Source organism: Fictibacillus barbaricus, from assembly GCF_031457135.1.
In the GTDB taxonomy this organism is placed as follows: Bacteria; Bacillota; Bacilli; order Bacillales; family Fictibacillaceae; genus Fictibacillus; species Fictibacillus barbaricus_A.
The window spans coordinates 1-115,343 of sequence record NZ_JAVDWA010000002.1 but is presented as its reverse complement, the minus strand read 5'-3'; the positions used below and the strand labels follow the sequence as shown (position 1 = coordinate 115,343).

The following is a 115,343-nucleotide window of genomic DNA, read 5'->3' as shown; positions in this document are numbered from 1 at the left end:
AAGCCATAGGTGCAGCACCCATTGGCATTCCTGGATGTCCAGAGTTCGCTTTTTCAACACTGTCGATTGATAGTGTACGGATTGTACTTATTGCTAGTTCATCAATATTACGTGACAATTAAATCATCCCTTCATATGTATCTAATCCATTTTGACTTTCATAATAAACGTTCAACTCATTTTAGACAAGACAAACACCTTACAAACTTTTATTATTTTGCCTATACCCTCTTCACTTCATACAAAAACCGCCTGCACTATATCAACATTGTTGTTATAGAACAGGCGGTAAATTAACTAATTATGATAAATTTGGTAAATGACAAGAAAAATAGTCTGTGCTTTCATCATAGTCTAACTCCATATTTTCTACAAACCATTGTTCCTCGGGACGCACAAAAAATTTTACTCCTTCTACTTCCTGAATAAAGTCACGTTCATCAGGTACTGCAGGTGTCACTCCAAGTGAGAATCCCCCTGAATCTCCGCTTCCTGCGTACTTTACAAACAAACGTAAACCTTCCTTTGCTCCCAAATCAATATCTTTGTAAAGATTGGCAGCTGTGCTTGAAATTGAAAAAGTCAAAATATTCTCTCCCTTCGCAGGTGTTATATAACAGTATATACGATAATTAAAGGAATGCAACAGAAAAAATGCCTATTTGCAGAAAAGCAAATAGGCATTTTGTATTAATGTTTGAGATTATTTTTATTTTCTTTACTTCGCTTTAATTTTTCAGGTGTTACATCGTTGCCTTCCGGATCCATAAAAGTCACACCGTGCAAATCTTGTTTAAACGACTTCCGAAAAACCTTTAAATATTCCTCGCGAAGCTGTTTTTGTTCTGCTTTTTCTGCAGCAGATAATTCCGTTTGTTTGGATTTCTTAGATAATTCGTTTATTCTTTGTATTTTTTCTTTTGGTAACATGACAAAAAACTCCTTTATTGTACTCTTATACTCTATCCTACATGAGTACAATAAGAATTTCTAGTTATCGGTATTATCTATATACTCTTTATACCTTCTGTGTACGGTTGCTTTTGAGACATTAAATCCTAAACCTCGCAGCGTAGTGGCGATGTCATTAAATGTGAGTTTCATGTTTTTTAGACGCACGATTTCAGTAATCGGAACTTCCTTTTTTTCTCTTCCGCCAAAGTGTTTATTTTTTAAGTTTTTTTGTGGTTTGAATCCGGCCGATACCGCTTTTTTCATGCCCCGCTTAATTTTCATGTTGTGAAGTTTCCGTTGATATTCCTCTACAGTTGAAACAATATCCAAGACCATCTCATCTGCTTCGGTCAGGGTATATTCTCCTTGATGAGATAATGTATAGACTTTAATATTATATTTTAGGAGCTGATGCAGGATTGCCATTTTGGCTTTTCCTCTCCCTAATCGTGTATCATCTTGGATTAACAAACATTGAAAATACCCATCTCTAGCCAAGTCTAATAGGTTTAAAAGTTCTTCTCTGTCTAATGAATATCCGCTTGCTTTTTCAGTCATAGATTCGAGTACTTCCATCCCATATTGATTCGCCATTTTCAATAGTTCACTCATTTGTCTTTCAATCGATGTTGTTTGTTCTTCTTTTTCTGTACTAACTCTGCAGTAAATGATTGCTCTCATGAATAAGACCTGCTTTTCTATATTTATAGCTGTTTTCGTATGGCTGTTTTCGGAAACTTTGTTGTTTTTGAAGGCTGTTTTCGTATTCATTATTGCTTTTGAAAGTAGTTGATTTCCGTTACAGGTTGCTCGCTTTCCGCGGGGCAGACGGTGAGCCACATTCGTACGTTTTACTTATAAGTGTCTCACCTGCCCGGTCTGTCCCGCAGGATTCTCGCACCTTATACTCCAATCAACTTGTTAGTTATGTCACTGACAAATAACCTTGAAAACAACGATCTTTTAGAAAAGAGCTTTATTTATTGACTGGTATTACAAGTTTCTGTCCAGGAAATACAGCAGAAGCATTTACGCTGTTTCTGTCTTCTACCCATTTAATAAATTCCCAATTTGAATACTTATGTTCCCCTGTATACTTTTCAGAAAGACTCCAAAGAGAATCTCCCTCTTTAACTGTAACCTCTATATATTTCGTATCTTTCGCTGCCATATTCGATAATGTAAAGAAAATTCCACCTACTAAACATAAGAATACCATAACATGTACTGTCCCTTGTTTCATTGTTAAAATCCCCTTTCAACAAACGTTTGTTCGTATGTTATGTTTTAATAATAACTGGAACGTTTGTTCGGTGTCAACTGTTTTTTCGAACTTATGTTTGTATATCAATGAACGCCATGCTATACTTTTTATAGATAAAAATTCTGGTGAGGTGCATAAAAAATGACTAAGTTATCCAGAAGACAGTTGGATATTTTGGCTTTTATAAAAGATGAAGTTTCTCAAAAAGGTTATCCCCCATCTGTACGGGAGATTGGTGAAGCTGTAGGATTGGCATCCAGTTCCACTGTGCACGGACATTTGGCAAGACTTGAGAAAAAAGGTCTTATACGCAGAGACCCCACAAAACCAAGAGCGATTGAAGTTTTAGGACTAGAAGATAATGCTGCATCTGTTAAATCGATCTCAATCCCGGTTATAGGTAAAGTTACGGCGGGTCTGCCGATTAGTGCTGTAGAGAATGTTGAAGAATACTTTCCACTTCCTGAATACATGGTTGGAGACGAAAATGTTTTTATGCTTTCAGTTATCGGAAACAGTATGATTGAAGCAGGAATCTTAAATGGTGACTTAGTCGTAGTAAAACAGCAGCCAACAGCGAACAATGGTGACATTATCGTAGCTATGACAGATGAGGATGAAGCAACGGTTAAACGATTCTTTAAAGAAAAGAATCATATCCGCCTTCAGCCTGAAAACTCTTCTATGGAACCTATCATCCTTCAAAGCTGTACAATCCTCGGAAAAGTAATTGGCGTATACCGAACGATCCATTAAAATAAACAAGCAAAAAACCAGACTATTTTACAGTCTGGTTTTTATATCCTCTTTATCACTAAACACTTATCTTTTGTTATCGTTTACTTCTTTTATTTGATGGCCGATGTCAGGGTTTTTGATACTTTATAATAAGAATCATGTAAAGTTTTCATTTAACCATAAGGTCGATGCTGCAATAAACTTTTCAGCAGCTGGTGAAAGACTTTTAAAGGATATCGAACCAATTCCGATAGATGAAATGGCACGATCATCTGAAAGTGGTATTTTTTTTACACGATCAGGCAGATTGTGCAAAGCGATTTCAGGCAGGACGGCTACACCAAGTGAATTTTTAACCATCGAAATAATAGCCTGTTCATCATCTAAATGATATGCAATTTCAGGGGTGAGTTTATTTGATTTCAAAATGTTATGTATGATTTTAAGGGTAGAATTTTGTAGAATCAATTTCTCTTCATTTAGTACATATGGCTTTATTGAAATTTCATCACTTAAAGGATGGGTTTCCGGCACAACACAGGAAAAAGCTTCTCGCTTTAAATGTAGAACCTCCAGATCTGCAGCAGGAAGCATTAAAAAACCAAAATCGACAATCCCTTTAGAAATCCACAGAGAAATATCCTCTTGTTTCCCTTCTAAAATATCAATTTTTATATGCGGATATTGTTCCGTAAATTTTTTTAATATTCCAGGAAGCCATATAGCAGAAATAGATGAAAAAGTGCCAATCCTTACAGTACCTATTTCCAGTCCACGTATCTCCCCAGCCTCCTGAATCATTTTTTCATTTAAATATAGAATCTCTCTGATATAGAAAAGCATTCGCTCACCGTTTACAGTTAGTCTGATGCCTGATTTATTGCGGGTTAATAAGGAAAACCCCAGTTCTTTTTCCAAGCTGGAAATGGCATGGCTTACCCCAGATTGTGAAATTTTTAACGACTCACTTGCTTTTGTTAAACTTCCAAGTTCAACTACTGCATGAAATATTTCGTATTTGGCTATCGACAAATCCATTCTCCTTGAATTAGTTTTTTTCATAATATAACATAAAGTATGAATTATTTTAATTATATTTCGACAAAAAATGAGCTGATTAGAAAATGGAATTCATCTCTAAGCATGCTGCGCATATTGATAATACAAACAAAAAAACCCTGACGCTGCCAGCGTCAAGGTTTTTCAGTTTTAGTACAAGCTCATATATTGTTCGCGTTCCCAAGGGTGAACTTGTGTACGGAACATATCCCACTCGATTTCTTTTGCTTCAATGAAGTGCTCAGTCGCGTGTTCACCAAGTGCTTTTGTTAATACTTCACTTTTGCTTAAGTTAACAAGAGCTTCTTTTAACGTTGCAGGAAGATCTTTAATACCTTCTGCTTCACGCTCATCTTTATCCATTACATAGATGTTGCGGTCGATTGGCTTTGGAGCTGCTAATTTGTTCTTGATTCCGTCAAGACCAGACGCAAGCAATACTGCCATAGCAAGATAAGGATTAGCCGTAGGATCCACACTTCTTACTTCAATACGTGTACTTACACCACGAGAAGCAGGAATACGGATAAGCGGGCTTCTGTTTTGCATAGACCATGCTACGTAACATGGTGCTTCATAACCAGGAACTAGACGCTTATAAGAGTTAACAGTTGGGTTAGTGATTGCTGTAAAGTCTTGAGCGTGTTTCAAGATTCCTGCTAAGAAATGCATAGCCGTTTCACTTAAACCAGATTCTGTACTTTCATCGTAAAATGCATTTTTACCATCTTTAAATAGCGACATGTTTGCATGCATTCCAGATCCGTTTACACCGAATAACGGTTTTGCCATGAATGTTGCGTGAAGACCATGTTTACGTGCGATAGTTTTAACAGCTAGTTTAAATGTTTGGATGTTATCACATGTGTTAACTGCATCAGCATACTTAAAATCTATTTCGTGCTGACCAGGCGCAACTTCATGGTGAGAAGCTTCAATTTCAAAGCCCATATCTTCAAGTTCTAAAACGATATCTCTTCGGCAGTTTTCACCAAGATCTGTTGGTGCAAGGTCAAAATATCCGCCTTTATCGTTTAATTCTAGTGTCGGTTCACCTTTATCGTCATTCTTAAACAAGAAGAATTCTGGTTCAGGTCCGATATTGAACTCTGTGAAACCTAAGTCTTCCATTTCTTTAAGAACGCGTTTCAATATTCCACGCGGATCTCCATCGAAAGGAGTTCCGTCTGGGCTATAAATATCACAGATTAAACGAGCTACTTTTCCTTTTTCAGATGTCCAAGGGAAGATCACCCAAGTATCTAAATCCGGGAATAGATACATATCTGACTCTTCAATTCGAACAAAACCTTCGATTGAAGATCCGTCAAACATCATTTTGTTATCTAGAGCTTTTTCAAGCTGACTTACTGGAATCTCAACATTTTTAATTATACCGAGTAGGTCTGTGAATTGGAGTCGGATAAATCTTACATTTTCTTCTTTAACACTTTTGTAAATATCTTCTTTTGTAAACTTTGACAAATCTTTCTCCTCCTTATTATATAAAACGCCTTTTTGGCGAATCATTACCTGTTAAGTATTATGAGTAAAAATCAATGAAAAAATCTGGAAAGTTCTCCTTGTATTAAAGACGTCTTTCCGTGTCTTCCAGCATGAATTAATTCTCGCTTTAAACGCCGATGTATGGCAGATTCAGAAATTTCTTCAGCACCCTGCTGATTCTTAATAAATTCTGCTGCCTGCTCGTTCAGTTCAAATACTCGTTTAATTCCTGCTAAGTTGATACCCTGTTCTAACATTGCTTTAATTTCAAGCAATTTATCTACATCATTGAAAGAAAATAAACGACGGTTTCCTTCTGTCCTTGCAGGATGAATCAGTTTGTTCTCTTCATAGTAACGAACTTGTCTTGCCGATAATTCAGTCAGCTGCATAACAATACTAATGGGAAACAAAGGTAGGTTTCTTCTATTCATATCGTTCATACTAACTACCTCCTTTCAACTTATTTTATATCTTATGTCATAAAAGCTAACATGTCAATCGATATGTCAGAAAAAATAACATGGACAAAATAAATAGGCTGTTTTCGCATACTTTGTTGCTTTTGAAAGTAGTTGATTTCCGTTTCAGGATGCTCGCTTTCCGCGGGGCGTGCGGTGAGCCCATTAGTCGCTTTGCGACATTGTATGGTCTCTCCTGTCCCACTGATCCCGCAGGAGTCTCGCACCTTGCACTCCAATCAACTTGTCAATGAAGTCTCTTTACAAAAATTATTTAAAAGCAACAATCTTTTAGAAAAGAGCCTTTAGATACAGCCAAAAAAAAAAAGGGCTAAAGCCCTTTTTTATCAAGCTATACGGTAACTAATCCTTGTGTCAATAGTTCATCCACCGCTGAAAGAACAGCAATTTTAACGTGTTCAAAGGTTAGTCCCCCTTGAACAAATGCAATATATGGCGGGCGGATGGGACCATCTGCTGTGAGTTCAATACTCGCACCCTGAATAAAAGTACCAGCGGCCATAATAACATCATCCTCATAACCAGGCATATAGTCAGGATAAGGAAGTGCATAAGAATTAACGGGTGATGCTTTTTGAATCGCTTGGCAAAACTTAATCATTCTGTCCCGATCATCAAAAATGACAGATTGTATAAGATCTGTTCGCTTAGCATTCCAGGCAGGACGGGTCTGCATCCCTAATTCCTCAAGAAAAGCTGCAGTGAACACAGCTCCTTTTAGTGCTTGGGCTGTTACATGAGGTGCTAAGAAAAAGCCTTGATACATTTCCTGAAGACTATATAAGGAAGCTCCTGCTTCACGGCCGATTCCTGGTGATGTGAGACGATAAGATATTCTATTAATAAGTGTTTCTTTTCCCGCGATATATCCTCCTGTTTTAGCAAGTCCACCGCCAGGATTTTTGATTAAAGAACCTGCAATGATATCTGCACCTGCTTCAATTGGCTCACTTTGCTCTACAAACTCTCCGTAACAGTTATCAACAAAAACGATAAGCTCCTTATTAATTCCTTTAACAAATTCAATCATTTCTTTAATCTCATTAACCGTAAATGAAGGACGGTCTGCGTATCCCTTTGATCGCTGGATACCAATCATTTTTGTTTTTTCTGATAGAGCTGACTGAACAGCATCATAATTAATAGTGCCTTGCTCTGTAAGATCAACATGCTGGTATGTAATGTTATATTCTTTTAAAGAGCCTTCTCCAGTCCCTCTTATACCGACGATTTCTTCTAAAGTATCGTAGGGCTTGCCTGTTATATATAACAATTCATCTCCAGGACGGAGCACACCAAACAAGGATAGAGCTATGGCATGTGTTCCTGAAATGATTTGCGGACGGACAAGTGCAGATTCTGCTCCAAAGACATCCGCGTACACTTTTTCTAATGTATCTCTTCCTGAATCATTGTACCCATATCCTGTTGAAGGATGAAAATGATGATCTCCTACCTGGTTATTTTGAAAGGCACGCAGTACTTTTAGCTGATTAAATTGCGCTATTTCATCTATTGAAGAATGAACTTTTTTTATTTTTTCCATTACTTTTTCTGTCTTGTTTTCTAAAATCCCGCCATTTTGAAATAGTGAATACATACTACTCTCCTCTGTTGCCTATAGAATCTATTGATGAAGATGAATGGGCATATCCTTTGCATTCATACAGCTGTTTTTCTTTGTTAAATTCTTGCTCGAGCATAATGGTTTCTGATCGGAGCCTTGAAAGGAGCTTCCCGTCATGCGCTGGTACATCAATTTGATAGAATGTTAGTTGTTTTACAACCTCTTTTTCGATAGCTGAAAGAAGTGCTGAAATATCATTTTCCGAAAGTGCCGATATCGAAATCGATGGATTTTCAGGAATGAAATGACCTCCAAATTGATCTTTCTTATTGTAAACGGTCAACATTGGAATGTGACTGGCTTTTAAATCGTTCAATATACGACTTACGGTCTTTTCATGCTGAGATCGATCTTCACTTGACCCGTCAATTACGTGTATGAGCAGGTTTGCTTCTGCCGCTTCTTCTAATGTCGATCTAAAGGCAGCAATCAGTGAAGTGGGAAGATCTTGAATAAAACCAACCGTATCTGTTAGAAGCATTTGAAATCCGCTTTTTAGCTTTACTTTACGAGTTAACGGATCCAAAGTAGCGAAAAGCTTATCTTCTTCATAACTATCTGCTTCTGCCAGTTTATTAAAAATCGTTGATTTACCAGCGTTCGTATATCCTACAAGTGCGGCTTGGAAAGCGCCCTGATGCTTTCTGCGTTCTCGATATCTTTCTCGATGGTTGACAACTTGATTAATCTGCTGTTTAAGTTCATGGATGCGGAATCGAATATGCCTTCTGTCTTTTTCGAGCTTTGTTTCACCAGGACCCCTTGTACCGATTCCTCCTCCAAGCCTGGATAGGGTCACACCTATCCCAGAAAGTCTAGGCAATAAATATTCTAACTGTGCAAGTTCCACTTGCAGTTTTCCTTCACGAGTTTTTGCACGCTGGGCAAAAATATCTAAGATGAGTTGAGTACGATCAATAATTCTCGCGTTGAAATGATTTGATAAATTACGTACTTGAGAGGGGGACAATTCACTATTAAAGATGATTAGATCTGCTTCAAGCTCCTCTTCTAATGCGATAATTTCTTCCACTTTGCCTTTCCCAATAAAAGTAGCAGAATCATATCGTTCTCTTTTTTGCGATACAACAGCGCACACTGTGCCATTAGCTGTTTTTGTAAGTGATTTTAATTCTTCCATCGAATAAAAAAAACGCTCGTCGTTCTGTCTAGGAAGCTGACAGCCGACGAGAATCGCTTTTTCATGAACTGAATCATTCTGTCTGTTCAAAGTAACGATCCCTGCTTTCCATAGTCTGTTATCATCATATCAAATCAATTCATGTTCTTCTAGCACCAGGTCATCACTTTGAATGGTCATTAAGGTTTTCTTATCTGGCTGAACATTTTTCAAAAGCCGCACAGATTGCCTTCTTATGGCTTTTTCGATCATATTACGAACGTATCTTCCATTTGAAAAGGTTGAACTTGCTGAGTTCCTTATTCTTTCAATATGCTGTTTGAATTTCCACTCACATTCTTTCGTAAAAACGTATTCACGGTCAATTAACATTCTTTTGCTGATTTCCATAAGTTCATCAACATTATAATCCGGAAAAGATACGACTACAGGAAACCTGGAGGGAAGACCAGGATTTAATTTCAAAAAGCGTTCCATCTCTTTTGAATAACCTGCCAATATTAAAATAAAATCATGCTGCTGATCTTCCATTGCCTTTACTAATGTATCGATTGCTTCTTTTCCAAAATCCTTTTCTCCGCCTCTTCCTAAGGAATAAGCCTCATCTATAAATAGGATTCCGCCACTTGCTTTTTTTAATAATTCTCTTGTCTTTTGAGCCGTATGTCCAATATATTCACCAACGAGGTCTGCTCTTTCTGCCTCGATCAAATGACCTTTCGATAATACTTTCATTTCATGGAAGAGGGTTCCTAATTTCCGTGCCACTGTAGTTTTACCTGTACCGGGGTTCCCTTTAAACAACATATGAAGCGACTGTTTTTCAGCTTTCATACCCATTTCTTGACGGCATTTATTAATGTGAAGCCATGCATAGATTTCTTTAACGTGATATTTTAACTCTTCCATTCCAACAAGTTTATTTAAATCTTGTTCAATTTTAAGCAATGGGAGGTGCTGATCTGTTGCTTTTGCTTTTCCAGCCATCTGACTTGCTTCATCTACTCTTATTTTTTCATTGCCCTGATTCAGTACAATGTTAATTTGCCGATGCTTTTTCATAGCGATAGGGTCACTCAAGCGCTTCCACCTCTCTTTAGCCATTCACAACATTTATACGCATCTAACTGATCATCTGTGACAAATGCCTAATTCATATGCACTTCACTATTATTAATTTATGATTCAAGGTCTTACTCTACTACCAGTATCCAACTGTTTTTCAATCCCGCTTATGAAAGCGCTTACTGTTTTCAGATGAATAAAAATACTCAAGAAAGGCACTTTTCCATGATATGTTATGTATTATATGAACCCAGTTTAGATTTAAATGGAAGAAGGAAGAAATATTTTGAATACAAAAGTTCAAAAAAGCTTAGCCATATTAGCTGGATTGTTTTTAACAGCAGCCGGAATGAAAATCTTAAACATACACTCACTTACATTTGGCGGAACTGCCGGAATCGCTACTTTAGGCTCTTTCTTAAGCGATTGGTCGTGGGGAATCTTATTTTTAATTGTGAACCTGCCCTTTTTTATTCTGTCAATTAAAAAATTAGGATGGACGTTTTCAATTACTACTTTTTTATGTATATTTCTTGTTTCTGCTATAACCGATTTATTAAGCTTTATCCATTTTCCAATTGTTGCTCCTTTTCTTGCATCCATACTCGCAGGAAGCTTAATCGGTGTTGGAGTCAGTCTTGTTCTTAATTCAGGGGCTTCATTAGGCGGCATCCACATTTTAGCTTTATATTTAGAACAGAAAAGAGAAATTAATCGCGGATTAACATTGTTTGTTACTGATTTCATTATTGTATCATCTGCAATGGTTATTGTAGGGTTTCACAATGCTTTTATTTCGATTTTTTCAATCACGATCGCCTCTTTTTTAGCCGGTAAATTTAAGACCAAATCTCCTGCTATTGCATATGAGGTTGATGAATCAATTGATGCCGTAAGAAATAGTTAAAAGCATTCTCCTTTACATGATGGAGAATGCTTTTTTTATAACGCTTTTAATCTCTTCTCTTTGATGCTTCCTTTTCGCAGGGTGTGCGGTGAGCCTTGCCAACCACTTCTAAATGGGCATAATATTAAAATCAAAATAGACATAACATTTATTATGTCTACTTATTTTTTTCAGGCTGTCCTATTATGTCATTTTCTGCGCTTGCTTAGGAAATATTTATTTATATAAATCGTCCCTGTTTTTATCCATATCTTTATGCATTTCTTGTCTTTCAGTTGATTTATACTGGCCGTTTACAGGTTTTATTTTACTAATAATATGTCCAAGTTCGTTGTATACTCCACGGTGTGTCTGATGACGTTTACCTTGTGTAACCTTTTCTCCTAATCGCTTGATGTCGGCTATTTTGTCAGGATCTGTCGTAATTGCCGCATTCCTTCCTTGTGCATTCTTTTTCAGTACATTATAAACCTCAGTTCTCAGTTCATCATTTTCTTGTCCCGGCTGAACTTTTGTCATAGGCTGGATTCCAACTAACGTATATAACCCGCTAACAATTACATAAGCTTTTTGAACGCCTGGAACATTTTCAGCAAGTTTGACTAAATCTTTTGATTGATGAACTTCTCCACTTTTTCTCTCAACTGATGGCGTATCAATATAAGAATTCGGCTCTCTTCCTGCCTTCGTATTTTTAATTTGCTTTGTTTCTTCAGTACTTTCTTGATTCGGCTGTTTGTTGGTTCCGCACGCCGTTAAACAAATGGAAAGCATAACTAATATTCCTAAATATTTTCGCATCTTTCATTCATCCCTTTTCTGCATAGTGTTTGTATGAACTAGAGGAAAATATGCAAAAGTAAGCACCTTTGCTATAATGGGAAAAACAGGTTACAGGAGGCAATAATGGAAGAGTATCCAAATTTACCGGATTATGCTCAGCTCTTTATTGACCATTTACAAAAAAAAGGCCGAAAAAAAAGCACGATTAAAAGATATTCTTATGACTTACTCGATTTTTTTGCTTGGATTAGAGTAATGAAAAAGAGTGATGACCTTTACACGATTCAAAAATTAAATAAAGAACTTTTAAATGAGTATTTTCTATTTCTTACAGAACAAAGAGAATACAGTGCAGCAACGACAAATAGGGTATTTACTGTAACAAAAAGTTTATTTCACTTTCTACAAGTTCAAAAGCGAATAAAAGAAAGCCCTTTTAAGGACTTCGATCAAAAATGGGAAGAAGACAAACACTTTAAAAAAGAGGATTTTATAACAGAAGAAGAATTCGCGCAGCTTTTTCAAATCCTTTCCTCATACGAAGGGTTAACTGAAAAACAGCAAAAGTTCAGGCATTTATTAATAAAAAGAAATGAAGCGATTGTAACATTGCTTTACAATTATGGACTTACACTGCAAGAGCTGGCTAGTATCGAGAGGAAAGATGTCCAATTTACTGCTCAATTATTGACCGTAAAAAACGATGATGAAAAGCGTCTCTTACCGCTTGAAAAAGAAACGCAACAATTACTATTCGCATATTTTGACAGCATTCCGGACAGTATAAAGCCAAGAAATCATTCTTCTGATCGATTTTTCATTGCGTTCGATTATCAGAGAGGAACGTACCGCTTTGATTACAGCAATTATGAACCTAAGCCATTAACTGTTATCGCGATTCAAAAAATGTTAAGACAGGAAATTAAACGTTCAGGTATTAGAACAGGTGTTAGTTCACAACATTTAAGAAGAACAGCGATATTAAATTTTATTATGAAAAATAATTCAACAGAAGAAATCCAGGCCAGGTTTGGCCTAAAGTCCGCTCTTACTGTACAAAGATATGAAAATTACATAAAAGAAATAGAAACGATCGTTTAAAAAAGCGAAAACTCCCTGCACTCTTTTTACAGAATGCAGGGAGTAATTTTTTTATTCATTCATATTTGCAGACGATAGATCTACATTTCGATGTGGGGTAAACGTTGAAATGGCATGCTTATAAATGAGGTGCTGTTTCCCTTCTGCCTCAAGTACGACCGTAAAGTTGTCAAACCCCTTTACTAAACCTTTGAGCTGAAAACCATTCAGCAAATATACGGTCACGTAAATGTTTTCGCGCCGTAGCTGGTTTAAGTAATGATCCTGTAAATTGATAGATTGCTTCATGTGAACAGATCCTCCTCTTTGGGCATTACCTCTATACATTCTCGGAAATTTTTAATTTCCCTTCAACAAAGTGCAGAATTTCTCGAAATTTTTTATCAAAGGGAGCTTTATCCATAGAAAACCATTGTATATTCATTTGATTATTAAACCATGTAAACTGCCTCTTAGCATATCGTCGTGAATTTCTTTTTAGGATGGTAACCGCTTCTTCAAGCGTACTATCTCCTAGCAGGTAAGGAAATAGTTCTTTATAACCGATTGCTTTGGCTGCAAGACTGTTTGAAATATCCATCGATAATAGCCACTTTGCCTCCTCGATAACACCTTGATCGATCATGAGGTCGACACGTCTATTAATACGTTCATACAAAATTTCACGATCCATTGTCAGCCCAACTAATGCAAGATCATAATTTGATTCCATTTCATTCCCTTTATTTTTTTGTTCATTTGATGGCACGTTTCCAGTTTCATAATATATTTCTAATGCACGAATTACACGATGAACATTATTAGGATGAATTTCAGCCGCCCTAATTGGATCCACTCTTTTTAATTCTTCATGCAAGCTGTCAGCCCCGTGTTCATCTGCTTTTTGCTGAAATTTATTTCTAAGTTCATCATTCTTCCTTGCTTCTGAAAACTCATAGTCATGGGTAACTGAACGAATATAAAGACCTGTTCCCCCAGCGATGATAGGAATTTTCCCTCTTTTGTTAATCTCGTGTATAAGGTTTCTGGCGTTATGTTGAAATTCTGCAACAGAATATGGTTCAGTCGGATCTTTAATATCTAGTAAATGATGAGTAATTCCATCTTTTTCATCATCTGAGACTTTTGCAGTACCAATATTCAGCCCTTTATAGATCTGCATAGAATCTCCACTGATGATTTCTCCGTTAATGGCTTTCGCGAGCTCAACACTCGTTTTCGTCTTACCTACAGCAGTTGGTCCTACTATTACAACTAATTTTTCTTTCATAACAAACTCCTACATGACTCTTTTAAACATTTTTTCGAGTTCATAAGTTGATAGATGAATCGTAACAGGTCTTCCATGCGGACATGTATATGGATCCTCAGCGGCACGAAGAGATTGCAGTAATGCAAAAATCTCATCGTTTCTTAAGTGATGATTTGCTTTTATCGAACCTTTACAGGACATCATGATCGCCGCTTCTTCTCTAAGTTTCTCGATATTAATTTTTTTGTTGTCTAACACTTGCTGAACAATGTCTAACATTGTTTCTTTTTCATATCCCTTCGGAAACCATTGCGGATGTTCTCTCACAATAAACGTATTTTGTCCAAATGGTTCTAAAAACAGTCCGACTTGGCTAAAGAACTCCAAGTTTTCATGTATGAAGGCAGATTCATGACTTGTATATTCAAAAGTGTATGGAACCGTCAGCATTTGAACTTCTCGCTCTACTTGTCCCACTTTTTTTCTGAAATATTCATATTTAATACGCTCTTGAGCTGCATGCTGGTCGATCAAGTAAAGGCCATTTTCATTTTGCGCCAGAATATAAGTACCATGCATCTGTCCAATCGGATAGAGTACAGGAAGTTTTTCCTTATGACTTTCATGAACGAAATCATTATCGTTATGATCAGCCGGTAATTTGTCTGGATCCCAACCTTGTTTAGAATTCTTTTTATCTTCTAATAAAGTATCTACCATTTCACTAATTTGCTCATTGTCCATTTTAAGTGGCACTGTTTCTGCCAATCTTGTCGGGGACAATTCATTTTGACTAGTTTCAGCTGGCTCATAAACAGGTTTGGAATGCTCTTTTGTCTGGCCGTATTGAAACGAAAAGGAAGATTGATAATCCAAATCTTTCGCTTTTTGTTCTTTTCTTGGAATTTGAACGTCTGGTATTAATTGCTGGCCTTTAATGGTTTTTCTCAGTTCATTTTCTACGAGCTGTACCAGTTCCGTTTCTTTACTCAGCCTTGCTTCATGTTTGGAAGGGTGAACGTTTACATCAATAATTGTTGGGTCCATTTTGATTGATAATACAGCAATCGGAAACCTGCCAATCGGTAAAAATGTATGATACGCATTTTGAATGGCTTTTGAAAGCGAATAATTCTTAATATATCTGCCATTCATAAAAAGTGAAATATATTGTCTAGAAGCCCTGTTTACCTCTGGTTTAGCAATATAACCTGTAATTTCATAATCTAGTGATGAACATGTTACTGGAATCATATTCTTAGCAGTTTGAATGCCATAAACAGAAGCGATAATCTGCTGCAGGTTATCATTACCGGAAGTTTGTAATAACTCTTTTCCATTATGCTTTAAACGAAAAGCCACGTGTGGATTTGCGAGAGCAAGCCGATTCATAAGATCCGTAATAGCCCCAAGTTCAGTTTGAATCGTTTTTAAATGTTTAAGACGGGCAGGTGTATTGTAAAATAAATTTCTCACATTTACATCTGTCCCTTTTCTGCTGCTAGTTTGCTGCTGCTTTACAATTTTGCCGTTCTCGATAAATAGATATGTTCCTGGTCCGTCCCCAGTTGATGTCTTAAGCTCTACTTGTGAGACGGAAGAGATACTTGGCAACGCTTCTCCCCTGAAACCCATCGTTCGGATATGGATCAGATCTTGTTCGTTTTTTATTTTACTTGTTGCATGCCGATTAAAAGCAAGTACACAATCTTCAGGTTCAATTCCATCTCCGTTATCTAGTACCCGTATGAGCGAAAGACCGCCCTCTTCCACTTCGACTTCAATTCTTGTCGCATTGGCATCGATTGAGTTTTCAACAAGTTCTTTAACTACAGAGGCTGGGCGCTCGACAACTTCACCAGCAGCGATTTTATTTGATAAATGTTCATCCATCTGTACGATTTTGCCCATCTGTTATGCCTCCTTTATTTTTATTTCAGCTTTCCTTGAAGTTTGTATATCACATTCATGGCATCCATCGGTGTCATTTCTAAAAGATTTATAGACCTCAGCTCTTTAATAACATCCACTTCTTTTGGCTCTTTTCGTATCTTTTGTGAATGGTTTTCTGAGAAAAGACTTAACTGACTCTCCATCACTTCTTCTTCTGTTGCCGAAATTTCTTTAATGGAAGGATCCGGTTCATTTCTTTGCTGATTTTCATATGAATTTAATATGGTCTTCGCTCTTCTTATTACTGCTTCAGGAAGTTCTGCCAGTTCTGCAACTTGAATACCAAAGCTTTTATCTGCTTGTCCATCAATTACTTTATGCAAAAATACGAGTCTTCCATTTTCCTCTACGGCACTTACAAACACATTTTGTAGAGAAGGAAGCGTTTTTTCTAAAACCGTTAACTCATGATAATGTGTTGAAAACAGCGTTTTTGCTTTAATCTTTTCATGTATAAACTCAATAATAGATTGTGCCAAGGCCATTCCGTCATAAGTGGATGTACCTCTCCCTATTTCATCAAGTAAAATTAAGCTATTTTCAGTTGCACTTGTAAGAGCAAAATTCGTTTCCAGCATTTCAACCATAAAAGTACTCTGACCGCCTACAAGATCATCCGCTGCACCAATCCGAGTAAAAATTTGATCAAACATCGGGAGTTCTGCACTTTCTGCCGGAACAAAACAGCCGATCTGCATCATGACAGAAGTTAAAGCTAATTGGCGCATATACGTACTTTTACCGGCCATATTTGGACCTGTGATCAACAGCATATTCCGTTCATTATTTAAATGAATATCATTTGGTACATATTCTTGTGCATCCATTACTTTTTCAACGACTGGATGGCGTCCGCCCACAATATTTACGTTTCCATTTTCAGAAATAACCGGTCTCACGTAATGATATTGTTCACTGATCGATGCAAAGGATTGAACAACGTCCAGTTCTGAAATAGCGGCAGCCAGCTGTTGCAGTCCAGGTATATATTGTTTTACATGCTCTCTTACCTCTAAAAACAAAGAATACTCTAGACCTGAAATTTTATCTTCTGCTTCTAATATAATACGCTCTTTTTCTTTTAATTCAGGTGTTACATAACGTTCTGCATTAGCTAATGTTTGTTTTCGTTCGTACCGATCTTCAGGCACCATGGAGAGATTAGATCTAGTTACTTCTATAAAGTAGCCAAATATTTTATTAAATCCGATTTTAAGCGATTTAATACCAGTAGCTGCTTTCTCTTGTTGTTCTAAAGAAGCAATCCACTCTTTTCCGTTCATGCTCGCATCTTTATACTCGTCCAACTTGGCATTAAACCCTTTTTTTATAATCCCGCCATCCTTAATTTGTATGGGTGCTTCTTCACAAAGTGCAGAGGCTAGAAAATCAGCAAGCTCACCATGGTCTGTCATCTTTTCGTAGAGATTTCTAGCATAATCACCATCGATCTGGTTAATTTTTTCTCTGATGACAGGAACACTTTGCAATGACCTTCTAAGCTGAACTAAATCTCTCGGACTCGCATTTCCATACGAGATTTTTGCAATAAGCCGCTCCATATCATAAACGGATTTCAGCTGCTCTTTCATTTCCTCTCGAATAAAAAATTCACCGATAAGGTTTTCAACGAGCTGAAGACGTTTTTCTATCGTTTCTTTTACAAACAGAGGCTCTTCCACCCATTGTTTAAGTTTTCTTGCACCCATCGCTGTCATCGTTGCATCAAGAAGCCAAAGCAAAGAACCTTTTTTCCCTTTTGCACGTATCGATTCTGTTAATTCCAAATTTCTCTTAGAAAAGGCATCAAGCTTCATCCTCTTTTCATTTTGCTGGTATTCAACAGCTTTCAAATGATGAAACGACCGCTTTTGAGTAAAGCTTAAGTATTGAAATAAACGCCCAGCTGCTTTTAAAAGTAAAGGCGGTGTAATATTTTCAGCAAGGTGGCTGAATTTACCTTCTATTTCACTATCTGACTGTATTGAAATTGATGCCTGTCCATTTTGAGAAAGATAATCATACCATTCATTATGTAAGGATTGATCTCCTACGATTTCTTTAATGCCCTGGCTTAAAAGCAGCTGAATAAAAGGCAAATGGCTTCCTTCATATAAATAACCTTTCATTTCACCTGTGGACAAGTCACACAAAATATATGCATACGAATCACCCTGTTTATCAATCGAAACAAGGTAATTATTTTCACGATCCTGCAATAAATGATCATCAATTACCGTACCAGGTGTAATAATTTGAACCACTTCTCGTCTTACAACACCTACAGCTTGTTTTGGATCTTCTACTTGTTCGCAAATGGCTACTTTATAACCGTTTTCTACGAGAACTTTTATGTAGCCGGCTGAGGAATGGTAAGGAACACCGCACATTGGTATCCGTCCATTTTGTCCTCCTTCTCTGCTCGTTAATGTAATTTCTAATATTTGCGAAGCTTTAACAGCATCTTCAAAAAACATTTCATAAAAATCGCCTAATCTAAAAAATAAAAAGGCATCCTGATGAGCTGCCTTAATGGATAAATATTGTTGCATCATTGGAGTGTACTGCGACATTTTTTCACCTATTTTCATAACATTTCAATGTTGTTATTATATCATAATTCAACGAGCCTTTACCTTTTTATCACTTTGAAACTATTGTTATTTCATTAGTGATTCGTGCATTAACAACTAGGATCGTTTGGTAATTGAGAAACAAGAAGGTCAAGGAAGTGAAGGTTTTGAGGAGCGGAATGTTATTACCTACATGAGCACCGAGAAACCATAATGACAAAGAGATTCGCTGATTAACAATTACTAAACTAAACAAAACAACGGGAAGTAATCCCCCCGTTGTTCACTTACTCTTCTAAATCTCCAACTAAAAAATTTGGATCAAGATCATTAAAATCTTCATCATCTACATCATATTCCCAATCTCTTGTGTTCTCGTCATCAAAACCATCTGGATTTACATAAACACAAACTTTTGTCTCCCCGATTATTTCGCATACAAACTCTCTCTCTACTTGCACGATTACTTTGTTGCCATTGGGTGAAATGGCAGCCTCGAGTGTATTCGGCTCCTGCAATGCCCTGCAATACACTTCAAAATGTTTACCCATCGCATGCTTATCTCTGACACTTAGAACAACTGTATCTTTAAATGAGATGGTTTCAGTTACGACTTCGGTTCTTGTATTATCATTATAAGAATACCAAACATTTACATCATAGCTTCCTTCCACTTCAACACAATCTTCTTTTCTATTTGGTTTGTATGAATGGTTGATGATCCAGCACCCTAAAATACTGGTTGGACGATGAGTCGGTGCAATTGTATGAGTTTCCTGTGAGAATTTACGTCCTTTTCCACAAACAGCCTTTGTGATGATTTCTCTGTAGGTTAACTCTTGTTCAACACGTCTGGACATATAATAAATCCCTCCTCTGCCAATCTCACTCTATTTTATGCAGGGCGGATGCCTATTGTGCCTATATTTATAAAAACATCAAAACACTAATGAAATTACTTGTTTAAATGAAAAGCATTTGAAAATAAAATATAATTACGGTACGTGAAATTAAACGTGTTATAAAATAAAACGCGTCTTTATTCAAATCGACTGCATTTACGAACAGCCAGGTTTCGAAAGCAGCCACATAAAAAAGCACGATACCCCGAAAAGGCATCGTGCTTTGAATTTTATTAAGAGCAGCCGCAGCTGTCAGATGAACAGCTATCCAACGGGTTTTCTTGTGATCCTGTCGTTCCCTTAAGAAGATCACCGCCAGTCGATTCGATAATTTCATCGGTAACTTTATTTGAGATCGTAAGCGAGACCATTTGCAGTATATCATTTACGTCACTTTGGGATTGCTTAAATTCTTGTACGACAGGTATGCTGTCCAGCTCTGCCATTAATGCATCAATTTTTTCTTCAACTTCTCTTGATGCTTCGTGTTTCTGATAATGCTGAAGGTTTACAGCCTGCTTTTGCAGATTTTTAATTTGGCCCATTAACTTGGCAACTTCAATATTAGAGTTAATAAGCGCTTCTGCTTTTTTAAAGAAATCAACTTCTTCTGTTGTAGCAATCATTTTTGCCAATTCGTGAGCTTTATTTAAAATTTCATCTTTTGTATACGTAGCCATTAGCTTACCACCTCTGATTTTTCTTCAACCATATCTCCGCCGAGATTCCAGGTTTTCGCATCTGTAATTTTCACTTTAACAATTTCACCAATAAGATGTTTCGGAGCTTTAAAGTTTACAACTTTATTCGAACCCGTATGTCCAGTTAAAACATCCGGATTCTTTTTACTTTCGCCTTCCACAAGGACTTCAACAACCTTGCCGATATATGACTGGTTCTTGCGGAGGGAAATATCGTTCAGCACGCCATTTAGGCGCTGAAGACGCTCTCTTTTTACTTCCATCGGTACGTTGTCTTGCATTTTGGCTGCTGGTGTACCTTCTCTTGGTGAATATATGAACGTATAAGCCGCATCGTATTCCACTTCTTTTACAAGTGAAATGGTTTCTTCAAATTGCTCATCCGTTTCATTTGGAAATCCGACGATGATATCTGTCGTTAAAGCGGCATTTGGAACTGCAGCTTTAATTTTATTAATTAGTTCCATATAATGTTCTCGCGTGTATTTGCGAGCCATTAATTTTAATATATCACTGTTGCCATGCTGAACAGGTAAGTGAATATGGTCGACAATATTGCCGCCTTTAGCCAGAACTTCAATCAGCCTGTCATCAAAATCGCGGGGGTGGCTTGTCGTGAAGCGAAGGCGAGGTATATCAATCTTACGGATTTCGTCCATGAGGTCACCTAACCCGTAATTCATCCCTTCAAGATCCTTCCCGTAAGCATTTACATTCTGGCCAAGCAAGGTAACTTCTTTATATCCTTCTCTTGCCAGCTGCCGAACCTCTTCAATAATATCTCTTGGATCTCTGCTTCTCTCTTTGCCTCGTGTATAAGGAACGATACAATACGTACAGAATTTATCACATCCATACATAATGTTTACCCAGCCTTTAACATTCCCCTTACGCTTTCTCGGCAGGTTTTCAACGATATCCCCTTCTTTAGACCACACTTCAACAACCATTTCTTTTGAGAAAAGCGCATTTTCAATGATTTGAGGTAAACGGTGAATATTGTGTGTACCAAAAATCATGTCAACTTGCGGATACGTGGATAAAATCCGGTTTACCACTGATTCTTCTTGGGACATACAGCCGCAAACTCCCAATAAGAGATTCGGATTGTTTGCCTTCGTGTGTTTTAAATGTCCAAGTTCACCAAATACTTTATTCTCCGCGTTTTCACGTATGGCGCACGTATTAAGTAAAATGACATCTGCGTCTTCTGTTGAATCAGTTACTTCATATCCCATTTCATTCAAAATACCAGCCATAACTTCTGTATCATGTTCGTTCATTTGACAGCCGTATGTTCGAATATAGAATTTTTTTCCGATACCAATATTCTTTAAGTTTTCAGGGATCGAAAAGTCTTTTAATATTTGAGTTTGTTCTTTCCCTCTTTTTTTAGCATCTTTTAAAGATGGAGGTGCATACGTACTTTGAAAATATTGAGAGTAATCTCGTTTTGTATCTTGTTTTAATGAATTTTGCTTGTCTTTTGTTGGTTCCAAGACATCTTTCACTCCTTACTGCCAAACTCTTCTGATTTGCTGCATCTATCAACCAATCATTTTATCTTTATCACTAACTGTAACATTATATCAAATATTTGGTTTTATTTAAAACGAGAATTACATTTAGTTTACATAATGATATTATGGGTAATACCGACTTCAGCGGTTACTTACTCGAAAAACTAAAACTTTTAGTAAAAGCTTTAAATATAAATAAAAAAGAAGGGAAATACCCCTTCTTTTCTTAAATCATTTCTAATTCTTTTCCTGCTTTTTTAAATGCATCCAATGCTGCTTGCAGTTCTTCTTTCGTATGCTGTGCTGTTACGATCGTACGTACACGAGCTTTCCCTTTAGCAACAGTTGGAAAAGCGATTCCTTGAGCAAAGACACCATACTTTAGCAATGTATCTGATAATTTATGGGCCAGTGCATCTTCACCAACTAAAACTGGTGTGATCGGTGTTTCACTCACGCCGGTGTTGAAACCTAATTGCTTTAAGCCCGCTTTAAAGAACTTTGTATTTTCCCAAAGCCGCTCCATATGTTCAGGCTCTTCTTCGAGCACATCAATTGCCGCTGAACTAGCAGCTATGACAGCTGGCGGATGTGAAGTACTGAATAAAAATGGACGTCCTTTATGAATGAGGTAGTCTCTTAACGTTTGCGTACTAGCGATATATCCGCCAAGTACACCTATCGCTTTACTTAATGTACCTACTTGAATGTGTACACGGCCGTTTAAGTTAAAGTGATCAATTGTCCCGCGTCCGTTCGTTCCAAGGACACCACTGGCATGTGCATCATCTACCATCACAAGCGCATCATACTTTTCTGCAAGTTCAACAATACCTGGCAACGGTGCGATGTTACCGTCCATCGAAAACACACCGTCTGTTACGACAATTCTTTTTCTATATTCTTGTGTTTCTTTTAATGCCGCTTCTAAATCTTCTAAATCAACATGTTTATAAATTCTTCTTTTTGCTTTTGTTAAACGGATACCGTCAATAATGGAAGCATGGTTCAATTCATCTGAAATGACAACATCTTGATCAGTAAGAATTGCAGAAAGAATACCTTGGTTTGTCGAAAAACCAGATTGAAATACAAGGCATGCTTCAGTGTGTTTGAATTCTGCAAGCTTCTTTTCAAACTCCTCATGCATAGAAAGAGTACCTGCGATCGTACGGACTGAACCCGTACCAACACCAAACTCTTCAACAGCTTCAAGTGCCGCTTTCTTCATTTTAGGATGGCTTGTTAATCCAAGATAGTTGTTTGAGGAGAGCTGAATAACCTCTTTGCCATTAATGACTACTTTAGAGCCTTGTTCAGATTCAAGAGGTACAAGCTTTCTAAACGTACCCTCTTCTTTCATATGGTCCAATTCTTCTTGTAAGTATTCGAAACCTTTCATCACTATCAAACCCCTTTCTAAGGAATAAGAACTACTTTTCCACAATTACCTTTAATCATTAAGTCAAAACCTTCTTCAAATTGCTCCATTGGAAGTGTATGCGTAATAATAGTTTCTGGCTGCATGCTGCCGGATTTAAGAAGTCCTGAAACCTGCTGCCATGTTTCATACATTTTTCTTCCTGTAATTCCTTGAACGGTTACACCTTTGAAAACAACGTCATTCGTCAAGTCAATTTCAACAGGCTTGACTGGAAGGCTTAGTATGGACACTCTTCCACCGTTTGTGATCATCTTAAAACCTTGGTTGATGGCAACTGGATGTCCGCTCATTTCACAAACGACATCTACACCGTTTCCATCTGTTAATTGCATTACTTTTTCAACTGGATCTTCGTTTTTTGGATTGATTACCGTAGAAGCTCCAACTTTTTTTGCTAGATCCAGACGATATTCATTTAAATCAATTGCGATCACTTGACTTGCACCTGCTGCTTTGGCAACATTTACAGCCATAATTCCGATTGGGCCACAACCGATAACAGCAACCGTTTTTCCTGTTACATCACCTGCTAAAACAGTGTGTACGGCGTTTCCCATCGGCTCTTGAATAGAACCATGCTCAAAAGGCATGTCAGGATCATTTTTCCAAATATTTTCCGCTGGCATAGCTACATACTCTGCAAAGCAGCCATTTGTATCTACACCGATAATTTTTGTGTTTTTGCAAATATGGTATTGTCCTTTTAAACATTGTGGACAAGAATGGCAAACAATATGTGTTTCAGCAGATACATGATCTCCAGTTTTTACATTTGTTACTGCACTTCCGACCTTTTCAACAACACCTGAAAACTCATGACCAAATACATAAGGCGGTTTAACACGGCTCTGTGACCATTCATCCCAAGTGTATATATGGACATCTGTTCCACAGATAGAAGTTGCTTTTACTTTTACTAAAACTTCATTTTCTTTAATTTCTGGAATGTCCACTGTTTCTAGTTTTGCACCGTAACCCGCATGGTGCTTGATAATCGCTTTCATTTTCCCTTGCAATCTAAACACTCCTCACAAAAATCAAAAAGTTCATTTCCCTCCATATTGTACATTTAAAAATTTATGAGGTAAAGGGCTGTGTACATATCAGGCGGACATTAGCAGATACCAAAAAAAATAGGCGGAAAAATTTTTTGATTCAAAAAAAGCCTTACTCCCATAAAAAGGAGCAAGGCGGGATATTACATGAATTCTGTCATCAATTGATTGAATTTTTCTTCTGAAAGATTCAAGTCAACTTTTGAAAGAGCTTCTTTACTGTATCCATGAGCTAGATCTTGATATGAAGGTTTTACTTTATCCTGATAAATAATACCTTTTACAAGACCTTTGTTTTCCATCAATGTCTGCATAGCCATCATGCGATTTGAGGAATCATAATTTTCAATCGTGCTAAGGCTGACAAGGTGTTCTTTAAACCAATCATACGTGTTTACTTTATTATAAGTAACACATGGTGAGAATACGTTGATTAAAGAGAAACCTTTGTGATTAATACCTGCTTCAATGATAGATGTCAGTTCTTTTAAATCTGTTGAAAAGCTTTGTGCCACAAATGTAGCGCCAGCAGTTAATGCCAATTCCATAACTCCAATAGCTGATTCAACGGAACCTTCCGGCGTACTCTTTGTTTTAAATCCTACATCAGATCGCGGAGATGTTTGTCCTTTTGTTAATCCGTAAATTTGGTTATCCATTACGATATATGTAATATCGATATTTCTTCTGATTGCATGAACAGTGTGCCCCATACCAATTGCAAATCCATCACCGTCACCGCCAGATGCAATTACAGTAAGATCTCGGTTTGCCATCTTAACACCTTGTGCAATTGGTAGTGAACGCCCATGAATCCCATGAAATCCATAAGATTTTATATATCCTGAAATACGGCCAGAACATCCGATACCAGAAACTACAGCAAGATTATCAGGTTCTAGTCCAACATTTGCAGCTGCTCTTTGAATGGCAGCTTGTACGGAGAAGTCTCCGCAGCCGGGACACCAGTTGGGTTTGATACTGTTGCGAAATTCTTTAAATGTAGCCATATTAAACCAGCTCCTTGCATTTCATGACAACTTCGGATGGAAGGAATGGATTCCCATCATATTTTAATAAGTTTCTAATCTTCTCATGCTGACCTACATTCATTTTAAGAATATTTGCCAATTGGCCAGTCGCATTATGCTCAACAACAATGACCGTTTTAGCACTCTCGACAAGAGGTTTCATTTCATCAGCAGGGAATGGATGAACAAGGCGAATATGTGCATGGTTCACTTTTAATCCTTCAGCTTCTAAACGAGGCATCGCTTCCTCAATTACTCCTCGTGTTGAGTTGAATCCTACTAGCAATATATCAGCTTCTTCATGAGGTGTATGTTTTACTACAGGTACATTAAACTTAAGATTATTCAGCTTGCGAAGACGCTTATCCATCTGTTTTTGGCGATTAGCTGCTACTTCTGAAGGTTTTCCTGTCTCATCATGTTCAACACCCGTTACATGGTGAATACCATTTTTCATACCTGGAATCACACGTGGCGAGACACCATCTTCGGTAACTTCATAACGCTTGAAATATCCGTCTTTATCATCAGAATCCGGTAATGCTTGTGCCGGATCAAGTTTTCCGCGGCGAATTTCAACTTTGCTAAAGTCCAGCGGTTCAACAGACTGCTTTCCTAGAGAAAGCTGAAGATCTGTTAAAAGAATAACAGGACATTGGTATTCTTCTGATATATTTAGTGCTTCAACTGCATCGTAGAATGCTTCTTCTACCGTACTTGGAGCCATAACTACTTTAGGGATTTCTCCATGAGTTCCATAAATCATAGCCATTAAATCAGATTGTTCCTGTTTTGTTGGCAATCCAGTGGATGGACCTCCGCGCTGTGTATCAACAACCACTAATGGCACTTCTGTCATACCAGATAGTCCGAGAGCTTCCATCATTAATGAAAGTCCAGGGCCTGCAGATGATGTAATCGTTCTTACACCTGCATAGTTTGCACCGATTGCCATCGTACATGCAGCAATTTCATCTTCCGTTTGAATAACAGTTCCGCCGAACTCAGGAAGCTTTTTGATCAGGTACTCCATAATTTCTGAAGCGGGTGTGATCGGGTAAGCAGACATAAAGCGAACACCGCCGGCTACAAATCCAAGAGCGATCGCGTCATTACCGATCATGAACATTCTTTTCTTTCCGTCTGCTTTATTAAGCTGGAAACCATCAATTTGGCCGCCTGCAAGTTCATTAAAACGATCTGCGCCTTTTTGGATTGCTTCCATGTTCTTTTGAACTACTTTTTCACCTTTTCGAGAAAAAATCTCTTCAACTACTTCTTTATAGCTTTCTACTGGCAAACCTAATACAGCGCTAGTTGCACCGATTGCAACCATATTTTTCATAAGAGAAGTTCCTAATTCAGTCGCAATCTCAGTAAAGGGTACCGAATAAAGTCTGACATTCGAACCTTCTGGTACAGTAGGATTAAATTTAGAATCCCCTATTACAACTCCGCCTGCACGCAGTTCGTGTACATTCACGTCAATCGTTTCCTGATCAAACGCTATTAAAATATCTAAATCATCAGAGATAGATCGGGTTTCACTTGTACTTACACGAATTTTATTGTTGGTATGACCGCCCTTGATTCTAGAAGAAAAATGACGATAGCTATAAAGATAGTAACCTTGGCGATTCATTGCAATCGCGAAAATTTCACCTGTGCTATCAATACCTTCCCCTTGCTGTCCGCCAACTTTCCAAGAAAGTTGATCAATCATGTACTCCACCCTTTCAGTTACCCAAACGTTTGTTAAATCAAATAATGTATGCATGTATTGCATCATGCTGTATCCAACGTTTGATGCGTTAATATAATTATGTACTAAACGTCTACAATTCTAGACTTAACTCATTAAAAATGCAAGTATTGAGGGTAAAATATTCAAACAATTTCAATAAAAGTAAAAACATGTAAACCTACTGAAAACTAAGCAAAATATAAAGCTAGCATAACTAATTTTCTTCACTTAACTTTATCAATCATAATATTCATTTCTAGAAAAGCAGTAAATATTCCTTCAAATGCACCTTTCACTGAAAAAAAAACTTAATGGTTCAGATTTTTGTATCATTCAAAAGCATCAATCTTTTAAACACAAAAAAACCTGTTTACACTTTTTAAAAGGTAAACAGGTTTTCCACGTTATCGTGGTTCTACTATTAGTTTGATTGCTGTTCTTTCTTCTCCGTCAATTAAGATATCTGTAAAAGCTGGTATACAAATGAGGTCGACTCCGCTCGGTGCAACAAATCCTCTTGCAATCGCTACTGCCTTTACAGCTTGGTTTAATGCACCCGCTCCGATTGCTTGAATTTCAGCGCCTCCTCTTTCCCGGAGAACGCCAGCAAGTGCACCAGCTACAGAATTGGGGTTGGATTTTGCTGAAACTTTTAATATTTCCATTGATTTGAACCTCCTTCAGGATAGATACCTGTTCTACTATATTCAGTGATTATGGCTTGTATTCCTGCGATGACAAAATTACCTAATATCTCTTTATTCAAATTTGTCAAAATGCAGGCGGTCTTCCTAATAAACCCCGGTTATCTGTTCCCTTAACCGTTTTCATTCAAACCTTCTCAACCTTTACAGAGTGACTGTAAAGATCATTACATTAGAATTATTTGTAATTTATAGTGTTCGAAAGTCATGATTTATAATGTATGAGAATAAAGAATTTGCTAGATATAGATCTTCATATGGTATTTTACACCCACTTCCTTTTATTTAAAATTGATAAGCTTCTAGTAAAAATAACCTTTTTTTAGCTTTTTTCCAAAGACTGTTTTTCATAGACTGTTTTCGTCCTTTTCATAAAACTTTGATGCAATTGAAAGCAGTTAATTTTTGCTTCAGGTTGCTTGTTTTCCTCGAAGGGCAGGGTATGTCCACTCTCTCGCACCTTAAGAACAATCACCGCTTATCGATTATCAACAACGGTGTTTAACAGAGGTTATTTTAAAACAACAAAAAAACGACTCTTCTATATGAAGAATCGTTCGAATGAAAATAAAAAAATCAAACAAAAAAAACAGCGGAAATCCGCTGCTTTTATTTTGCGTACTCAACTGCTCTTGTTTCACGAATGACCGTTACTTTAATATGACCTGGATAATCCAGTTCGTTCTCGATCTTCTTCGTAATATCACGAGCAAGTCTGTATGAAGCTACATCATCAATCAAATCAGGTTTAACCATGATACGTATTTCACGACCAGCTTGAATGGCAAAAGATTTTTCTACTCCTTCGAAGGATTCTGAAATTTCTTCTAGTTTTTCAAGTCTTCTGATATACGTCTCTAAAGTTTCACGTCTTGCACCTGGTCTCGCAGCTGATAAAGCATCCGCTGCTGCAACTAATGTTGCTATGATGGACGTTGGTTCAGTGTCACCATGATGTGAAGCAATACTGTTGATAACGACAGGGTGTTCTTTGTACTTCGTTGCTAATTCAACACCAATGTCTACATGGCTTCCTTCAACTTCATGATCAATCGCTTTACCGATATCATGCAATAGTCCAGCTCTTCTGGCAAGATGTACATCTTCTCCGATTTCTGCTGCCATCAGACCAGCTAAATAAGCAACTTCAATGGAATGTTTCAATACATTTTGACCGTAGCTCGTACGATACTTCAAACGGCCAAGTATTTTGATGAGATCTGGGTGCAGTCCGTGAACACCTACTTCGAAAGTAGTTTGTTCTCCAACTTCTCTAATGTACTCATCCACTTCTCTTCGTGATTTTTCAACCATCTCTTCAATTCGCGCAGGGTGAATTCTTCCATCCTGTACAAGCTTATCCAATGCCATTCGCGCAATCTCTCGACGAATTGGATCAAAACCAGACAAAATGACTGCTTCCGGAGTATCATCAATAATTAAGTCAATACCGGTTAAGGTTTCAAGTGTTCTGATGTTTCGACCTTCACGTCCGATAATTCTCCCTTTCATTTCATCATTCGGAAGATTTACGACAGAAACTGTTGTTTCTGCTACGTGATCGGCTGCGCAGCGCTGGATAGCTAGTGAAAGAATTTCTTTCGCTTTCTTGTCTGCTTCTTCTTTTGCACGGTTTTCCATTTCTCTTACCATCATTGCCAACTCATGAGTCATTTCACTTTCTGCTTCTGTCATGATAATTTGGCGGGCTTCATCCCTGGTAATATTGGAAATGCGCTCAAGCTCACGTTGCTGTTCCTCCAGCAATTCCTCCACTTTGCTTTCAATCTCTTCAATTTGTCGTTGTTTTTTGGTGAGAGATTCTTCGCGCCTCTCTAATGTTTCTTCTTTCTTGTCTAGAGTTTCACCTTTTCTGTCAAGAATCTCTTCTTTTTGAACCAATCGATGTTCTTGTTTTTGTAGCTCGCTTCGACGTTCGCGAATTTCGCGCTCTGCTTCCGTTCGCATCTTATGGATTTCATCTTTTGCTTCTAACAGCGCTTCCTTCTTGTTTGCGTCAGCGTCGCGCCTTGCATCTTCAACAATTTGCGCAGCTGCTCGCTCTGCGCTTGAAATCTTCGCTTCAGCAATGGATTTCCTAACAAGATATCCGACAATTGCACCGACACCTAATGAGATAAGCAAACTGGAGATGAATACTAAAAGATTGGGCATATTTCCACCTCCTCTTGCTTTCTGCTTTTCATACTGCATTTCTTGGCGTCATTCGTCTTACATGTGCTGTGCACCATTCATGTCGTACAAATACTATACATATCTTTTAATTTCATAAGAAATCAAAATATATCTCCATTTTATAGGTGTCCCAAAAGCTTGTCAAGAGAGTCAATCTTCTATAATAATTGCTTGAAATAAAAATAGCAAGGAGCATTATTTGACTTAATTTAGCAATTTTTTCTGTAAAAGAAATAAAAGACCGATCTTAATCGACCGGTCTTTGCGTTTTATTCAGTAAGTTCAAACTCTTCTGATAGAGCTGGCGATTCCACTTCAGCTTCCACTTTTCCTTCTAATTGATAATAGTTGCGGATTTCAGTAACAATAGATGATGCGATTTCTGGATTCTCTTTTAAAAATTGTTTAGAGTTTTCTCGGCCTTGACCTAAACGCTCACCTTCATAAGAATACCATGCACCGCTCTTTTGAACGATATCAATATCTGACCCAATGTCCAGAATCTCACCTTGATAGGAAATTCCTTCGCCATACATAATATCAACCTCAGCCGTTCTAAACGGAGGAGCTACTTTGTTTTTTACAACTTTAATCTTTGTTTTGTTACCAACTACGTCTTGACCTTGTTTAAGCTGTTCTGCACGTCTTACTTCCAAACGTACGGATGAGTAGAACTTTAATGCTCTTCCACCTGGTGTAGTTTCAGGATTTCCGAACATTACACCTACTTTTTCACGAATTTGGTTAATAAAGATTGCGATTGTTTTGGATTTGTTAATCGCACCGGAAAGCTTACGCAATGCCTGCGACATAAGACGAGCCTGAAGACCAACGTGAGAATCACCCATCTCACCTTCAATTTCCGCTTTAGGTACTAGGGCTGCGACTGAGTCAATGACTAGAATATCAACTGCACCGCTTCGAACCAAAGCTTCTGCAATTTCTAAAGCTTGTTCACCTGTGTCAGGCTGAGATAACAAAAGTTCATCAATGTTTACCCCAAGCTTTTGAGCATAATCAGGATCTAATGCGTGTTCAGCATCAATAAATGCTGCTTGTCCGCCGTTTCGCTGTACTTCAGCAATGGCATGAAGTGCAACCGTTGTTTTACCAGAAGATTCTGGTCCGTAAACTTCAATAATTCTTCCTCGCGGATATCCGCCTATACCCAATGCAATGTCCAGTGTAATAGAACCGCTGGAAACAGTAGAAATCCGCTGTTCTGTTTGTTCTCCAAGTTTCATAATGGAACCTTTACCGAATTGTTTTTCAATCTGGCGAAGCGCCATATCTAAAGCCGCTTTTCTGTCGCTCATTACATTCACTCCTCTAAATGGTTCACTCATTTATTTTTAAATCATTATTTCTTTGATTGCTTCTACTTTTCTATCATATCTCTTTTTTAACCTTTTGCCAATCATTTTGCGAACATTTATTCGATAAAATCATTGACCTTTTTTGATCATTTGGTTCATAAAGAAGAATCCATACTTTACCGTCCGCTCCCGGATCGCATTCCTTGTACCGGCAAGCTGCAATGGAAAAGAGATCGTTTCTGACTCATTAGAAATCCCAATATAAACAGTGCCTGCTTGCTTTTCCTCTTGTTTATCAGGACCTGCAACTCCAGTAAAACTTATTCCATAGTCTGCATCTGTCAAAGTTCTAATTTTTTCAGCCATCCATTCAGCACACTCCTTACTCACAGCACCATGCTGCTTTAACAGTGACACAGGCACATGAAGAAGAGTTTGTTTTAACTCATTCGAGTAAACAACAGCTCCCCCTTTAAAAATGGAAGAAGCTCCGGGTATGTCCGTAATGACTTTGCTGAAGAGTCCTCCAGTTAAGCTCTCTGCAGAAGCAATCGTTGCCTTTTTCTGAAGCAATGAATCTATTAAACATCTTTCAAGTGTATCAAGATCATACCCATAAAAATAGGAAGATGTTTTGCTTACTATTTTTGCTTCTGTTTCATCGAGCAGGTTTTCTGCTTCTTTTTGATCAGAATGAGCAGCAGTTAAACGAATGGTTACCTCATGCTCCGATGCCAATGGGGCGATTGTGGGATTGCTTTGTTTTTCAATTAAATCTTGAAGCTCCGTTTCTAATGTGGATTCGCCGATTCCAAAAAACTTTAATACACGGGAATAAAGTTTTGTTTTTGCACCAGATTTAGACTCCAAATATGGAACCACAAATTTTTGAAACATCGGTTTCATTTCGCTAGGCGGACCAGGCAATAGTATACACGTGATACCCTCATCGGTAAATGCCATTCCAGGGGCCATACCATTTTCATTAGGGAATACAATAGAATCTTTAATAATCAACGCTTGTTTTTCATTATTAGGAGTCATCTGCCGATTGGACTGCACAAAATAATTTTTTATGTACTGTAAAGAAAGTTCATCATGAACCAGTTCTTTTTGAAATACAGCGGCAATCGTTTCCTTTGTCAAGTCATCTTTAGTAGGTCCAAGCCCTCCCGTAAAAATCAAAAGATCTGAACGTGTTTTGGCATTTTGAACAACAGATGCGAGTCTATTTGCGTTATCTCCAGCTACCGTGTGATAGTAAACATTCACACCGATATCAGCAAGATTCTTTGAGATAAATTGAGCGTTCGAATTAACAATTTGTCCTAAAAGCAATTCACTTCCAACAGCTATGATCTCCGCGTTCATATTCGCCACTCTCCTTAAATTGTATCGCCATTTCATTATATTTCAATTTTAAACATTAGAAAAAGGAATTTGTTTACATGTTGTTTTCTTCGATTTACACATAAGCGAATAAAAAAACAGGAGTTTATAGGCTCCTGTTTTTTCTCATTTACTTGGATTTTAATAAAATATGTTTACTATTCACGAAATACTCCCAGCCGGAATACAGCGTGATTAATGTTGCTAGCCATAAACTGATCGTTGCAAACGGTAAACCGATCCAAGCGAAGGGCAGATTATGAAGAAGCAATGCGGAAATCGCTATGATTTGAATCCACATTTTTAATTTCCCCATTTGGCCGGCTGCAATAACATCCCCTTCAGCAGCAGCTACGGCACGAATACCTGTTACTGCAAACTCACGGCTTAAAATAACAATCACCATCCAAGCAGGAGCACTGCCAAGTTCAACTAAGCCTATAAGGGCAGCTGAAACGAGAAGTTTGTCTGCTAATGGGTCTAAGAATTTTCCTAAATTCGTTACAAGGTTATATTTTCTAGCATAATATCCATCTACCCAGTCTGTAGAGGATGCAAAAATAAAAATAAGGGCAGCGATAAAGTGAGTAACCGGCAATTTTTCACCAGCAAGTGTCCAGGAGCCCCAATTAAAACCGCCTAATAAAATAATCATAAAGATGGGTATGAGCAAAATACGAGATATGGTAATTTTGTTAGGTAAATTCAATACATTTTCCTCCAAATTGCGGTAAAAATCTTTTAGTGCATCATTATTGCACTTTTTTGATAACAATCTTCTGGTGAACCCGTTCTGTAGGCGGCACAGGGTAAGTAAAATCTTCACCATTTATTTTAATCGTTGTAACATGTGCAGCACCAATGTTAAGTGTTACTTCTTTAGCAGCAGATAGATCAACAGTCTGCTGTTCGCCTTTACTTAATTGTTTTTCAAGAAGGCTTTTGCCATTTTCATCTTTAATACCTACATAACTTGGTCCTGAAGCAGACAGGTCTACAACCAATTTGTCAGTATCCTTTAATTCATATGTAGTTACTATGCCGCTTGTTTGCAGTTTTGTCAAAGTCTGTTTCGGTGTTTCTGCTTTTTCTGCAGGCGTATCCTTTTTCTTATCTGCATCATCCGCTTTTTCTTTCTTCTTTGGCTTTTCTTGATCTGCCTCTAAGTCCACAGATTTAACATTGCTATCAGCGCTTTTGGCTTCATCTTTTCCATCTGGAAGCCATTTCAAAACAAGCAATAATATCGCAATGATAACTAAAGCGATAATTGCAAACGGAACAATACGCTTCACGATTGAGTTCCCCTCTGATATTGGCGAATTTTTCCTTTTTGAACGAGGTTCGAATTCAGTTGAAGGTTCTTTTGCTGCCTGCGGTATTTCATGTTTATATTCTTCAAAAATGGTTTCGTAATGAAGCCCGACTGCTTCACAATAGTTCTTAATAAATGCTCTCGCATAAAAAGCACCGGGGAGTACATCATAATTCCCATCTTCAATGGCAACTAAATAACGCTTTTGTATCTTTGTTGCTGTTTGAAGTTCTTCTAATGACATTCCTTTTTCTTCCCGTTTTTCTTTTAATAAATTTCCGAGTTCTGTCAACCTTCCCACCCACTTACGTCATTCTAAATTTCCAAATCCTGTTGTGTCTTGTTTAAGAGCTTCATATGTAATTTCTTCGTCACGATGACTTTTAAGCTCAATAATATAATCAAAATCATCTAACGTGTATTCTGTCTGCTGCACAAAAAGATCTGGATGCTCAACAACCTTGGCAGCAGGCAATCGCATAATTTCGCGTATTAACTGCCAATGTTTTTCACTCATGTTTCGTGCAGATACCGCCCCGTCAATAATAAATACATGATCAGAATCGTATTCATCATCTGCAAGCATACTTCTGACGGTTTGCCTTAATAAAGTAGAAGAAATAAAAACCCATCTTTTATTCGCACATACACTCGAAGCCACAATACTCTCTGTTTTCCCAACACGAGGCATACCTCTGACTCCGATTAATTTATGTCCCTCTACTTTATATAATTCGGCAAGAAAATCAACCAATATACCAAGCTCATCACGAATAAAACGAAACGTTTTTTTATCATCAGCATCTCGTTCAATATACCTTCCATGTCTGACTGCTAAACGGTCTCTAAGTTTCGGTTTGCGAAATTTTGTAACCGTAATATTGTCCATCGAATCCAATATTGACTTTAATCTTGTGATCTTTTCATCGTTATCAATAATCAGCAGCATTCCCCGCCGCTCGTTATCTACGCCGTTTATCGTAACAATATTAATGCCGAGCATACCTAGCAGGGATGAAATATCCCCAAGGAGGCCCGGGCGGTTTTTATGTATTTCATACTCTAAATACCATTCCTGCTCTCCCATTGCTCATCTCCTTATTCTTCAAAATAAAACAAATTTCATCAATTATTCTTGTTTCTAATAATAAATGATTTCAATTTATTATGAAAGAAAAATAAAAGGATGTTAAGAAAAAAATCTTAACATCCTTTGTTGCACTTAATGGCTTGAGTCGTTTTGTACTAACTTTACCATCATATTAGCAATGGCGTGCTTTTCATTGTCATCTGCCACTTTCCAAAGTTCAGCAAGTATTTTTTCTTCATCGTTTTTAGGTTCAACGTGATTTGCTAAATACCCACCGATTTCAGTTGCTAAATTAGAAATAGCATCATGGTTCATGCCTTCATGCTCAGCGTGTTGCAGGCGGTCGGACAAGAAATTTTTCCATTGGCCAAAGTTGTCTAATACAGACATGCTGTCTCCTCCTTCAAGGTTGATACAGCATTAATATCCCTTAGTTCTCTGTTTTTTATACATGCTTTTTACGTAAACCACGAACCGTTAACAGAGAGAATATGACCAGAAATATACGCGGATTTTTCACTGATTAAATATTCAGCTGCGTGCGCTACCTCTTGTGGCTGTCCAAATCGGCCAGCAGGTATGTCTGAGGCTAATTCATCCTTTTCTTCTTCTGAAAATTGATCCAGCATTGGTGTTTCAATTACACCTGGAGCAATACTGTTTACATTGATTCCGGATGGGGCAAGTTCTTTAGCCAGTGCTTTAACAAAGGTATTTAAACCGCCTTTTGCCGCAGAATAGACAGTTTCACATGCAGCACCCACTTCTCCCCAAACAGATGAGATCATGATAATTTTTCCGGATTTTTGCTGTATCATGCTTTTAGATAGTGTTTTTGTGATTTCAATTGCACTAAGCAGATGAAGCTGCATCGTTTCCCGTATTGATTCATTTGTAAAGTCAGTTAATAAACCATATTGGGTATTTCCACAGTTATAAATAAATACATCCACATTTTTTGTAAGCTTATTCAATAGCTTTTTTGGTCCGTCCTCTTTAGAAAGATCTGCATGGATGATAACACTCTTCACATGAAATGAATGAAAGAGGTCTTTTTGCAGCTTTTTCGCTTTTTCGTCATTTTTATGGAAGTGAATATATAAAAAATATCCCTGTTCTGCAAGCATTCGGCAAATTTCAGTTCCGATCGCTCCAGTTGCTCCGGTGACAAGTGCTGTTTTCAACTTAATATCCCTTCTTTAACAGAAAAAAACACCCTTTAGCGGATGCTTTTTTCTTTTTATTATGACTTCTTTTTTTGCACTTGGCAAACGCTCAAAGCTTCTTTCTTAAAATGGTTTTTAAGAACTTCTTCGACATCCGCAACCTTTAAAGCTTCAAATGCCGGAATCACATCAAAAAGATCCATTTCGTTGAAGGCATACCTTGTGAATTGATTCGCAATAAATTCAGGTGAGTTTAAAGAACGAAGAAAAGCACCGATTTTCTTTTTCCGGGCACGATCGAACGATTCCTCATCTACCTTTTGCTGTTTAAATGTTTCAATCATTTCAGACACACGCTTCACCAGTTCGTCAGGTGATTTCGTATCCCCGCCTAGCATACTAAAGCCAAAACCGTTTTCCTCCGTGTAGTCAAAAGAGAAGGTTTGGTCAATGAGTCCTTCCTCATATAACGCTTCATAATTAGGCGAACTTTTCCCAAACATCATCTCTAAGGCCAAGTTTACACAAAGCTCGTGACGCATTAGGTCTTTTCCTTTCCGGTTTGGAGAAGCTTCTTTATACCCCATATAACATTTCGGTGTTTGTACAGTCATTTCAATCACTTTCTCTTTTTTTGCAACACTTGCAGGTTCTTCATCAAAGTATCGCTCGATCGGTGCTTTCTCTTTAAATGTTTTTTTCGATTGATTTTCTTTTACGAAATCCAAAATTTCTTTTGCATTAACAGGACCTACAATAAACAAAATCATATTGCTTGGATGATAAAACGTTTCGTAGCATTCATACAGATCGTCTTTTGTAATGTCGGCGATAGATTTTTCTGTTCCTGCAATATCGATCTTTACAGGATGGTTATGGTACATGTTTTCAATCAGACCGAAATAAACTCTCCAATCCGGATTATCATCATACATTCTTATTTCCTGGCCAATGATGCCTTTTTCTTTTTCAACTGTTTTTTCTGTGAAATAAGGTTCTTGTACAAAATCGATTAAAGTTGTTAAATTCGTTTTCACATCACTCGTGGTTGAAAACAAATAAGCAGTTCGATTAAACGTAGTAAAAGCATTAGCTGATGCTCCTTGTTTACTAAAATCCTGAAAAACATCACCTTTCTCTTTTTCAAAAAGTTTATGCTCTAAAAAATGCGCAATGCCATCAGGGACCTTAACATTCTCTTGTTTTCCAAGAGGCTTGAAATGGTTGTCGACCGATCCGTAATGTGTTGTAAAGGTAGCAAATGTTTTATTGAATCCCTTTTTTTCTAATACATAGACCTTTAATCCATTTTCACATTCTTCATAATGTAAGGTTTCGTCTAATTGATCAAATGTTTTCGTTCCCATTTGTACTAGCTCCTTTCAAGAAAAAGATGGTATCCAGTGTAACTTTTTTTGATACTTCTACTACATCTTCTTTCGTCACCTTTTTAATTCCGTCAATCCACTCTTCAATGGTTCTGTTTGTTCCTGCAACTACATTGTGATACAGCACTTCTGATAAGCCGATGGTAGAATCAATCGTCTCAAGGACCTGGTTATTGATCATGGCTTTTGTTTGATCTAGTTCACCATCCGTTATATTGCCGTTCTTGATTTCCTCAAGCTGCTCTTTTATGATTTTAACGGCTTTTTCATAATTGGCGGTTTCAATCCCGCTCATTACAAAAATAGCTCCTTTATGACTTTCAAATCGGGATGCAGCATAGTAAGCAAGACTAGCTTTTTCTCTCACATTCATAAACAGCTTGGAATGCGAAAACCCTCCAAAAACACCATTGAATACTTGCAGCGCAAAATAATCATTGTCACTGTAAGTCGTGTAAGTCCGATACCCCATATGAAGTTTACCTTGCTGTACATCTTGCTCTTCAAAAATTTCTTTAACTTTGGAAATTTTCTTTTCATCTTTTGTTTTCGGTCCGGAAGATTTCTCTTCATTGCGTCCTTGCGGGAAGCGAAAATGTTTTTTCACTTTCTCTGCCATTTCATCTGTAGAAATATCGCCGATTACATATAAATCCATCTTATCGTTCAAAATAACTTGCTGATAATATTCAAAAAGATCTTTGGAAGTTATAGCATCCACTTCATCTTCATTTCCATATACATTAATTCGATATGGCTCAGATTCGAACATTTCTTCAAGAAGGCGTTTATTGGCATAGCGCATTTTATCATCATAGATCGATTCTATTTGCTGTTTAAGATTTCGTTTTTCTTTTTTCATAATACTTTCTTTAAAAGCTCCATCCTCCATAGCAGGTGCTAATAGAACTTGTGAAAGCAAATGAAACGCTTTATCTAATACTGGCTCTGAATTACTTAAAAACTTTTCGTTAGCTACTTCCATCCGGATACTAATCACCTGATTTTCGCCTTTTTTGGACAAATCGGTATTTAGAGTCGCGCCATAAAGGTCATCTAATGCACTTCTTAATTCTTTACTGGATGGAAAATCCTTTGTTCCGCTCTGAAGTACAGATGGGAGCAATGCTCTTTTTGTAACAGAGCTTTCATCGATCATCTGCTTGATTTGAAGAACAAATGAAGTGGTCTTATACTTTTTTGTTTCAACTGTATGTAAGGTTATTCCATCAAGATCTGTTTTTTTATGATTTACAATAGCCATTGGATACGTTACCCCTTTCAATTATAGCCTACATCCTAGTTTACCCAATTTCGATATGGAGCATGACATTCCTTCTTAAATGAAAAATTTCATTTAAAAAAGGATGTTTTCACAATCTTTATTGTTATTGGAAGTGATTGATTTCCGTTCCAGGCTGCTCGCTTTCCGCGAGGGGTAAGGTGAGCTAGCTAATTACACCTGCTGTGTCTCACCTGTCCCGCTAGTCCCGCAGGAGTCTCGCACCTAGCACTTCAATCAACTTGTCAAAGAAGAATATTAAAAATGACTTAAAAGCAACAATCTGTTAGAAGAGAGCCTTTAGAAAAAATCCTATTAAAAAACGTTTTCATATTACGAAAACAGAATTTAGAAATGAGCGTTTATAAACAAAAAGAGTCCGTCATATTGACGAACCCTAATAGTTGATTATCTTTTTCCTTTTTCATATGGAGTACCTAAAGCTTTTGGCGCATCTGCTCGTCCTACAAGTCCAGCTAGTGCAAGAATCGTAAGAACATAAGGTGCGATAAGCAAAAATACTTTTGGAATGTCTTCTAAAAAAGGAATGTGTGAACCTGAAATACTGATCGCTTGGGCTAAACCAAAGAACAAAGCTGCCCCAAGAGCTCCAAGCGGATGCCATTTACCAAAGATCATCGCTGCGAGTGCCATGAAACCTTGTCCAGTAATTGTGGAATGTGTAAAATTCCCGGAGATAGAAGCAACATATACTGCTCCTCCCAAACCTGCAAAAGCACCGCTCAGCAATACACCGATATATCTCATTTTCGGAACTTTAATTCCCATTGTATCAGCTGCCATAGGGTGCTCTCCAACTGAACGAAGACGAAGACCAAACGGCGTTTTATACAATACGTACCATACGATAACTGCAAACAAAACGGCTACGTATGAAGTAGCATAAGCATTTGAGAAAAACAATTTGCCGATAAAAGGAATATCGGATAAATAGGGAATATCACTTTTTGATATTCTCTCTGAAATAACTGGTGTTTGACCTGCATGAAAGATTTTTTTCGTTAAGAAAATAGCTAATCCTGCAGCTAAAAAGTTTAAAGCGACACCGCTTATTACTTGGTCTGCCTTAAGTGTAATACTCGCAAGTGCATGAATAGAAGCTAATAATGCCCCTACAACCATCGCTGCAGCAAAACTGATCCAAGGTGACGCAGACCCTAATCCTAACTGCTCACAATAATAAATAGTAACTGCACCAGTGAAAGCACCGAATAACATAAGTCCTTCAAGTCCGATGTTAACTACTCCAGACCTCTCACTGAAAACGCCTCCTAGAGCCGTAAAGATTAAAGGAGCTGCTGAAACAATTGCCGCAGGGATGATTAATGCAAGAATATCCATAAAGCTCATTAGATTTTACCTCCTTTGTTAACACGATTCATCAGCCAATGAACAATATAACTACATGCAACAAAGAAGATAATTAAAGCGATAACTACTCCAACAAGCTCTGTAGGAACACCTGCGATTGACTGCATATTCAGCGCCCCGATCTTCAGTCCACCAAAAAGAGCAGCGCCTAAAACCACACCAATTGCACTATTCGCACCAAGAAGGGCAACTGCGATCCCATCAAAACCAACACCTGTGAATGCTGCGTTAATGGTCATGTATTGGTAAGTTCCGAGTCCTTCCATACTTCCTGCAATCCCGGCAAAAACACCTGAAATAGCCATTGAAAGAACGATGTTTTTTGAAACGTTTATTCCTGCATACTGAGACGCATGCTGATTAAATCCAACTGCTCTCAGTTCAAAACCTAATGTAGTTCTCCATAAAATAAACCACATGATCACTGCAGCAATTAAAGCAACAATAATTCCATAGTGTAATGTGGAATAATCCGTTATCTTCTGCAAGAAAGGCGAAGAAAGTGATGCAGTTTCTTTTATGGTCTTAGTACGCTCACCCGGCGCAAGCATAAATTGACGGATAATCTCATTTGTACTGTAAAGGGCGATATAGTTCATCATTATCGTTGTAATTACTTCATGAACTTTAAACTTCGCTTTAAGTATCCCTGGAATCGCCCCCCACAATGCACCTGCAACTCCTGCAGCTAATATGGCAAGCGGAATATGGATAATTGCTGGTGCATCAACGAAGACTCCAACATAGACTGATGCAAGCCACCCAACTAATAGTTGTCCTTCGACCCCGATATTAAACAATCCTGTCCGAAATGCAAAAGCAACAGCTAAACCTGCAAGGATTAACGGTGACATTTGTCTGATCGTTTCACCGATAAAATATGGTCCGCCAATTATTCCTTGAAATAATGCAACATAAGCTTCAAACGGATCATAATCGCTCACAAGCATGATGATTCCACCGATCAGCAACCCTAATAAAACAGAAACGAGTGGAACGAGGAATTTTATTTTGTTATTGTTATTCTGCATCTGCTGTACCCCTCTTTCCACCAGCCATCAATAAGCCGAGTTCTTGTTCAGTCGTTTGCTTTGGATCAACTTCAGCAACAATTCTTCCTTCATACATAACTGCAATTTTATCACTGACATTCATTATTTCATCTAGCTCAAAAGAAACGAGTAATACGGCTTTTCCTTTATCTCTTTGTTCAATCAGCTTTGAGTGGATAAACTCGATAGCTCCTACATCAAGACCACGAGTAGGCTGCGCTGCAATTAAGAAATCAGGATCACGATCAACTTCCCTTGCAATGATTGCTTTTTGTTGATTACCACCCGAAAGAGCTCTTGCAGGTGTATGAGCGTCAGGTGTACGAACATCATACTCTGTGATTAATTTATTCGCTTTTTCAAAAATAGGAGAGAATTTCAAGATCCCATTATTAGAAAAAGGTTTTTCATAATAGGTTTGCAGCACCATATTTTCACCAACTGAAAAATCAAGAACGAGGCCATGTTTGTGTCTATCTTGCGGTATATGTGCAAGTCCGGTTCTAGTCACATTTCGCGGTGTTTTATTTGTTATGTCAGAGTCTCTTAAATGAATAGATCCTTCACTTATCTTTCGTAGTCCAGTAATTGCTTCAAGCAGCTCAGATTGTCCATTGCCATCAACACCTGCGATACCAACAATTTCTCCAGCTCTGATGTTTAAATTTAAACCATTCACTGCTGGGACTTTCCGGCTGTCCAAAACCACTAAGTCTTTAATCGTAAGCACCGATTCTTTAGGATCGGCAATTCCTTTAGCAACAGTGAAATTCACTTCACGTCCAACCATCATAGCTGCAAGTGAATCAGGATTAGAATCTTTAACGTCCACTGTCCCGATTCCTTTTCCTCTTCTAATAACTGTGCAGCGGTCACATACTTCAATTATTTCTTTCAGCTTATGTGTGATGAGTATAATCGATTTGCCTTCACTGACGAGTTTTTTCATGATTTGAATCAATTCTACGATCTCTTGAGGAGTCAAAACAGCAGTAGGTTCATCAAAAATTAGAATTTCAGCTCCGCGATAAAGTGTTTTCAAAATTTCGACACGCTGCTGCATACCTACAGAAATATCTTCAACCTTGGCATACGGATCGACTCTAAGACCGTACTGATCCGAAAGGGCTTGAACTTCTTTTGCCGCTGACTTTAAATCAACTTTTCCGCTTTTAGTAGGTTCTTTTCCAAGAATAATATTCTCGGTAACAGTAAACTTATCTACAAGCATAAAGTGCTGATGAACCATCCCAATACCAAGCGAGTTGGCGATATTCGGATCATTGTTCACCACTTTATTGCCTTTTACATAAATTTCACCTTCTTCAGGTTCATAAAGACCGAAAAGAACATTCATCAATGTTGATTTTCCAGCACCATTTTCACCTAAAAGCGCATGTATTTCACCTTTTTTTACTTGAAGTGTAATATCATCATTTGCCACTATACCTGGAAATTCCTTGCGAATATTACGCATTTCAATAACATATTCCATCTTAAAGTTTCTCCCCCCTATTATGTGCATAAGGAAGGACTTGGCTTATGCCAAGTCCTGGCCTGTTATATAAATAAATACATAAGGTTTACTTTAAGTTTGCTAGGAAGTCTTTGTATTCATCGTCTGTTTTTGGAACTTTAACTTCACCGTCAATAATTTTCTTTTTGTATTCATCTACTTTTGCTAAAGCATCTTTAGAAACATTATCTGTTGTTGGAGCAATACCTACACCGTCTTGTTTAAGACCGAATTCTACTACTTTTCCACCTGGGAACTTGCCTTTTGCTGTTTGCTCAGATACTTCATATACAGCTTTGTCTACACGTTTTACCATAGAAGTAAGCGTTACGTTCTCAGGCATACCTTCTTCGTGCTGGTCACGGTCAACACCAATTACCCAAACTTTTTGTCCATTTTTCGCACGGTTCTTCGCTTCAGTGAACACACCCATACCTGTTCCGCCTGCAGCATGATAGATGATATCTGCCCCTTGCTCATAGAACGTGTTAGCAATTTGCTGACCTTTTTCAGCTTTGTTAAAGTCTTCAGCATATTGAACCATGATCTCTGCGTTTGGATTTGCAGTTTTCACACCTGCTTTAAAACCGTTTTCAAATTTCTTGATCAGTTCACTGTTTACTCCACCGACAAAACCTACTTTATTCGATTTCGTTTGAAGACCAGCTACTAAACCTACCAAGAAAGAACCTTCATGTTCACTGAAAGTGATGTTAGCTACATTATCACCTTTAACGACCATATCAACAATTGCAAGCTTTGCATCTGGCTGTTGTTTTGCTACTGTTTCAACATCTGATCCCATTAAGAAACCAATTCCGAAAACAAGATTGTATTTTTGACGAACTAATGAATTCAAGTTTGGCTTGTAATCACTTTGCTGAGTAGATTGTAAGTATTTAAAATCTTTGCCTTCTTCTAATTTGTTGTCTTTACCGTATTTCGTTAAGCCTTCCCAAGCAGATTGGTTGAATGATTTATCATCAACACCGCCTGTATCTGTTACCATAGCTACTTTAAAATCTTTATTGTCACCTGATGATGATTTCCCATCATCAGAATTTCCACATCCGGACAAGAGTGTACCGGCAGTTAACAATGCAGTTACCATTAATCCTAATTTCTTTTTCAACGAATTTTCCCCCTAGTAATGTTTTCATTATTATGACTTAACCAATGCTGCAATTGTTTACCGATCACCCCCTAAAAAGATTTTTAATTAGGCTGTTTACGCATACTTTGTTGCTCTTGTAAGTAGTTGATTTCCGCTACAGGATGCTCGCTTTCCGCGGGGCAGGCGGTGAGCCACATTTGTACGTTTCACTTTTAAGTGTCTCACCTGTCCCGCAGGAGTCTCACCCTTCCACTCCAATTAACTATTCAATTAAGAACTTTTAAAAATCTCTCTGTAGCAACAATCTTTTAGAAAAGAGCTTTAATTAAAACCTCTTTCTTAAAACGGAAAATAAAAATTTATCTGATCTAAAGTAATTACAAGAATATAAAACTGGTTCATCATATTGGTCATAGTGCATTTGTTTCAACACGAGCAGTGGAACTCCTTCTGCACTTTCCAATATTTCCGAGATTTTGTCATGATATCCGATCGGTTCAATATTTGTAACCGCATACATAACGCGTTTGCCGGTTTCTTTTTCAAGCATTTCTAGAAATGATTCATATTCATGCATTCCTTTTGCAGGAAACAGATGTGCCGGCATATGATCTTTACAAAATACAACCGGTTCTTCATCTGCCGTTCTAACACGCTCCATCATCATTAATCCATCCGGCAGATTCTGATTGAATTTGTTGAGTAAATCATCATTAACTTCTTCTTTTTGTGAGGAAAGAAAAATCGTTCCTGCTTTTTTTCCGCCTCTTTCAATCATATCGGTCACACTGTAAAGTTCTTCAATACCTGAGGAAAAAAGGGCTCTCGTTCTTACAAATGTTCCGACTCCGTGCTTTCTTATGAGTACGTTTTCATCTTCCAATATACGCAATGCTTCTCTTAATGTAGCACGGCTTATCCCAAGTTGTTTTGAAAGTTCAAATTCGGAAGGAAGCTTTTGACCTTCTTTATAAAATCCTTCTTCAATATCTTTTTTTATTTTTTCTATAACTTTTATATACAGTAAGCGATGATCCGCTTTAATTGACATTTAAAAACCACACCTTAGCTTATAATCACAGTTAAAAGACAAATTATTTGAATAATCGACATTAATATACCATTTTTAATCTTATAAATAAATACTATTTTTTCAAATTTTTAATAGTAAATGACTATTTTTGCCTTATTCATAGATATATTTATCTAACATAAGGCTTTCTAAATTCGCTGCCCTAGAATCAATAATCTTTAAGATAATAGCCTGTCCATAAAAAAAACAGGCTGAATTTCAGCCCGTTTTTATCATGAACTTGAAGCTTCTTTTTCTTCTGGAACTGCAGATATCAATACTTCTCTGGGTTTACTGCCTTCATACGGTCCGACAATTCCTTTTGACTCCATTGAATCAATGAGCCTTGCTGCCCGTGAATACCCGATTCTAAATCTTCTTTGGAGCATGGAAACAGAAGCGGTTTGCATATCAACCACGAGTTTTACAGCATCTGAAAATAAATCATCCTCAGACTCCATGACAGGCTGATCAACTTCCTCAGTAGGAATCATTTCCTTTTGGTATTGAGCTTTCTGCTGGCTTACACAATGTTCAACAATGATCTCTACTTCTTCATCAGATAGAAATGCTCCTTGGACTCTGACAGGTTTTGGAGCACCTGAAGGGAAAAATAACATATCTCCTCTTCCTAGTAATTTTTCAGCTCCACCCATATCTAAAATCGTCCTAGAATCAGTTTGCGATGATACACTAAACGCTATTCTTGATGGAATATTAGCTTTAATTACACCGGTAATGACATCTACTGATGGACGCTGGGTTGCAATAATTAAATGAATACCTGCTGCACGTGCCATTTGTGCAAGGCGTGTAATTGCATCCTCAACATCCCCTGAAGCAACCATCATAAGATCGGCAAGTTCATCGACAATGACGACGATATATGGCAAAAACGGCTGCTTAGCATCACCTCTTCCATTCTGCTTTCTAATCGACTCATTATAACCTTCAATGTTTCTTGTACCGCTGTGAGAGAATAGCTCATATCTTCTCTCCATTTCTGATACGACTCTTTTTAACGCTTGAGCTGCTTTTTTAGGCTCTGTTACTACGGGAGCTAATAAATGCGGAATTCCATTGTACATATTTAACTCTACCATCTTAGGATCAATCATCATCATTTTGACTTCATGCGGCTTTGCACGCATTAAAATACTCGTTATTATGCCGTTTACACATACACTCTTACCGCTGCCTGTCGCTCCTGCGACTAGTAAATGCGGCATTTTAGATAAATCAGCAATGATAGGTTCCCCTGAAATATCTCTCCCTAAGCCAATTGCAAGCGGCGACTGATTACCGGAAAATTGAGGTGCTTCTAATACTTCGCGTAAAGTCACCATTGAAATTTCCTGATTTGGAACTTCAATGCCAACTGCTGATTTCCCAGGAATAGGAGCTTCTATGCGGATATCTTTTGCGGCTAATGCCAGTGCGAGATCGTCTGTTAAATTTACAATTTTGCTTACTTTCACTCCAACATCAGGGTAAACTTCGTATTTCGTAACAGCCGGGCCTAAATGGACTTTAAGTACTTTTGCTTTTACACCGAAGCTTTCAAATGTTTTTTCTAGTTTTTTGGCATTGCTTTTACTGGTTGCATATTGTTTATCTTTATGCTGACCGTTTCCTTTAGGCATTCGGAGATGTTTCATGGTCGGAAGTTTATAATGCTCATTCTGAATCACTTCATCTCCAAAATTTGCAGGTAGCGGTGATGGTGCCGCTTCCTGGTCTTCATGCTGCGCATCAGGTTTCTTTTCAGCTTGTACAACATCCTGAAAGCCTTGTGAACCAAATTTCAACTGAATTCCGCTTTCCGTTTGCTGCAGTCTTTTCGTAAAGTCTTCAATGACAGGTTCTTCAGAAATAATAATTTCTTCTGCATCTTCCTCGTCATCTTCAGATAAAGACGGAGTATTAGCCTTTTCCTTAGCCTTTTTAGACCGCTCTTCTTTAACTGCTTTTTTCTTTTCCTGATAGCTCTCTTTCAGCTTTACAGATAGTCCATTTGTCCCTTCAATAAATTTCTCTAAAAAGACAGATAGAGACTTTCCTGTGATCAATAGCAAGCTCCCAATAATCAAGAAAAAGATAACGAGCTTTGTTCCGCCAGAACCGAATAAAAAATAAAAAAGGGCAAAACCAATGGCGCCAATCATTCCGCCGCCTAAATCATTCGTAGATGTGGTTCCTTGAAGCTGGAGCCAATATAATTCCCAAGTGTTCCTTATTACAGAAGCATCTTTCCAAGCCCCTCCATTTGTTAGATGTTCAAAAAGGGTTAAATGGCTTAAAACAAGGAATGAGAAAAATAAGATATATACCCCAGCAAGCCTTTTAGAAATGACTCGCGGCCAGCTTCTTTTCCAAATTAAATAAAAGGATAAAACGATACAGGCCATTAATAAAACACCGTACCATTCACCGCTAAAAAATCGGAGCAGATGGACGAATGCCATACCAACGTTCCCCATTTTAGCAAGCCCTAATGAAGCTAGTGCTAAAAGTGAAAGCCCTGCAATTTCAAAGGTAATTTGTTCTTTCCATCTGCCTTTATTTTTTGCTTTTTTCTTTTTATTTTTTGCCACCAATTTCACCTCACACTCTTGTTGTAGTTACAATTATGTATATAAATAAGGTAGAAAAGCAGCCTTGCAAAAAGAAGGCTGCTGCTCATGATAATTATAGCATATTTCTAAGATGACTCTTTACAAGTTTCGCAGCGTCATTCCTGGCTGGCAATCCTCCCGTAAATAATGAAAAGGATCTGTACTCATAATTTGAACGATTTTTGTTTCATCACCCGTTCTTTCAACAAGCACCGGAATATTGTTATAAAGTATTACATTCTGCGCAGTTTGGTCATTTCCTTCCTCAGGAAACATTAAATGATAGGGCATCATCGTATACCAAGTCATTGTTTCAGCCCATTATTTTCTTTCGTATTTTGTTTCTCTATAAGCTCATTTAATTTCTGTAATGCTTGACCAACTCCGCCAACTTCATTAATTAATCCATCTTTTACTGCATCAGTTCCAATCACATTTGTTCCGATGTCTCTTGTTAAATTCCCTTTAGAGAACATCAGCTCTTTAAATCGTTCTTCACTGATTTCTGAGTGGCTTGTAACGAAAGAAATGACACGTTCCTGCATTTTATCTAAGTATTCAAATGTTTGAGGTACACCTATTACTAGTCCTGTCAAGCGTACAGGATGAATTGTCATAGTTGCGGTAGGAACAATAAATGAGTAGTGAGCGCTTACCGCTATTGGAACCCCGATAGAATGACCTCCCCCTAAAACGAGTGACACACTTGGCTTTGATAGTGATGCAATCATTTCAGAAATTGCTAATCCTGCTTCTACATCTCCGCCTACCGTATTGAGGATGACGAGAAGCCCTTCAATTTTAGGATTTTGCTCAATCGCAACTAACTGAGGGATAAGATGCTCATATTTTGTTGCTTTATTGTTTGGCGGAAGCTGCATGTGCCCTTCTATTTGACCGACGATCGTTAAACAGTGAATGCTGGATCCTTCCATTTGAGGTACATTTGTTTGGCCTAATGATTGGATTTTCTGTATCAGCCCGGATGTATTTTCATCTTGTTTTTTTGGTGCTTCAGGATTTGATGGTGTTTCAGTTTCAGGTGTCTGATCCATATTAATTACCCCTTTTTATTTCAGCGTTGTACTTAGTATGGGCGTAATTTCCAATCATATGAGAAGAAAAAATAAAACCTGCTGTAAACAGCAGGTTAAATTTCCATGATAATAGGCATGATCATTGGCCGTCTTTTCGTTTTTTCAAACAAATATTGACCTAATGTATCTCTAACATTCGATTTTAAGCTAGACCATTCTTTCATATTTTCACTCATGCACTTTTCAAGAACATCACGAACTTTTTGATTAGCTTCTTGAAGGAGGGCTTCACTTTCACGAACGTAAACGAATCCGCGTGAAATAATTTCCGGTCCTGAAATTAACTGTTGTGAATCTTTGCTGATTGTTACAACAACTACAAGAATACCATCTTGTGAAAGCAGCTTGCGATCTCGAAGAACGATATTTCCAATGTCTCCTACACCTAATCCATCAACAAGAACATTTCCTGAAGGTACTTTTCCAGTCTTTTGTGCTTGTCCGCTAGAGAATTCAACCACTTCACCTTTATCGATAACAAAAATGTTATCCTTTTCTACGCCAACTTCAATGGCAAGCTTTTGATGAGCTTTCTGCATCTTATACTCACCATGAACAGGTATAAAATACTTTGGTTTCATTAAGCTAAGCATAAACTTTAACTCTTCTGCACTGCCGTGACCTGAAACATGTACTTTTTTCTGGCCAAAGACAACATCAGCACCTGTGCGCATTAATAGATCCACCATTTTTGCTACAGATGTTTCATTGCCAGGTATCGGGGTAGCGGCAATAACGACTGTATCAGTTGGTCGCAAGGAAATTTGTTTATGTGATTTTTGTGCCATTCTAGACAACGCTGCCATGGATTCACCTTGACTTCCCGTTGTAAGAATGACGACACGGTCATCACTGTAATCATTTGCAGCATCTATTGTAATTAGAAGATCTTTTTCAATGTTTAAATAACCAAGTTGAGTTGCAATATCAACAACCTTCACCATGCTCCGGCCATTTACTGCGACTTTGCGTTTCGTTTTTGCTGCAGCATTCATGACTTGCTGTACACGATGTACGTTAGAAGCAAAAGATGCAATAATAATACGGCCTTTTGCGGCTTCAAAAACATCTAAAATTTCCTGTCCGACTTGTGCTTCAGGTCCTGTAGATCCGGGACGCTCCGCGTTTGTACTGTCAGATAACAAACAAAGCACGCCTTGATCAGCCAGTGCGGAAATCTTTCCGAACTCTGTATGCTGACCATCAATTGGAGAGTGATCTATTTTAAAATCACCCGTGTTTGCAATAATTCCTTGTGACGTGTGTATTGCAATACCAACTGCATCTGGAATACTATGATTCACATGAAAAAAGCTTACTTGTGCACTGTTAAATGAAAGCTTCATATTTGTTTCAATTAAATTTAACTGTGTGGAACGCAATAGACCCGCTTCTTTTAATTTTGCCTCTACAAGCCCTAGTGTGAGCCGTGTCCCATAAACAGGGACAGGTACTTGACGCAGCACGTAAGGAAGTCCGCCAATATGGTCTTCATGGGCATGAGTTAAAAAGATTCCTGTAACACGCTCTAAATTTTCCTTTAAGTAAGTTACGTCAGGTATTACGATGTCTATACCTAACATTTCCTCCTGTGGAAACATTAGACCAGCGTCCATTACAAAAATCTCTTCACCTGTATCCACTACATACATGTTTTTGCCGATCTCACCAACACCGCCCAAGGCAAAAACTTTAATTTTCTCTCTATTTTGTTTTGACAATGTGTATATTCCTCCTATGTTGTATGTAAAAAAATAATCCCGATCACGTCACTTAAAATCATTATAACGTATCAAATGTACACAAAACAAGAATAGAGAAATAAAAAATAACTTATGACTGTCCCTAATCTTTTACACATGCCATAAAAACCATATTGCCTAAATAAAAAAAACCGCATCTATTTGATAATAGATACGGATTGATTTCTCACGCTTATCCCACTTCAGATTCAGCGTAATTTTGTCCTTTAATGTCGTTATACTTCCCTTCCCATTTGGACATTACAACTGCAGCAAGCGAATTCCCTACTACGTTTACAGCTGTTCTTGCCATATCAAGGATTCGGTCAACTCCTGCAATAAAGGCCAATCCTTCTAAAGGAATACCAACTGATCCAAGAGTAGCTAAAAGTACGACAAATGACACTCCAGGTACTCCGGCTATCCCTTTTGATGTAACCATGAGTACTAGCAATAAAGATATTTGCTGATAGAGAGAAAGATCGATTCCATAAAGCTGTGCAATAAACATCGCCGCTATCGCTTGATAAAGCGTTGATCCATCTAAGTTAAACGAATAGCCTGTCGGAATTACAAATGATGTAATCGCTTTTGGACATCCGAACTTCTCCATCTTTTCCATTAATCTCGGCAAAACCGTTTCAGAGCTTGCCGTAGAATAAGCTAAAATCAGTTCATCTTTTAAAATTTTAATTAATGTGAAAATGTTGACTTTGACTAACATGGCAACAGATCCCAATATAGCGATAATAAAGAAGATCATTGCACCGTAGACGACAATAACTAACTTACTTAAAGGAATAAGTGATTCTACACCAAATTTAGAAACCGTAACTCCAATCAATGCAAAAACACCTAGAGGAGCTAATTTCATAATTTGGTTAGTTACATAAAACATCGCATCAGCGGTTCCTTGAAAAAACGCGAGCACTGGTTTACCTCTATCACCGATTGCTGCTACACCCAGTCCAAACAAAACGGAAAAAAAGATAATCGGCAGCATATCACCTTTAGTCAAGGATTCAAACAAATTTTGAGGAACGATATTTAAAAATGTATCAGCAAATCCATGACTTTCGACTGATTTAGTGGTTTCCATGTAGCTGGAAATGTCGCCTTTCGTTAGCGCTTTCATATTAACTCCAGTACCCGGATGAAACACATTAGCCACTAAAAGACCAATTGCAATGGCCAATGTAGTGATAATTTCAAAGTAAAGAATGGTCTTTCCGCCTAAACGGCCAAGTTGCTTAATATCCCCTACTCCTGCAACACCGACAATCAGACTTGAAATTACAATCGGTATTACGATCATTTTAATAAGACGTATAAATATATCTCCAACGGGCTGCAGATATGTTTGGACAGAATCATTTCCATAAAAGATTGCTCCAACAGCAATCCCTAAAATTAACCCGATAAGGATTTGCCAGGCTAAACTTATTTTGATCTTTTTCATCCTATCACCTCTTTATAATGTTTGATCTTATGAATTTTCAGTGTCACGACTCGTATTCTATACAAGATTCGACAGGTTTGTCAATTTGAAGATTCAGAAAAATTAAATTGTTAATTCATACAAAAATAGTATTGACAACTTAATTGCCACGGACTAAATTAAGTACATCAAATGAATATAATGCCTTAAATCGCTGAATTCAATTCCGAAACGGGGGAACCAATCTGCATCTGCTTTTTCGATGCCCGGGGTGAATCAAAATGCTTATTTTGAAGGGATACTGCAGTCCCTAATCCGTCAGCTAACCTCGTAAGCGTTGTACAGAAGGTCATTTTTCACTTAAGAAAAAGACCCTCATTTTGATGTGGTCTTTTTTTGCTGTTATTGTACATGTTTCCCGCTAAAAACCTAATGGTCAAAACACTTCCTGTAACACAATTGTAAAAAAAATTTAAAACCATACTATTGAGAAGGTGTCATTATGTTATCAACTTTCAAGCGGTTTTTAATTGGCAGACCGCTTAAATCAACGGATCTTGGAGATCAAAAACTGAACAAACGAAAAGCGTTAGCGATTCTCTCTTCGGATGCACTATCTTCTGTTGCCTATGGAACAGAACAAATATTATTAGTCCTCGTAACTGTAAGTACAGCTGCATTCTGGTATTCGCTTCCTATTGCGATAGGTGTATTATTTTTACTCGCTGCACTTATTTTATCTTATCGGCAAATTATTTTTTCTTACCCTAATGGCGGTGGTGCATACGTTGTTTCAAGAGAAAACTTAGGTGAAAACGCAGGATTAATAGCAGGCGGGTCATTACTCGTTGATTATATTCTTACCGTCGCAGTAAGTGTATCAGCGGGTACTGACGCCATTACATCTGCATTCCCAATACTCCATGAACACACTGTGCTTATTGCAGTCATTTTCGTTTTAATGATCACAATCTTAAATTTAAGAGGACTTACGGAAAGTGCTTCCATACTTGCCTATCCAGTATATCTGTTTGTCATCGCTTTAACTTTACTCATATTAGTTGGTCTTTATAACATCATTACAGGTGAGACACCTCCTGCTGTTAATGCTGAAATTGGAACACCCGTTCATGGAATTACTTTATTCATTTTACTTCGGGCATTTGCTTCAGGCTGTTCTGCATTAACTGGCGTAGAGGCCATTTCAAACGCTATACCTAACTTCAAGGATCCTGGTCCTAACAATGCTGCAAAAACGCTGATGTTAATGGGAGCTTTATTAGCTGTATTATTTACTGGCATCACTTACTTAGCTTATTCTTATGGAATATCACCAAGTGAAACAGAAACAGTGGTTTCCCAAATCGCTGCACAAACATTTGGACGTAACTTTATGTATTATTTCATACAAGCCACAACTGCTTTAATTCTAGTTTTAGCCGCTAACACAGGGTTCTCTGCCTTTCCTCTACTAGCTTGCAACTTAGCAAAAGATAAGTATTTCTCTCGGATTTTCATGATTCGTGGAGATCGGCTAGGCTATTCAAATGGCATCCTGACATTAGGATTTGCATCTATTTTGTTAATTATCATATTCCGTGCACACACTGAACATTTAATCCCTTTATATGCAGTCGGCGTATTTATTCCTTTTACCCTGTCTCAAACGGGAATGATTTTAAAATGGTTCCGTGAAAAACCTAAGGGATGGCTGCCAAAACTCATTACTAATTTAATTGGTGCTATCATTACATTTATTGTTTTATTGATTCTTATCATCACAAAGTTTGAACAGATTTGGTCTGTCTTTATTTTTGTTCCGGCGATGGTATACATTTTCCATAGAATAAAAAATCATTATATGGATGTTGGAGAACAGCTTAGGCTAAAACAAGATCACGAAGCCATTAAGATTGAAGGCAACGTATTTGTCGTACCTGTTGCTGGAATAACAAAAGTTGTAGAGAATTCTATAAACTACGCGACTTCACTATCCGATCAAGTTATTGCAGTTTATGTTTCTTTCGATCGAGAAGAAGAAAAAGCATTTGAGGAAAAATGGGAAAAGTGGCAGCCAGAAGTACGATTAGTCACGCTTCACTCTCACTATCGAAGTCTTATTACACCATTGACTAAATTTATCGATACCATCGAACATAAAGCAAGGGAAGCAAATTACCAGGTTACGGTTCTTATTCCACAATTTATCACGAAAAAGAGCTGGCATAACCTGCTTCACAATCAATCGAGTCTATTAATCCGTGCCTATCTACTATATAAAAGAAATGTGGCAGTAGCAACCATTCCATTCCGATTTAAAAAATAAGGCTTTTATCTTAAACTTTGTTGCTTTTAAAGTAGTTGATTTCCGTTCCAGGTTGCTCGATTTCCGCGGGGCAGACGGGGAGCCACATTCGTACGTTCAACTTATAATTGTCTCACCTGTCTAGCAGGAGTCTCACACCTTGCTCTTCAATCAACCGTCAAAGAAGACAAAAAAATAAGATTAAAAGCTACATTCTTATAGAAAACAGCCAAAAATAAAGAAAAGGAGCCTCTTATCGGGCTCCTTTTCTTGTTTATACATTTGTTAATGTTGATAATGCAGCTACTAGGGAACTGCGCTCTGCTTGATTCAAAGGCAACAATGGAAGTCTTACACTTCCCACATCGAGACCTTTTAATTGAAGAGCCGTTTTAACAGGTCCTGGACTTGGAGCCTTAAACATCTCATTCATGACCGGTAATAGCTTACGGTGAAGAGCTGCAGCTTCTTTATTCTCTCCTCTTTTAAAGGCTTGAATCATCGCCTGCATCTCATTCCCAATTACGTGTGATGCAACAGAGACGATTCCTGCACTGCCCACTGAAAGTGACGGAAGAGTTAAGCTATCATCTCCACTATATACTAGGAAATCATCTGAAGTTTTTTCAATGATCTCACTCATGACATCTAAATTTCCGCCTGCATCTTTTAATGCTGTAACATTTGGTATTTCCGAAAGACGTACAGCCGTTTCCGCTGAGATCGAGACAACCGTTCTTCCTGGTACGTTATATGCCATAATCGGAATACGAACGGCTTCAGCAATCGCCTTATAATGAGCTATAATGCCATCTTGACTTGGTTTGTTATAGTATGGAGCTACGATCAAAAGAGCGTCAACACCAATTTCTTCTGCTTTTTTTGATAAATCGATCGAGGCTTTTGTATTATTGCTTCCTGTACCCGCAATTACAGGAACTCTGCCGGCAACAATCTTCACCACATGTTTAAATAAGGCTAACTTTTCTTCTGTTGTTAAAGTAGGTGATTCGCCTGTCGTTCCTGAAACGACAAGACTATCACTGCCATTATCGATTAGATGATTGATTAATTTTGTGGTTTTTGAGAAATCCACATTCCCTTTACTGTCAAAGGGAGTTACCATTGCGGTGCTAATACTTCCGAAATTCATTTGGGTCCACTCCTCTACTACTCATTAAACTGTTGTTGTACAATTTCTTGCAAATTAGCCGTAATTCCTTCTTCATTTAAACGGAAAGTTGTGTGAAGAGCGTTAACTGACTCAATTAAATCTTCTTTTTTAACGAGAACCCAGATCGTAGTATGAGAGTCTGCAGATTGAAGAATTTGAATATTTCTGCTGGACAGCGATTCAACAATTGCCGCTGTAACACCTGGAGTACCTGCAATTCCTGCACCAACAGCTGAAACTTTCGCACAATTTCTTTCAACTTTAGGTTCATATCCAAGCTCTGTTAATTTAGCCAAAGCCTGATCTGTTTTATCTTCCATTATTGTATAAACAACGCCTTTAGGACTGATGTTAATAAAATCGACTGAAATCTGTTCTTGTGCCATCGCTTTAAACACTTTTGTCTGAAGGTCATACTGGCCATCGTTTGCATATACTTTAATTTGTGTGATATTTGAAACATGAGCAATACCAGTGATAATCGATTCCTGTACATCTTTTCCAGCAGGGCCTTTTAAAGCGGATGTAACGAGTGTGCCAGGCAAATCGGAATACGTGGAGCGGATTCGAAGCGGTATTTTCGCTTGCATCGCAATCTCAACCGCTCTTGGGTGTATAACCTTGGCTCCTTGGTAGGCCATATTACAAATTTCAGCATACGTTACGACAGAAAGCGGTCTTGCATTTTTAACAAGTCTTGGGTCAGCAGTCATAACACCTTCTACGTCTGTAAAAATGTCGATAAACTCTGCTTCAAGAGCAGCACCAAGCGCTGAAGCTGAAGTGTCGCTGCCCCCTCTTCCAAGTGTTGCTATATCTCCATTTTTTGATTGCCCTTGAAATCCCGCTACTATAACGACATCGTTATTTTGCAGTTCTGATTTAATCCGTTCACACTTCATATCGATAATTCTGGCATTTGTAAAATCATCATTTGTTCGAAAACCAGCTTGTGGCCCTGTTAATGCAGCAGCAGATAATCCTGAAGCATTAAGAAGTCCTGAGAACACAACGGAAGAAATAATTTCACCGCATGATAAAAGAAGATCTTGTTCCCGATTTGATATTTTATTACTTTCTCCAAGTAATCCTAACAGTGTATCTGTTGCATATGGATCTCCGTTTCTACCCATCGCAGATACGACACAGACTACTTTATACCCTTCATCAACCGCTTTTTGGATATGACGGACTGCTTGAGAACGTCCGTCAATTTCTTTTAAAGAGGTTCCTCCGAACTTTTGAACAATTATTTTCATGGATGCACCTTCTTTATGAAATTAAAGCAAACCGAGCTTGATTAAGCTTTCGGCAATTTGTACAGAGTTATAAGCAGCACCTTTTAATAGGTTATCAGAAACCACCCACATATGAATAGCATTTTCACGGTCTAGATCTTTGCGGATTCTGCCAACAAACACATCTGGCAGTCCGGCAGCCAATGCTGGCATCGGATAAATTTGTTCTTCAGGTACATCTTGCAAAGTTACCCCTTCAGCTGTTTTCAGCAATTCCTTGATATCCTGAACTGAAGGTGTTCCTTTTTCAAATTCAGCGTAAACAGACTCAGAGTGACCTGTTTCCACTGGCAATCTGACACAAGTTGCAGCAATTTCTAAATTTTCCAGATGCATAATTTTCTTTGTTTCATTCATCATCTTCAGTTCTTCAAACGTATAACCGTTATCCTGAAATTTATCAATTTGCGGAACAGCATTAAATGCGATCTGATAATGTTTTTTATCAGAAGCACATGGCATAATGGAAGGCTCGAATGCTTCATCCTTTAATATCGATTGAGTCTGTTCTTTAAGTTCTTGAACGGCTTTTGCACCAGCCCCAGAAACAGCTTGGTACGTTGAAACAATCACTTTTTTCAACCCATATTTTTCATGCAGCGGTTTTAAAGCCACAACCATTTGAATCGTAGAACAATTCGGATTCGCAATAATCCCGTTATGATTCTTTAAATCATGTTCATTCACTTCAGGTACAACGAGGGGTACGTTAGGATCCATTCGGAAAGCACTCGTGTTATCTACAACAATTGCCCCCCTTTTTACTGCTTCATGTGCTAGTTCTTTAGAGACAGATCCGCCTGCCGAGAAAAGGGCAAGATCTACACCTTCAAAAGCTTCTGGTGCTGCCTCTTGAATCGTATAATTTTCTCCATTATATGCAATGACCTGTCCGGCAGATCTTTTACTGGCAAGAAGTGATAATTTCCCAACAGGGAAATTCTTTTCTTTTAATGTATTCAACATCTGCTGCCCAACTGCACCAGTTGCTCCTACTACGGCTACATGATATGTTTTTTGGCTCATTTCATAAAACTCCTTTATACAATTAGGTTAGCAAGCTACAACAGAAGGAGAAACACGAAATTCTTGTTTCTCCTTGTATACCCATATAATTTATCATATTTTATCATAAACTTGGGTTCTATGAACGTTTTTTCTGTTGTATTATTTTGTAACCCTTAGAACAGGCTGAAATTGCCTTCCTTCAAGTGCATGTTCGATTGTATCTACTAAAGTATCCATGTGTGCGACGAGCGAATTTTGTTTCAATACAGGGTCATCCTGGCCGAATGGGATAAAATAAATATTTTTCGTAGCCATTAATCTCATTATATTTACGCCATTCAACCCTAATCCATCATTTGTTGAAATTCCTAATACAACTGGCTTTTGATTTCTTAAAGTAGCTTTTGCTCCCATAAGTACAGGTGAATCTGTCATAGCATTCGCAAATTTGCTAATGGAGTTTCCTGTAAGGGGTGCAATGACCATACAATCCAAAGGTGTCCGTGGTCCGAATGGCTCAGCTTTCACAATGGAATCAACTGGTTCATTTCCTGTAACCTCTTTAATGCGATCGATCCATTCTGCACCTACACCAAATCTGGTTGTCGTATTTTGTACCGTATGAGTAAAAAAAGGTGTCACTTTTGCACCTAGATCTACAAGTTTTTTTATTTCTGGAAAAACAGCGTCATACGTACAATGAGATCCGGTTAGACCGAAACCTATATGTTTACCTTTAACCTCCATATGAAACTACCCCTTCCGCTTAACAAATTCATTAATTAATAATTGCGAAAGTACATTTGCAACAATTTTTCCTGCTGTTTTTGGTGCAACAATCCCAGGTAATCCCGGGGCTAGCAGAGCTTTTATTCCCCTTTTTTCTGCATATTTGAAGTCTGTTCCCCCTGGTTTTGATGCAAGGTCGACAATTAAAGTATGAGATGGGAATTTAGAAATCACCTCAGCCGTTACAATTTGTGTAGGAATTGTATTAATGCAAACATCTGTATCAAGCACTTCAGTCTTTAGATCATCTAAATGAAAGGGCACCATACCCATTTCAGTAATCCTTGCAATATGTTCAGACTTCCTTGCCCCTACCTTCACATTTGCCCCTAGCGCCTGAAATGTTCTAGCTACACTCATCCCCACCCGGCCAAAACCGAGTACAACTGTGTTGGACTGATGAATCGTTATGTCTGTGTGCTGAATAACCATCATGATCGTGCCTTCAACAGTAGGAATACTGTTATAAATAGCTACATCATCTCGTTCAAAAAGCTTCGTATGCTTCCGATCACTGTTTTTAACGATTGTGTTCAAGTATGCATTGCTTATCCCCGAAAAAATTTGGCAATGACTTTTTGTTTTCTTTAATTGCTCTTCCGTTAGAACGATTTGCCGATTTGAAAAAATAGTATCGATTTCCCCCTGCGGTCCAGTACCACTTACCGGTAAAATAATGCTATCTAATTTTGAAAAATCAACTTCATCTATATCCATTTTAGAAGCCCCAGTAAATCCGTGGTCCAGCTGGTCATAGCCAATAAGAGTGAGTATTGCATTTAATTCAGTTAATTTACGAATAACTTCCAACTGTCTTGCATCGCCGCCGATGACAGCGATGTGCAAATCTGTTAACATTCTTTCTCCCCTTTCTCCGTTGTTCCGTTAATGCAGGGGATTGCCATCCACGTTCATCATATTATGAACGCCCCGCCTATATGGTTACTCAAAACCTCACTAATACAACGGCCTTTCATATAACTTTTTATCAGTAATTATTAAGTCAATTATCAATCATCTTCATTATATTCAGGTATGATATTCATGTTTGGGGTAACAGAAAGCTTTATCGCCTATTTTTCAATGTTGCGTTTGAAAGTAGCTGATTTCAGTTCCAGGTTGCTCGCTTTCCGCGGGGGGGGGGGGCAGGCGGCGTAGGAGTCTTGCCACCATCGCTCCAATTAACTTTACAATGAAGAACTACTCAATAAATCTCTTAAATAGCAACAATCTTTTAGAAAGAGCCTTCTCTGCTTTTCGTCTGCCTCACTCCTCCCGAAGAACAAGGGATGCTACTGCAGTGTAATATTCCATGAAGAAAATGTGATTTATTTTTGAGGAGTCTCAAAACCTTCCACTCTAATCACCTATCAAAGAAGACAATAATAAGATCTATCTTATAGAGAACAGAACAGCTTTTAGAAAAAGCGAAAATAAAAAATCCGGGGATTACTCCCCCGGATTTCAAATGAGTATTTTATTCTAGTCCTTTTGGCAGCTCACCTTGCGGACTAACAAGAGAGGCTGAACAGCTTTCTGAAAATATGGATTGTATCAGCTCGTTCACTTGTTCTTTTGTCACTTTATCAATTGACTCAACCATATCATCTAAACTGCGGTGGTAGCCTAATATAAGCTCGTGTTTACCGTTACGGCTCATTCTGCTGTTTGTGCTTTCCAGACTAAGCATTAAGTTCCCTTTTATCTGTTCTTTAGAATTCTTCAATTCTTTATCTGTAATGCCGTTTTCGTTAAGATCCTCAACAATATTCGTTATCGTTTCATAAAGCTCATCAAGCTGCTGAGGAGCTGTTCCTCCATAGATTGTAAAGATTCCATTGTCTACAAAAGCAGAGTGATAAGAAAATACAGAGTAGGCAAGCCCTCGTTGTTCCCTAACTTCTTGGAACAACCGGCTGGACATACTTGATCCAAAAATATTATTTAAAATGATTAAGCTATAGCTTCTTTTATCCTTTAAAGATAACCCAGGATAACCTAAACAAAGATGGGCTTGTTCTGTTTCTTTTTTACGGGAAAGCTTTTCTGCGTGAAAAACAGGAGCATGTATTTCGGTTTTTGAAATTGAACTATTTTTGTAGTTTCCGAACCATTCTTCTACTTTATGAATAAAACTTTCATCAATATTACCTGCTATCGAAACAACTACTTCTTCAGGAACATAATGATTATCCATATACTCACGCAGCGTATTCCCTGTAAAAGAGTTAAGTGTTGCCTCTGTACCTAAAATCGGAAAACCTAGTTCATGATTTTGGAAGCTTGCACGGCTGAGCATATCGTGTACGATATCATCTGGCGTATCTTCATACATTTTAATTTCTTCAAGAACTACATTTTTTTCTTTTAAAAGTTCGTTTTCGTCAAACGTGGAGTTAAAGAACATATCTGCAAGCACCTCAAGTGCATAAGGTGCATGTGTGTCCAAAACTTTCGCATAATAGCAAGTATATTCCTTAGAAGTAAAAGCATTTACTTGCCCGCCTATGCTATCGAATGATTCAGCAATCTCCCTTGCTGTTCTTGTTTTTGTACCCTTAAAGAACATGTGCTCCAAAAAGTGAGATATACCGTTATTCTTTGTATTTTCAAATCTTGAACCAGTTCCAATCCAGACACCGATCGCTACAGATCGGACGGTTGGAATATTTTCCAAAACGACTCTAACGCCGTTCGAACACGTATGCCTAATAATCAAATTTGTTTCCTCCTAGCTGTCAGATGTACCATCGAATCATCATAGGAACAATATACCATTTCCTAATCTCCTGTACAACTTTACTTCACCGATTTAGGCAACAACCTTTTTTCATCCATTAAACTGGATACTGTGCCGATACTATAACCTTTTTCCTTTATTCCTTTAATGATTTCTTCAAGTCCAGCAGCAGAAGATTTTGTAGGATGCATTAAAACCATTGCCCCTGGATGTACTTTGCTTAATACTTTCTGAGTCATTACCTTTGGATCAGGATTACGCCAATCAACTGTGTCAACAGACCATAGGATCGTTTTCATACCTAATTCATTTGCGATCTGTACAACATCATTCCGATAGCTTCCGCTTGGGGGGGCAAACCATTTTGGCGTTAAATCCAGCGTAGCATTGATCACTTCGTTTGTTTGCTTGAGTTCTTCAGTAATTCTGGCATTTGTCATCTTTTTTAAATCAGGATGTGAGTACGCATGATTTCCGATTTCATGCCCTTCTTCCCTAATCATTTTGGCAAGGGATGGATTTTTTTTCACCCAAGAACCATCTAAGAAAAAAGTAGATTTTACATTATATTTTTTCATCGTCTGCAGCATGCCGGGTAAATATTCATTCCCCCAAGCAACATTGACAAGCAATGTAACCATCGGTTTTTCTGGATTACCCCTATAAATAGGCGAAGCCGGTAAATTATCTAAATGAACGGTTGGCTCAATTTGTTTCACTACTAATTTCTTTTCATCAAATTCATTCTCTTTCTTCATTGCTTTGAAGGATTCATCCATATCTACAACAAGTCCATTATAACCGGGAGTGGCTTTCCAAACAGGATCGATCTGCGCATTCTGCGGTGGTCTATTGTATTCTTTTGCTTTTTGTTTGATCTGATTGTAAATCGAATTAGATTCCATTTTTGAAACGGCTGTCGTTTGAGCTTTAATACTCTCAATATACGTACTCGTAAATGGATTATGCACTGTCAATCCTACAGCGGTAAGCATTAATACGATAATTGACCAGTTAAGAATTGATTTTTTCACGATCTTCCCCTCCCTGTATCAGCGTATGTACGTTTAGGACAGGTTAGAACGCTAGAAAGGACATGTTGCTTATATTAAATGATGTGATGGGTGAAAGAGTTATGTAGAATTTTGTCTGTTTTTGTAAGTTCGGGGATATTTGAAAAATACTCGTTGGATTATCGTTAAAATTCGTTGGATGATCCATTATTAGCTAAAGAAGCTTAGTTGGTATAACGCAAAAAAGACCCAAAAGGAGTAATGATTGTACCTTTTTGGGTCGATTCTATTTAATTTATTTTATTAAGCTTTTTGTTGTTCTTCATTTTTTGCTTTTTCTTCTTTTAAGACAACTTTACGTGATAAGTTTACACGTCCTTGGTTATCGATCTCCATAACTTTTACAAGGATTTCATCACCAAGCTTCAAAATATCTTCCACTTTGCCTACACGCTCTTCAGCAAGCTCAGAAATGTGTACTAAGCCATCTTTTCCGCTGAACAATTCAACAAAAGCACCAAATTTCTCAATACGTTTTACTTTACCCATGTAGTATTCTCCTACTTGGACTTCTCTAACGATATCTTCGATGATCTTTTTAGCCTTATTGTTCATCGGCTCATCCGTCGATGCGATAAAGATTGTACCATCTTGCTCGATATCGATCTTTACGCCTGTTTCTTCAATAATTTTATTAATGATTTTCCCACTTGGCCCAATTACATCACGGATCTTATCAGGATTAATCTTCATCGTTAAAATCTTCGGCGCATATTTTGAAAGCTGCTGACGTGACTCTGAAAGCGTTGAAAGCATAGACTTTAATATAATCATACGGCCTTCCTTCGCTTGTGTCAGTGCTTCCTGAAGGATCTCACGATTGATACCAGAAATCTTTATGTCCATTTGAAGTGCTGTAATACCGTTTGGTGTACCAGCAACCTTAAAGTCCATATCTCCAAGATGGTCTTCCATTCCTTGAATGTCTGTTAGTACCGTTACATCCTCACCGTCAGAGATAAGACCCATTGCAATACCCGCAACCGGTGCTTTGATCGGAACACCTGCATCCATTAATGCAAGAGTACTTGCACAAATACTTGCTTGGGATGTTGAACCATTAGACTCTAAGACTTCGGAAACGAGTCGAATGGTGTATGGGAATTCTTCTTCATTAGGAATGACTTGTTCTAAAGCACGTTCACCTAATGCCCCGTGACCAATTTCACGGCGTCCTGGTCCGCGCATAAATCCTGTTTCACCTACACTGAACGGAGGGAAATTATATTGGTGCATGAAACGCTTAGATTCTTCTACACCAAGACCATCAAGTACTTGAACATCACCTAGTGCACCTAATGTACAAATGCTTAAGGCTTGAGTTTGTCCACGAGTGAATAAACCGGAACCGTGAGTTCTTGCTAAAATACCGACTGTTGAAGAAAGTTTACGAATTTCGTCTGTCTTTCTTCCATCTGGACGAATTTTTTCTTTCAAGATTAAGCGTCTAACTTCTTCCTTGATCAGTTTATGTAGAATCTCTTTTGCTTCACTTGCTTTTTCTTCATCTTCTTCATAGCGTGATTTTAAGTTTTCGCCTACAGCATCAAGAGCTTCTTGACGGGCATGTTTTTCGATGACTTTAACTGCTTCTTTTACATCGTCACCAACAAAATCACGTACTTCTTGCTCTAGATCTTTATCAAGTTCATGCAGAACAATTTCCATTTTTTCTTTACCGATTTCTGCAACAATCTCTTCTTGGAATGCGATTAACTTCTTGATTTCCTCATGTCCGAACATGATTGCTTCAAGCATTGCTTCCTCAGAAACTTCTTCTGCACCGGCTTCTACCATGTTGATTGCATGTTTCGTACCAGCAACAATTAGATGAATGTCACTGTTTTCATTTTGTTCAACAGTTGGATTGATAACAAATTCACCGTTAATACGGCCAACAGTTACCCCTGCGATTGGTCCTTCAAATGGAATATCTGAAATGGACAATGAAAGAGATGATCCGATCATTGCAGCCATTTCTGAAGAACAGTTTTGATCAACACTCATTACCGTGCTAACCACTTGTACTTCATTACGGAAACCATCTGCAAATAAAGGACGAATCGGTCTGTCGATCAAACGGCTTGCTAGAACAGCCTTTTCACTCGGACGACCTTCACGTTTAATAAATCCGCCCGGGATTTTACCAACCGCATATAATCTTTCTTCATAATTTACTGTTAACGGAAAGAAACTTAAATTTTTTGGCTGTTTAGAAGCTACAGCAGTTGATAATACCGCTGTATCACCATATCTAACCATAACTGCACCATTTGCTTGTTTTGCCAGTTCTCCAATTTCGAACGTAAGCGTTCTACCCGCCCAGTCCATAGTAAAAGTTCGTTTTTGTTGATCCATTTTACTTGGTACTCCTCTCAACACTTAGAAAAATCCTGTTTTATTATGGTTCTATTATATCCTAACGTAGTCCTTCCTAAAAAGAAAAACTACAAAGAATTTACTAACTTATGCTGATTTCGCATTTTTTGCAAGGAAACAAACCAATAAAAAAAGCGGGATTAACTCCCGCTTTTGTTGGATTAACGACGTAATCCTAGTCTTCCGATCAATTCGCGGTAACGCGTGATGTCTTTGTTACGTAGGTACGTTAACAGGTTACGACGCTTACCAACCATTTTCAATAGACCACGACGTGAGTGATGATCTTTTTTGTGTGTACGTAAGTGACCATTCAACTCATTGATTTGTTCAGTAAGGATAGCGATTTGAACTTCTGGAGATCCAGTGTCCGTATCATGTACCTTATACTCACTAATAAGCTCATTTTTGCGCTCTTGAGAGATTGCCATCCTTTTCACCTCCTTAGTTTTAGAAACACCTATTACCGAGCAAACGTCGGTGACTCGATTTGCCAAGCAATGGTTATCTGCACATTAAAAATGTACAAGTATTAGCATAGACCTTTTTATCGTCTATTGCAAGTTTTTTTAATCAATTGATTGGATAATTTCTAGGGTTTTACGTTTATCATCTTCGAGCTGATTAATTAATTCATCGATGGAACTAAATTTCACTTCATCTCTTATTCTTTTTAGCCAGCTGATCCTTACCGTCTTCCCGTAGATTTCGTTGTTAAAGCCGAAAATGTGAACTTCTAAAGAAGGTTTAGGCTGATTATCTTTAAAGGTTGGTTTAAACCCGACATTTGCCATCGCGTAATACTTCTTTTGATCTACATATGCTTCAACTGCGTAAACACCTACTTTTGGAAGTGTATAATCATCCGTTTGCAGATTCGCAGTAGGAAATCCGATTGTCCGGCCTCTTTTATCTCCATGGATAACGGTACCATTTAATGAATATTTTCTGCCTAAAAAAGCGACTATGCTCTCAACAGATCCTTCTTTTAAGCATTGGCGAATCAGTGTCGAACTGATTTTCTTTCCTTCTTTTTCAATTTTTTCAATAATCGTTTGACCGAATCTTCCATTTGCTTCTTCCGTGAGCGTCTGGACGTTTCCTTTTCCGTATTTGCCATATGAAAAATCAAATCCGGTTACAACATGTTTTACATTTAATCCGACGATGTATTGATCAACAAAATCCTGTGTAGAAAGCGAAGCGAAATCAAGATCAAATTTAACAATAAAGAATTTTTTTACACCAAGGCCTTTTAAAATTTTTTTCTTTTCATCAAGTGGTGTAAGGTATGTCCAGCTTTCATCCGCTTTTCCTAATACTACTGAAGGGTGTGGATGAAAACTCATGACTGCGGGATAAGCGTTATTTTTTTCCGCAAGTTCGACTGCAGTTTCAATTACACGCTGATGCCCCATATGAATACCATCAAAATAACCAAGGGCCAAAATTAGCGGAGCTAAAGATTCTTGATGATATTGATGTGGATGATTAATGACGATTGTTTCCAAAAACTCACCTACTAACCTGTTACATTATTCAATGGCTAACACTTTTTCTGGTTTGATCAAACCAGGTTTCGAAGGATGAAACTGATAGATGGCTAGACATTTTCCTTCTTCATTATAAACACCAAATGGACTTTGTTCCAATTCTTTTGGCTTTTCTAAAACAGAACCATTTCTAACTTGAGCTTCAACCTCTTCATTCACTTGCCATTTTGGAAAATGGGAGATTCCTGTCTCAAGAGGGAATAAAAATTCATCCAATGGAACTTCTGCTTTCTCAAGCTGCTCGAAAGTAACACATTCACTAAGCTTAAAAGGCCCAGATGATGTTCTGATCAATGATGACATGTGTGCCGGATAGCCTAGCTTTTCCCCAATCATAACAGCAAGCGTTCGCACATAGGTGCCCTTTGAACATTTTACTCGAAAGGAGAACACAGGTTTTTCTCTACTTAATTCCTTTTCATCATTTAGTAATTCCAGTTCAAAAATGGTTACTTTACGGCTTGGCCGATCAACGGTAATACCTTTTCTCGCATACTCGTACAGTTTCTTTCCATTAACTTTCACTGCAGAATACATCGGGGGAACTTGTTCGATCTCACCTGTTAGCGATTGGAGTATTTCTTTAATTTTTTGAAAGCTGATGTTCGAATTAACTTCTTTTTCTTCCACTTTCTCACCGTGTGCATCCTCAGTCTCTGTAGAGAAACCAAGTGTCACTTCACCGATGTACTCTTTTCCGTAATCGGACATATATTCCGCAATTTTCGTTGCTCGTCCAATGCATATTGGCAAAACACCCGTTACTTCTGGATCCAGTGTTCCGGTATGTCCTACTTTTTTTGTAGAAAAGATTCGTCTGATTTTAGCTACACAATCATGCGATGTCATTCCGGCAGGTTTTTTTAATGCTAAAATTCCTTGCCTTGCTGTCATAGGTATTTCTCCTTTTTCAATGGCTCTTTTCTAAAAGATTGTTGCTTCAGGGGCATTTTTTTAACTGCCTCAAATGAAAAAATGGATTAGAGTGTAAGGTACTAGCATCCTGAAACGAAAATCAACTGCTTTCAAAACAACAATCGCGAAAAAAGCCTTTTCTTTACTTATACTTGCCGCATAGGTCCTAACAAGCAAAAAGGATAGACAATTAATTTAATTGCCTATCCATATCTGCTTTATGAATTCGGATAATCTTCGTTTTCTTCGCTGTCATTATCCTCATTATCCTTTTGTTTAATATCAGATAATAAACCTTCGATTTTGCTTCCGTAGCTTAATGATTCATCAAACTTAAAGAATATGTCTGGTGTTTTACGCATACGAATTCGTTTACCGATTTCAGTTCTTATAAAGCCAGTGGCTTTTGCAAGACTTCGCAATGTTTGTTCTTTTTGGTCATTATCACCAAATACAGAAACATAAACAGTTGCTTGCTGAAGATCACCAGTAACATCGACAGCCGTAACTGTCACAAAACCAACGCGGGGGTCTTTGATTTTCCGGCCTATAATATCACTAAGCTCTTTTTTCATCTGTTCCCCGATACGATTGGAACGGATTTTGCTCATATTTAATACACCCCGTTTCTTTCAGAGGCAATTCACAGCCATTCTACATGGGAACTCGTTACTTCTAGCTCTGTAATAGATGTAATGATTGCAAGTGCCTTTTGCAATTCTTTTTCTGCTATTATTTTGTCCGAAGAAACGGTTACCATACTTATTTCGGCTCGCTGCCATAAATCCTGAAAGTCCGTTTCAGAAACAGATAAATTTAGGCGCTGCCGAAGTCTGTTAACCGCTTTTTGAACAACTGAACGCTTATCTTTTAACGACTGTGCATCATATATGAATACCTCAACCGTTAATAGCCCGATCATTTTACTTTAATTTCTTCCATGATGTAGGCTTCAATAATATCGCCTTCTTTAATATCATTAAACTTCTCAAGCGTGATTCCGCACTCGTAACCCGCGGAAACTTCTTTCGCATCATCTTTAAATCTCTTCAGTGCATCGATCTTGCCTTCGTAACTTACAATACCATCACGGATTAAACGCACAGTAGAATCACGTGTGATCTTTCCTTCCGTTACATAACAGCCAGCGATTGTTCCCACTTTAGAAACTTTAAAGATTGTTCTTACTTCAACTTGACCGATAACTTTTTCCTGGTATTCAGGATCAAGCATGCCCTTCATTGCTGATTCAATCTCTTCAATAACGTTATATATAATTCTATGAAGTCGTACATCTACTTTTTCTGCATCAGCCGTACGTTTTGCACCATTATCTGGACGCACATTAAATCCGATAACGATGGCATTTGAAGCAGAAGCAAGCATAATGTCATACTCGTTGATCGCACCTACACCAGAGTGGATGATCTTTACTTTCACGCCTGCAACATCAATTTTCTGAAGTGATCCAGCAAGTGCTTCAACAGAACCTTGAACGTCACCTTTAATGATTACATTAATCTCTTTAATATCGCCTTCTTTAATTTGATTAAAGAGATCGTCAAGGTTTAGTTTAGAGGATTCTTTACGCTGTGCATCTTGTTGTTTCTTAGAACGTGATTCTCCAACTTGGCGTGCTTTCTTCTCGTCTGCAAACACCATAAACTGATCACCAGCTTGAGGTACATCATTTAAACCTGTGATCTCTACAGGAGTTGAAGGTCCAACAGATTTTACTCGGCGCCCTAAATCGTTCACCATCGCACGTACGCGTCCAAATGTATGACCTACTACAATCGGATCACCAACTTTTAAAGTTCCAGACTGAACTAGAAGGGTTGCTACAGAACCTCTGCCTTTATCAAGCTGTGCTTCAATAACTGTCCCGATTGCTGTACGGTTAGGGTTGGCTTTTAATTCTTCCACTTCTGAAACAAGATTGATCATTTCAAGAAGGTCGTCGATTCCGTCACCTTTAATCGCAGATACGTTAACGAAAATCGTATCTCCGCCCCAAGCTTCAGACACTAGTCCATGTTCTGTTAGTTCTTGCATAACCCGATCAGGGTTTGCTGCTTCTTTATCCATTTTGTTAACGGCAACGATGATTGGCACTTCTGCAGCTTTAGCATGGTTGATCGCTTCAACTGTTTGAGGCATAACTCCATCATCAGCGGCTACTACAAGAATTGTAATATCAGTTACTTGAGCACCACGAGCACGCATAGTTGTAAATGCAGCATGGCCGGGTGTATCCAAGAACGTTATCACTTTTCCATTATTCGTAATTTGGTAAGCACCAATATGCTGAGTGATTCCGCCAGCTTCGCCTGCCGTTACTTTTGTGTTGCGGATCGCATCTAGTAATGTTGTTTTACCATGGTCAACGTGCCCCATGATTGTTACAACAGGAGGACGAACTTGCATATCTTTTTCATCGTCAACTACTTCATAATTTTCGAATTCAGTTTCATCGATGATAATTTCTTCTTCCACTTCTACATCATAATCTGCAGCGATTAACTCAATCGCTTCTTTATCTAGTTCTTGGTTGATTGTTGCCATAATACCAAGTCCCATTAATTTTTTAATGATCTCAGAAGTTTCTTTGTTTAATTTCTTAGCTAATTCACCAACTTGAAGTGATTCAGAGAAAGTGATTTTGCTAGGTGTTTCAAGAACTTTCTTTTGAGGAGCCGGCTGTCCGCTGCCTCCGCCTCTATTTGGTTTATTTCTGTTATTGTTGTTATTTCTGTTATTATTGTTGTTATTTCTGTTGTTGCCTTGATTTCTGTTGTTGTTATTGCTGCTGTTTTTAGAGCTGTTGTTTTTAGATGCATTTTGGCTGTTTGTATTACTTGGCTTTGCCCCTTTTTGGGGACCCTTTGGCTGTGTAGTATTACTTGTATTTGTCTCTTTTTTAATTTTCATATTATTCTCTTTTTGAACTTCCTTTTTAGTAGATTTGGTGTCTAAACCAGTGTTAGTTGTCTTCTTATCTGTTCTAGGAGGTTGGTTTTGATTCATAGGTTTTGCTGATTGTTCTTTTGAAGCCTTTGGTTTATATGCTTCATCCAGCTTTTTCAATGCAGCCTGATCAATCATTGACATATGATTCGCTACATGGACATCCATTGTTTTAAGCTTTTCAATTATGTCTTTACTTTGAACATTTTTTTGTTTCGCATATTCGTATACGCGTATTTTACTCATATGTTCACCCCCGTGTTAGTGATCAAGAAGTTCTTTTAGACGCTTTGAAAATCCTTGATCATTTACAGCAACGACAACTCGCTGCTCTTTTCCGATCGCTTTGCCTAAAACAGAGCGATCATCTATCCAAACGATATCGATGTTATAAAAAAGACATTTATCCGTAACTTTTTTCTTTGTATTGTCTGAAGCATCCTTTGATAACAAAACGATTTTAGCGTTTTGTTTTTGAATGCTCTTCACCACCAGCTCTTCACCGGAAATTACTTTTCCTGCCCGTGCTGCCAATCCAAGAAGATTTTCCCATTTAGACGTTTTCAAGATGTTTTACTTCCTTTTTGAAGCTGCTCAAAAACTTCTGCTGGAATCTTAGTTTTTAAGTGTGATTCAAGAACTTTTTTCTTTTGGGCAGACTCAATACACGAAGCCTCATGACAAAGATAGGCACCGCGTCCGGATTTTTTTCCGGATAGATCGACTGCGACCTCCCCTTCAGGTGTACGAACGATACGTGTCAGTTCTTTTTTCGCCTTCATTTCTTGACAGGCTACACATTTTCTCATTGGAATTTTGCGGGTTTTCATAGTCTCAACCTCGCCTTCTCTTACTCTTCATCCTCTAGAGAAGAATCCATTAAAGCATCGTTCTGGGCATTAGATGGGTCATAGACTCCTGACTCAATTGCTTCAGACTCACTTTTAATATCAATCTTCCAACCCGTTAGCTTCGCTGCAAGACGGGCATTTTGGCCACGTTTACCAATCGCCAGTGAAAGCTGGTAATCGGGAACAATGACCGTTGTCATTTTATCTTCTTCGTTCACTTGAACTTCCAGTACTTTAGCAGGGCTTAAAGAATTAGCAACATAAACGACTGGATCTTCACTCCAGCGTACGATGTCGATCTTTTCGCCATTCAATTCATTGACGATTGTTTGTACACGCGCACCTTTTTGGCCGACACATGATCCAACAGGATCTACTTCAGGGTCTGCTGCAAATACAGCTAGCTTTGATCTGTCCCCAGCTTCACGAGCTATAGACTTAATCTCTACAGTTCCGTCATAAATTTCCGGAACCTCAAGCTCAAACAATCGCTTTAAAAGACCAGGATGAGTACGGGATACAAGAATCTGCGGCCCTTTTGTCGTTTTTTCAACTTTCGTGATGTATACTTTAATACGGTCGTTTGTTGTGTGTGTTTCTCCAGGCATTTGTTCTGCAGCAGGCAGCAATGCTTCAACACGTCCAAGACTTACGTAAATATAACGATGGTCTTGACGCTGAACGATACCTGTAATAATATCTTCTTCGCGGTCAATAAATTCTGAAAAGATTATACCTCTCTCAGCTTCACGAACGCGCTGTGTTACAACTTGTTTAGCAGTTTGAGCTGCAATGCGCCCAAAATCTTTAGGTGTTACTTCTTCTTCTACAATATCGTCAAGTTCGTATCCAGGATTAATAGCTTGTGCTTCTGCAACTGAAACCTCTTGGCGATCGTCCAGCACTTCTTCAACAACTGTCTTCCTGGAAAAAACACGAATGCTTCCCGTATCACGGTTAAAATCTACACGTACATTTTGCGCTTGATGAAAGTTTCGCTTATAAGCTGAAATCAAAGCCGCTTCAATCGCTTCAATGATAACATCTTTACTAATCCCTTTTTCTTTTTCTAATAATGTAAGTGCATCCAACAGCTCGGTACTCATTTTTATACTCCCCTCTTCTTAAAAAACAACCGCAAGACGGGCATTTGCCACTTTTGGATAAGGCAATTCTACCTTTTTAACTTGCGTTTTTACTTTAATTTCCATAAACAGCGTTTCTCCGTCAAAATCTTTTAAGATTCCCTCATAGACCTTTTCACCGTTTATTGGCTCGTATAACTTAATATTCACGTTCTTGCCAATCGCATTTTTCAAATCTTCAGGCTTTTTGAGCGGTCTTTCCACACCTGGAGAAGAAACCTCTAAAAAGTAGGGCTGTTCAATCGGATCCAGTTCATCTAACTTTTCACTCAACTGTTCACTTACCGTTCCGCATTCTTCTATATCAATTCCACCCGGGGAATCAATAAAAACACGCAGGAACCAGTTTTTACCCTCTTTAATAAATTCTACATCAACTAGTTCTAATCCTAGTTTATCAACGATGGGAGTTACAAGCTCGGTTGTGAGCTCCGTAATCTTTTGACTCATAGCTGCCCTCCTTTTACTGAATGACCTTTAAACGTAACGAAAGAGCGGGGAATCCCCACTCTTTCGCCGACAATTATTCATCCAACAGTATTTCCAAAAATACTATACCATAACCAATAAAATACTGCAACTTTATGCCTGTATAGAGAAACGTCTAAAAGAGCGATAATTGGTTGGCATCCGGGAGTCCTTCCAGACATCCTTGATCATCTAAATATTCAATAATCGTTTTTGATAATTTAGCGCGCTGCTGTAAATCTTCTTTCGAAAGAAACTCTCCATCTTCTCTTGCTTTAACGATATTAAGGGCCGCATTTGTACCTAGACCTGCTATTGAATTAAATGGAGGTATAAGTGTGTCGCCTTCTACAAGAAATTCTGATGCACTTGAGCGGTAAAGATCAATTTTTTGGAATGAAAGACCTCTTTCACACATCTCTAAACCGAGTTCGAGTACGGTCTGCAAATTCTTTTCCTTCGTAGAAGCATCCAAACCCTTAGCAGAAATTTCTTCAATCTTAGTACGGATCGCTTTAGAACCTCGGATCATTGCTTCAATGTCAAAATCATCTGCTCGTACAGTGAAATAGGCTGCATAGAAAAAGATGGGATAATGGACCTTAAAGTAAGCAATTCGCACAGCCATTAACACATATGCAGCTGCATGGGCTTTTGGGAACATGTATTTAATCTTCAAACAAGATCCAATATACCAGTCAGGCACATCATTATTCTTCATCTCTTCGATCCATTCATCAGGAAGTCCCTTTCCTTTACGTACGCTTTCCATAATTTTGAACGCAAGTGAAGGATCTAGGCCTTTATAGATCAGATAAACCATGATGTCATCACGGCAGCCGATAACATCTTTTAGCACACACGTTCCATTTGCAATGAGTTCATTGGCATTATTAAGCCATACATCTGTACCATGCGAAAGACCTGATATCTGTACGAGTTCAGAAAAAGTACTCGGCTTCGTTTCTTCTAGCATCTGTCTAACAAACTTTGTACCGAATTCTGGTATGCCAAGAGTTCCGGTTTTACATAAAATCTGTTCTTCTGTAACACCTAAAACTTCAGGTCCTGAAAATATCTTCATAACTTCAGTGTCTGATGCTGGTATTGTCTTCGGATCGATACCGCTCAAATCTTGAAGCATACGAATAACAGTCGGATCATCATGGCCTAAAATATCGAGCTTAAGCAAATTATCGTGAATGGAATGGAAATCAAAATGTGTTGTTTTCCATTCTGATGAACTGTCATCTGCAGGATATTGAACAGGACAAAAATCGTAAATATCCATATAGTCCGGTACTACAATAATTCCGCCCGGATGCTGGCCTGTTGTCCTTTTCACACCCGTACAGCCTGATACTAAGCGGTCAACTTCAGCCGAACGAATCGTCAAGTTATGGTCGCTTGCATATCCTTTAACATATCCGTAAGCTGTTTTTTCGGCAACAGTTCCAATCGTTCCTGCCCGGTATACATACTCTTCTCCAAAGAGTTCTTTCGTATAATTATGCGCTCTAGGCTGGTATTCCCCAGAGAAGTTCAAGTCAATATCCGGTACTTTATCCCCTTTAAATCCAAGGAACGTTTCAAAAGGAATGTCCTGCCCATCCTTTTTATATAAAACACCGCATGCCGGACATTCTTTATCAGGCAAGTCAAAGCCGGAACCAACTGAACCATCGTTAAAGAAATGGGATTCCTTACAGCTTGGACACACATAGTGCGGAGGAAGAGGATTTACTTCCGTTATTTCGGTCATCGTTGCTACAAAGGATGAACCTACTGATCCACGTGAACCAACCAAGTAGCCGTCGATTAATGATTTTTTTACGAGTTTATGTGAGATCAAATAGATAACTGCAAATCCGTGCCCTATTATACTTGTTAATTCTTTTTCAAGTCTCTTTTCTACGAGTTCGGGCAGATCTTCTCCATAGATGCTTCTAGCCATGTTATAACTCATAGAGCGGATTTCCTCGTCTGCCCCTTCAATTTTTGGCGTATAGAGGTCATCTGGTATCGGCTTAATATCTGCTATGGAATCAGCAATCTGATTTGTGTTTTCAATCACTACTTTTTCAGCTGTTTCTTCTCCCAGGAATGCGAACAAATCCAGCATTTCATCAGTCGTTCTAAAATGCACCTCAGGAAGTGTTTGTCTATTGAGCGGATTCGCTCCTCCTTGAGACGAGATTAAAATTTTCCGATAAATCGCATCTTCCGGATTTAAGTAATGAACATTACCTGTAGCAACAACTGGTTTATCTAGTTTTTCACCTAGTTTAACAATATTACCTAAGATCTCTCTTAAGTTCATCTCATCCTGAACAAGTTCCTTTTCAATAAGGTGATAATAATTGCTAGGAGGCTGAATCTCTAAGTAATCATAAAATGAAGCAATCTTTTCTACCTCTTCCATCGGTTTTTGCATCATACCTTCAAAAACCTCACCTTTGTCGCAAGCAGAACCAACGAGTATTCCTTCTCGAAGCTTACTTAAACGCGATCTTGGTATACGAGGAGTTCTGTAAAAATACGAAAGATGGGATTCAGAAACGAGTCTGTAAAGATTTTTCAATCCTGTTTGAGAAGCAGCCAATAAAATACAATGTGAAGGACGGGAACGCTGGAAACCGCCTTGTCCCATGTTATCGTTTAGACGATCATGATAAAATATTTCTTTTTCAAACGTTTCTTTTAAGAGCTTCCATAATAGGTAGGCAGTGGCTTCTGCATCATAAATCGCTCGGTGATGCTGAACCAGCTCAATATCATATCTTTTACATAACGTATTAAGTCTATGATTCTTTAATTGCGGAAGTAAGAATCTAGCTAATTCTAACGTATCTATTACAGGATTCTTTGCTTCTTCAAAACCTATTTTTCTCAAGCCTTCATTTAAAAAGCCCATATCGAAGCTTGCATTATGGGCTACAAGAATATCATCACCCATAAAACGGTGGAAATCGCGGATAACTTCATCAATTTCCGGTGCGTTTTCAACCATATCATCTGTAATACCCGTTAATTCAATCGTAGTTTGAGATAACGATTCATGCGGATTAGCAAATGATTCGAACTTGTCCACTATTTCTCCGCCGCGTATTTTTACTGCTGCAAGTTCAATGATTTTATTATAAACGGCTGACAAGCCTGTCGTTTCAACATCAAAAACAATATAAGTTTCATCCGTTAGTTTTCTTGGTGCTTCATTATAGGCAATCGGTACTCCATCATCTACAAGATTGACCTCGACTCCGTAAAGAATCTTAATATCATTTTTCTTTCCCGCAGAATAAGCTTCTGGGAATGATTGAACACCCGCATGATCGGTGATTGCAATTGCTGGATGCCCCCATTTTTTTGCTTGTGATACTAATGAAGATACAGTTGATGTTGCATCCATCTGACTCATTGGGGTATGGAGGTGAAGTTCTACCCTTTTCTTATTCTCTTCTGTTAAATCTTTTCGTGTCTCAGGCTTAATCTCATTGATATCATTCGCTATCATGACAAGATCTCTTACAAAGGTATCATTTTGAATTCCTCCGCGTACTTTTACCCACATTCCTTTTTGAATCCCTTGGAGAATCGGAATATCTTCTTTATCACGAGAAAAGATTTTAATAAGGAGAGAATCGGTGTAATCTGTTATCTTAAAAGTTAGTAATGTGCGTCCGCTTCGAAGCTCACGAGTTTCAGAATGAAACACATAGCCTTGTATCGTAATTCTTCGTTCTTCATCTTGAATGGTCTGAATCGGAACAGGTTCATCCTTGATCGAATATCCAATCATAATATCAGTTTTTGCTGCAGGTCCATCCGTTCTTTTGGCTGCTTTTTCTTTCTCTACAAGAGCCTCCATCACTTTATGTTGATCTTCTTGCTTTCTTTGTTCGATAAACTTTTGATAATCTTCTTCAGAGTGCTTGATTTCGGTCTTTAGTACAACCGAATGAAAACCGAATTGATTATACATTTCCTTGATAATCGGTCCTAATTTACGGTGGACGAGTGCTTCCTCTGCTTCATTTCTCACAGTTAAAAATAAGAAATTCCCTTCGGTTACCGGCTCCTGACTTGAAAGCAATCCTGCTAAGCTTGGTATGGCTTTCTCACCAATTCTTTCCTTGCATAGCGGCCAGTAAGCAAGTATATCCTCTGAGTGGAATTTCCCATCGGTTTGCAATGAGAAGGAGACTTGCGCAATATGATTGAAAGTTTGAAGCAAACTTGATTGAAACCAGGCGTAAACAACTGCAGAAAGCGGCCGTACCAAACCGATTGAGAAATGCCAGCTGCGGTTCCCTTTATCTATTGTAAGTCTTTCGATTGTGCCATCTAAAAATTCGCTTTTCATATCCTCTGGTATCCCCAGCTGTTCTAAAAGAAGCGAAAGTCTTTCTTTTCTTATTTGAATCTCTCCGCTCATAAGTACCTCCTTTTTCAAGAGAATAAAAACGTTCTTTAAATTAGACTGTTTTCGTATTCATTGTTGCTTTTGGAAGAAGCTGATTTCCGTTCCAGTTGCTCGCTTTCCGCAAGGCTTGCGGTGAGCCTCCCTGGCACATTGCGCCTAAAGGGTCTCACCTGTCCCGCTGATCCTGCAGGAGTCTCGCACCTTTTACTCCAATCAACTGTCAAAGAAGTCACTAAAAGAGAATAAAAAGCAACATTATCTAAAAAACAGATTAAATTACATAGCTAAAGGTACCCCAGGTAATGAGGCACCTTATTTCATACTAAGCTAGCTTTTCGTATTCCCTTTTCAATACTTCGGAAAGTTCAGATACAGGCACTTCAAGCAGTTCGCCGTTTTTGCGAATCTTAACTTCTACTATTCCTTCTCCAGCTTTCTTACCTACCATAACACGAATCGGGACTCCAATTAAATCACTATCTGTGAATTTTACTCCAGCACGCTCATTTCGGTCATCATATAAACAATCGTAGCCTTCGTTTTTCAACTTTTCATATAATTCTTCAGATAAAGACAATTGTTCCGCGTTTTTGCTGTTCACAGCGATTAAATGAATATCAAATGGCGAGAGAGCAAGCGGCCAAATCAATCCTTTTTCATCATTGTTTTCTTCTGCTACAGCAGCAAGGGTTCTCGAAACACCTATACCATAACAGCCCATTGTCATGATTTGATTTTTCCCGTTTTCGTCTAAATAGGAAGCTTTCATAGGTTCACTATATACTTTACCAAGTTTAAAGACGTGTCCTACTTCAATTCCTTTCGCAAAAACAATCGTTCCTTTTCCATCTGGTGATCGGTCACCTTCCACAACAAACCGAAGATCTTCTGTCTGATGAATATCAAAATCGTTTTCTGCATTGACGTTTATATAATGATAGCCTTCTTCATTTGCACCGCAAACAGAGTTAACCATCAACGGGATTGCTTGATCAGCAATAATTTTTACGTCTTTAACAACAGAAACGGGACCGATTGAACCTGGCTTTGTATTTAACCATTTTACTGCATCTTCTTCAGAAGCAAGTGACACTTCCTCTGCTGACAATACATTTTTCAATTTGATTTCATTTACTTCATGATCACCGCGCACTAAAACAAGTACAGGTTGTCCATCAGCTAAATAAAGCAAAGATTTAATAATTTTTGAAGCCGGTGTATTTAAGAAAGCAGAAAGCTCTTCAATCGTTTTGGCATCCTTCGTATCAACTTTTTCGATCTCTTTCGGATTTTCAGAAGATGCACTTTCTTGCAGTAATACAGGAGCCATTTCAATGTTTGCTGCAAAGTCGGAATCCGTAGAATAGGCGATTAAATCTTCCCCGATTTCAGATAGAACCATAAACTCATGATTATCTTTACCGCCGATTGAACCTGAATCAGCCAATACTGCACGGAAGTTTAATCCACAGCGGCTAAAAATAGCAGAATAGGCATCCTTCATGATTTCATAGGTTTCATCCAGGCTTTCCTGTTTATCATGGAAGGAGTACGCATCTTTCATAATAAACTCCCTGCCGCGCAAGAGACCAAAACGTGGACGCTTTTCATCTCTGAACTTTGTTTGAATTTGATAAAGATTTAATGGCAGTTTTTTATATGATTTTACTTCGTCACGGATAATACTCGTAATAACTTCTTCATGAGTCGCTCCAAGAGCAAAATCCCTTTCATGCCGGTCTTTTAGTCTCATCAGTTCCGGTCCATAGCTATACCATCTTCCGCTTTCTTGCCATAGATCAGCAAGCTGCAGTGCTGGCATCATCATTTCTTGTGAACCAGCACGATTCATTTCTTCACGTACGATATTTTCTATTTTATGCAGCACTTTTTTACCAAGTGGCAAAAAAGAATAGATCCCTGCAGCATTCTGTCTAATAAAACCTGCTCTCAAAAGCATTTGGTGACTTTTAACATCAGCATCTGCAGGCACTTCTCTTAACGTTGGCAAAAACAACTGACTTTGTCTCATAATCTCTTCTCCTCAAATAACCCTGTTTTAGCTAAGAAAAATTTTCTGTATGTCATTCCAAGTAACAACGAGCATTAAAAGCATCAAAAACGCAAAACCAATAAAATGAACTAATCCTTCTTTTTGCGGATCAATCGGCTTGCCTCTTAGCGCTTCAACACCTAAGAACAACAATCTCCCGCCATCAAGTGCCGGAAGCGGCAGCAAATTGAAAATACCCAAGTTAATACTTAAGATCGCAGCCCATTGCAGAAGCATAAAAATACCTGCTTTTGCTGCTTGGTCTGTATATTCATATATTCCTAAAGGTCCGGATAATTGTTCAATTCCATGCTGGCCTGTAATAAGTTCACTTATCCCGGTAAATATTGCCGTAGTCATGAACCACGTTTGCTTTGCACCATATTGTATAGAACCAAGTACAGATGATTCAGTATAAGGATGTGCACCAATAAATCCTTCATTTTGATCCCCGGCACCTTTACGTGATCCCAAAGTGATCGGTACAACTTTTTCTTTGCCATTACGCACGATCGTAAACATCAATTTTTCACCTGGATTTTGCTGAATGACAGAAACAAGTTCTTTCCAGTCATCCATTTTATCCCCTTGTATTGCAACCACTTTATCCCCTTTTTGAAGTCCTGCTTTATCAGCAGCAGCATTCTCTTGAAGTGTGCCGAGTCGGGACTCGTTTGTAGGAATTCCTTGCATAAGTGAAAATGCAACTAAAATAATGAAAGCAAGCAAAAAGTTCATTAACGGTCCTGCAAAAATCGCTAATGTTCTCTGCATGATTGTTTTTGAACCGAATTGACGATTATACGGAGCAATTTGCATTTCTTGGTGGTCTGCTACAAATAGCGCATCTTCTTTTACTTTATAAGTCGATAAACCCGCTTCTTCATTTTCAAAACCCGTCAATGTTAAATCATGTTCAAGATCAGCTTTTTCTAGCGTGATCGTCTTTTGAACAGGGTATTTTTCCCGATGATTCACAATTATTTTTTCGACTTCATTGGCATTGTTGAAAATCAATCCAACTCTGTGACCTGCCTTTAATTCAATGCCTTCAGGGTCCTCCCCAGCCATACGTACGAATCCGCCAAGCGGCAATAGCCGAATAGTATAAACGGTTTCCCCTTTTTTGAACGCGAACACTTTCGGGCCAAATCCAATTGCAAATTCGCGGCACAAAATACCAGCTCTTTTCGCCAGTAAAAGGTGTCCTAATTCATGAAAGAAAATCAAAGCCCCTAAAATGATGATAATGGCTATCACAGTGTTCATTTCCATTACCTGCCTTTGTTTAATAGTGACTCTACAAAATGACGAGTCCTTTTGTCTGTTTCTTGAATTGCATCCAATTCTGGTTTGTTGACATTTACCGCTTGAAGCATAGCACGTTCAATCAGTTCCTCTATTTCAAGAAATGTTATATGACCATTTAAAAACAACTCTACTGCTTTTTCATTTGCAGCATTCAGCACAGTCGGCATTAATCCGCCCATATTTCCTGCTTCAAAAGCCAGTTTTAAACATCTGAAACGGTCATAATCCATTTTTTGAAAATGCAGTTTCCCAACTTCCCATAAGTTTAACCTTTTACCGTTAACCAATTCAAGTCTCTCTGGATGTGTAAGCGCATATTGAATCGGCACGCGCATATCTGGTTGTCCTAAGTGAGCAATGATGCTTGTATCAGCAAACTCTACCATAGAGTGTATGATACTTTCCTTATGTAAAATGACGTCTATTTTAGAATAATCGAACGAAAATAGCCAATGAGCCTCAATCACTTCCAGCCCTTTGTTCATCATTGTGGCGGAATCGATCGTGATTTTCGCACCCATTGACCAATTCGGATGGTTCAGTGCTTCTTTTACTGTAACATTTTTTAATTCTTCCCTCGTTTTATCTCTGAAGCTTCCGCCTGATGCTGTTAAGATTAACTTTTCAACATCATCAATATTTTCTCCATTTAAACATTGATAAATGGCTGAATGCTCAGAATCAACTGGAAGAATAGCAACTTGATGCTGTTTTGCTTTTTCCATTACTAAGTGGCCAGCAGTTACAAGCGTTTCTTTATTTGCCAATGCAATCGTCTTTTTCGCTTCTATTGCCTTTAAAGTTGGAAGCAGCCCTACACTCCCGATTACCGCATTCACAACGATTGAGGAATCCGTTGACACAGCAGCTTCTATTAGTCCGTCCATACCAGAAACGATCTTCGTTCCTGAATTATTTATGCGTGAACGCAGTGTTTTAGCGTCCTCTTCCAATTGAACTGCACAAATCTCCGGATTGAATTTCTGTATGATCTCTTCAGCAGCTTCAATGTTTCTGCCTACAGACATAGCACTTAGCTTAAAGGCTTGTGGATTTGAAGCAATAACATCAAGTGTTTGCTGTCCTATAGAACCAGTAGCGCCTAATAAACTGATAGATTTCATATTATCCCCCTTAAGCTTATCCTAACAAATGAAGCACATGTAATAACGGAAATACAAATAATGCACTATCCAGTCTGTCCAGTATACCGCCATGACCTGGAAGAAGGTTTCCAGAATCCTTTACATCATAAATTCGTTTATAAGCGGACTCAGCGAGATCACCAATTTGACCAAAAATTCCAACTAAGACGGAAATGGCCAGTATCGATGCCAGTGATAAATCCACGAAGCTTGTAAAGTAGCAAATCAAAGCAACAATTATACTGAAAAATATACCTCCGACCGCTCCTTCTATCGTTTTATTCGGAGAAATAATCGGCCATAGTTTTCGTTTTCCCATGGATTTACCTACAAAGTAGGCTCCAGAATCAGTAGCCCAAATCATAAAAAGAATAAAAAACAGCAGCTGTGTCCCGTTTTCTAACAGTCTCGTTTCAGCTAAGTAGTAAAACCCGAATCCGACATAAACTGCACTGAATAATACAAAAGAAATATGATTATATTCTGTTTCATTTTTACGGACAACCGTTATAACTAATAAAATAAGAACGGAAAGTATAATTGCTTCTATTTTCGAGAATGGTTTAAAATACTCCATCCATTCTTCAGGCAAAGCTAGAAAAATAGCTAATAGATATCCAATTATTCCAACAAAAGATCTTTGCATGCCTTTCATTCTTAAAAGCTCATATATCCCAATCCCAGCAAGGAGGAGAATAAGCAGAGAAAATGGCCAGCTCCCGAAGAGTGTGATTCCGATAAACAAAACGGCAGCGATCACACCTGTAATAATCCGTTGTTTCATAAGTCCTCCTTATTTTAAACCGCCGTATCTTCTGCCGCGCTGTGCATACTCTGATACAGCTTGTCTTAAATGATCCTCTGAAAAATCGGGCCATAGTACATCTGTAAACCAAAATTCCGAATAGGCAAGCTGCCAAAGCATAAAATTACTTAAGCGTATTTCTCCGCTTGTTCGAATTAGAAGATCCGGATCTCTTAATTCACTTGTCATTAGGTATCTTTCAATGGTTGATTCGTTAATTTGAGATGGATCTATCGTTCCGCTTTTTATTTCAGAAGCGATTGCTCTGACTGCTTCAGTTATTTCATCGCGGCTGCCGTAATTTAAAGCGAAATTTAAGATCATACCTGTGTTTTCGCTTGTCTTATGAATAGCTTGATCCACAGCTTTTATCGTATGAATAGGAAGCAATTCTTTCTTGCCCATAATTCTCACTTGTACATTTTCTTTAATCAAATCCGGTAAAAATGTGCTTAAAAATTCTCCAGGAAGTTTCATAAGAAAGTCTACTTCTTCTCGTGGTCTCTTCCAGTTCTCGGTAGAAAACGCATAGAGAGTGAGCACTTTAATTCCAATCTGATTTGCTTCTTTAACGATTTTTTTTACAGTCTTCATTCCTTCATGATGACCAGCAATTCTAGGCATTGCCCTCTTTTTTGCCCAACGCCCGTTTCCATCCATAATTATTGCCACATGTGATGGAATATTATCATTTATATCCCATTTTTGTTCATGACTTTTTTTTCTAAAGAAAAGCTTGTCAAGCATGTATAAGCCTCCATCTTTCCAGACTTCATAAAGAAACCCAGCTGGCCGATTGCATCGATCAGCCCGATCTGTCTCTTTATTGCCTATATCACCTGATTCTTTCAATACGTTTTTCTTATCATCCAGGCGATATTGTGTCTAATAAAAAAGCCCCCTTTATAGAGGGCTTTTTTTATTTAATTGTACATGGAAAAGCTTTATACTTCCATGATTTCTTTTTCTTTATTTGAACTTACAGAATCAACTTCTGAAGTATATTTGTCAGTAAGTTTTTGAACATCATCATTATAACGGCGAAGTTCATCTTCTGTAATCTCAGCTTCTTTTTCAAGCTTTTTTAAATCGTCGTTAGCATCACGGCGAATGTTACGAAGAGCTACCTTTGCTTCTTCAGCAAACTTCTTAACAAGCTTAACTAGATCTTTTCTTCTTTCTTCAGTTAACGCCGGAATAGCAATACGAATGACTTGACCGTCATTTGAAGGTGTAAGTCCAAGATCAGATTTCAGGATTGCCTTTTCAATATCACCCATTGCTGTTTTATCATAAGGCTGAATAACCAATAATCTTGCTTCTGGTGTTGTTACACCCGCTAATTGATTAATAGGAGTTGGTGTACCGTAATAATCTACTTGTACTCTGTCCAACAATGAAGGATTTGCTCTGCCTGCACGAAGCGTTGAGTATTCACGTCTTAATGAACCAATCGCTTTTTGCATCTTTTCTTCTGCTTGAGTTAAAACTTCCTTTGCCACTAGTTTCTCCCCCTTATAACTGTTCCAATTTTTTCACCAGCTACTGCACGTTTAATATTTCCTTCTTCCATAATGGAAAACACCACTAACGGAATATCATTATCCATACAAAGTGAAGAAGCGGTTGTATCCATAACTGCCAATCCATCTTTTAGAAGATCAAGATAAGACAATGTAGTATACTTAACTGCGTTTTCATCAATCTTTGGATCTGCGGAATAAACTCCATCAACATTGTTTTTTGCCATCAAAATAACTTCTGCTTCAATTTCAGCTGCTCTTAGTGCTGCAGTAGTATCTGTAGAGAAATATGGATTTCCAGTACCTGCAGCAAAAATTACCACACGTTTTTTTTCTAGGTGACGAATGGCTTTTCTTCTGATGTAAGGTTCAGCAACCTGACGCATTTCTATAGAAGTTTGTACTCTTGTTTGAACCCCGATATTTTCGAGACTGTCTTGAAGTGCTAATGAATTCATAACAGTAGCAAGCATTCCCATGTAATCAGCGGATGCACGATCCATACCCATTTCACTGCCGGTTTTACCGCGCCAAAGGTTTCCGCCACCTACGACTACAGCAACTTCTACGTCCAATTCAACTATTTCTTTCACTTGCTCAGCTATAGATTGAACAATCTTTGCATCGATACCTGATGTTTGTTCACCTGCTAAAGCTTCTCCGCTTAATTTCAAGACGACTCGTTTATATTTTGAAGTAGTCATTTGTCCCTCCATCACCTTAAAATGTTTTTCTTTTTGACAGTTTAAACCTCGTTGCTTGTAAGTGGTTGATTTCCGTTTCAGGATGCTCGCTTTCCGCTGGAGTCTCGCACCTTGCTCTCCAATCAACCAATTTTTCAATGCTGCTTCACTTATTGAAAAAAACAATTTATAGAAATCAGCCATTTAAAAGAAAACACGGCTGATTCCATAATTTCGTGCTTAGTACATTTTAATTAATTCATTATATATTTCTCGTAAAAAAAAGGGAAACACATCGTGCTCCCCTTTTTTCATACTTGTGCTTACTTTTTCACTTGAGACATAACTTCTTCAGCGAAGTTGTCTTCACGCTTTTCAAGACCTTCTCCAACTTCAAAACGAACGAAGGCTTTAACAGTAGCACCTTTGGAAGCTACATACTTTCCAACTTTTTGGTCTGGGTCTTTGATGAAAGATTGATCATTCATACAAATATCTTCGAAGTATTTTCCAAGACGTCCTTCAACCATTTTAGCAACGATATTTTCTGGCTTGCCTTCATTAAGAGCTTGCTCAGTCAATACTTTGCGCTCACGTGCAACTTCGTCTTCACTCACTTGATCACGAGAGATATATTTAGGGTTAACTGCAGCAGCATGCATTGCTACATCTTTAGCAACACTCTCATCTGTAGTTCCTTCAACAACTGAAAGAACACCAATTCTTCCACCCATGTGAAGGTATGCACCGAAAGCTGCATTTTCGTCTTTTTTCATGATTTCAAAACGACGAAGAGTTAATTTCTCCCCAATTTTTGCAATCGCACTGTTAATGTAGTCATTAACTGTTGTACCTTTGTATTCTGATGCTAATGCATCTTCAACAGAAGCTGGCTCTGTAGCTAGGATGTGCTCCCCAAGTTCTGCGATCAGGTTTTTGAAGTTTTCGTTTTTAGCAACGAAATCTGTTTCAGAGTTAACTTCAAGAATTACCGCTTTGTTACCGTCAACTATAACTGAAGTTAATCCTTCAGCAGCGATACGGTCTGCTTTTTTAGCAGCTTTAGCGATTCCTTTTTCACGAAGATAATCAACTGCTTGCTCCATGTTTCCGTCAGTTTCAGTTAATGCTTTTTTACAATCCATCATACCTGCGCCTGTTTTTTCACGCAATTCTTTAACCATTTGTGCTGTAATAGCCATGATTTTTGCCTCCTTGTGTGATATGTAGTACTTTTTCAATAGGCTGTTTTAACAAGTTGCTTTAGAAAGTAGTTGATTTCCATTCCAGGTTGCTCGCTTTCCGCGGGGCGTGCAGTGAGCCTGCTGGAGTCTCACCTGTCTAGCCACTTCCGCTTTTCGTCTGTGCACCCTTGCACTCCCATCAACTTGTCAACGAAACGGTAAAAAAACCATAAGCAACGAGCTTTTACATTAAAAAGGGTGATAAAGGGTCATCCCCTCTACCACCCTTGTGCATTCCATTAAATTAATTAAGCAGTTGTTTCTTCTTCAGCTGCTTCTGCTACTTCTTCTCCACCTTGGTTAGCTTCGATGATAGCGTCAGCCATTTTACCAGTAAGAAGTTTAACTGCGCGGATTGCGTCATCGTTACCAGGGATAACGTGATCAACTTCATCCGGGTCACAGTTCGTATCAACGATAGCAATGATCGGAATGTTTAATTTACGAGCTTCAGCAATCGCAATACGCTCTTTACGAGGGTCAACTACGAATAAAGCATCTGGAAGCTTGTTCATATCTTTAATTCCGCCTAAGAATTTTTCAAGACGATCCATTTCTTTTTTAAGAAGGATTACTTCTTTCTTAGGAAGCACTTCAAAAGTACCATCTTCCTGCATTTTTTCAAGATCCTTCAAACGGTTGATACGCTTGCGGATTGTACCGAAGTTAGTCAAAGTTCCACCTAACCAGCGTTGGTTGATGTAGTACATGTCTGAACGTTCAGCTTCTTCCTTAACTGAATCTTGAGCTTGCTTTTTAGTACCAACGAAAAGAATCTTTCCGCCGTCTGCTGCGATGTTACGCATAACATTGTAGCATTCTTCTACTTTCTTTACCGTCTTTTGAAGATCGATAATGTAGATACCGTTTCTTTCTGTGAAAATGTAACGAGACATTTTCGGATTCCAACGGCGAGTCTGATGACCAAAGTGTACACCAGCTTCTAACAATTGTTTCATTGAAATTACTGCCATAATGGCACCTCCTGGTTTTTTTCCTCCGTTTGTTTCAGCTTCAAGCAACAACTGCTAGTAAGCAGCACCACATTGCTTAAATCCACAAACGTGTGTGATTAACACCGAGAAATAATATAACATATTTCGCGGTCTTTCCGCAAGTCCTTATTAAGCGTTTACGTATAAAATCTTAAAAGAAGTTCAATTTCTCCCTTTCCGCGATTTAACTTCTTTGCAATTTCAGTTGAGGTAAACCCTTGTTTGGACAATAATAACACTTCATTTGTATCCGTTTCATTCTCAATCTTCTCATTACCAAGTAAAGCGGATGATTCAGATTCGTTATTTGACGAAATATGAGCCTCAGTCTTTTGTTTTGAATTAAGATTATTTTGGTAGGATAAGATCAAGTGTTTAAGCTGTTCATTCTCGTCTTTCATTTGCAGTGAGAACTCTTCTAATAGCATTTCTAAATCTTGTATTTCTTGTTCATGAAGTGAACTGTCCTTAGTTTGCTCACTCTTTTTCCACAATATAAATATTAAATAAAGAGAAGTTATGTGGAGCAGTATGCTGATAAAAATAAAAGTACTCATCTGGGATCACCTATCCTGAATAATCGATATTTACGCCCTTGAACGGATGCTTGTTTTCATATGTAATGTTGCCTTTACGATTATCCTGACTGTTTTTATGAAATCTGCTTTGGTCTGTTTTCTCATTTTCTGTTACCCTCTTTGAATCCAAATGAGCGTTTTTACGGTTGGATTCGGTTGTATGAAATTGCTGAAGAAGTCCTCTTTGTGCGAGTTCGTTCGCTGTTTTTGCAGCGTCCATAGTTCGCGGGATTGCCACTTGAAGTTCAATCAATTTTAAACTCACGAGTATCACGTCCTCATTACCGCATTATAAAGAATGTATGACGATTTCCTTTTCTTTCATAAACACTTTTGCAGATTGAAAAGGGGACTGTACTTTTCGTTTATACTTTCCAATACCAATTTCTACATTGGGATACAGGGTTCCTTTAACGATGATTTGAGATGATTCTTCCTGTTTTTGAGTTATTAGATTGTTTTTTTCACATTTTAACAGGGAAAGCTGCTCTGCCGTTTGATTCAGACTTATTTCAATTCTGTTGATTGTTGACTGACTCGATGCTTTTTCTTGAGCTGTTTGTCTTACCATTGCATCTTTTAATCGCTGAAGTTTATCAAGTGTTTTCTCTGCCTCATTTATTTTCAGCTCCAATTCAATGAATGGTTCATTATTTATTTCTTTCTGATCTATATATATAAACGTTTTTGAATACGTTTCATTTCCAATTTCATTTGCGCTGATCTGATTACCAGCTTTAATTGTACCGCCAGAAACATTTCCTTTACCTGTTAAGCAAGTAATCTTATTTCCTGCTTCACAATGGCTGTACAGGATAGATTGTGCCACTGTAATACTTTCTCCAGCTATTATTACTCCCTGGGTAACATATAGACTAGTGAAGTTTCCCCCGCACCGAATTAACCCGTTACCGCGGCCTAAAACACCGCCAGCGATTACGATCGATCCTGGAGTACTAATTTCAGCAGCTTCTACAAGACCTTCTATGCGGACATCGCCCATCGCCTGTATTTTAAAGCCTGAAGGGACATTGCCTGTTACGTGTACATTGCCGACAAAGTTAATATGGTCCGTTTTTAATGAAAGGTCGCCGTTTACTTTATAGACAGGATAAACGTTTACGTAATGAGCTTGAAAACTCACTTCTCCGTCTACAGTTGCATATATTCCTAAATCCTCAGTATTAAAAACCGTATTTTCTCCATTTTTAATACGTATCTCTTTTCCTTTTTGTGCAGGAATCGGTTTTCCATAAACTGAAATACCTGGTTTTCCTTCAGTAGCATTTTTCTTGCGTGCGATCAGCTGCCCAGATGTAACAGTTGGAATTGTAAACAGTCTTTTAAAGTCAATTTTGTCATTATTATCGCTTGCAATAGCAGTTTCTTGGCCAATCAATGGTATTAGCTCTGCGGAAGTCCCATTGACGGGAAGTATCCCTTGTGCAATCACGACTGGAAAATGAATATTTTCTATGTTTTGTATCAATTGATAAAGAACTTCTGTTCGTATTCCGTGCAAAATATTTTTTTCTTTTAACCATTTTGTTAGTTTATCTAATGTAATATCGAGTTCAGCAAAATCAGCATTTTCTTTTTTAAACAGAATCGCCTTTGTTTCTTCGTCTTTTGTATTGATATTGAACCACTGATCCATTTCCCCTTAACCCCTTACATATAACGTTTAAGAACCTGTCTGATTCTAAACAATGCTTTTGAGTGAATTTGCGAAATTCTTGAAGTGGATAAACCAAGAACTTGTCCGATTTCTGTTAATGTTAACTCTTCGTAGTAGAACAAGCTTACAACGAGCTGTTCTTTCTCAGATAGTTCTTTAATGACACTTGCAAGTTCCTTGTGGAGCTCTTCTTGCAAAAGACTGTTCTCAGGTGTCATTACCTTTTTATCTTCAATTGTATAAGATACTTTTTCACGGCTATCGGTTTCCTTATTCTCCTCATCGATCGATAATACATTCGCAAGAAAACTTTCAGACATGACAGAAGTGACTTCATTTTCAGTAAAACCTATTTCCTCTGCAACTTCTTTTGGACTAACCGTACGGAGGTTTTGCTGCTCTAATCTTTCAATAGCCGCTTCTACCTTTTTAGTCTTTTCTCTCATACTGCGAGGCAGCCAATCCTCTCTTCGAAGTCCATCAAGTATAGCCCCCCTTATTCTAAAAGAAGCGTATGTATCAAACTTCAAATCGCGCTCTGGCTCAAATTTCTTTAATGCATCATATAATCCGAGCATCCCGAGTGAACGAAGCTCATCTTTATTGACGCTTTTAGGCAGTCCTACCGATATTCGCTGTACATGATAATTAACAAGGGGCATATATGCACGAAGCAGTACATCACCTGCTTCACGATCACGGCTCTTGTTCCATTTTTCCCAGCAAGATTGTTCTTCTACTAAAGATGGCTCCGTCATGGTAATCCTCCTATTTTTTCTTTTTAACCATTTACAGAATTTTAGTTCCCATGTTAACAGTTTTGATTGACAATTCCGTACTCTCAGGATTAAATTCAATCGTTCTGCCGCTCGAACCGCCAACATCACTTGCCATTATAGGGATACCTAAGTCAGCTAACTGTGATTTTACGCTTTCAACATTCCTCGGTCCGATTCTCATCATTTCGCTGCCGGAAGAAAATTGAAACATTTGTGCTCCTCCGGCGATTTTTGCTTTCATATTCCTTTTGATTGCCCCTCTTTTTATGAGCATGTCATATAACGATGTGATCGCAGTATCTGCGTACTTGCCTATATTAATAGATGCAGCTTTTGCCAAAGTTGAATCTGGCAGCATAACATGTGCCAGCCCAGCAATTTTTTTTATTTCGTCATATAGAATAACTCCAACACAGGAGCCGAGTCCTGTCGTTCTAATCGTGTCAGGAGGTACCACGAGATCTAATTCAGCGATCCCTACTTTTACAATGTTACTCATGCCAATGGAACTCCTAATGATTTAAAGATTTTTTCGAACGAATCTGGATCTGGCAGTAAAAAAAAGTGTCCTTTTACTTCATCTTCGTTTTTCATGTCAACAAATGCCGTATCTATTACAATAGCAAAATCACTTACAGTGGAGATTTCGAATAATCCAAAGCTAAGAATCGCACCTGCCATATCTATACTTGTTGCAGGAACCGAGGGCTGCAAATTTAATTTTGTAAAATCAGAAAATGCAGTTAAATAAGAACCTGATAAAATATTTCCGATTTCCTGCAGCGCAGATAGAGACATTTCTGACGTAAAACGATCGTCGAGATCTATATCCTGTCCGCCAAAAATATCGAAAAGCAGCTGTTCAGCTTGTTTAATAGGAAGCATAAAAAACATACACCCTGGTGCTTCTCCTATGATTCTCAAAAAAACAGAAGCAACAATATTTTCAGAACCGCCAACCATTTCCGTTATTTCATCAAAAGAAATCACTTCTACGGAAGGCACTTTCATATCAACCGCTTTATTTAACAAAGTAGATAAAGCGGTTGCGGCGTGTCCTGCTCCTATATTTCCAATTTCACGCAGTATATCCAAATGAATCGGTTTAATTTTTGTAAAATCCATTCTACCTGCTTCTTTCTATCGGATTTATTTCTTCGAGCTTGTCTGGATTAAGCACTTTATTAAGGTCCAATAAAACGAGAAGCCGTTTATTTACTTTCGCAACACTCTTGATATACTCTGCATCAACGCCGCCAACTACTTCTGGCGGAGCTTCAATTGAATCTGCACTTAAGTCAATTACATCGTTGGCAGCATCCACAATCAATCCTGCTTCGATCTTTCCAACAGAAACAATAATGATTCGAGTTGAATCCGTATAGCCCATTTCTTCCATTTCAAAACGTGATCTTAAATCGATAATAGGTGTGACAATGCCTCTTAAATTGATAACCCCTTTGATAAAAGGAGCCGTTCTTGGAATTCTGGTGATGTGCTGCATTCTTTCAATAGATTTTACATCCTGAACGGGTACTGCATATTCTTCATCTTTTAATTGAAAAACAATGACTTTTAAATCATTCGTTTCTGACATGTTATCGACTCCTCGTTATTTAATAAGCGCATTGCAATCTAAAATTAAAGCCGCTTGACCGTCACCTAAAATCGTAGCTCCTGAAATGGCAAAAACTGAAGTTAAATATTCACCAAGCGATTTCAGAACGATTTCCTGTTGACCAATGAATGAATCAACAACGAGTGCAGCCATCTTATCACCTTTTTTTACGACCACAACAGGCAAGTGGCTGCTTTCACCTAGCATTGAAGGTACTTCAAAGATTTCTTTTAAGAAAACTAATGGAACTACTTTACCTCTAAAATCGATTACTTTCTGGTTATGCGCAGTAAGGATTTCCTCTTTTTTAATAATCGCTGTTTCAATTATTGAAGAAAGCGGGATCGCATACTTTTCCTTTTGTACCTCAATAAGCATGACTGACATGATCGATAACGTTAGTGGCAGCTGAATAGAAAAGACTGTTCCATATCCAGGAGTAGAATCTACCGTTATTGATCCACCTAACGATTCTATCTTGTTTTTTACTACATCCAAGCCTACTCCACGACCTGATATATCAGAAATCACTTCAGCAGTAGAAAATCCAGAAGCGAATAATAATTCAAAACACTGTTTATCGGTTAAATTTTCTGACATTTCTTTTGTGATAATGCCATTTTCTAATGCTTTCTCCACTACTCTTTGTTTATTAATGCCGCCTCCATCATCCTCTATTTCAATGAAGACATGATTTCCGCTATGATACGCTCTTAAGTATATGGTTCCAGTTTCATCTTTTCCTGATGATTGTCTGACAGAAGGCATCTCAATTCCATGGTCAATCGAGTTTCTAAGCAGATGTACGAGCGGATCTCCTATTTCGTCAATAACTGTACGGTCAAGTTCAGTTTCCGCACCAATGATTTCAAGATTCACCTTTTTCTGCAAGTCTTTTGAAAGTCCCCGTACCATCCTTGGAAAACGGTTAAATACAGTTTCAACCGGAACCATTCTCATCGTTAAGATAATGCTTTGCAGATCACCGGAAACTCGTGCCATCCTTTCAACTGTTTCATTTAAGTCAGGATTCTTTAGGCTTTTTGAAATTTCTTCTAATCTTCCTCTATCGATGACAAGTTCTTCAAATAAGTTCATGAGCTGGTCGAGTCTCTCAATATTTACTCGTATTGTTTTGTTGCTGCTTGCTTGAGTACCAGTTGATTCATCTTTTGTAACTTCCTTCTTCTGGACATTTGACACGGCTGATTTAGGATCTAAAGAATCAATTGGCTCTTTTTGGTTCTCAACCCCATTAATTTCTGAGATGAAAACATGATCAACCTCTGAAACTTTCAATATTCTTTCTTTCACTTCTTCACTTTTTTCTTTTGTTAAAAAGGAAATTTCAAAATGGTTATCAAATTGTTCTTGTTCGAGCATTTCTACTGAAGGCAACGTCTTTATTATCTCACCGATCTGCTCGAGTACTTCAAAGATCATGTAAACTCTCGCAGCTTTTAATATACAATCCTTACGAAGGCTAATTTTCACTTCATACGCATGAAACCCTTGTTCTTTTGATTGAAGAATAATTTGTCTTTCATATTGGTCATATGAATCAGATAATGTTATCTCCGTTGATGTTTTATTTATTGCATTCGAATGAAGTGTTTGTCCATTTTCAAGCGCTTCTAATTGAAGTACAGTTTCAGAAACGTCACGTTTTCCTGAACCTCCTTCAGAAACCGTTAACACCATTGCTTCTAAGTGGTCGAGTGAGGCAAAAAGCACATCAAGGACATCAGTTGTTACATTAATTTTTTTGTTGCGAATCGCATCTAAAACGTTTTCCATACAATGCGTCAAATTTGCAAGATCTTCATACCCCATCGTTGCAGACATTCCTTTTAACGTATGTGCAGAACGGAAAATTTCATTAACAATTGTTAATTCCTCAGGTGATTTTTCAAGCAATAACACTTGTTGGTTGATCGATTGTAAATGTTCCTTGCTTTCCTCGATAAAAATATCAAGATACTGTGTCATTTCCATTTCAATATCCCTCCCGTATCACAAATAATTTTGTATAGCTGCAGCAATTGAATGAAGATGGATAACCTCATCTACTTTTTTAGTCAATACTGCAGATTTAGGCATTCCATAGACAATGCATGATTCCTCAGCTTCTGCAATGGCAACTGCCTCTCCAGACTCTTTAAGTTTTATTAGTCCATGTGTTCCATCTGAACCCATACCAGTTAATATCACTGCGATCTTTTCAATGTTTTTTATTTTTGATGCACTTTCAAAAAGAACATTTACAGCTGGTCTATGTCCGCCGACAGGAGGCTCTTTGTCTAATGACACCATTGTCTTTCCCGCTTTTTGTATGAGCCTTAAATGGAAACCCCCGGGAGCAATATAGGCCGTCCCAGCTGTAAGTACGTCATCTTGTTCAGCTTCTTTTACATTCACACTTGAAAGTGAATTTAATCGATTCGCTAATGACTCTGTAAAACCAGGCGGCATATGCTGCACAATAACCACCGGTGCTTTAAAATCTGCTGGCCATTTTGTAATTACTTCCTGAAGTGCCCGCGGTCCTCCTGTAGAAGTGCCAATTAATACGAGTTTCGGAATTTCATTTTTATTTGGTACCTTTTTTTCATGCTTTCGTAAACTTGGTTTTGACATCGGTTTATTTAATTTTATTTTCATTTTTGAAACGGCGATTACTTTTTCAATTAATTCAGATTTCACTTTATGTAAATCCAGTGAGATTGCTCCTGAAGGCTTAGAAATGAAGTCTAAAGCACCTGCTTCCATGGCAAGTATTGTATTTTCTGCCCCAGCCTTTGTTGTACTAGAGAGCATAATGATAGGAACTGGATAGCATTTCATAATCTCTTTTACGGCTTCGATGCCATTTAATACCGGCATTTCGACATCCATCGTTACAACATCAGGCTTTAATTGCATTATTTTTGTTACCGCTTCCTCGCCGTTTCGTGCTGTGTCCAATACAGTGATTCTGGGATCTTCATTTAAAAAGTCTTTAATGAGCTTTCTCATAAAAGCAGAATCATCGACTACAAGAACAGATAATTGCTTCAATATGGCTCCCTACCTCTCAGTAAAGAATGACTTTAACCTTGTGATAAAAGATGTATAGGATGCTTTTTGCTCTTTTGAAAAACCTGCAAAAGTTCTCGCAAGCTCTAAAACGGATTGTGACGCTTTGGAATAAGGTTTATTTAATGTAAAAGGCGTCTGTCTTTTTACTGATTCCAACACCGCAGGATCCATAGGAATCGTCCCAAGGCATACAAGTTCTTTCTGTAAAAACTGTTTACAAACATTTTTTAATTTTGCTGAAGTTTCCTGACCTTCTCGTTCATTTTCGCATCGATTTACTGCAAGGTAGAAAGGCAATTCTTTATCTTTAGAATAAATAAATTTCATCATGGAATAGGCATCTGTTATGGATGTAATCTCAGGAGTTGCAATCACAAGTATTTCATGACTGGATAGGATAAACTTCAATGCCGTATCTGTCACGCCTGCACCCATATCTAAAAAGATAAAATCATAGAACCTGCCGAGTTCTTCTAGCTGTTTTACAAAATGATTCAGCATATCATCGGTTATGTTGACTAAAGAGGTAAAGTTTCTCCCTCCTGCGATGGTATGAAGACCTTCTTTTCCTTCTTCAATGATTTCCCAGACAGACAGCTTATTTTCCATCATATTCATGATGTGATGCTTAGCTTTTCTGCCTAATATGAGATCAACATTTCCCATTCCTACATCTAAATCCAGTACAAGAACTTTTTTACCGAGTTTTATTAAGGAAAGAGCTAGATTGACGGTAATGTTTGTTTTTCCCACTCCGCCTTTTCCGCTCACTACAGCAAGTACCCTTGCTCCGTCAGTTTCCGCATCTAATAATTGTTTTCGTAAACTCTCTGCTTGATCAATCATTTCGCTTTTCCTTTAAGAAATTACGAATGATATCTTCTGCGTCTGCCTCATACATATCATCTGGAACATTTTGACCATTCGTAATATATCCTAGTGATACCCCGTGAATAATAGCTAGATTTACGATTGATCCAAAGGTAGTCGTTTCATCTCTTTTTGTGAAAATGACTTTATCAATAGGTAGACTATTAAACTGGTTGTAGATGGTCTCCATATCTTTATATTTAGAGGTCAATGATAAGACAAGATAGTTTTTCATATCTTTATCAAAATTCACAATACTTTGAAGTTCTTCTACATAAAAGCGATTTAAAAAATTCCTTCCAGCAGAATCAACAAGAACTAAATCATAATTTGCAAACTTTTCTTTTGCTTTTCTAAAATCATCAGCTGTATATGCAATTTCACATGGAATGTTCAAGATCTCCGCATAGGTTTTGAGCTGTTCAATTGCAGCTATCCTGTATGTATCGGTTGTTATAAAAGCGACTTTTTTACCGTCCTTTAACACGGCTTTAGCTCCAATTTTAGCAATCGTCGTCGTTTTCCCTACACCAGTAGGTCCGATCAAATTTAAAAATTTTGTTTCATATTGAAATCCGCCAAAGTCACTTTTCTTCATTCGGGCGCTTAGCCAATCTGTCAACCATTTATTCCAGTCGTATTTTTCTGCCTCTTCATGATCAAACGATTCAAATTTTTTATTCATTACGTCAATAAGCTCTTCTATTAAACTTGCATCTACTTCTTGCTCGATTAAATAGGAACGCCATTGTTCAATCAATTCAGGAAGCTCATTACGTTCTTTGTTTTGATTGCCTAATGTTTGCACCATTTTTTTTAGCTGGCGAATCTCTTGAGTCAGCTCTAAATTTTGTGGTTTTTCAGCAGGCGGTGGTTTTTGATCAGGTATGGCTGCTTTTCTAGCTGTTCCATATTCGACGTCCTGATCAAGCCCAGCAAAAACTTCAACGTTCTTTTTAGTGAAAAATCCCAGGAAGCCTCCCACCTGCACTTCTCTCGTATTTAAGATGACCGCTCCGCTTCCGAGGTCCGCCCTCACTAATTTCATAGCTTCTGGGAGATTTGTCGCTGAGTACTTTTTTACTTTCATTAAATATTCACCACCCCTACACTTTTAACTTCTAATTCCGGTTCCAATTCGTTATATGACAATACCGGAACATCTGGCAAGTATCGTTCGATCAGCTGCCTCACGTACATTCTCACAGCAGGAGAACATAATATTACGAGTGATTGATCGATGCTTCGTCCTGTTTCAAGTTCTCTTGTTATGCTGTCAAAAATCATTTGCGAGTCATGTGGATCAAGTGATAGATAGTTGCCATGTTCCGTTTGCTGAACAGAATCGGCTATTCTCTTTTCCACGGAACCTCCTAAAGTAATAACATGAAGAGGCTCATTTTCCACTGTATAGCTCTTGGATATTTGTCTGGACAATCCTTGTCTTACATATTCCGTTAGGAGATCAGTGTCTTTCGTCATTCTCGCAAAATCAGCCATCGTTTCAAAAATAACTGCAAGATTTCGTATGGAAATTCGTTCTTTTAAAAGCTTAGATAATACCTTTTGAACTTCTCCAATCGTCAGCGCCTCTGGAGTAACTTCCTCCACAATAGCGGGATATGTTTCTTTTAAATGATCAACTAATTGTTTGGTTTCCTGACGTCCTATTAATTCATGGGCATGCTTTTTAATTATTTCAGTTAAATGAGTGGAGACGACTGACGGCGGATCTACAACGGTATAACCTGAAAATTCTGCCCGCTCTTTCATTTCTTCGCCAATCCATATCGCCGGTAATCCAAATGCCGGTTCTACTGTTTCAATACCTTGAATCTCCTCATCTTCAATTCCAGGACTCATTGCTAAATAGTGATCGAGCAGCAGTTCGCCTTTAGCTACCTGACTGCCTTTGATTTTTATTCTATACTCATTAGGCTGCAGCTGAATGTTATCCCGGATCCGAACTACCGGTACAATCATCCCAAGCTCTAGTGCCAGCTGCCTTCTTATCATGACGATTCTGTCGAGAAGATCTCCGCCTTGTGATGTATCTGCAAGCGGTATTAAGCTGTAGCCAAATTCGAATTCAATTGGGTCTATCTGCAGAAGGTTAACCACTGATTCTGGACTTTTCAGCTGTTCTGTCTGTATATCTTCCTCGACCACTTCTTCTCTTTCTTTTTGTTCACGTTCTGATTTGATTAGGAGATATCCGCCAATTGCAAGCAATCCTCCGACGGTTATCGTAAAGAAATCATTAATGGGAGTAAAAAGTCCAAGCATAATAATCGTACCGCCAGCTACAAATAACATGATTGGATAAGCCATAAGCTGCTTGCTGATATCATATCCAAGGTTTCCTTCTGAAGCTGCACGCGTAACGATAATACCTGTTGCTGTAGAGATAATGAGGGCAGGTATTTGAGAAACTAATCCATCACCGACTGTTAATCGTGTGAACGTTTCTGCACTCTCACTAAAGCTGTAGCCCATCTGAACCATCCCAATAATAATTCCGAATAGCATGTTGATCAGGACAATAATAATACCTGCAATCGCGTCCCCTTTTACGAATTTACTGGCACCATCCATCGCACCATAAAAATCAGCTTCACGCTCAATGGTTTCACGTCTTTCTTTCGCTTCCCGATCTGAGATCATACCGGCATTGAGATCAGCATCAATGCTCATCTGTTTACCAGGCATCGCATCAAGAGTAAACCTTGCAGCAACCTCAGATACACGTTCAGATCCTTTTGTTATTACGATAAATTGAATAATGACAAGTATAAAAAACACAACTATTCCAACAAGAATATTTCCTTGTACAACGAACTCGCCAAAGGTATGTACCACATTACCCGCTTTACCATTTGAAAGGATGCTTCTAGTAGTAGAAACATTCAGTCCCAGCCTAAATAGCGTCACGAGCAAAAGCAAGGAAGGGAATATAGAAAATTCAAGAGGCTTTGTAGTGTTCATGGCAATTAAAATAATTAATAACGCCAGAGATATATTTATTATGATTAAAAAGTCCAACATAAAAGTCGGCATCGGTATGACGAGCATGGCAATGATTAAAATTACACCAGCCAAAACACTTATGTCTCTAGCTTTCATCTGTATTCTCTCCTATTCATTCCTTACGCTTTTTTCTTGATGCGGTAAACAAAGGCTAATATTTCGGCAACTGCTTTAAAAAGATCCTCAGGAATCACTCCGCCAATATCTACTTGGGCGTAAAGCGTTCTTGCCAGCGGCTTGTTCTCCACTGTCACAACCTCATTTTCTTTTGCGATTTCCTTTATTTTTTGCGCAATGATATCAACACCTTTAGCTACCACAACTGGAGCATCCATACCATCCTCATATTTAAGACAAACTGCGTAATGGGTTGGATTGGTTATGATTACATCTGCTTTAGGCACTTCCTGCATCATGCGCCGCATTGCCATCTGCCTTTGTTTTTCTTTGATTTTACCTTTAATTTTCGGGTCACCTTCGGATTTTTTATATTCATCCTTTATGTCTTGCTTAGACATTCGAATGTTTTTTTCAAAGTCATATTTTTGATACATATAGTCGAGAAACGCAAGAAACAGCAAAACCACTGAGGCAGCAAACCCCATCTTCACTGCAAGCCCTCCAAACACTGGCAAGGTAGAGTGAATATTAACAAGTGACATTCTTAGGTAAGTATCTCTTTCCGTCCATAAAACGAAAAATGTTACTCCGCCGATCAGTACAATTTTCAATAATGATTTAGAGAGCTCCACTAGTGCACGGACCGAATATATTCTTTTAAAACCCGACAGAGGATTCAGTCTTTCCAGTTTCATTTGAATCGCTTCAGCCGAAAACAAAAAGCCGACCTGCAGGTAATTACCAAGCACTCCTGCTGCCATTGCTGCAATCATGACTGGAGCTAATATGATGGCAACTTCGACTGATAATTCACCAAAAAGCTTTGCGATACTTGATTCAGAAAGATCATAAAGCAGGTTTTTATCCAGACTGTTTGTAAAAAGATGCACTAACCGCTCACCCATCCAGCCACCCATAATGGATAGAAACATAACAGAAACAAAAAGAACGAGAGCAGCGTTTACATCAGCGCTTTTAGCTACCTGACCTTTCTTCCTGCTTTCATCCCTTTTTTTCGGAGTTGCTTTTTCCGTTTTTTCTTGGGAGAAATACTGAAGGTTAAATTGATGTTTCAAACTAAGCAGCCCCTAACAATCGCATTAAGCTGATCATCGCATCTCGCATCTGTTCAATCAGCATCTCAATCGACACAAAAAAGGCAGGCAGAACGACGATAAATAAAACGAGTGCAATTAATATTTTTAACGGCAAACCGATCACAAAGATGTTCATTTGCGGTACCGTCCTAGCTACAATTCCAAGGGCTAAATCGGCTAAAAAAAGGGTTCCCACAATCGGAATGGCCATTTGTAAAGCAACTAGAAACATTCCAGAAAATACACTGATTATATGTTTAGCAGCACTGCCATCCCCAAAATGAATCATCGGAGAATCCAATGGCAAAAATTTATAACTGTAAAAGATACCGTCTAAAAGCAAATGATGACCGTCAGTAGCCAGCAGGAACAGCATGGCAAATGTATATAAGTACCTGCCCATCAAAGGTGTTTGTATCCCCGTCTGCGGATCAAAAACGTTGGCAATCGCAAACCCCATCTGAAGATCGATGAACCCTCCCGCTACTTGTATGGCGTAAAATACGATAGCTGCAGTAAAACCGATCGACAGCCCAATCATTGCCTCTTTTATGACGAGAAGAAGAAAAGATCCGTTTATTGGAATTGGATCAGGATGAACTGTATATAGCATGATCCACGATAAAAATAGCGAAAGACCGATTTTGTGTACCGCCGGTAAATTTTTATTCGAAAACACAGGAATTGTTAAAAAAAATGCCGATACTCTAGTTAGAATCAATAAAAATGCAGGAAAAGAAAGTAAGTCTATCATGCTACAAACCTACATATGAGTTTAAGTTTTGAAAAATATTCGCTGTAAACGACAATATTTGCGATAACATCCATGGCCCGAAAAATACAAGTCCTACTAAGACGGCTACAATTTTAGGGATAAAGGCAAGTGTCTGTTCCTGAATTTGAGTTGTCGCCTGAAAAATACTGACGATCAAACCTACCACTAAGGCCAGAGCAAGCAATGGTGCACACATGAGCAAGGTAATATAAACACCTTTTTCAGCAAGAGATATTACAAATTGAGTATCCATGTTCCCACCTGCCCTTTTTAATAACTTAGTAATAATGACTTAACAATTAAATACCAGCCATCTACTAGTACAAAAAGCAATATTTTAAAAGGCAGCGATATCATAACTGGTGGAAGCATCATCATCCCCATTGCCATCAACACACTAGCCACAACCATATCGATAATTAGAAACGGGACGAATATCATAAATCCCATTTGGAAAGCTGTTTTTAATTCACTGATTGCATACGCCGGAACTAATGTTGTTAATGGAATATCTTTAATGTTCTTAGGTTCCTTTGCACCGGAATAGTCTAAAAACAAATTTAAATCTTTTTGGCGCGTATGCTTTGACATAAATTCTTTAATAGGGATACTTCCTTTTTCAAACGCCTCTTTTTGTGTTATTTTGCCCTTCACGAGAGGCTGTATGGCGTCTTTATTTACATCTTGTATAACAGGTGCCATGATAAAAAATGTTAAAAATAGGGCAATTCCTACTAAAACTTGATTGGGTGGCATCTGCTGTGTCGCTAATGACGTTCTGACAAAAGAAAGAACGATAATAATACGGGTGAAACAAGTCATAAGAATAAGGATGCTGGGCGCGAGTGACAATACCGTCAGAAGCAGCAATAGCTGAATCGTCGTTTCCATGTTTCCTGGATCTGTATTATTTAAGAAATTCAAGTCTAAACCTGGAAGTAGATTATTCATGCTGTTTACCTTCCTCAAACGCCTTCTCTACATTTTTACGCTGCTCTTTCCTGTCATTCATAAGAGAATTCAACATGTTTTTAAAAAGAACAGTCTGACCATCACTTGAACCGTTCTGAATGTGGGTTTCTTTCTGTTTCAATAACCTATCCTTTAATTGACTGGCAACGGTGCTGACATTTTGTACAGCGTGCTGATCCATCATCGATTTAACTTCAGCCTCATCTGTAACTTCTTTTAATAGGGTAATTGTATCTCCAACTCCTACAACCAGTACTGAGCTGCCGGTTTTAATAAGCTGAATGGAACGATTTTGCCCCACACCAATACCACCAAGAGATTGCAGGTTCTTCCCATCCTGAAAACTGACGGACTTTTTTTGAATAAACTTTAAAACAATGAACAAGATGGCTAGCACAATTCCTAACATAAAAATCAATTTAACAAGCATAAAAAACGTACTGCCGCTTTCAGATTGATTAGTAGTATCATTTTTTGCTTGTTTGACTGATCCATCACTTTTCCCTGAATCGTGAACGTTATCCCAAACACTCTTTCCTTGACCGACACCTTCCGCTTGTACCACTATAGGTACAAACGAAAGGCATACTGCTGTAAATATACTGAGCAACCATTTCAACATGGAAAGTTCCAGCCTATCCCAATGTTTTCTTGATAGCTTCAATTACGCGGTCAGCCGCAAATGGTTTTACGATAAAATCTTTTGCACCGGCTTGAATGGCATCGATTACCATCGCTTGCTGGCCCATAGCCGAGCACATGATAATCTTTGCATCAGGCGTTGTCTTTCTGATTTCTTTTAATGCAGTAATTCCATCCATTTCCGGCATTGTGATATCCATCGTTACTAAATCAGGCTTTAACTCAGCAAACTTTTCAATAGCTTGTGCGCCATCTGCTGCTTCACCTACTACATCAAATCCATTTTTCACTAAAATATCCTTAATCATCATTCTCATAAATGCTGCATCATCTACGACCAATATACGTTGACCCATTTAAATGACCTCCTGTTTTTTATTTCAGCTTTTCTAAACGATCTCGCTGGCTTAATATTTCCGTTACACGTACGCCAAAATTCTCATCGATCACAACTACTTCCCCTTTTGCGATCATCTTATGATTCACAAATATATCGACAGGTTCTCCCGCTAACTTATCGAGTTCAATAATTGATCCTGCTGACATCTCTAAAATATCTTTGATTGTCTTTTTCGTTCTCCCTAATTCAACTGTAACTTGAAGAGGAATATCTAATAACATGTCTAAATTTTTCGATTCAGGCTGACTGGAACCAAAATCACTAAAATCCGAAAAACTGGCAGGCTGAACCGAAACATCTCTCATTTGAGGCTGATAAGACGGCTGTGAATATGATTCATGCCTTACATGTGGTTCATGATAATCTGATTGTATCGATTGAGGTTTCGTTTCTTCTGCTGGTCTATAATCCGCAACAGCTTCTTGTTCCGCTGGAGGTTCAGGATTCATTAACTGATAAACAAGGTTCTTTGAAAATTCTGCATCGATCAATTGCATAATATTAGAATCGATTAAATTTCCTACTTTTAAACGAAAAGATACTTTTACTAATATTTCTTGATTCGGAATTAGACTATTGTCAGATTCAACATCTAAGAAATCGATTTTAGGCGGTGATATGTCCACTTTTTTGTTAAACATTGTTGACATTGAAGTGGAAGCAGACCCCATCATCTGGTTCATCGCTTCACCAACAGCACTAAGCTGAAGTTCTCCAAAGTCAGGTGAAGGATTCGTTCCTTCTCCGCCTAACATAAGATCTGCAATAATCTGAGCATCCGTTTTTTCAATAACGAGCAAATTTGCTCCTTCAATTCCTTCTGTATACGTAACTTGAACTGCCACATGCGGAATAGGAAATTCATCCTTCAGTTCAATTCTTTTAACAACTGAAACGACTGGTGTCGTAATCTCTACTTTTTGATTTAATAGAGTTGAAAGAGCAGTTGCTGCACTTCCAAAAGATATATTCCCAATCTCACCTAATGCATCTTTCTCAATAGTAGATAGATAATCTTCAGTCGGATCTACTATGGACGAGGAAGAACTTCCACCATTCAGCAAAGCATCGATTTCATCTTGTGACAGCATATCCCCACTTACCATTGATCCTCATCCTCCTTTATAAAATCCAGTATCTGAACAGCCATTTTTTTCTTAACCTTACCTGGCTGTCCATAAAATTTTGGATTGTTTTCAACTTTAATAACAACAGGTGCATTAATTTTTTGGTCAAGCTCAATGCAATCTCCGAGTGAAAGATTCAAGAATTCTTCAATTGACATCTCTGAAGATCCTAGCTCAACTTTAAAAGGCAAATAGGCATTTTTTAGTTTTTGCTCAATAAACTCAGTCTCTCCTGGAACACGTTTCTTTTGTTTATTGCTCTGCATCCAATGACTAACCGAAAGTTTTGGAATAATCGGTTCGATAACAACGTGCGGGAGACAGATGTTTATCATTCCTGATGTCTCACCGATGGTGGTATTCAATGAAATGACAACAACTGTTTCATTAGGAGATACCATTTGCAAAAATTGTGGATTCACTTCAAGATCCAGCATGAAAGGATCCAGTTCAATAACGCTCGACCAAGCTTCTTTAAAACTTTCAAGTGTGTTTTCAAAAAGCTGGCTCATTATCTTGGTTTCGATCTCTGTTAGGTTTTCAATCTTATTCATTCCAGTTCCGCTTCCGCCCATCACTCTATCGAGCATCGAATAGGCGATGTTGGGGTTGACTTCCATTAAGATGCGCCCTTCAAAAGGTTGTGCTTCAAACACATTTAACAAAGTCATCTTAGGCACAGATCGAATAAATTCTTCATACGGGAGCTGATCAACAGATGCTACACCTATTTGAACATACGTTCTTAACTGTGCAGAAAAATAAGTAGTTAATAATCTAGCAAAGTTTTCATGTAATCTCGTTAAACTTCTAATTTGTTCTTTGGAAAATCGAAGCGCTCTTTTAAAATCATAAACTTTTACTTTTTTCTCATTTTCCTCTTTTTTCAGCTCCTCAGCGTCCATTTCCCCTGTTGAAAGCGCGGAAAGAAGAGCATCAATTTCATTTTGCGATAAAACATCTACCAAGAGTCTCACCTCTTTTCATGGAGTTTTAATGGTTACTGGATTATTTTTTGTGTAATGTAGACTCTCACTATTTTTCCTTCTTGCATGAGTGATGAAATTTTTTCTTTCAACACATTTTGTAAATGAATAAAACCTTTTTGACCCGATAAATCGGCGGTTTTCATGTTTGAAATTTCATAGATAATCAGATTGTTAACTTGAAATAATCGTTTCTCTAATTCTTCCTTAGCATCCGAGCTATCAGTCTCGATGTTAAATTTGATTTTTATATATGCCTGATCTGCTAAGTTCGTCGTAATTTCTTCTGTTTCAACCATTAGGTCCTTAAGGTCATCAGCTGTAGGTTCTGCTGCTTCCGTTTTTGTCGAAAAATGTTTAAATGCAAAATATCCGGCTCCACCAAGGATTGATATTGCTAGAAGCATCGAGACCATAATCGTCACAGCTTTGTTCTTCCCCAACTACAAGTCCTCCCTTTTATTACTCTTCATCGGAAGCAGTGTAATATCCCGATAAAATGCAGTTATCAATTCTGCAACTGCTGCTTCACTTTCCTTCACCACGAACTTCTTGCCTGTCGTCAATGTAATAGTTGTATCAGGAAAAGATTGAATCTGTTCGATATAAATTGCATTCAAAGTGAATGAGTTACCATTTAATTGGGTTAATGAAATCATATGAACATAGGGTTAAGCATCAGCTGCTTAACCCACCTCCCTTCACATTAACGTTTTAGGTTTACTAATTCTTGAAGGATCTCATCAGATGTTGTTATTATTCTAGTATTTGCCTGGAAACCACGCTGTGCGACGATCATATCAGTGAATTCTTCCGAAAGATCTACGTTTGACATTTCAAGCGTTCCAGCTTGTACTACACCTAAACCATTTGCATCACCAGGAGCACCAAGTGTTGGAGCCCCTGAATTGGTGCTTGCCAAATAGTTATTTCCTCCTGCTTTATCTAAACCGCCAGTGTTACTAAATTTAACTAGTCTTACTTGTGCTGAATTATTTAACACACCGCCATCTATATAATTCACTTTTCCATCAGAACCAATGCTAAAACTTTGAGCTGTTACCGGAATATTGATTTTGGCACCCGTAGTATCCTGTACAAATAATCCATCACTCGTAACAAGATCGCCTGACTGATCTAAATAAAAATTCCCAGCACGAGTGTAATATTTATTTGTTCCATCTGACACCTCAAAAAAACCATCTCCAGAAATACCTAAATCAAGAGGGCGCCCTGTTGTTTGCAAACTTCCTTGTGTGTGAACAGTATCAATGCTTGCCAGCTGCGAACCCAGTCCAACTTGCTGAGGGTTTACACCTCCGCGGCCGTTTGTGGGTGCACTTGCTCCAGAAATCTGCTGGCTCACAAGATCTTTAAAAGTTGTACGGCCTTTTTTAAAGCCATATGTGTTTACATTGGCAATATTGTTACCGATTACATCAAGCTTTGTTTGAAAGTTTTTCATACCGCTAATTCCAGAGTACATTGAACGTAACATTTTAATTTATCTCCTCTACTTAGTTAGTACTGCGTCAGTCAATCGGCAGCGTTTATGAGCCTCCTGTAAAGGTCCAGCTCTCTTTTAAGCATCTATAACAATCGCACCATTTATGTTCGTGAAAATTTGCGATTGTGCTTCATTTCTTGTTAATGCCGTAATGACCGTTTGATTTGGTGCATTTACGACTAATGTGACATCCTTTAAGATGACGAGTGAATCTTTAATTCCTTTTTTCTTCGCTTCTTCCATTTTCATGCTAATTTTATTCCAGCTTGCATCTGTGATTTTTATATCTCTGTCTTCTAGACGACGTGCCGCATGTTTACTTACTGTAATGCTCGGGTGCAATTGTTTATCCAACATTGACTGAAACGTATTTTCACCATTCGTTTGGGTTGTCCGTTTCGGCAACAGTGCAGGCTGGTACATTTGATGAACGTTTATGCGTTCGCTCATTGTATCAACTCCTATTACTCGCTTCGATCTGTAATTTTCACTACTTGTAAACTAGTAATCTTTGAACCATCTTGCATTTCTAATAATACAGACCCTTTTTCAAATAAAACGGATTTAACGGTTCCCTCTTTTTCTTCTATCTTCTTTTCACCATTTGGATCAGTTGATTCAACTTCGTAAGTGACTTTTTTTCCGATCATTTGGCTTTGCTGCAGCAGATTTGATTCTGATTGGAAATTGAGAAAGTTCTGCATCGTCTGGTTCATATTGGTCATTTGCTCCAGTGAAGAAAAACTAGCCATTTGTGAAATGAATTCCTTGTCCTGCATAGGGTTAGTTGGATCTTGATTTTGAAGCTGCGTGATCAAAATCTTCAAAAAATCATCTTTCCCTAGCACACTTGAGCCAGATTGTTTTGTTTTCGCCTGATAATTACTCAGCAATAATTCATCTGAAATTTTTTCCATGTTCCATCACACCTTTTCATTTAAAACCATCTGCAATAACTGTTCTTCAAATGTCACATGATTGCTTTCAGGGCTTTCATTCGAAGATCGATCATGCTGATTTTGATCCCTTTGACCTTGATTTCCCTGATCATTGAATTTAAAGGTTTGCTCATCACTATTCATAAAGACTTCTATTTTTTCAAAATCAATATTTTGTCCTGAAAACGCTTGTTTTAGCTGTGTGAGGTGACTATCTAACGCCTCTTTAGCAGCATGACTGGAAGCTACGATCTTAGCAGTAATCTCGCCTTGCTTTTGAATGAGCTGAATATCTATTGTTCCTAAGTGCTCAGGATTTAGTTTAATATGCATTTTTGCAAAACCTGATTCGCTTACTACGATCTTCCCACGGGATATAATCTGCTGGATGTCTCTTACAAATTGCTGTTTTTGCCCTTCATCAGCGGACGTAGGTGCTCTTAAACTCAATTGTTCCAAAAGCGGCAGCGAACTTTGAAACGTTTGCAGCTCTTTTACAGGCGGTGCTTTATCGATTTGCTTTATCGGGACATAACGTTGAAAGGCTTGTTCAACATAGGTTTGAAGCTTTTTTTCAGTATTTAAGTTTTCAATTACTTTGTAAAAAGAATTTTTATCCTGTTTTCCTTGGACATTCATTTGCTGCATGGCTTGTTCAAAAATTTGTTTTACCTGTTTGATTAGCGGATCATTCTTGTCCAGTTTTACGGCCGGAAACCATTTTTCAATAAGCATGTTTATTTCTTTTTTCATTGGTTCAGATATATTTTCGTTTTGATCGTTATAAACAGCTTGTAATAGAAAGACAATTTTCATTTCAGGTGCAGGGTTGTTTAAAAGCGCCGCAGCATCTATTGGTTCATCCAGCTTCTCTTCAAGCAGCTCTTTCAGTTCAGCCGGAAGTTCGGTTAGGATCGATTGGATATCTTCATTTTCTATCGCATCTCCATTATGGAATAAATCTAGTAGTCCTGGCATAGATAATAGCGATTGAACAATCCCATCAATACCATTTTTGATTTGAGGGTCTGACTGTTCAGCTGTACCTAATAGTTGAGAAAAAAGAGTTCCTGCGCCACTTGCTTTTTTCAAGCCTTGCACTGAAATCTGATTTTGAGCGACAGTCTGGCTATTTATGACTTGCATTGTTTTCACCTCCCTTTAAAGAGAATCACTTGCAATCAGTTCCGTTAATTCTGCCGCCCGTTTAGGTTCTAGCTTTGATAAAATTTCAGCTTGTGTTTCGGGTTGCAGCAGATTAAGTATTTGCAGAATATCGGTATTATTCATTTCTGCTAGTACCGCCGCAGCGTCTTTGGCTGACATGGATTCATAAAGTTTTTTTAACTGGACATTTTTTTCGTCTTTTACTGCCGTATCCGCTTCTTCTGCTTGCTTTTTTAAAAGCGCAATATCAGATTTTAAATCTGAAACTTCTTTTTCTTTTTTTTGCAGGTCAGAGTTTAATATCTTTATATAATCTTCCTGCTCTTTGAATTTTGATTGCCATTGTTTCTCCATATCATTATTGGTAGAAGCCGTCTGAACTGCATTATCGCTCCAAATATTTTTTATAACCGGAATATTTTTACTAGCTTCTTTTGCTTTTTCAGCTACATCCACTCCAGATACAGAAAGAAAAATAACAAAGATTGTAATTGCAAAGATAGCTGGAACGACGATTACGTATAAAATCCATTTAAACTTACTTGTTTTTTCCTCTTGATTCATTTGCTCACCTGTTTTTACGACTTCGCAAAACGAAGCATGGAAAATTCATCGTTTTGTTTCATTTCATGCCAGTTTTGGCTTACTTCATAAGACTTGAATTGTTTTTCTTTTAATTTTTCATATTTCTTCACTTCAATGGTTTGCTGCAAAAGCTTTTGCTGGATAAGTTGCATTCTTTCTCTTGCTTTCTGCAGTAAAGGCTGCAATTCTTTAACCTTATTTGTCATCGATAAAAGGAAGCGCTGTGTATTTTGCAAATCGTTAATAATAATTTTTTGCTGAAATTGGAGATTCGCTTGATTTTCGATATCCTCTTTACGTTTTAAAAGATTGTAAATTTCTTCAGCAATACTCTCGAATGCCTGAACCGCTTCTCCAAGCTCCAGTTCAATTGATTCTTTCTCTTTTTGTTTTACTGAAAGAACTTTTTCCATTGAGAATTGGAACGACATTATTGAACATCCTTTCTGAATTCAACCAACAATCTTTGTACTGCATCGTCAAAACTTACATCTTCATCAACTTCTTGCTTTAAAAACGAAAGGATGCTCGGATAGGATTGAATTGCCTCATCAACAATCTTTGAAGAACCTCTCTTATAGGCACCTATATTAATAAGATCTTCTGCATCGACATATGAGGAAAGAAGTTCTCTGAATCGATCTGCTGACTTCCTGTGTTCAATCGGAACAATATCATTCATGACCCGGCTGATGCTTTTAAGAATATTTACAGCCGGAAACTGCCCTTTATTTGCCAGGTTCCGGTCCAAGATGAAATGACCATCCAATATACCGCGAACTGTATCAGAAATTGGCTCATTAAAGTCATCTCCGTCTACTAATACAGTGTAAAACGCAGTGATTGTTCCATGTTTATTTGTACCTGAACGCTCCAATAATTTTGGCAGAATGGCAAAAACGCTTGGTGTATATCCTTTAGTAGTAGGAGGTTCTCCAACTGCTAAGCCGATTTCCCGCTGTGCCATTGCAACACGTGTTACCGAGTCCATCATCAGCATGACGTTTTTGCCTTGATCTCTAAAGTACTCAGCAATCGCTGTAGCTGTCTGTGCCCCTTTAATTCTCATTAAGGCAGGCTGGTCAGATGTAGCAACGATTACTACTGAGCGCCTTAATCCCTCTTCACCAAGATCTCGTTCAATAAAGTCCAGAACTTCTCGGCCTCGCTCACCGATGAGTGCAATAACATTTAAATCCGCCGTTGAGTTTCTAGCAACCATTCCTAAAAGTGTACTTTTTCCTACGCCGCTTCCCGCGAAAATTCCAACCCGCTGTCCTTTACCTACAGTTAGCAGACTATCGATCGATCGAATTCCGAGTTGTATGCTTTCATTTATCCGCGGACGTTCCATAGGATTCGGCGGATCATTTTCTGTAGGGATACGATTCAGTCCCCGTGGAAGTACTGAACCATCAAGCGGATTCCCCATACCATCTAAAACCTTCCCTATCAACGATGCACCTGCTTTAATTTCAAGCGGCCGATGTGCTGCCTCTACAAGACTTCCGACAGAAATGTCTTTTATGTAAGAAAAAGGCATCAACAATACATTTTCTTCTTGAAAACCGACTACTTCTGCTTTAATCTTTTGTTTTTTTCCTGTCGTAGTATGGATGTAGCAAACATCTCCTATCGATGTCTTCGGCCCTTTGGACTCGATCATCAATCCGACTACACGAATTACTTTTCCGTATCTCTTATACGAATCCATCGTTTTTAATGAATCAATCAGGTGATCAACGTTCAATTTTCCGACACCTCAATTTGTTCTAATAGCTTTTCTCGAATTTCTTTAAGCTGAACGTCTATGCTTGCATCTATTTTCCCAAAAGGAAATTCAATCACCGCACCATTTTCCCTCAAGGATTCATCAGGATAAATGAATAAATTGGCATTAGCTTGAAGCAAATTCTTCAATTCTTCACGATATGCGAGTGTTGCTTCGAACCAGTCGGTCGGGACATAAAGTTTAATCTCCTGTGATTCACGAACTTCTTTAACAAGCTGTTTTATGAATGAAGTCCAAGTTTCTGGTGTTTCATGCAATTTATCACCAATAATTTTCTCAGCTGTTTTAACAGCCAATGAAATCATCTGTGGTTCAGCTTCATTTAATATCTGATAATAGTCTTCTTTTGTTTTATCAATAAAAACTCTCACTTCATTTAGTTTGGCATGCCACTGTTCAAGTCCTTGGTTAATTCCGTGCTGATATCCGTCTTCATAACCATTCTGCCTGGCCAGTTCTGCTTGCTGTTCCATTTGGTGCAGCAGTTCTATTTTCTCTGCATCAAGCTTTTCTCGTTGACTTCGCCTGAAAACCTCGGCGTCCTCACGTATTTGTGCTGCCTCAGTTTTAGCTTTTTCTAAAAGTTCTGCTGCTTCATTTTTCAACCGCGCAATTCTCGATTCATCATCCTCATTTTCATAAGAATGAAGAGTTATATAGTTAGAAACCGGCTGTAAACCAATTACCACTTCTTGATCTCCACCAGAAGAGTCTATGTGAGTAAAAGACTTTATGATCTTAGACAATCACATCATCTCCTCCGCCTCGAGCGATAACTAGTTCTCCAGCTTCCTCCAGCCTGCGGATTGTGCCTACTATTCTGGATTGTGCTTCCTCTACATCTCGAAGTCGTACAGGTCCCATAAATTCCATCTCTTCTTTAAAATTCTCTGCCATACGCTGTGACATATTCGTAAACATAACTTCTTTCACTTCTTCACTAGAAGCTCGGAGTGCAAGAAGCAGATCTTCATTTTGTACTTCACGTATAACACGCTGAATCGCCCGGTTATCAAGTGTAACAATATCTTCAAACACAAACATTCTCTTCTTAATTTCTTCAGCAAGTTCAGGATCTTGAATTTCAAGGGCATCAAGTATCGTTCTTTCTGTACTGCGGTCCACTCCGTTCAGCACTTCTACAACTGCTTCTACACCACCGGCTTGAGTAAAATCTTGAGTGACAGTAGCAGATAGTTTTCTTTCTAAGATTTGTTCTACCTCATTAATGATTTCAGGCGATGTAACATCCATTAATGCAATTCTTCTCGCAATATCTGCCTGCATTTCATGAGGCAATTCAGATAAGACTTGTCCAGCTTGACTTGAGTCTAAATATGACAAAATCAATGCGATGGTCTGAGGATGTTCGTTTTGTATAAAATTAAGAATTTGCCCTGGATCAGCTTTCCTTGCAAAATCAAACGGCCTGACTTGCAGAGTGGATGTAAGTCTATTGATAATCTGCATCGCTTCTTCTTTGCCAACCGCTTTTTCCAAAACTGTTTTAGCGTATCCGATTCCACCTTGTGTGATATAGTCCTGTGCAAGTGCTAGCTGGTGGAATTGTGTGATGATTTCTTCTTTTAATGAAGAATCTACTTTTCTTACTTGTGAGATCTGCAGTGTAAGTCTCTCAATCTCTTCTTCACTTAAATGTTTATAAACTTGTGCTGCTACATCAGGTCCTAAAGAGATAACGAGGATCGCTGCTTTCTCTTTTCCAGACAACTCTTTTGCTGCTCTGCCCATCGTTCGTTACCTCCTATTCTTCTGATAACCAAGTTCTAACGAGTTTAGCGAATTCTTCTGGTTTATCCTTTGCCATGCGCTCCAGCTGTTCTTTTCTTACTGTTCCTTCTGACTCATGTTCCTTATTTACATCAGGTACATAATACGTTTGCTGCTCCAACTCATACTCTTGAATGGTTCCGCTGTCTTTAACTTCTCTCTTTTTACGTGTCAGCAAGAAGATTAGAAGAAGTATAATCAGCAGCAAGATTCCGCCAGTAACATAAATCCAAACTGGAACTCCTTTAGAAGATTCAGATACTTCTTGCTTTCCGTTAAATGGCTGAGAAGAAACAAATACTTTTTGCTTTATTTCAGCATCTGTTAAATTTTTGTTTACATCTTTAGAAATCGTTGTTCTTACAATGGTACTCAAGATTTGTTCAATATCATCCATTCTTTCTTGTGGCAAAGATTTTGGATCCTTAGGATTTGGCGGTTCCACCATCACCTGAATCCCTAAGTCTCTAATTTGATAAGGACTTTCAACAATCTCTTTTTGAATTTTGTTTACTTCGTTATTAATTCGTTCTTCAACTTTTTCATAATCTCCATCTGAACTAGCAGAAGCACCCGGATAGTTAGCAACCTCTGAATCTCCTGTACCGGCTACTCCTCCTGGAGATGCACCTTTTCCTGTATACGTTTCTTTAATTCTTTCAACGCTGACTTCAAGACCTTTCATATTCTCTTTGTCAACAGGTTCAACAATCGTTTCTTCACGTTTTTCTTCTGTAAAATCAATATCAGTCGTTACAGTTGCAACAACCTTGTTTTGACCCATAATTGTCCCAAGCATTTGCTGTACTCTGCGCTGAAGGTCACGTTCGACATCTTGTTTAATTTGACGCTGTTCTTCATATTTCGAACCAGCTCCAGACACTGTCGATGAATTATTTAGATCATAATAATTAAAGTATTGGTCAGTTATGACGATATTCTCTACAGGAAGATTAGGCACACTTTTTGAAACAAGGTGGTATAGTGCTTTAACCTGATCTTCGTTCAAAGTTGCCCCTGGACTTAATGCCAACACAACAGATGCAGATGCTTTCTCATCCTTCTGGTTTACCCACACACTGCTCTCAGGGAGTGTGATCATAACACTCGCTTCATCAACTCCATTAATACTTTTAATTAAATTAGCAATTTCATTTTGAGTGGCCTCACGTTCAAGGACATTAAATTCTTTATCAGTAATCCCGAAACCAGATTTTTCTCCAAAATAGGAATAATCGATATTTCCGCTTTTGGGCAAACCTTCTGCTGCCAGTTCCACTTGAAGGTTATTAACTTGTTCTTCTGGAACTAAAATGGTCTTCCCTCCATCTAACACTTCGTTCTTTACACCACGAGTAGTCAGACTTTCTTGAATCTGTCCAGCTTCCTGAGGCGATAGATTAGAATATAAGGGAACCATTTTTGGTTTTGATACTACAATTGATAAAAAAAGTGCTGCAGCGATAAAAAGGAAAATCCCACCGAGAATAATTCCTTTTTGTTTAGTAGAACGCGCTTTAAACCGTTCTGTCCATTGCTTGGTGACTTGTTTCAACTTTTCGTTCATTTTATCCCCCGATAAACGCAATAAATATTTTCGGTCTACCCCCAAAAGGGGATGCACCATGCGAAATATGTATTAGTTAAATCTGCATCCTCATGATTTCCTGGTACGCTTCTACTACTTTATTGCGAATTTCGAGAGTAGTTTGTAAAGTTACACTGGCTTTTTCTGCCGTGATCATGACTTGATGAAGGTTATCCATATTGCCATTCATTAGATCCTGTGTAGCTTTATTGGAATCAATCTGTGATTGGTTAACTTTCTCTAAAGCACCTTCAAGGTAGTTTTGAAAGCTTTTTTGAGCTTCAAATGGTGTGCTTTTTGATGAAGGTATTGCATGATTAATATTTTGAAGAGCCCCAAAAGAAATTTTATCCATGTTTCACCACTCCTATCTGCCGATTTCTAACGCTTTTAAATACATTCCTTTTGCTGCATTTAAGGCTGTTACATTTGCTTCATAAGACCGGGTAGCACTCATTAAATCTACCATTTCCTTTAACGGGTCTACATTAGGAAGCTGTACATAGCCATTTTCGTCCGCATCAGGATGATCCGGCTGATAAACTGATTTGAATGGTGCTTTGTCCTCAATAATTCCGTTTACTTTAACACCGTTTACATTTACATCTTTATTCATGGCTTTAGCATACATCGTTTTAAATCCTGAATCCTCTGAACCAAGTACGACCATCTTTCTTTTATATGGCTGCCACTTGCCGTCGACAAACTTACCTCTCGTGGTATCGACATTTGCCATGTTTGAAGAAGCCACATCCATTCTTAATCTTTGTGCCGTCAGCCCCGATGCAGAAAAATTCAGCGCATCAAATACTCCCATCGTTATCTACCACCCTTAACAACCATCTTAATCGAATTAAACTTCCCGTTGATCCGTTGCACAAGCGTTTGATAATAGAGTTGATTCTTCGCTAATTCAGCCATTTCTTTATCAACATCTACATTATTTCCATTATTGTTCATCGTTGTATTGCTTTGCTCTTTTACATAGAAAGAAGTCGGAGTCTGCGTGCTAAAAGAAAAATGACGCTGATCCGTACGTTTTGCTTTAAGGCTGCTTTCAAATTCCTGTTTAAATACAGTTTCTTTTGCTTTGTATCCTGGTGTGTCAACATTCGCTAAATTATTTGCAATTGTTTTTTGTTTTAAAGCTGCCCCATCCAGTGCTGTTTCCAGATTCCTCATAACCGAGTTAGAGAACAAGAAAATCACTTCCCTCTTTCTTACTATAAATTCAATTCTGTTAATTCTTACATCTCTACCATATTTTACGTGATATATCCAAAAAGTGTCTATGTATTTTTCCCTAAAATGACTTTTTTCGATAGAAAGAACTACGTTTCGACTAGTTCTTAATGCCTAATTCTTCATATAGTATAAAAATCCTGCCTACAATCAGTATTTTAAAGATTGCCAATATTTTTAATTATGGATAAAATTGTCATTTTTTGACGAATGATAATTTTCTTCTTTTTTCAGTTTTTCTTTTTAAAAGACTTTAAAGGATTGTTGTTACAAAGAGATTTTGAAGTTCTTCATTGTAAAGTTGATTGAAGGGGAAGGGGCGAGACTCCTTCGGGACAGGCGGGCAGTCCGAAAAGCGGAAACGGTTTGTACAGCCCCGACAAGCAAAAGGGAAATGGGTTAAGAAGGCGCTTTTTGCCTTCAGACCATTTAACTTTTGACCTCGAGGGGCTA

The 115,343-nt window shown here is 38.1% G+C and carries 112 protein-coding genes and 1 riboswitch (1 of these 113 running past the window's edge); of the genes, 4 read left to right on the top strand and 108 right to left on the bottom strand.

Annotation, left to right across the window (positions count from 1 at the left end):
- The 5 genes from tkt to yneA all read right to left on the bottom strand — a co-directional run.
- A protein-coding gene (gene tkt, locus J2X07_RS05975; protein WP_310257516.1) for a transketolase crosses the window boundary here: on the bottom strand, positions 1–118 show its start. The gene continues 1,877 nt to the left of window position 1, outside the view; 118 of the gene's 1,995 nt are visible here — the first part of the coding sequence; it begins with the start codon at positions 116–118; its stop codon lies beyond the left edge, outside the window.
- 183 nt (positions 119–301) lie between these two features.
- A complete protein-coding gene (locus tag J2X07_RS05970) occupies positions 302–586 on the bottom strand; it encodes a HesB/YadR/YfhF family protein (RefSeq protein ID WP_310257515.1) in 285 nt (94 codons plus the stop codon).
- Positions 587–690: 104 nt separating this feature from the next.
- Positions 691–930: a DUF896 domain-containing protein gene (locus J2X07_RS05965; protein ID WP_310257514.1), complete on the bottom strand. Its 240-nt coding sequence runs from the start codon at positions 928–930 to the stop codon at positions 691–693.
- Between the two features lie 60 nt (positions 931–990).
- Positions 991–1,635, bottom strand: coding sequence for a YneB family resolvase-like protein (locus tag J2X07_RS05960; protein ID WP_310257513.1), 645 nt, complete (start codon positions 1,633–1,635; stop codon positions 991–993).
- Between the two features lie 295 nt (positions 1,636–1,930).
- Positions 1,931–2,197, bottom strand: coding sequence for a cell division suppressor protein YneA (gene yneA, locus J2X07_RS05955; RefSeq protein WP_310257512.1), 267 nt, complete (start codon positions 2,195–2,197; stop codon positions 1,931–1,933).
- A 162-nt stretch (positions 2,198–2,359) separates the two neighbouring features.
- Between yneA and lexA the strand changes: the two genes are divergently transcribed.
- Positions 2,360–2,974, top strand: a complete 615-nt coding sequence (gene lexA, locus J2X07_RS05950; RefSeq protein WP_310257511.1) for a transcriptional repressor LexA — start codon at positions 2,360–2,362, stop codon at positions 2,972–2,974.
- A gap of 138 nt (positions 2,975–3,112) precedes the next feature.
- Here lexA and J2X07_RS05945 read toward each other — a convergent pair whose 3' ends face one another.
- The 6 genes from J2X07_RS05945 to spoVK all read right to left on the bottom strand — a co-directional run bounded on the left by J2X07_RS05945 (position 3,113) and on the right by spoVK (position 9,851).
- A complete protein-coding gene (locus J2X07_RS05945; RefSeq protein WP_310257510.1) occupies positions 3,113–3,988 on the bottom strand; it encodes a LysR family transcriptional regulator in 876 nt (291 codons plus the stop codon).
- Positions 3,989–4,165: 177 nt separating this feature from the next.
- Complete coding sequence (glnA, locus tag J2X07_RS05940) at positions 4,166–5,500, bottom strand: type I glutamate--ammonia ligase (RefSeq protein ID WP_310257509.1); 1,335 nt, start codon at positions 5,498–5,500, stop codon at positions 4,166–4,168.
- Between the two features lie 71 nt (positions 5,501–5,571).
- Positions 5,572–5,964, bottom strand: a complete 393-nt coding sequence (locus tag J2X07_RS05935) for a MerR family transcriptional regulator (RefSeq protein WP_310257508.1) — start codon at positions 5,962–5,964, stop codon at positions 5,572–5,574.
- Between the two features lie 370 nt (positions 5,965–6,334).
- Positions 6,335–7,603 (bottom strand): aminotransferase class I/II-fold pyridoxal phosphate-dependent enzyme, encoded by a 1,269-nt coding sequence (locus tag J2X07_RS05930; protein WP_310257507.1) that lies wholly within the window; start codon positions 7,601–7,603, stop codon positions 6,335–6,337.
- 1 nt (position 7,604) lies between these two features.
- Positions 7,605–8,861, bottom strand: coding sequence for a GTPase HflX (gene hflX, locus J2X07_RS05925; RefSeq protein WP_310257506.1), 1,257 nt, complete (start codon positions 8,859–8,861; stop codon positions 7,605–7,607).
- A gap of 39 nt (positions 8,862–8,900) precedes the next feature.
- The gene (spoVK, locus tag J2X07_RS05920; protein ID WP_310257505.1) at positions 8,901–9,851 is read right to left on the bottom strand and encodes a stage V sporulation protein K; all 951 of its coding nucleotides are present in this window, start codon (positions 9,849–9,851) and stop codon (positions 8,901–8,903) included.
- Positions 9,852–10,122: 271 nt separating this feature from the next.
- On the opposite strand from spoVK, the gene J2X07_RS05915 reads away from it, so the two are divergent.
- On the top strand, positions 10,123–10,743 hold the full coding sequence (locus tag J2X07_RS05915; RefSeq protein ID WP_310257504.1) for a YitT family protein: 621 nt from the start codon (positions 10,123–10,125) through the stop codon (positions 10,741–10,743).
- A 216-nt stretch (positions 10,744–10,959) separates the two neighbouring features.
- Here J2X07_RS05915 and J2X07_RS05910 read toward each other — a convergent pair whose 3' ends face one another.
- Positions 10,960–11,544, bottom strand: coding sequence for a YhcN/YlaJ family sporulation lipoprotein (locus J2X07_RS05910; RefSeq protein WP_310257503.1), 585 nt, complete (start codon positions 11,542–11,544; stop codon positions 10,960–10,962).
- Between the two features lie 105 nt (positions 11,545–11,649).
- Here J2X07_RS05910 and J2X07_RS05905 point away from each other — a divergent pair, with 105 nt between their 5' ends.
- Positions 11,650–12,627 (top strand): tyrosine-type recombinase/integrase, encoded by a 978-nt coding sequence (locus J2X07_RS05905; RefSeq protein ID WP_310257502.1) that lies wholly within the window; start codon positions 11,650–11,652, stop codon positions 12,625–12,627.
- Between the two features lie 51 nt (positions 12,628–12,678).
- On the opposite strand, the gene hfq is transcribed toward J2X07_RS05905, so the two are convergent.
- The 32 genes from hfq to gltP form a co-directional block, all read right to left on the bottom strand.
- Positions 12,679–12,915: an RNA chaperone Hfq gene (gene hfq, locus J2X07_RS05900; protein WP_066289634.1), complete on the bottom strand. Its 237-nt coding sequence runs from the start codon at positions 12,913–12,915 to the stop codon at positions 12,679–12,681.
- 31 nt (positions 12,916–12,946) lie between these two features.
- Positions 12,947–13,897 (bottom strand): tRNA (adenosine(37)-N6)-dimethylallyltransferase MiaA, encoded by a 951-nt coding sequence (gene miaA / locus J2X07_RS05895; protein WP_310257501.1) that lies wholly within the window; start codon positions 13,895–13,897, stop codon positions 12,947–12,949.
- A 9-nt stretch (positions 13,898–13,906) separates the two neighbouring features.
- The gene (gene mutL, locus J2X07_RS05890) at positions 13,907–15,790 is read right to left on the bottom strand and encodes a DNA mismatch repair endonuclease MutL (RefSeq protein ID WP_310257500.1); all 1,884 of its coding nucleotides are present in this window, start codon (positions 15,788–15,790) and stop codon (positions 13,907–13,909) included.
- A gap of 20 nt (positions 15,791–15,810) precedes the next feature.
- Positions 15,811–18,405 (bottom strand): DNA mismatch repair protein MutS, encoded by a 2,595-nt coding sequence (mutS, locus tag J2X07_RS05885; RefSeq protein ID WP_310257499.1) that lies wholly within the window; start codon positions 18,403–18,405, stop codon positions 15,811–15,813.
- Positions 18,406–18,692: 287 nt separating this feature from the next.
- Positions 18,693–19,265, bottom strand: a complete 573-nt coding sequence (locus tag J2X07_RS05880) for an outer spore coat protein CotE (RefSeq protein WP_310257498.1) — start codon at positions 19,263–19,265, stop codon at positions 18,693–18,695.
- A gap of 275 nt (positions 19,266–19,540) precedes the next feature.
- Entirely contained in the window at positions 19,541–19,987 is a 447-nt protein-coding gene (locus tag J2X07_RS05875; RefSeq protein ID WP_310257497.1) for a RicAFT regulatory complex protein RicA family protein, read from the bottom strand.
- Positions 19,987–21,519, bottom strand: a complete 1,533-nt coding sequence (miaB, locus tag J2X07_RS05870; protein WP_396193647.1) for a tRNA (N6-isopentenyl adenosine(37)-C2)-methylthiotransferase MiaB — start codon at positions 21,517–21,519, stop codon at positions 19,987–19,989. The genes J2X07_RS05875 and miaB overlap by 1 nt, the downstream gene beginning before the upstream one ends.
- A gap of 235 nt (positions 21,520–21,754) precedes the next feature.
- A complete protein-coding gene (locus J2X07_RS05865) occupies positions 21,755–22,930 on the bottom strand; it encodes a glycine C-acetyltransferase (RefSeq protein ID WP_310257495.1) in 1,176 nt (391 codons plus the stop codon).
- A gap of 17 nt (positions 22,931–22,947) precedes the next feature.
- Positions 22,948–23,988: an L-threonine 3-dehydrogenase gene (gene tdh, locus J2X07_RS05860; protein WP_310257494.1), complete on the bottom strand. Its 1,041-nt coding sequence runs from the start codon at positions 23,986–23,988 to the stop codon at positions 22,948–22,950.
- Between the two features lie 182 nt (positions 23,989–24,170).
- A complete protein-coding gene (locus tag J2X07_RS05855) occupies positions 24,171–25,037 on the bottom strand; it encodes a 2-oxoacid:ferredoxin oxidoreductase subunit beta (protein ID WP_310257493.1) in 867 nt (288 codons plus the stop codon).
- Position 25,038: 1 nt separating this feature from the next.
- Positions 25,039–26,781 carry a 2-oxoacid:acceptor oxidoreductase subunit alpha gene (locus J2X07_RS05850; protein WP_310257492.1) on the bottom strand — a complete coding sequence of 581 codons (1,743 nt, stop codon included), beginning with the start codon at positions 26,779–26,781 and terminating at the stop codon, positions 25,039–25,041.
- Positions 26,782–27,206: 425 nt separating this feature from the next.
- Positions 27,207–27,467: a stage V sporulation protein SpoVS gene (gene spoVS / locus J2X07_RS05845; protein WP_010193268.1), complete on the bottom strand. Its 261-nt coding sequence runs from the start codon at positions 27,465–27,467 to the stop codon at positions 27,207–27,209.
- 648 nt (positions 27,468–28,115) lie between these two features.
- Positions 28,116–29,681: a ribonuclease Y gene (gene rny, locus J2X07_RS05840; RefSeq protein WP_310257491.1), complete on the bottom strand. Its 1,566-nt coding sequence runs from the start codon at positions 29,679–29,681 to the stop codon at positions 28,116–28,118.
- Between the two features lie 290 nt (positions 29,682–29,971).
- Positions 29,972–31,018 (bottom strand): recombinase RecA, encoded by a 1,047-nt coding sequence (gene recA, locus J2X07_RS05835; protein WP_310257490.1) that lies wholly within the window; start codon positions 31,016–31,018, stop codon positions 29,972–29,974.
- A gap of 129 nt (positions 31,019–31,147) precedes the next feature.
- On the bottom strand, positions 31,148–32,389 hold the full coding sequence (locus tag J2X07_RS05830; RefSeq protein ID WP_310257489.1) for a competence/damage-inducible protein A: 1,242 nt from the start codon (positions 32,387–32,389) through the stop codon (positions 31,148–31,150).
- A gap of 148 nt (positions 32,390–32,537) precedes the next feature.
- Entirely contained in the window at positions 32,538–33,116 is a 579-nt protein-coding gene (gene pgsA / locus J2X07_RS05825) for a CDP-diacylglycerol--glycerol-3-phosphate 3-phosphatidyltransferase (protein WP_310257488.1), read from the bottom strand.
- Between the two features lie 43 nt (positions 33,117–33,159).
- Complete coding sequence (locus tag J2X07_RS05820) at positions 33,160–34,014, bottom strand: helix-turn-helix domain-containing protein (RefSeq protein WP_310257487.1); 855 nt, start codon at positions 34,012–34,014, stop codon at positions 33,160–33,162.
- 18 nt (positions 34,015–34,032) lie between these two features.
- Positions 34,033–34,809: a DUF3388 domain-containing protein gene (locus J2X07_RS05815; protein ID WP_310257486.1), complete on the bottom strand. Its 777-nt coding sequence runs from the start codon at positions 34,807–34,809 to the stop codon at positions 34,033–34,035.
- 135 nt (positions 34,810–34,944) lie between these two features.
- Positions 34,945–35,202, bottom strand: coding sequence for a DUF3243 domain-containing protein (locus tag J2X07_RS05810; RefSeq protein WP_310257485.1), 258 nt, complete (start codon positions 35,200–35,202; stop codon positions 34,945–34,947).
- Between the two features lie 68 nt (positions 35,203–35,270).
- Positions 35,271–35,996, bottom strand: a complete 726-nt coding sequence (ymfI, locus tag J2X07_RS05805; RefSeq protein WP_310257484.1) for an elongation factor P 5-aminopentanone reductase — start codon at positions 35,994–35,996, stop codon at positions 35,271–35,273.
- 59 nt (positions 35,997–36,055) lie between these two features.
- Positions 36,056–37,345 carry an EF-P 5-aminopentanol modification-associated protein YfmH gene (gene yfmH, locus J2X07_RS05800; protein WP_310257483.1) on the bottom strand — a complete coding sequence of 430 codons (1,290 nt, stop codon included), beginning with the start codon at positions 37,343–37,345 and terminating at the stop codon, positions 36,056–36,058.
- Positions 37,326–38,624 carry an EF-P 5-aminopentanol modification-associated protein YfmF gene (gene yfmF / locus J2X07_RS05795; protein WP_310258178.1) on the bottom strand — a complete coding sequence of 433 codons (1,299 nt, stop codon included), beginning with the start codon at positions 38,622–38,624 and terminating at the stop codon, positions 37,326–37,328. The genes yfmH and yfmF overlap by 20 nt, the downstream gene beginning before the upstream one ends.
- A 432-nt stretch (positions 38,625–39,056) precedes the next feature.
- Complete coding sequence (locus tag J2X07_RS05790) at positions 39,057–40,019, bottom strand: ABC transporter permease (RefSeq protein ID WP_310257482.1); 963 nt, start codon at positions 40,017–40,019, stop codon at positions 39,057–39,059.
- A complete protein-coding gene (locus tag J2X07_RS05785) occupies positions 40,019–41,071 on the bottom strand; it encodes an ABC transporter permease (protein WP_310257481.1) in 1,053 nt (350 codons plus the stop codon). Before J2X07_RS05785 ends, J2X07_RS05790 begins: the two co-directional genes overlap by 1 nt.
- Positions 41,061–42,587 carry an ABC transporter ATP-binding protein gene (locus J2X07_RS05780; protein WP_310257480.1) on the bottom strand — a complete coding sequence of 509 codons (1,527 nt, stop codon included), beginning with the start codon at positions 42,585–42,587 and terminating at the stop codon, positions 41,061–41,063. Before J2X07_RS05780 ends, J2X07_RS05785 begins: the two co-directional genes overlap by 11 nt.
- Positions 42,588–42,675: 88 nt before the next feature.
- Positions 42,676–43,740 (bottom strand): BMP family lipoprotein, encoded by a 1,065-nt coding sequence (locus J2X07_RS05775; protein WP_310257479.1) that lies wholly within the window; start codon positions 43,738–43,740, stop codon positions 42,676–42,678.
- A 307-nt stretch (positions 43,741–44,047) separates the two neighbouring features.
- A complete protein-coding gene (locus J2X07_RS05770; protein ID WP_310257478.1) occupies positions 44,048–44,773 on the bottom strand; it encodes a GntR family transcriptional regulator in 726 nt (241 codons plus the stop codon).
- A 254-nt stretch (positions 44,774–45,027) separates the two neighbouring features.
- Positions 45,028–47,388 carry a DNA translocase FtsK gene (locus J2X07_RS05765; protein ID WP_310257477.1) on the bottom strand — a complete coding sequence of 787 codons (2,361 nt, stop codon included), beginning with the start codon at positions 47,386–47,388 and terminating at the stop codon, positions 45,028–45,030.
- Positions 47,389–47,508: 120 nt separating this feature from the next.
- Entirely contained in the window at positions 47,509–47,718 is a 210-nt protein-coding gene (locus tag J2X07_RS05760; protein ID WP_310257476.1) for a YlzJ-like family protein, read from the bottom strand.
- Complete coding sequence (locus tag J2X07_RS05755; RefSeq protein WP_310257475.1) at positions 47,715–48,464, bottom strand: ClpP family protease; 750 nt, start codon at positions 48,462–48,464, stop codon at positions 47,715–47,717. Before J2X07_RS05755 ends, J2X07_RS05760 begins: the two co-directional genes overlap by 4 nt.
- A 95-nt stretch (positions 48,465–48,559) precedes the next feature.
- Positions 48,560–50,227 (bottom strand): ribonuclease J, encoded by a 1,668-nt coding sequence (locus J2X07_RS05750; RefSeq protein WP_310257474.1) that lies wholly within the window; start codon positions 50,225–50,227, stop codon positions 48,560–48,562.
- 214 nt (positions 50,228–50,441) lie between these two features.
- Positions 50,442–51,707, bottom strand: a complete 1,266-nt coding sequence (gltP, locus tag J2X07_RS05745; protein ID WP_310257473.1) for a glutamate/aspartate:proton symporter GltP — start codon at positions 51,705–51,707, stop codon at positions 50,442–50,444.
- Between the two features lie 181 nt (positions 51,708–51,888).
- A riboswitch (cyclic di-AMP (ydaO/yuaA leader) is annotated at positions 51,889–52,038 on the top strand.
- Positions 52,039–52,188: 150 nt separating this feature from the next.
- Here gltP and J2X07_RS05740 point away from each other — a divergent pair.
- Positions 52,189–54,012, top strand: a complete 1,824-nt coding sequence (locus tag J2X07_RS05740; RefSeq protein ID WP_310257472.1) for an APC family permease — start codon at positions 52,189–52,191, stop codon at positions 54,010–54,012.
- Between the two features lie 253 nt (positions 54,013–54,265).
- Here J2X07_RS05740 and dapA read toward each other — a convergent pair whose 3' ends face one another.
- The 64 genes from dapA to J2X07_RS05420 form a co-directional block, all read right to left on the bottom strand.
- Complete coding sequence (dapA, locus tag J2X07_RS05735; protein WP_310257471.1) at positions 54,266–55,144, bottom strand: 4-hydroxy-tetrahydrodipicolinate synthase; 879 nt, start codon at positions 55,142–55,144, stop codon at positions 54,266–54,268.
- A 17-nt stretch (positions 55,145–55,161) separates the two neighbouring features.
- A complete protein-coding gene (gene dapG, locus J2X07_RS05730; RefSeq protein WP_310257470.1) occupies positions 55,162–56,424 on the bottom strand; it encodes an aspartate kinase in 1,263 nt (420 codons plus the stop codon).
- 21 nt (positions 56,425–56,445) lie between these two features.
- The gene (asd, locus tag J2X07_RS05725) at positions 56,446–57,489 is read right to left on the bottom strand and encodes an aspartate-semialdehyde dehydrogenase (protein WP_310257469.1); all 1,044 of its coding nucleotides are present in this window, start codon (positions 57,487–57,489) and stop codon (positions 56,446–56,448) included.
- A 141-nt stretch (positions 57,490–57,630) separates the two neighbouring features.
- Positions 57,631–58,218, bottom strand: coding sequence for a dipicolinate synthase subunit B (gene dpaB, locus J2X07_RS05720; RefSeq protein ID WP_310257468.1), 588 nt, complete (start codon positions 58,216–58,218; stop codon positions 57,631–57,633).
- A gap of 6 nt (positions 58,219–58,224) precedes the next feature.
- On the bottom strand, positions 58,225–59,118 hold the full coding sequence (dpaA, locus tag J2X07_RS05715; RefSeq protein WP_310257467.1) for a dipicolinic acid synthetase subunit A: 894 nt from the start codon (positions 59,116–59,118) through the stop codon (positions 58,225–58,227).
- Positions 59,119–59,737: 619 nt separating this feature from the next.
- The gene (locus J2X07_RS05710) at positions 59,738–60,979 is read right to left on the bottom strand and encodes a M16 family metallopeptidase (RefSeq protein WP_310257466.1); all 1,242 of its coding nucleotides are present in this window, start codon (positions 60,977–60,979) and stop codon (positions 59,738–59,740) included.
- A gap of 80 nt (positions 60,980–61,059) precedes the next feature.
- The gene (locus tag J2X07_RS05705) at positions 61,060–62,034 is read right to left on the bottom strand and encodes a polysaccharide deacetylase family protein (protein WP_310257465.1); all 975 of its coding nucleotides are present in this window, start codon (positions 62,032–62,034) and stop codon (positions 61,060–61,062) included.
- Positions 62,035–62,316: 282 nt separating this feature from the next.
- Entirely contained in the window at positions 62,317–64,431 is a 2,115-nt protein-coding gene (gene pnp, locus J2X07_RS05700; RefSeq protein ID WP_310257464.1) for a polyribonucleotide nucleotidyltransferase, read from the bottom strand.
- A gap of 182 nt (positions 64,432–64,613) precedes the next feature.
- A complete protein-coding gene (gene rpsO / locus J2X07_RS05695; protein WP_310257463.1) occupies positions 64,614–64,883 on the bottom strand; it encodes a 30S ribosomal protein S15 in 270 nt (89 codons plus the stop codon).
- Between the two features lie 138 nt (positions 64,884–65,021).
- The gene (gene ribF, locus J2X07_RS05690) at positions 65,022–65,963 is read right to left on the bottom strand and encodes a riboflavin biosynthesis protein RibF (RefSeq protein WP_310257462.1); all 942 of its coding nucleotides are present in this window, start codon (positions 65,961–65,963) and stop codon (positions 65,022–65,024) included.
- A gap of 24 nt (positions 65,964–65,987) precedes the next feature.
- The gene (gene truB, locus J2X07_RS05685) at positions 65,988–66,899 is read right to left on the bottom strand and encodes a tRNA pseudouridine(55) synthase TruB (RefSeq protein ID WP_310257461.1); all 912 of its coding nucleotides are present in this window, start codon (positions 66,897–66,899) and stop codon (positions 65,988–65,990) included.
- 239 nt (positions 66,900–67,138) lie between these two features.
- A complete protein-coding gene (rbfA, locus tag J2X07_RS05680; protein WP_310257460.1) occupies positions 67,139–67,531 on the bottom strand; it encodes a 30S ribosome-binding factor RbfA in 393 nt (130 codons plus the stop codon).
- Between the two features lie 32 nt (positions 67,532–67,563).
- A complete protein-coding gene (locus J2X07_RS05675; RefSeq protein WP_310257459.1) occupies positions 67,564–67,842 on the bottom strand; it encodes a DUF503 domain-containing protein in 279 nt (92 codons plus the stop codon).
- Positions 67,839–70,133 carry a translation initiation factor IF-2 gene (infB, locus tag J2X07_RS05670; protein ID WP_310257458.1) on the bottom strand — a complete coding sequence of 765 codons (2,295 nt, stop codon included), beginning with the start codon at positions 70,131–70,133 and terminating at the stop codon, positions 67,839–67,841. Before infB ends, J2X07_RS05675 begins: the two co-directional genes overlap by 4 nt.
- Before the next feature lie 15 nt (positions 70,134–70,148).
- Entirely contained in the window at positions 70,149–70,454 is a 306-nt protein-coding gene (locus tag J2X07_RS05665; RefSeq protein WP_310257457.1) for a YlxQ family RNA-binding protein, read from the bottom strand.
- A complete protein-coding gene (rnpM, locus tag J2X07_RS05660) occupies positions 70,451–70,717 on the bottom strand; it encodes an RNase P modulator RnpM (RefSeq protein ID WP_310257456.1) in 267 nt (88 codons plus the stop codon). The genes J2X07_RS05665 and rnpM overlap by 4 nt, the downstream gene beginning before the upstream one ends.
- A gap of 20 nt (positions 70,718–70,737) precedes the next feature.
- Complete coding sequence (gene nusA / locus J2X07_RS05655; RefSeq protein ID WP_310257455.1) at positions 70,738–71,844, bottom strand: transcription termination factor NusA; 1,107 nt, start codon at positions 71,842–71,844, stop codon at positions 70,738–70,740.
- An 18-nt stretch (positions 71,845–71,862) separates the two neighbouring features.
- A complete protein-coding gene (gene rimP, locus J2X07_RS05650) occupies positions 71,863–72,333 on the bottom strand; it encodes a ribosome maturation factor RimP (protein WP_310257454.1) in 471 nt (156 codons plus the stop codon).
- Positions 72,334–72,487: 154 nt separating this feature from the next.
- Complete coding sequence (locus J2X07_RS05645; RefSeq protein WP_310257453.1) at positions 72,488–76,786, bottom strand: PolC-type DNA polymerase III; 4,299 nt, start codon at positions 76,784–76,786, stop codon at positions 72,488–72,490.
- 310 nt (positions 76,787–77,096) lie between these two features.
- Complete coding sequence (locus J2X07_RS05640) at positions 77,097–78,806, bottom strand: proline--tRNA ligase (protein ID WP_310257452.1); 1,710 nt, start codon at positions 78,804–78,806, stop codon at positions 77,097–77,099.
- Positions 78,807–78,833: 27 nt separating this feature from the next.
- Entirely contained in the window at positions 78,834–80,096 is a 1,263-nt protein-coding gene (rseP, locus tag J2X07_RS05635; protein WP_310257450.1) for an RIP metalloprotease RseP, read from the bottom strand.
- A 5-nt stretch (positions 80,097–80,101) separates the two neighbouring features.
- A complete protein-coding gene (gene dxr / locus J2X07_RS05630) occupies positions 80,102–81,262 on the bottom strand; it encodes a 1-deoxy-D-xylulose-5-phosphate reductoisomerase (RefSeq protein ID WP_310257449.1) in 1,161 nt (386 codons plus the stop codon).
- 16 nt (positions 81,263–81,278) lie between these two features.
- Positions 81,279–82,067 (bottom strand): phosphatidate cytidylyltransferase, encoded by a 789-nt coding sequence (locus J2X07_RS05625; protein WP_310257447.1) that lies wholly within the window; start codon positions 82,065–82,067, stop codon positions 81,279–81,281.
- Between the two features lie 9 nt (positions 82,068–82,076).
- Positions 82,077–82,835: an isoprenyl transferase gene (locus J2X07_RS05620; protein WP_310257446.1), complete on the bottom strand. Its 759-nt coding sequence runs from the start codon at positions 82,833–82,835 to the stop codon at positions 82,077–82,079.
- 197 nt (positions 82,836–83,032) lie between these two features.
- Positions 83,033–83,554: a ribosome recycling factor gene (gene frr / locus J2X07_RS05615; RefSeq protein ID WP_396193885.1), complete on the bottom strand. Its 522-nt coding sequence runs from the start codon at positions 83,552–83,554 to the stop codon at positions 83,033–83,035.
- A gap of 35 nt (positions 83,555–83,589) precedes the next feature.
- Complete coding sequence (gene pyrH / locus J2X07_RS05610) at positions 83,590–84,315, bottom strand: UMP kinase (protein ID WP_310257444.1); 726 nt, start codon at positions 84,313–84,315, stop codon at positions 83,590–83,592.
- 302 nt (positions 84,316–84,617) lie between these two features.
- Positions 84,618–85,496: a translation elongation factor Ts gene (gene tsf, locus J2X07_RS05605; protein ID WP_310257443.1), complete on the bottom strand. Its 879-nt coding sequence runs from the start codon at positions 85,494–85,496 to the stop codon at positions 84,618–84,620.
- Between the two features lie 290 nt (positions 85,497–85,786).
- A complete protein-coding gene (rpsB, locus tag J2X07_RS05600; RefSeq protein WP_137789641.1) occupies positions 85,787–86,512 on the bottom strand; it encodes a 30S ribosomal protein S2 in 726 nt (241 codons plus the stop codon).
- 158 nt (positions 86,513–86,670) lie between these two features.
- Positions 86,671–87,090: a DUF6115 domain-containing protein gene (locus J2X07_RS05595; protein ID WP_310257442.1), complete on the bottom strand. Its 420-nt coding sequence runs from the start codon at positions 87,088–87,090 to the stop codon at positions 86,671–86,673.
- A gap of 10 nt (positions 87,091–87,100) precedes the next feature.
- Positions 87,101–87,376, bottom strand: a complete 276-nt coding sequence (locus J2X07_RS05590) for a hypothetical protein (protein ID WP_310257441.1) — start codon at positions 87,374–87,376, stop codon at positions 87,101–87,103.
- Between the two features lie 24 nt (positions 87,377–87,400).
- On the bottom strand, positions 87,401–88,768 hold the full coding sequence (locus J2X07_RS05585) for a DUF342 domain-containing protein (protein ID WP_310257440.1): 1,368 nt from the start codon (positions 88,766–88,768) through the stop codon (positions 87,401–87,403).
- Positions 88,769–88,782: 14 nt separating this feature from the next.
- Positions 88,783–89,547, bottom strand: coding sequence for a FliA/WhiG family RNA polymerase sigma factor (locus J2X07_RS05580; protein WP_310257439.1), 765 nt, complete (start codon positions 89,545–89,547; stop codon positions 88,783–88,785).
- A 31-nt stretch (positions 89,548–89,578) separates the two neighbouring features.
- On the bottom strand, positions 89,579–90,067 hold the full coding sequence (locus J2X07_RS05575) for a chemotaxis protein CheD (protein WP_310257438.1): 489 nt from the start codon (positions 90,065–90,067) through the stop codon (positions 89,579–89,581).
- Positions 90,064–90,693: a chemotaxis protein CheC gene (locus J2X07_RS05570; RefSeq protein WP_310257437.1), complete on the bottom strand. Its 630-nt coding sequence runs from the start codon at positions 90,691–90,693 to the stop codon at positions 90,064–90,066. Before J2X07_RS05570 ends, J2X07_RS05575 begins: the two co-directional genes overlap by 4 nt.
- A 1-nt stretch (position 90,694) precedes the next feature.
- Positions 90,695–91,165, bottom strand: a complete 471-nt coding sequence (locus J2X07_RS05565) for a chemotaxis protein CheW (protein WP_310257436.1) — start codon at positions 91,163–91,165, stop codon at positions 90,695–90,697.
- A gap of 15 nt (positions 91,166–91,180) precedes the next feature.
- Entirely contained in the window at positions 91,181–93,181 is a 2,001-nt protein-coding gene (locus J2X07_RS05560; protein ID WP_310257435.1) for a chemotaxis protein CheA, read from the bottom strand.
- A gap of 18 nt (positions 93,182–93,199) precedes the next feature.
- Positions 93,200–94,243, bottom strand: coding sequence for a protein-glutamate methylesterase/protein-glutamine glutaminase (locus J2X07_RS05555; protein ID WP_310257434.1), 1,044 nt, complete (start codon positions 94,241–94,243; stop codon positions 93,200–93,202).
- Between the two features lie 9 nt (positions 94,244–94,252).
- Positions 94,253–95,110 carry a MinD/ParA family protein gene (locus J2X07_RS05550; protein ID WP_310257433.1) on the bottom strand — a complete coding sequence of 286 codons (858 nt, stop codon included), beginning with the start codon at positions 95,108–95,110 and terminating at the stop codon, positions 94,253–94,255.
- A complete protein-coding gene (flhF, locus tag J2X07_RS05545; RefSeq protein ID WP_310257432.1) occupies positions 95,103–96,224 on the bottom strand; it encodes a flagellar biosynthesis protein FlhF in 1,122 nt (373 codons plus the stop codon). Before flhF ends, J2X07_RS05550 begins: the two co-directional genes overlap by 8 nt.
- Positions 96,224–98,257 carry a flagellar biosynthesis protein FlhA gene (gene flhA / locus J2X07_RS05540; protein WP_310257431.1) on the bottom strand — a complete coding sequence of 678 codons (2,034 nt, stop codon included), beginning with the start codon at positions 98,255–98,257 and terminating at the stop codon, positions 96,224–96,226. Before flhA ends, flhF begins: the two co-directional genes overlap by 1 nt.
- A gap of 23 nt (positions 98,258–98,280) precedes the next feature.
- Positions 98,281–99,357 carry a flagellar biosynthesis protein FlhB gene (gene flhB / locus J2X07_RS05535; protein ID WP_310257430.1) on the bottom strand — a complete coding sequence of 359 codons (1,077 nt, stop codon included), beginning with the start codon at positions 99,355–99,357 and terminating at the stop codon, positions 98,281–98,283.
- Position 99,358: 1 nt separating this feature from the next.
- A complete protein-coding gene (gene fliR / locus J2X07_RS05530) occupies positions 99,359–100,132 on the bottom strand; it encodes a flagellar biosynthetic protein FliR (protein WP_310257429.1) in 774 nt (257 codons plus the stop codon).
- A gap of 1 nt (position 100,133) precedes the next feature.
- Complete coding sequence (gene fliQ / locus J2X07_RS05525) at positions 100,134–100,406, bottom strand: flagellar biosynthesis protein FliQ (RefSeq protein WP_310257428.1); 273 nt, start codon at positions 100,404–100,406, stop codon at positions 100,134–100,136.
- A 17-nt stretch (positions 100,407–100,423) separates the two neighbouring features.
- A complete protein-coding gene (gene fliP / locus J2X07_RS05520; RefSeq protein WP_396193883.1) occupies positions 100,424–101,044 on the bottom strand; it encodes a flagellar type III secretion system pore protein FliP in 621 nt (206 codons plus the stop codon).
- A gap of 52 nt (positions 101,045–101,096) precedes the next feature.
- Positions 101,097–101,534 carry a flagellar biosynthetic protein FliO gene (locus J2X07_RS05515; protein ID WP_396193881.1) on the bottom strand — a complete coding sequence of 146 codons (438 nt, stop codon included), beginning with the start codon at positions 101,532–101,534 and terminating at the stop codon, positions 101,097–101,099.
- Between the two features lie 226 nt (positions 101,535–101,760).
- Positions 101,761–102,123 carry a response regulator gene (locus tag J2X07_RS05510; RefSeq protein ID WP_310257425.1) on the bottom strand — a complete coding sequence of 121 codons (363 nt, stop codon included), beginning with the start codon at positions 102,121–102,123 and terminating at the stop codon, positions 101,761–101,763.
- A 19-nt stretch (positions 102,124–102,142) separates the two neighbouring features.
- Positions 102,143–103,273 (bottom strand): flagellar motor switch phosphatase FliY, encoded by a 1,131-nt coding sequence (gene fliY / locus J2X07_RS05505; RefSeq protein ID WP_310257424.1) that lies wholly within the window; start codon positions 103,271–103,273, stop codon positions 102,143–102,145.
- Positions 103,267–104,262: a flagellar motor switch protein FliM gene (gene fliM / locus J2X07_RS05500; protein WP_396193622.1), complete on the bottom strand. Its 996-nt coding sequence runs from the start codon at positions 104,260–104,262 to the stop codon at positions 103,267–103,269. The genes fliY and fliM overlap by 7 nt, the downstream gene beginning before the upstream one ends.
- A 32-nt stretch (positions 104,263–104,294) precedes the next feature.
- Positions 104,295–104,723, bottom strand: a complete 429-nt coding sequence (gene fliL, locus J2X07_RS05495; protein WP_310257422.1) for a flagellar basal body-associated protein FliL — start codon at positions 104,721–104,723, stop codon at positions 104,295–104,297.
- Positions 104,724–104,939 (bottom strand): flagellar FlbD family protein, encoded by a 216-nt coding sequence (locus tag J2X07_RS05490; RefSeq protein ID WP_310257421.1) that lies wholly within the window; start codon positions 104,937–104,939, stop codon positions 104,724–104,726.
- Between the two features lie 47 nt (positions 104,940–104,986).
- Complete coding sequence (gene flgG / locus J2X07_RS05485) at positions 104,987–105,778, bottom strand: flagellar basal body rod protein FlgG (protein WP_310257420.1); 792 nt, start codon at positions 105,776–105,778, stop codon at positions 104,987–104,989.
- 84 nt (positions 105,779–105,862) lie between these two features.
- Positions 105,863–106,237, bottom strand: a complete 375-nt coding sequence (locus J2X07_RS05480; protein WP_310257419.1) for a TIGR02530 family flagellar biosynthesis protein — start codon at positions 106,235–106,237, stop codon at positions 105,863–105,865.
- A 14-nt stretch (positions 106,238–106,251) separates the two neighbouring features.
- Complete coding sequence (flgD, locus tag J2X07_RS05475; protein WP_310257418.1) at positions 106,252–106,704, bottom strand: flagellar hook assembly protein FlgD; 453 nt, start codon at positions 106,702–106,704, stop codon at positions 106,252–106,254.
- 6 nt (positions 106,705–106,710) lie between these two features.
- On the bottom strand, positions 106,711–107,871 hold the full coding sequence (locus J2X07_RS05470; RefSeq protein WP_310257417.1) for a flagellar hook-length control protein FliK: 1,161 nt from the start codon (positions 107,869–107,871) through the stop codon (positions 106,711–106,713).
- Positions 107,872–107,886: 15 nt separating this feature from the next.
- Entirely contained in the window at positions 107,887–108,456 is a 570-nt protein-coding gene (locus J2X07_RS05465) for a MotE family protein (RefSeq protein ID WP_310257416.1), read from the bottom strand.
- A gap of 14 nt (positions 108,457–108,470) precedes the next feature.
- The gene (gene fliJ / locus J2X07_RS05460; protein WP_310257415.1) at positions 108,471–108,908 is read right to left on the bottom strand and encodes a flagellar export protein FliJ; all 438 of its coding nucleotides are present in this window, start codon (positions 108,906–108,908) and stop codon (positions 108,471–108,473) included.
- On the bottom strand, positions 108,908–110,227 hold the full coding sequence (gene fliI, locus J2X07_RS05455) for a flagellar protein export ATPase FliI (protein WP_310257414.1): 1,320 nt from the start codon (positions 110,225–110,227) through the stop codon (positions 108,908–108,910). Before fliI ends, fliJ begins: the two co-directional genes overlap by 1 nt.
- The gene (fliH, locus tag J2X07_RS05450) at positions 110,224–111,015 is read right to left on the bottom strand and encodes a flagellar assembly protein FliH (protein WP_310257413.1); all 792 of its coding nucleotides are present in this window, start codon (positions 111,013–111,015) and stop codon (positions 110,224–110,226) included. Before fliH ends, fliI begins: the two co-directional genes overlap by 4 nt.
- Positions 111,008–112,021, bottom strand: a complete 1,014-nt coding sequence (fliG, locus tag J2X07_RS05445; protein WP_310257412.1) for a flagellar motor switch protein FliG — start codon at positions 112,019–112,021, stop codon at positions 111,008–111,010. Before fliG ends, fliH begins: the two co-directional genes overlap by 8 nt.
- 13 nt (positions 112,022–112,034) lie before the next feature.
- Positions 112,035–113,627 (bottom strand): flagellar basal-body MS-ring/collar protein FliF, encoded by a 1,593-nt coding sequence (gene fliF, locus J2X07_RS05440; protein WP_310257411.1) that lies wholly within the window; start codon positions 113,625–113,627, stop codon positions 112,035–112,037.
- Between the two features lie 76 nt (positions 113,628–113,703).
- Positions 113,704–114,003 (bottom strand): flagellar hook-basal body complex protein FliE, encoded by a 300-nt coding sequence (gene fliE, locus J2X07_RS05435; protein ID WP_310257410.1) that lies wholly within the window; start codon positions 114,001–114,003, stop codon positions 113,704–113,706.
- Between the two features lie 12 nt (positions 114,004–114,015).
- Positions 114,016–114,465, bottom strand: coding sequence for a flagellar basal body rod protein FlgC (gene flgC, locus J2X07_RS05430; RefSeq protein WP_310257409.1), 450 nt, complete (start codon positions 114,463–114,465; stop codon positions 114,016–114,018).
- Positions 114,466–114,467: 2 nt separating this feature from the next.
- Positions 114,468–114,854 (bottom strand): flagellar basal body rod protein FlgB, encoded by a 387-nt coding sequence (flgB, locus tag J2X07_RS05425; RefSeq protein ID WP_310258177.1) that lies wholly within the window; start codon positions 114,852–114,854, stop codon positions 114,468–114,470.
- A gap of 289 nt (positions 114,855–115,143) precedes the next feature.
- A partial coding sequence (locus J2X07_RS05420) for a hypothetical protein (protein WP_310257408.1) occupies positions 115,144–115,343 on the bottom strand: 200 nt, incomplete at its 5' end.

Bases quoted from the DNA above. Each gene is read 5' to 3' on its own strand.
- recA (WP_310257490.1), bottom strand. From the start codon at position 31,018: ATGAGCGACAGAAAAGCGGCTTTAGATATGGCGCTTCGCCAGATTGAA.
- gltP (WP_310257473.1), bottom strand. From the start codon at position 51,707: ATGAAAAAGATCAAAATAAGTTTAGCCTGGCAAATCCTTATCGGGTTA.
- mutL (WP_310257500.1), bottom strand. From the start codon at position 15,790: ATGGGCAAAATCGTACAGATGGATGAACATTTATCAAATAAAATCGCT.
- asd (WP_310257469.1), bottom strand. From the start codon at position 57,489: ATGAGCCAAAAAACATATCATGTAGCCGTAGTAGGAGCAACTGGTGCA.
- J2X07_RS05675 (WP_310257459.1), bottom strand. From the start codon at position 67,842: ATGATCGGGCTATTAACGGTTGAGGTATTCATATATGATGCACAGTCG.
- J2X07_RS05510 (WP_310257425.1), bottom strand. From the start codon at position 102,123: ATGGGTCAACGTATATTGGTCGTAGATGATGCAGCATTTATGAGAATG.
- J2X07_RS05770 (WP_310257478.1), bottom strand. From the start codon at position 44,773: ATGTCAATTAAAGCGGATCATCGCTTACTGTATATAAAAGTTATAGAA.
- J2X07_RS05645 (WP_310257453.1), bottom strand. From the start codon at position 76,786: ATGAGCGGAGAGATTCAAATAAGAAAAGAAAGACTTTCGCTTCTTTTA.
- flgD (WP_310257418.1), bottom strand. From the start codon at position 106,704: ATGGAAAAAATTTCAGATGAATTATTGCTGAGTAATTATCAGGCGAAA.
- fliG (WP_310257412.1), bottom strand. From the start codon at position 112,021: ATGGGCAGAGCAGCAAAAGAGTTGTCTGGAAAAGAGAAAGCAGCGATC.
- miaA (WP_310257501.1), bottom strand. From the start codon at position 13,897: ATGAAAGAAAAATTAGTTGTAATAGTAGGACCAACTGCTGTAGGTAAG.
- J2X07_RS05595 (WP_310257442.1), bottom strand. From the start codon at position 87,090: ATGAGTACTTTTATTTTTATCAGCATACTGCTCCACATAACTTCTCTT.
- lexA (WP_310257511.1), top strand. From the start codon at position 2,360: ATGACTAAGTTATCCAGAAGACAGTTGGATATTTTGGCTTTTATAAAA.
- pyrH (WP_310257444.1), bottom strand. From the start codon at position 84,315: ATGACTACTTCAAAATATAAACGAGTCGTCTTGAAATTAAGCGGAGAA.
- rpsO (WP_310257463.1), bottom strand. From the start codon at position 64,883: ATGGCAATCTCTCAAGAGCGCAAAAATGAGCTTATTAGTGAGTATAAG.
- flgG (WP_310257420.1), bottom strand. From the start codon at position 105,778: ATGTTACGTTCAATGTACTCTGGAATTAGCGGTATGAAAAACTTTCAA.
- J2X07_RS05470 (WP_310257417.1), bottom strand. From the start codon at position 107,871: ATGCAAGTCATAAATAGCCAGACTGTCGCTCAAAATCAGATTTCAGTG.
- J2X07_RS05855 (WP_310257493.1), bottom strand. From the start codon at position 25,037: ATGGCTACATTTAAAGAATTTCGCAACAGTATCAAACCCAACTGGTGT.
- fliJ (WP_310257415.1), bottom strand. From the start codon at position 108,908: ATGTCGTTCCAATTCTCAATGGAAAAAGTTCTTTCAGTAAAACAAAAA.
- flhF (WP_310257432.1), bottom strand. From the start codon at position 96,224: ATGAAAGTAAAAAAGTACTCAGCGACAAATCTCCCAGAAGCTATGAAA.
- J2X07_RS05565 (WP_310257436.1), bottom strand. From the start codon at position 91,165: ATGTCAGAAACGAATGATTTAAAAGTCATTGTTTTTCAATTAAAAGAT.
- J2X07_RS05560 (WP_310257435.1), bottom strand. From the start codon at position 93,181: ATGGAAATGACACAGTATCTTGATATTTTTATCGAGGAAAGCAAGGAA.
- J2X07_RS05815 (WP_310257486.1), bottom strand. From the start codon at position 34,809: ATGGGAGAGCAGGAATGGTATTTAGAGTATGAAATACATAAAAACCGC.
- J2X07_RS05865 (WP_310257495.1), bottom strand. From the start codon at position 22,930: ATGAAAGGTTTCGAATACTTACAAGAAGAATTGGACCATATGAAAGAA.
- fliR (WP_310257429.1), bottom strand. From the start codon at position 100,132: ATGATAGACTTACTTTCTTTTCCTGCATTTTTATTGATTCTAACTAGA.
- J2X07_RS05785 (WP_310257481.1), bottom strand. From the start codon at position 41,071: ATGCAGAATAACAATAACAAAATAAAATTCCTCGTTCCACTCGTTTCT.
- hfq (WP_066289634.1), bottom strand. From the start codon at position 12,915: ATGAAGCAATCTATCAATTTACAGGATCATTACTTAAACCAGCTACGG.
- yfmH (WP_310257483.1), bottom strand. From the start codon at position 37,345: ATGGGAACGAAAACATTTGATCAATTAGACGAAACCTTACATTATGAA.
- J2X07_RS05850 (WP_310257492.1), bottom strand. From the start codon at position 26,781: ATGATTGATCAACTTTCTTGGAAAGTTGGCGGACAGCAAGGGGAAGGT.
- mutS (WP_310257499.1), bottom strand. From the start codon at position 18,405: ATGTCGCAGTACACTCCAATGATGCAACAATATTTATCCATTAAGGCA.
- J2X07_RS05930 (WP_310257507.1), bottom strand. From the start codon at position 7,603: ATGTATTCACTATTTCAAAATGGCGGGATTTTAGAAAACAAGACAGAA.
- dapA (WP_310257471.1), bottom strand. From the start codon at position 55,144: ATGAATTTCGGAAGTATTAGCACCGCAATGGTAACTCCCTTTGACAGT.
- fliQ (WP_310257428.1), bottom strand. From the start codon at position 100,406: ATGGATACTCAATTTGTAATATCTCTTGCTGAAAAAGGTGTTTATATT.
- truB (WP_310257461.1), bottom strand. From the start codon at position 66,899: ATGACAGCAAGGCAAGGAATTTTAGCATTAAAAAAACCTGCCGGAATG.
- fliE (WP_310257410.1), bottom strand. From the start codon at position 114,003: ATGGATAAAATTTCTTTTGGGGCTCTTCAAAATATTAATCATGCAATA.
- dpaB (WP_310257468.1), bottom strand. From the start codon at position 58,218: ATGGAGGTTAAAGGTAAACATATAGGTTTCGGTCTAACCGGATCTCAT.
- rbfA (WP_310257460.1), bottom strand. From the start codon at position 67,531: ATGAGCAAAATCCGTTCCAATCGTATCGGGGAACAGATGAAAAAAGAG.
- fliF (WP_310257411.1), bottom strand. From the start codon at position 113,627: ATGAACGAAAAGTTGAAACAAGTCACCAAGCAATGGACAGAACGGTTT.
- J2X07_RS05880 (WP_310257498.1), bottom strand. From the start codon at position 19,265: ATGTCCAGACGTGTTGAACAAGAGTTAACCTACAGAGAAATCATCACA.
- J2X07_RS05760 (WP_310257476.1), bottom strand. From the start codon at position 47,718: ATGACTTGGTATACGATGATGCCCTATCATTTAATGTTTCCTGAGGAA.
- J2X07_RS05625 (WP_310257447.1), bottom strand. From the start codon at position 82,067: ATGAAACAACGGATTATTACAGGTGTGATCGCTGCCGTTTTGTTTATC.
- J2X07_RS05575 (WP_310257438.1), bottom strand. From the start codon at position 90,067: ATGAGTAACATTGTAAAAGTAGGGATCGCTGAATTAGATCTCGTGGTA.
- J2X07_RS05875 (WP_310257497.1), bottom strand. From the start codon at position 19,987: ATGGCTACGTATACAAAAGATGAAATTTTAAATAAAGCTCACGAATTG.
- J2X07_RS05830 (WP_310257489.1), bottom strand. From the start codon at position 32,389: ATGAACGCGGAGATCATAGCTGTTGGAAGTGAATTGCTTTTAGGACAA.
- J2X07_RS05790 (WP_310257482.1), bottom strand. From the start codon at position 40,019: ATGAGCTTTATGGATATTCTTGCATTAATCATCCCTGCGGCAATTGTT.
- J2X07_RS05570 (WP_310257437.1), bottom strand. From the start codon at position 90,693: ATGGATTTTACAAAAATTAAACCGATTCATTTGGATATACTGCGTGAA.
- fliY (WP_310257424.1), bottom strand. From the start codon at position 103,273: ATGGTAAGTGGGGATATGCTGTCACAAGATGAAATCGATGCTTTGCTG.
- rny (WP_310257491.1), bottom strand. From the start codon at position 29,681: ATGCCCAATCTTTTAGTATTCATCTCCAGTTTGCTTATCTCATTAGGT.
- J2X07_RS05550 (WP_310257433.1), bottom strand. From the start codon at position 95,110: ATGATTGATCAAGCAGAGAGTTTACGAAAACAATTATTAGATGCGGAA.
- rnpM (WP_310257456.1), bottom strand. From the start codon at position 70,717: ATGAAAACCCGCAAAATTCCAATGAGAAAATGTGTAGCCTGTCAAGAA.
- dpaA (WP_310257467.1), bottom strand. From the start codon at position 59,118: ATGTTAACAGATTTGCACATCGCTGTCATCGGCGGCGATGCAAGACAG.
- rimP (WP_310257454.1), bottom strand. From the start codon at position 72,333: ATGAGTCAAAAGATTACGGAGCTCACAACCGAGCTTGTAACTCCCATC.
- flgC (WP_310257409.1), bottom strand. From the start codon at position 114,465: ATGGGAGTATTTGATGCGCTGAATTTTTCTGCATCGGGGCTGACGGCA.
- J2X07_RS05640 (WP_310257452.1), bottom strand. From the start codon at position 78,806: ATGAGACAAAGTCAGTTGTTTTTGCCAACGTTAAGAGAAGTGCCTGCA.
- J2X07_RS05585 (WP_310257440.1), bottom strand. From the start codon at position 88,768: ATGGATCAGTGGTTCAATATCAATACAAAAGACGAAGAAACAAAGGCG.
- yneA (WP_310257512.1), bottom strand. From the start codon at position 2,197: ATGAAACAAGGGACAGTACATGTTATGGTATTCTTATGTTTAGTAGGT.
- J2X07_RS05960 (WP_310257513.1), bottom strand. From the start codon at position 1,635: ATGAGAGCAATCATTTACTGCAGAGTTAGTACAGAAAAAGAAGAACAA.
- J2X07_RS05965 (WP_310257514.1), bottom strand. From the start codon at position 930: ATGTTACCAAAAGAAAAAATACAAAGAATAAACGAATTATCTAAGAAA.
- J2X07_RS05480 (WP_310257419.1), bottom strand. From the start codon at position 106,237: ATGAGCGAACGCATAAACGTTCATCAAATGTACCAGCCTGCACTGTTG.
- J2X07_RS05465 (WP_310257416.1), bottom strand. From the start codon at position 108,456: ATGAATCAAGAGGAAAAAACAAGTAAGTTTAAATGGATTTTATACGTA.
- dapG (WP_310257470.1), bottom strand. From the start codon at position 56,424: ATGAAAATAATTGTTCAAAAGTTCGGAGGAACCTCTTTAAAAGAAATT.
- fliP (WP_396193883.1), bottom strand. From the start codon at position 101,044: ATGGAAACGACGATTCAGCTATTGCTGCTTCTGACGGTATTGTCACTC.
- J2X07_RS05910 (WP_310257503.1), bottom strand. From the start codon at position 11,544: ATGCGAAAATATTTAGGAATATTAGTTATGCTTTCCATTTGTTTAACG.
- dxr (WP_310257449.1), bottom strand. From the start codon at position 81,262: ATGAAATCTATCAGTTTATTAGGCGCTACTGGTTCTATAGGACAGCAA.
- infB (WP_310257458.1), bottom strand. From the start codon at position 70,133: ATGAGTAAAATACGCGTATACGAATATGCGAAACAAAAAAATGTTCAA.
- nusA (WP_310257455.1), bottom strand. From the start codon at position 71,844: ATGAGTACCGAGCTGTTGGATGCACTTACATTATTAGAAAAAGAAAAA.
- J2X07_RS05580 (WP_310257439.1), bottom strand. From the start codon at position 89,547: ATGACGGAGCCATCTTTAGTAGAAGAACAATCTTGCTGGGAAAAATGG.
- spoVS (WP_010193268.1), bottom strand. From the start codon at position 27,467: ATGGAAATATTAAAAGTTTCAGCAAAATCCAACCCCAATTCTGTAGCT.
- J2X07_RS05755 (WP_310257475.1), bottom strand. From the start codon at position 48,464: ATGGATCAGACACCTGAAACTGAAACACCATCAAATCCTGAAGCACCA.
- J2X07_RS05740 (WP_310257472.1), top strand. From the start codon at position 52,189: ATGTTATCAACTTTCAAGCGGTTTTTAATTGGCAGACCGCTTAAATCA.
- J2X07_RS05905 (WP_310257502.1), top strand. From the start codon at position 11,650: ATGGAAGAGTATCCAAATTTACCGGATTATGCTCAGCTCTTTATTGAC.
- J2X07_RS05810 (WP_310257485.1), bottom strand. From the start codon at position 35,202: ATGTCTGTATTAGACAACTTTGGCCAATGGAAAAATTTCTTGTCCGAC.
- J2X07_RS05490 (WP_310257421.1), bottom strand. From the start codon at position 104,939: ATGATTTCATTAACCCAATTAAATGGTAACTCATTCACTTTGAATGCA.
- rpsB (WP_137789641.1), bottom strand. From the start codon at position 86,512: ATGGCAGTAATTTCAATGAAACAATTGTTAGAAGCTGGTGTACACTTT.
- rseP (WP_310257450.1), bottom strand. From the start codon at position 80,096: ATGAACACTGTGATAGCCATTATCATCATTTTAGGGGCTTTGATTTTC.
- pnp (WP_310257464.1), bottom strand. From the start codon at position 64,431: ATGGATCAACAAAAACGAACTTTTACTATGGACTGGGCGGGTAGAACG.
- J2X07_RS05620 (WP_310257446.1), bottom strand. From the start codon at position 82,835: ATGCTTGACAAGCTTTTCTTTAGAAAAAAAAGTCATGAACAAAAATGG.
- J2X07_RS05515 (WP_396193881.1), bottom strand. From the start codon at position 101,534: ATGTTAGGAATTGTGCTAGCCATCTTGTTCATTGTTTTAAAGTTTATT.
- J2X07_RS05935 (WP_310257508.1), bottom strand. From the start codon at position 5,964: ATGAACGATATGAATAGAAGAAACCTACCTTTGTTTCCCATTAGTATT.
- tsf (WP_310257443.1), bottom strand. From the start codon at position 85,496: ATGGCTATTACAGCACAAATGGTTAAAGAATTGCGTGAAAAAACAGGC.
- J2X07_RS05780 (WP_310257480.1), bottom strand. From the start codon at position 42,587: ATGGAATATGTTATTGAAATGCGTAATATTCGCAAGGAATTTCCAGGT.
- frr (WP_396193885.1), bottom strand. From the start codon at position 83,554: ATGCAAAAAGCGATTGGTTCATTAAGACGTGAATACTCAACGCTTCGT.
- flhA (WP_310257431.1), bottom strand. From the start codon at position 98,257: ATGAAAGCTAGAGACATAAGTGTTTTGGCTGGTGTAATTTTAATCATT.